104 protein-coding genes, 5 pseudogenes and 2 riboswitches (1 of these 111 running past the window's edge) are annotated in these 112604 nt (G+C 62.9%); of the genes and pseudogenes, 51 read left to right on the top strand and 58 right to left on the bottom strand.

What is annotated here, in order from left to right:
- Positions 1–398: the 5' portion of a DMT family transporter gene (locus ACVWVP_RS27825; protein WP_259175674.1), read on the bottom strand. The gene continues 91 nt to the left of window position 1, outside the view; only the first 398 of its 489 coding nucleotides appear in the window; it begins with the start codon at positions 396–398; the stop codon falls past the left edge of the window.
- On the opposite strand from ACVWVP_RS27825, the gene ACVWVP_RS27820 reads away from it, so the two are divergent.
- Both ACVWVP_RS27820 and ACVWVP_RS27815 read left to right on the top strand, forming a co-directional pair.
- Positions 304–534 (top strand): hypothetical protein, encoded by a 231-nt coding sequence (locus ACVWVP_RS27820; RefSeq protein WP_457409223.1) that lies wholly within the window; start codon positions 304–306, stop codon positions 532–534. The genes ACVWVP_RS27825 and ACVWVP_RS27820 overlap by 95 nt on opposite strands.
- Entirely contained in the window at positions 518–1450 is a 933-nt protein-coding gene (locus tag ACVWVP_RS27815) for a LysR family transcriptional regulator (RefSeq protein WP_176996563.1), read from the top strand. Before ACVWVP_RS27820 ends, ACVWVP_RS27815 begins: the two co-directional genes overlap by 17 nt.
- A gap of 13 nt (positions 1451–1463) precedes the next feature.
- On the opposite strand, the gene ACVWVP_RS27810 is transcribed toward ACVWVP_RS27815, so the two are convergent.
- From ACVWVP_RS27810 to ACVWVP_RS27800, 3 genes are all read right to left on the bottom strand, one after another.
- A complete protein-coding gene (locus ACVWVP_RS27810; RefSeq protein WP_259175673.1) occupies positions 1464–2783 on the bottom strand; it encodes an Nramp family divalent metal transporter in 1320 nt (439 codons plus the stop codon).
- A 41-nt stretch (positions 2784–2824) separates the two neighbouring features.
- Positions 2825–4378, bottom strand: coding sequence for a DUF726 domain-containing protein (locus ACVWVP_RS27805; protein WP_457409194.1), 1554 nt, complete (start codon positions 4376–4378; stop codon positions 2825–2827).
- An 87-nt stretch (positions 4379–4465) separates the two neighbouring features.
- Entirely contained in the window at positions 4466–5248 is a 783-nt protein-coding gene (locus ACVWVP_RS27800) for an AraC family transcriptional regulator (protein ID WP_259175671.1), read from the bottom strand.
- Between the two features lie 103 nt (positions 5249–5351).
- Between ACVWVP_RS27800 and ACVWVP_RS27795 the strand changes: the two genes are divergently transcribed.
- The gene (locus tag ACVWVP_RS27795; RefSeq protein ID WP_259175670.1) at positions 5352–6239 is read left to right on the top strand and encodes an EamA family transporter; all 888 of its coding nucleotides are present in this window, start codon (positions 5352–5354) and stop codon (positions 6237–6239) included.
- 85 nt (positions 6240–6324) lie between these two features.
- On the top strand, positions 6325–6726 hold the full coding sequence (locus ACVWVP_RS27790; protein WP_259175667.1) for a RidA family protein: 402 nt from the start codon (positions 6325–6327) through the stop codon (positions 6724–6726).
- Here the strand turns inward: ACVWVP_RS27790 and ACVWVP_RS27785 are convergent.
- The 3 genes from ACVWVP_RS27785 to ACVWVP_RS27775 all read right to left on the bottom strand — a co-directional run bounded on the left by ACVWVP_RS27785 (position 6716) and on the right by ACVWVP_RS27775 (position 8399).
- Positions 6716–7612, bottom strand: coding sequence for a LysR family transcriptional regulator (locus ACVWVP_RS27785; protein ID WP_457409191.1), 897 nt, complete (start codon positions 7610–7612; stop codon positions 6716–6718). The genes ACVWVP_RS27790 and ACVWVP_RS27785 overlap by 11 nt on opposite strands.
- A gap of 123 nt (positions 7613–7735) precedes the next feature.
- A complete protein-coding gene (locus ACVWVP_RS27780; protein ID WP_178919720.1) occupies positions 7736–8041 on the bottom strand; it encodes an XRE family transcriptional regulator in 306 nt (101 codons plus the stop codon).
- A complete protein-coding gene (locus tag ACVWVP_RS27775; protein ID WP_457409190.1) occupies positions 8034–8399 on the bottom strand; it encodes a type II toxin-antitoxin system RelE/ParE family toxin in 366 nt (121 codons plus the stop codon). Before ACVWVP_RS27775 ends, ACVWVP_RS27780 begins: the two co-directional genes overlap by 8 nt.
- A 451-nt stretch (positions 8400–8850) precedes the next feature.
- On the opposite strand from ACVWVP_RS27775, the gene ACVWVP_RS27770 reads away from it, so the two are divergent.
- Positions 8851–10659, top strand: coding sequence for a monovalent cation:proton antiporter-2 (CPA2) family protein (locus ACVWVP_RS27770; RefSeq protein ID WP_457409189.1), 1809 nt, complete (start codon positions 8851–8853; stop codon positions 10657–10659).
- A 72-nt stretch (positions 10660–10731) separates the two neighbouring features.
- Entirely contained in the window at positions 10732–11301 is a 570-nt protein-coding gene (locus tag ACVWVP_RS27765; RefSeq protein ID WP_178919717.1) for a DcrB/PsbP domain-containing protein, read from the top strand.
- Between the two features lie 129 nt (positions 11302–11430).
- On the opposite strand, the gene ACVWVP_RS27760 is transcribed toward ACVWVP_RS27765, so the two are convergent.
- From ACVWVP_RS27760 to ACVWVP_RS27750, 3 genes are read right to left on the bottom strand one after another with little or no spacing between them, the layout of a single operon-like run.
- Positions 11431–12150: an alpha/beta hydrolase gene (locus ACVWVP_RS27760; RefSeq protein ID WP_457409187.1), complete on the bottom strand. Its 720-nt coding sequence runs from the start codon at positions 12148–12150 to the stop codon at positions 11431–11433.
- Positions 12151–12161: 11 nt separating this feature from the next.
- The gene (gene cobF, locus ACVWVP_RS27755; protein ID WP_178919715.1) at positions 12162–12917 is read right to left on the bottom strand and encodes a precorrin-6A synthase (deacetylating); all 756 of its coding nucleotides are present in this window, start codon (positions 12915–12917) and stop codon (positions 12162–12164) included.
- A 45-nt stretch (positions 12918–12962) separates the two neighbouring features.
- Positions 12963–13517 (bottom strand): histidine phosphatase family protein, encoded by a 555-nt coding sequence (locus ACVWVP_RS27750; protein ID WP_457409186.1) that lies wholly within the window; start codon positions 13515–13517, stop codon positions 12963–12965.
- A 52-nt stretch (positions 13518–13569) separates the two neighbouring features.
- Positions 13570–13715: riboswitch (adenosylcobalamin (AdoCbl) riboswitch) on the top strand.
- 1 nt (position 13716) lies between these two features.
- Between ACVWVP_RS27750 and ACVWVP_RS27745 the strand changes: the two genes are divergently transcribed.
- Together ACVWVP_RS27745 and ACVWVP_RS27740 are read left to right on the top strand one after the other, a co-directional pair.
- Positions 13717–13929, top strand: coding sequence for a CbtB domain-containing protein (locus ACVWVP_RS27745; protein ID WP_065905961.1), 213 nt, complete (start codon positions 13717–13719; stop codon positions 13927–13929).
- A 19-nt stretch (positions 13930–13948) separates the two neighbouring features.
- Entirely contained in the window at positions 13949–14677 is a 729-nt protein-coding gene (locus tag ACVWVP_RS27740; RefSeq protein WP_457409184.1) for a CbtA family protein, read from the top strand.
- Position 14678: 1 nt separating this feature from the next.
- On the opposite strand, the gene ACVWVP_RS27735 is transcribed toward ACVWVP_RS27740, so the two are convergent.
- Positions 14679–15218: a DUF4865 family protein gene (locus ACVWVP_RS27735; RefSeq protein ID WP_178919712.1), complete on the bottom strand. Its 540-nt coding sequence runs from the start codon at positions 15216–15218 to the stop codon at positions 14679–14681.
- Between the two features lie 93 nt (positions 15219–15311).
- On the opposite strand from ACVWVP_RS27735, the gene ACVWVP_RS27730 reads away from it, so the two are divergent.
- Positions 15312–16178: a LysR family transcriptional regulator gene (locus tag ACVWVP_RS27730; protein WP_178919711.1), complete on the top strand. Its 867-nt coding sequence runs from the start codon at positions 15312–15314 to the stop codon at positions 16176–16178.
- A gap of 83 nt (positions 16179–16261) precedes the next feature.
- On the opposite strand, the pseudogene ACVWVP_RS27725 reads toward ACVWVP_RS27730, so the two are convergent.
- The 4 genes and pseudogenes from ACVWVP_RS27725 to ACVWVP_RS27710 all read right to left on the bottom strand — a co-directional run.
- Positions 16262–16378, bottom strand: a pseudogene (locus ACVWVP_RS27725) (iron dicitrate transport regulator FecR); the annotation flags it as partial.
- Between the two features lie 112 nt (positions 16379–16490).
- Entirely contained in the window at positions 16491–17819 is a 1329-nt protein-coding gene (locus tag ACVWVP_RS27720) for an MFS transporter (RefSeq protein WP_457409182.1), read from the bottom strand.
- 42 nt (positions 17820–17861) lie between these two features.
- Entirely contained in the window at positions 17862–19394 is a 1533-nt protein-coding gene (locus tag ACVWVP_RS27715; RefSeq protein WP_457409180.1) for a class I adenylate-forming enzyme family protein, read from the bottom strand.
- A 3-nt stretch (positions 19395–19397) separates the two neighbouring features.
- Complete coding sequence (locus ACVWVP_RS27710; protein ID WP_178919708.1) at positions 19398–20576, bottom strand: acetyl-CoA acetyltransferase; 1179 nt, start codon at positions 20574–20576, stop codon at positions 19398–19400.
- Positions 20577–20706: 130 nt separating this feature from the next.
- On the opposite strand from ACVWVP_RS27710, the gene ACVWVP_RS27705 reads away from it, so the two are divergent.
- Both ACVWVP_RS27705 and mntP read left to right on the top strand, forming a co-directional pair.
- Positions 20707–21279: a LuxR C-terminal-related transcriptional regulator gene (locus ACVWVP_RS27705; RefSeq protein ID WP_457409178.1), complete on the top strand. Its 573-nt coding sequence runs from the start codon at positions 20707–20709 to the stop codon at positions 21277–21279.
- Between the two features lie 66 nt (positions 21280–21345).
- Positions 21346–21515: riboswitch (yybP-ykoY riboswitch) on the top strand.
- Between the two features lie 10 nt (positions 21516–21525).
- Positions 21526–22089: a manganese efflux pump MntP gene (mntP, locus tag ACVWVP_RS27700; protein ID WP_178919706.1), complete on the top strand. Its 564-nt coding sequence runs from the start codon at positions 21526–21528 to the stop codon at positions 22087–22089.
- A 145-nt stretch (positions 22090–22234) separates the two neighbouring features.
- Here mntP and ACVWVP_RS27695 read toward each other — a convergent pair whose 3' ends face one another.
- Positions 22235–23302 (bottom strand): NAD(P)-dependent alcohol dehydrogenase, encoded by a 1068-nt coding sequence (locus ACVWVP_RS27695; protein WP_457409175.1) that lies wholly within the window; start codon positions 23300–23302, stop codon positions 22235–22237.
- Positions 23303–23451: 149 nt separating this feature from the next.
- On the opposite strand from ACVWVP_RS27695, the gene ACVWVP_RS27690 reads away from it, so the two are divergent.
- Positions 23452–24270 (top strand): alpha/beta fold hydrolase, encoded by an 819-nt coding sequence (locus ACVWVP_RS27690; protein WP_457409173.1) that lies wholly within the window; start codon positions 23452–23454, stop codon positions 24268–24270.
- 153 nt (positions 24271–24423) lie between these two features.
- On the opposite strand, the gene ACVWVP_RS27685 is transcribed toward ACVWVP_RS27690, so the two are convergent.
- The gene (locus ACVWVP_RS27685; protein ID WP_259174594.1) at positions 24424–25299 is read right to left on the bottom strand and encodes a LysR family transcriptional regulator; all 876 of its coding nucleotides are present in this window, start codon (positions 25297–25299) and stop codon (positions 24424–24426) included.
- A gap of 160 nt (positions 25300–25459) precedes the next feature.
- On the opposite strand from ACVWVP_RS27685, the gene ACVWVP_RS27680 reads away from it, so the two are divergent.
- Positions 25460–26458, top strand: coding sequence for an NAD(P)H-quinone oxidoreductase (locus ACVWVP_RS27680; protein WP_457409171.1), 999 nt, complete (start codon positions 25460–25462; stop codon positions 26456–26458).
- A 127-nt stretch (positions 26459–26585) separates the two neighbouring features.
- Here ACVWVP_RS27680 and ACVWVP_RS27675 read toward each other — a convergent pair whose 3' ends face one another.
- Positions 26586–27707 carry an alkene reductase gene (locus ACVWVP_RS27675; RefSeq protein WP_457409169.1) on the bottom strand — a complete coding sequence of 374 codons (1122 nt, stop codon included), beginning with the start codon at positions 27705–27707 and terminating at the stop codon, positions 26586–26588.
- A gap of 79 nt (positions 27708–27786) precedes the next feature.
- Positions 27787–28464, bottom strand: a complete 678-nt coding sequence (locus tag ACVWVP_RS27670) for a type 1 glutamine amidotransferase domain-containing protein (protein ID WP_457409167.1) — start codon at positions 28462–28464, stop codon at positions 27787–27789.
- Between the two features lie 160 nt (positions 28465–28624).
- Here ACVWVP_RS27670 and ACVWVP_RS27665 point away from each other — a divergent pair, with 160 nt between their 5' ends.
- Entirely contained in the window at positions 28625–29557 is a 933-nt protein-coding gene (locus tag ACVWVP_RS27665) for a GlxA family transcriptional regulator (protein ID WP_178919699.1), read from the top strand.
- A gap of 5 nt (positions 29558–29562) precedes the next feature.
- Here ACVWVP_RS27665 and ACVWVP_RS27660 read toward each other — a convergent pair whose 3' ends face one another.
- From ACVWVP_RS27660 to ACVWVP_RS27645, 4 genes are all read right to left on the bottom strand, one after another.
- Positions 29563–29829, bottom strand: a complete 267-nt coding sequence (locus ACVWVP_RS27660) for a hypothetical protein (RefSeq protein WP_256732825.1) — start codon at positions 29827–29829, stop codon at positions 29563–29565.
- An 80-nt stretch (positions 29830–29909) separates the two neighbouring features.
- Positions 29910–31331 carry an aldehyde dehydrogenase family protein gene (locus ACVWVP_RS27655; protein WP_457409164.1) on the bottom strand — a complete coding sequence of 474 codons (1422 nt, stop codon included), beginning with the start codon at positions 31329–31331 and terminating at the stop codon, positions 29910–29912.
- Positions 31328–32623 (bottom strand): aminotransferase class III-fold pyridoxal phosphate-dependent enzyme, encoded by a 1296-nt coding sequence (locus ACVWVP_RS27650; protein WP_259174588.1) that lies wholly within the window; start codon positions 32621–32623, stop codon positions 31328–31330. Before ACVWVP_RS27650 ends, ACVWVP_RS27655 begins: the two co-directional genes overlap by 4 nt.
- Positions 32624–32635: 12 nt before the next feature.
- A complete protein-coding gene (locus ACVWVP_RS27645; RefSeq protein WP_259174587.1) occupies positions 32636–34141 on the bottom strand; it encodes a serine hydrolase domain-containing protein in 1506 nt (501 codons plus the stop codon).
- A gap of 141 nt (positions 34142–34282) precedes the next feature.
- Between ACVWVP_RS27645 and ACVWVP_RS27640 the strand changes: the two genes are divergently transcribed.
- Positions 34283–35161: an FCD domain-containing protein gene (locus ACVWVP_RS27640; protein ID WP_178919695.1), complete on the top strand. Its 879-nt coding sequence runs from the start codon at positions 34283–34285 to the stop codon at positions 35159–35161.
- A 146-nt stretch (positions 35162–35307) separates the two neighbouring features.
- Here the strand turns inward: ACVWVP_RS27640 and ACVWVP_RS27635 are convergent, their stop codons facing one another.
- From ACVWVP_RS27635 to ACVWVP_RS27610, 6 genes are all read right to left on the bottom strand, one after another.
- Positions 35308–36591: an OprD family porin gene (locus ACVWVP_RS27635; protein ID WP_259174586.1), complete on the bottom strand. Its 1284-nt coding sequence runs from the start codon at positions 36589–36591 to the stop codon at positions 35308–35310.
- A gap of 111 nt (positions 36592–36702) precedes the next feature.
- A complete protein-coding gene (locus tag ACVWVP_RS27630; RefSeq protein ID WP_259174585.1) occupies positions 36703–38331 on the bottom strand; it encodes a dipeptide ABC transporter ATP-binding protein in 1629 nt (542 codons plus the stop codon).
- 2 nt (positions 38332–38333) lie between these two features.
- The gene (locus tag ACVWVP_RS27625) at positions 38334–39188 is read right to left on the bottom strand and encodes an ABC transporter permease (protein ID WP_178919692.1); all 855 of its coding nucleotides are present in this window, start codon (positions 39186–39188) and stop codon (positions 38334–38336) included.
- Positions 39185–40126, bottom strand: a complete 942-nt coding sequence (locus ACVWVP_RS27620) for an ABC transporter permease (protein ID WP_178919691.1) — start codon at positions 40124–40126, stop codon at positions 39185–39187. Before ACVWVP_RS27620 ends, ACVWVP_RS27625 begins: the two co-directional genes overlap by 4 nt.
- 12 nt (positions 40127–40138) lie before the next feature.
- A complete protein-coding gene (locus ACVWVP_RS27615; protein WP_178919690.1) occupies positions 40139–41695 on the bottom strand; it encodes an ABC transporter substrate-binding protein in 1557 nt (518 codons plus the stop codon).
- A gap of 275 nt (positions 41696–41970) precedes the next feature.
- Positions 41971–42477 carry a GNAT family N-acetyltransferase gene (locus ACVWVP_RS27610; protein WP_178919689.1) on the bottom strand — a complete coding sequence of 169 codons (507 nt, stop codon included), beginning with the start codon at positions 42475–42477 and terminating at the stop codon, positions 41971–41973.
- Between the two features lie 287 nt (positions 42478–42764).
- On the opposite strand from ACVWVP_RS27610, the gene ACVWVP_RS27605 reads away from it, so the two are divergent.
- Positions 42765–43637 carry an undecaprenyl-diphosphate phosphatase gene (locus tag ACVWVP_RS27605; RefSeq protein WP_178919688.1) on the top strand — a complete coding sequence of 291 codons (873 nt, stop codon included), beginning with the start codon at positions 42765–42767 and terminating at the stop codon, positions 43635–43637.
- 19 nt (positions 43638–43656) lie between these two features.
- On the opposite strand, the gene ACVWVP_RS27600 is transcribed toward ACVWVP_RS27605, so the two are convergent.
- The 5 genes from ACVWVP_RS27600 to ACVWVP_RS27580 all read right to left on the bottom strand — a co-directional run bounded on the left by ACVWVP_RS27600 (position 43657) and on the right by ACVWVP_RS27580 (position 48248).
- Entirely contained in the window at positions 43657–44607 is a 951-nt protein-coding gene (locus ACVWVP_RS27600) for a Dyp-type peroxidase (RefSeq protein ID WP_178919687.1), read from the bottom strand.
- A gap of 89 nt (positions 44608–44696) precedes the next feature.
- Positions 44697–45521: a sugar phosphate isomerase/epimerase family protein gene (locus ACVWVP_RS27595; RefSeq protein ID WP_457409160.1), complete on the bottom strand. Its 825-nt coding sequence runs from the start codon at positions 45519–45521 to the stop codon at positions 44697–44699.
- 1 nt (position 45522) lies between these two features.
- Positions 45523–46722 carry an NAD(P)/FAD-dependent oxidoreductase gene (locus tag ACVWVP_RS27590; protein ID WP_457409158.1) on the bottom strand — a complete coding sequence of 400 codons (1200 nt, stop codon included), beginning with the start codon at positions 46720–46722 and terminating at the stop codon, positions 45523–45525.
- Positions 46723–46724: 2 nt separating this feature from the next.
- On the bottom strand, positions 46725–47045 hold the full coding sequence (locus ACVWVP_RS27585; RefSeq protein WP_178919684.1) for a MocE family 2Fe-2S type ferredoxin: 321 nt from the start codon (positions 47043–47045) through the stop codon (positions 46725–46727).
- Between the two features lie 114 nt (positions 47046–47159).
- Complete coding sequence (locus ACVWVP_RS27580) at positions 47160–48248, bottom strand: fatty acid desaturase family protein (RefSeq protein ID WP_259174580.1); 1089 nt, start codon at positions 48246–48248, stop codon at positions 47160–47162.
- A gap of 241 nt (positions 48249–48489) precedes the next feature.
- On the opposite strand from ACVWVP_RS27580, the gene ACVWVP_RS27575 reads away from it, so the two are divergent.
- A complete protein-coding gene (locus tag ACVWVP_RS27575; RefSeq protein WP_457409155.1) occupies positions 48490–49533 on the top strand; it encodes a LacI family DNA-binding transcriptional regulator in 1044 nt (347 codons plus the stop codon).
- Here ACVWVP_RS27575 and rtcA read toward each other — a convergent pair.
- From rtcA to ACVWVP_RS27560, 3 genes are read right to left on the bottom strand one after another with little or no spacing between them, the layout of a single operon-like run.
- Positions 49530–50543 carry an RNA 3'-terminal phosphate cyclase gene (gene rtcA / locus ACVWVP_RS27570; RefSeq protein ID WP_457409153.1) on the bottom strand — a complete coding sequence of 338 codons (1014 nt, stop codon included), beginning with the start codon at positions 50541–50543 and terminating at the stop codon, positions 49530–49532. The genes ACVWVP_RS27575 and rtcA overlap by 4 nt on opposite strands.
- A gap of 11 nt (positions 50544–50554) precedes the next feature.
- Positions 50555–51343: a nucleotidyltransferase domain-containing protein gene (locus ACVWVP_RS27565; protein WP_457409152.1), complete on the bottom strand. Its 789-nt coding sequence runs from the start codon at positions 51341–51343 to the stop codon at positions 50555–50557.
- Positions 51344–51356: 13 nt separating this feature from the next.
- Positions 51357–52583, bottom strand: coding sequence for an RtcB family protein (locus ACVWVP_RS27560; protein WP_457409149.1), 1227 nt, complete (start codon positions 52581–52583; stop codon positions 51357–51359).
- A gap of 213 nt (positions 52584–52796) precedes the next feature.
- Between ACVWVP_RS27560 and rtcR the strand changes: the two genes are divergently transcribed.
- On the top strand, positions 52797–54380 hold the full coding sequence (gene rtcR, locus ACVWVP_RS27555) for an RNA repair transcriptional activator RtcR (RefSeq protein WP_457409147.1): 1584 nt from the start codon (positions 52797–52799) through the stop codon (positions 54378–54380).
- A 74-nt stretch (positions 54381–54454) separates the two neighbouring features.
- Here the strand turns inward: rtcR and ACVWVP_RS27550 are convergent, their stop codons facing one another.
- Positions 54455–56428, bottom strand: a complete 1974-nt coding sequence (locus ACVWVP_RS27550; protein ID WP_457409145.1) for a sigma-54 interaction domain-containing protein — start codon at positions 56426–56428, stop codon at positions 54455–54457.
- A gap of 184 nt (positions 56429–56612) precedes the next feature.
- On the opposite strand from ACVWVP_RS27550, the gene ACVWVP_RS27545 reads away from it, so the two are divergent.
- The 5 genes from ACVWVP_RS27545 (at position 56613) to ACVWVP_RS27525 (ending at position 61162) form a co-directional block, all read left to right on the top strand.
- Positions 56613–57632: a Gfo/Idh/MocA family oxidoreductase gene (locus ACVWVP_RS27545; protein WP_457409143.1), complete on the top strand. Its 1020-nt coding sequence runs from the start codon at positions 56613–56615 to the stop codon at positions 57630–57632.
- Positions 57629–58408, top strand: coding sequence for a TIM barrel protein (locus ACVWVP_RS27540; RefSeq protein WP_259174574.1), 780 nt, complete (start codon positions 57629–57631; stop codon positions 58406–58408). Before ACVWVP_RS27545 ends, ACVWVP_RS27540 begins: the two co-directional genes overlap by 4 nt.
- 19 nt (positions 58409–58427) lie before the next feature.
- On the top strand, positions 58428–59354 hold the full coding sequence (locus tag ACVWVP_RS27535; RefSeq protein WP_178919675.1) for a sugar ABC transporter substrate-binding protein: 927 nt from the start codon (positions 58428–58430) through the stop codon (positions 59352–59354).
- A 99-nt stretch (positions 59355–59453) separates the two neighbouring features.
- Entirely contained in the window at positions 59454–60296 is an 843-nt protein-coding gene (locus ACVWVP_RS27530; RefSeq protein ID WP_178919674.1) for an oxidoreductase, read from the top strand.
- Between the two features lie 173 nt (positions 60297–60469).
- Entirely contained in the window at positions 60470–61162 is a 693-nt protein-coding gene (locus ACVWVP_RS27525) for a GNAT family N-acetyltransferase (RefSeq protein WP_259174572.1), read from the top strand.
- Here the strand turns inward: ACVWVP_RS27525 and yghU are convergent.
- The 4 genes from yghU to ACVWVP_RS27505 are packed head-to-tail and all read right to left on the bottom strand — an operon-like array spanning position 61159 to position 67786.
- Complete coding sequence (yghU, locus tag ACVWVP_RS27520) at positions 61159–61995, bottom strand: glutathione-dependent disulfide-bond oxidoreductase (RefSeq protein ID WP_457409140.1); 837 nt, start codon at positions 61993–61995, stop codon at positions 61159–61161. The two genes, ACVWVP_RS27525 and yghU, sit on opposite strands and share 4 nt — an antisense overlap.
- Positions 61996–61997: 2 nt before the next feature.
- Positions 61998–63443, bottom strand: coding sequence for an efflux transporter outer membrane subunit (locus tag ACVWVP_RS27515; RefSeq protein WP_457409139.1), 1446 nt, complete (start codon positions 63441–63443; stop codon positions 61998–62000).
- Positions 63436–64605, bottom strand: a complete 1170-nt coding sequence (locus tag ACVWVP_RS27510) for an efflux RND transporter periplasmic adaptor subunit (protein WP_457409137.1) — start codon at positions 64603–64605, stop codon at positions 63436–63438. Before ACVWVP_RS27510 ends, ACVWVP_RS27515 begins: the two co-directional genes overlap by 8 nt.
- Position 64606: 1 nt before the next feature.
- Positions 64607–67786 (bottom strand): efflux RND transporter permease subunit, encoded by a 3180-nt coding sequence (locus tag ACVWVP_RS27505; protein WP_457409135.1) that lies wholly within the window; start codon positions 67784–67786, stop codon positions 64607–64609.
- A 274-nt stretch (positions 67787–68060) separates the two neighbouring features.
- Between ACVWVP_RS27505 and ACVWVP_RS27500 the strand changes: the two genes are divergently transcribed.
- Complete coding sequence (locus tag ACVWVP_RS27500; RefSeq protein WP_218646961.1) at positions 68061–68531, top strand: MarR family winged helix-turn-helix transcriptional regulator; 471 nt, start codon at positions 68061–68063, stop codon at positions 68529–68531.
- Here the strand turns inward: ACVWVP_RS27500 and ACVWVP_RS27495 are convergent.
- The 4 genes from ACVWVP_RS27495 to ACVWVP_RS27480 form a co-directional block, all read right to left on the bottom strand.
- Complete coding sequence (locus ACVWVP_RS27495) at positions 68528–69628, bottom strand: agmatine deiminase family protein (protein WP_457409133.1); 1101 nt, start codon at positions 69626–69628, stop codon at positions 68528–68530. The two genes, ACVWVP_RS27500 and ACVWVP_RS27495, sit on opposite strands and share 4 nt — an antisense overlap.
- Before the next feature lie 183 nt (positions 69629–69811).
- A complete protein-coding gene (locus ACVWVP_RS27490; RefSeq protein ID WP_457409131.1) occupies positions 69812–70888 on the bottom strand; it encodes an extracellular solute-binding protein in 1077 nt (358 codons plus the stop codon).
- Positions 70885–71766: an N-carbamoylputrescine amidase gene (gene aguB / locus ACVWVP_RS27485; RefSeq protein ID WP_457409129.1), complete on the bottom strand. Its 882-nt coding sequence runs from the start codon at positions 71764–71766 to the stop codon at positions 70885–70887. The genes ACVWVP_RS27490 and aguB overlap by 4 nt, the downstream gene beginning before the upstream one ends.
- Positions 71763–72812: an agmatine deiminase family protein gene (locus tag ACVWVP_RS27480; RefSeq protein WP_457409127.1), complete on the bottom strand. Its 1050-nt coding sequence runs from the start codon at positions 72810–72812 to the stop codon at positions 71763–71765. The genes aguB and ACVWVP_RS27480 overlap by 4 nt, the downstream gene beginning before the upstream one ends.
- Before the next feature lie 134 nt (positions 72813–72946).
- Here ACVWVP_RS27480 and ACVWVP_RS27475 point away from each other — a divergent pair, with 134 nt between their 5' ends.
- Positions 72947–73804, top strand: a complete 858-nt coding sequence (locus ACVWVP_RS27475) for a LysR substrate-binding domain-containing protein (protein ID WP_457409125.1) — start codon at positions 72947–72949, stop codon at positions 73802–73804.
- 1 nt (position 73805) lies between these two features.
- On the opposite strand, the gene ACVWVP_RS27470 is transcribed toward ACVWVP_RS27475, so the two are convergent.
- Positions 73806–75032: an MFS transporter gene (locus ACVWVP_RS27470; RefSeq protein WP_457409124.1), complete on the bottom strand. Its 1227-nt coding sequence runs from the start codon at positions 75030–75032 to the stop codon at positions 73806–73808.
- Positions 75033–75097: 65 nt separating this feature from the next.
- Between ACVWVP_RS27470 and ACVWVP_RS27465 the strand changes: the two genes are divergently transcribed.
- The 3 genes from ACVWVP_RS27465 to ACVWVP_RS27455 are packed head-to-tail and all read left to right on the top strand — an operon-like array spanning position 75098 to position 77251.
- The gene (locus ACVWVP_RS27465; RefSeq protein ID WP_457409219.1) at positions 75098–76096 is read left to right on the top strand and encodes an AraC family transcriptional regulator; all 999 of its coding nucleotides are present in this window, start codon (positions 75098–75100) and stop codon (positions 76094–76096) included.
- Positions 76093–76626 carry a G/U mismatch-specific DNA glycosylase gene (mug, locus tag ACVWVP_RS27460; RefSeq protein ID WP_457409122.1) on the top strand — a complete coding sequence of 178 codons (534 nt, stop codon included), beginning with the start codon at positions 76093–76095 and terminating at the stop codon, positions 76624–76626. The genes ACVWVP_RS27465 and mug overlap by 4 nt, the downstream gene beginning before the upstream one ends.
- A 28-nt stretch (positions 76627–76654) precedes the next feature.
- Positions 76655–77251 carry a glutathione S-transferase family protein gene (locus ACVWVP_RS27455; protein ID WP_457409119.1) on the top strand — a complete coding sequence of 199 codons (597 nt, stop codon included), beginning with the start codon at positions 76655–76657 and terminating at the stop codon, positions 77249–77251.
- Between the two features lie 134 nt (positions 77252–77385).
- Here ACVWVP_RS27455 and ACVWVP_RS27450 read toward each other — a convergent pair whose 3' ends face one another.
- Positions 77386–78153 carry an SDR family NAD(P)-dependent oxidoreductase gene (locus ACVWVP_RS27450; RefSeq protein ID WP_457409117.1) on the bottom strand — a complete coding sequence of 256 codons (768 nt, stop codon included), beginning with the start codon at positions 78151–78153 and terminating at the stop codon, positions 77386–77388.
- Between the two features lie 137 nt (positions 78154–78290).
- Between ACVWVP_RS27450 and ACVWVP_RS27445 the strand changes: the two genes are divergently transcribed.
- Positions 78291–79439 carry an aldose epimerase family protein gene (locus tag ACVWVP_RS27445; protein WP_457409115.1) on the top strand — a complete coding sequence of 383 codons (1149 nt, stop codon included), beginning with the start codon at positions 78291–78293 and terminating at the stop codon, positions 79437–79439.
- Positions 79440–79555: 116 nt separating this feature from the next.
- Here ACVWVP_RS27445 and araH read toward each other — a convergent pair whose 3' ends face one another.
- From araH to ACVWVP_RS27410, 7 genes are read right to left on the bottom strand one after another with little or no spacing between them, the layout of a single operon-like run.
- Positions 79556–80524: an L-arabinose ABC transporter permease AraH gene (gene araH, locus ACVWVP_RS27440; protein WP_178919658.1), complete on the bottom strand. Its 969-nt coding sequence runs from the start codon at positions 80522–80524 to the stop codon at positions 79556–79558.
- A gap of 9 nt (positions 80525–80533) precedes the next feature.
- Positions 80534–82036 carry an L-arabinose ABC transporter ATP-binding protein AraG gene (gene araG / locus ACVWVP_RS27435; RefSeq protein WP_457409217.1) on the bottom strand — a complete coding sequence of 501 codons (1503 nt, stop codon included), beginning with the start codon at positions 82034–82036 and terminating at the stop codon, positions 80534–80536.
- Positions 82033–83037 (bottom strand): substrate-binding domain-containing protein, encoded by a 1005-nt coding sequence (locus tag ACVWVP_RS27430; protein ID WP_178919657.1) that lies wholly within the window; start codon positions 83035–83037, stop codon positions 82033–82035. Before ACVWVP_RS27430 ends, araG begins: the two co-directional genes overlap by 4 nt.
- 36 nt (positions 83038–83073) lie before the next feature.
- Positions 83074–83937: an SMP-30/gluconolactonase/LRE family protein gene (locus ACVWVP_RS27425; RefSeq protein ID WP_178919656.1), complete on the bottom strand. Its 864-nt coding sequence runs from the start codon at positions 83935–83937 to the stop codon at positions 83074–83076.
- Positions 83938–83973: 36 nt separating this feature from the next.
- Complete coding sequence (locus ACVWVP_RS27420; protein ID WP_457409112.1) at positions 83974–85554, bottom strand: aldehyde dehydrogenase (NADP(+)); 1581 nt, start codon at positions 85552–85554, stop codon at positions 83974–83976.
- Between the two features lie 11 nt (positions 85555–85565).
- Positions 85566–86555: an AraD1 family protein gene (araD1, locus tag ACVWVP_RS27415; RefSeq protein WP_457409109.1), complete on the bottom strand. Its 990-nt coding sequence runs from the start codon at positions 86553–86555 to the stop codon at positions 85566–85568.
- 15 nt (positions 86556–86570) lie between these two features.
- Positions 86571–87893, bottom strand: a complete 1323-nt coding sequence (locus ACVWVP_RS27410; RefSeq protein ID WP_178919653.1) for an MFS transporter — start codon at positions 87891–87893, stop codon at positions 86571–86573.
- Positions 87894–88085: 192 nt separating this feature from the next.
- Here ACVWVP_RS27410 and ACVWVP_RS27405 point away from each other — a divergent pair, with 192 nt between their 5' ends.
- The 8 genes and pseudogenes from ACVWVP_RS27405 to ACVWVP_RS27370 form a co-directional block, all read left to right on the top strand.
- Entirely contained in the window at positions 88086–89822 is a 1737-nt protein-coding gene (locus tag ACVWVP_RS27405) for an IlvD/Edd family dehydratase (protein ID WP_178919652.1), read from the top strand.
- A 48-nt stretch (positions 89823–89870) separates the two neighbouring features.
- Positions 89871–90593 (top strand): FadR/GntR family transcriptional regulator, encoded by a 723-nt coding sequence (locus ACVWVP_RS27400; protein ID WP_178919651.1) that lies wholly within the window; start codon positions 89871–89873, stop codon positions 90591–90593.
- 74 nt (positions 90594–90667) lie between these two features.
- Positions 90668–90802: pseudogene (locus tag ACVWVP_RS27395) on the top strand (LysR family transcriptional regulator); the annotation flags it as partial.
- A pseudogene (locus ACVWVP_RS27390) lies at positions 90776–91128 on the top strand (uracil-DNA glycosylase family protein). The pseudogenes ACVWVP_RS27395 and ACVWVP_RS27390, both read left to right, overlap by 27 nt.
- Before the next feature lie 80 nt (positions 91129–91208).
- Positions 91209–92555, top strand: a complete 1347-nt coding sequence (locus ACVWVP_RS27385) for a hypothetical protein (RefSeq protein WP_457409106.1) — start codon at positions 91209–91211, stop codon at positions 92553–92555.
- Positions 92556–92662: 107 nt separating this feature from the next.
- Positions 92663–93553 carry a bestrophin family protein gene (locus ACVWVP_RS27380; protein ID WP_178919649.1) on the top strand — a complete coding sequence of 297 codons (891 nt, stop codon included), beginning with the start codon at positions 92663–92665 and terminating at the stop codon, positions 93551–93553.
- A 143-nt stretch (positions 93554–93696) separates the two neighbouring features.
- Positions 93697–94776, top strand: a pseudogene (locus ACVWVP_RS27375) (HAMP domain-containing protein); the annotation flags it as partial.
- 321 nt (positions 94777–95097) lie between these two features.
- Positions 95098–95640: pseudogene (locus tag ACVWVP_RS27370) on the top strand (methyl-accepting chemotaxis protein); the annotation flags it as partial.
- A 54-nt stretch (positions 95641–95694) separates the two neighbouring features.
- Here ACVWVP_RS27370 and ACVWVP_RS27365 read toward each other — a convergent pair.
- On the bottom strand, positions 95695–97065 hold the full coding sequence (locus tag ACVWVP_RS27365) for an APC family permease (RefSeq protein WP_178919647.1): 1371 nt from the start codon (positions 97063–97065) through the stop codon (positions 95695–95697).
- A gap of 138 nt (positions 97066–97203) precedes the next feature.
- Here ACVWVP_RS27365 and ACVWVP_RS27360 point away from each other — a divergent pair, with 138 nt between their 5' ends.
- The 8 genes from ACVWVP_RS27360 (at position 97204) to ACVWVP_RS27325 (ending at position 103943) form a co-directional block, all read left to right on the top strand.
- Entirely contained in the window at positions 97204–97962 is a 759-nt protein-coding gene (locus ACVWVP_RS27360; protein WP_457409103.1) for a helix-turn-helix transcriptional regulator, read from the top strand.
- A gap of 81 nt (positions 97963–98043) precedes the next feature.
- The gene (locus tag ACVWVP_RS27355) at positions 98044–98934 is read left to right on the top strand and encodes a proline iminopeptidase-family hydrolase (RefSeq protein WP_457409101.1); all 891 of its coding nucleotides are present in this window, start codon (positions 98044–98046) and stop codon (positions 98932–98934) included.
- A 130-nt stretch (positions 98935–99064) separates the two neighbouring features.
- Positions 99065–99655 (top strand): amino acid synthesis family protein, encoded by a 591-nt coding sequence (locus tag ACVWVP_RS27350; RefSeq protein WP_178919644.1) that lies wholly within the window; start codon positions 99065–99067, stop codon positions 99653–99655.
- Positions 99656–99700: 45 nt separating this feature from the next.
- On the top strand, positions 99701–100534 hold the full coding sequence (locus ACVWVP_RS27345) for an alpha/beta fold hydrolase (protein ID WP_457409097.1): 834 nt from the start codon (positions 99701–99703) through the stop codon (positions 100532–100534).
- Positions 100531–102012, top strand: a complete 1482-nt coding sequence (locus ACVWVP_RS27340; RefSeq protein WP_457409095.1) for an aldehyde dehydrogenase — start codon at positions 100531–100533, stop codon at positions 102010–102012. Before ACVWVP_RS27345 ends, ACVWVP_RS27340 begins: the two co-directional genes overlap by 4 nt.
- 12 nt (positions 102013–102024) lie before the next feature.
- Positions 102025–102510 (top strand): flavin reductase family protein, encoded by a 486-nt coding sequence (locus ACVWVP_RS27335; protein ID WP_178919641.1) that lies wholly within the window; start codon positions 102025–102027, stop codon positions 102508–102510.
- A gap of 114 nt (positions 102511–102624) precedes the next feature.
- Positions 102625–103377, top strand: a complete 753-nt coding sequence (locus ACVWVP_RS27330) for a GntR family transcriptional regulator (RefSeq protein ID WP_457409092.1) — start codon at positions 102625–102627, stop codon at positions 103375–103377.
- Between the two features lie 2 nt (positions 103378–103379).
- Positions 103380–103943, top strand: a complete 564-nt coding sequence (locus tag ACVWVP_RS27325; RefSeq protein WP_457409090.1) for an NUDIX hydrolase — start codon at positions 103380–103382, stop codon at positions 103941–103943.
- Between the two features lie 140 nt (positions 103944–104083).
- Here ACVWVP_RS27325 and ACVWVP_RS27320 read toward each other — a convergent pair whose 3' ends face one another.
- The gene (locus ACVWVP_RS27320) at positions 104084–104377 is read right to left on the bottom strand and encodes a DUF1330 domain-containing protein (RefSeq protein WP_457409088.1); all 294 of its coding nucleotides are present in this window, start codon (positions 104375–104377) and stop codon (positions 104084–104086) included.
- Positions 104378–104447: 70 nt separating this feature from the next.
- Here ACVWVP_RS27320 and ribBA point away from each other — a divergent pair, with 70 nt between their 5' ends.
- The 5 genes from ribBA (at position 104448) to ACVWVP_RS27295 (ending at position 109651) form a co-directional block, all read left to right on the top strand.
- Complete coding sequence (ribBA, locus tag ACVWVP_RS27315; protein WP_457409086.1) at positions 104448–105557, top strand: bifunctional 3,4-dihydroxy-2-butanone-4-phosphate synthase/GTP cyclohydrolase II; 1110 nt, start codon at positions 104448–104450, stop codon at positions 105555–105557.
- A 166-nt stretch (positions 105558–105723) separates the two neighbouring features.
- On the top strand, positions 105724–106749 hold the full coding sequence (locus tag ACVWVP_RS27310) for an ABC transporter substrate-binding protein (protein ID WP_178919636.1): 1026 nt from the start codon (positions 105724–105726) through the stop codon (positions 106747–106749).
- Positions 106746–107663 carry an ABC transporter permease gene (locus ACVWVP_RS27305; protein ID WP_178919782.1) on the top strand — a complete coding sequence of 306 codons (918 nt, stop codon included), beginning with the start codon at positions 106746–106748 and terminating at the stop codon, positions 107661–107663. The genes ACVWVP_RS27310 and ACVWVP_RS27305 overlap by 4 nt, the downstream gene beginning before the upstream one ends.
- A 6-nt stretch (positions 107664–107669) precedes the next feature.
- Positions 107670–108479, top strand: coding sequence for an ABC transporter permease (locus tag ACVWVP_RS27300; RefSeq protein WP_178919635.1), 810 nt, complete (start codon positions 107670–107672; stop codon positions 108477–108479).
- Positions 108480–108496: 17 nt separating this feature from the next.
- The gene (locus tag ACVWVP_RS27295) at positions 108497–109651 is read left to right on the top strand and encodes an ABC transporter ATP-binding protein (RefSeq protein ID WP_457409084.1); all 1155 of its coding nucleotides are present in this window, start codon (positions 108497–108499) and stop codon (positions 109649–109651) included.
- A gap of 190 nt (positions 109652–109841) precedes the next feature.
- Here ACVWVP_RS27295 and ACVWVP_RS27290 read toward each other — a convergent pair whose 3' ends face one another.
- Positions 109842–111248, bottom strand: a complete 1407-nt coding sequence (locus ACVWVP_RS27290) for a purine-cytosine permease family protein (RefSeq protein WP_178919633.1) — start codon at positions 111246–111248, stop codon at positions 109842–109844.
- Positions 111249–111567: 319 nt separating this feature from the next.
- Between ACVWVP_RS27290 and ACVWVP_RS27285 the strand changes: the two genes are divergently transcribed.
- Positions 111568–112053, top strand: coding sequence for a flavin reductase family protein (locus ACVWVP_RS27285; protein WP_178919632.1), 486 nt, complete (start codon positions 111568–111570; stop codon positions 112051–112053).
- The last annotated feature ends 551 nt before the right edge of the window (positions 112054–112604 follow it).

Below are 112604 nucleotides of genomic sequence, written 5' to 3'. Positions count from 1 at the left end.
CAGCCGAAGTGGTCGATCAGCACACTCTTGCCCACCTGCCCCGACAGGATCGCGATCATGGTCATCGCAATGCCGATGTGCGGCGTGGCGAGGGTCAACACCACCACGTACATCGGCCCCAGGAACCCGCCGATCAACTGCCAGCGTGGCAAGTCGGTCAACGCCGGGCCTTTTTGCGGGCCGCTGAACAGCAGCAACAGAAACAAAATCGCCGAACCGACGCCGAAAATGCTCAGGGTTGCCCATAAGTGGCCTACCTGCACACCCAACGGACCGAGCAGCCCGGCCTCTACTGACAGGCCCATGCCCGCCAAGATCACCAGCGGCAACAACAGCAGCCGCAACAGGTTTTTTTTCGGCGTGGCCGAAGCCACACCCGCCATGGAACTCGCTTGCATACATCACCTGCGCATCAAAGAAAGGAAACATGGCGCGCATTATCCGGTGGCCGTGCTGTGCGATAAATGGGAGCATGCCGACAACACCTTTGCGCAAAGCGCACAGCCTGGAGAGCATGATGCAAGGCTTGAATGAATTGAGTTTCAAGGCGCTTCGACTGTTTGTCGCGGTACTCGACCACGGCAGCTTTTCTGAGGTCGCGCGCCGCGAGAGCCTGGCGCCCTCCTCCATCTCCCGGCAGATCCAGTTGATGGAACAAGCGCTCGGCCAACAGTTGCTGTACCGCCACACCCGCGCCGTGAGCCCCACCGAAGCCGGCCGCGTGCTCGGGCGCCATGCGCGCTTGATGCTCGAGCAACTGGAAAGCGCCAGCCAGGCCTTGCAGGAACAGGAGCGCGAGCCCAGCGGCCTGGTGCGCATCAACGCGCCGATGGTGTTTGGCCAGCGCCACTTGTCGCCATGGTTGGGCGAACTGTGCCGGCGCTACCCGAAGTTGCAGCTGGATATCCAGCAGACCGACACCTACGTCGACCCACTGCAAGACGGTACCGACCTGCTGTTTCGCATCGGCGTGCTCAACGACTCCAGCATGCAGGCGCGCATCTTCGCCCCCCAACGCTTTCGCATCGCCGCAAGCCCGGCTTACCTGGCCCGGCATGGCACACCCCGGCACCCCGACGAGCTGGCCCACCACCAATGCCTGGCCTACAAAGGCATCACCGGCCAGCAACGCTGGTTCTTCCGCCGTGACCAGGGTGACTGGACCCCGTATAGCGTGAAAGGCCCCATCACCGGCAACCACGCCGACACCCTCACCCACGCCGCCGAACAAGGCCTGGGGCTGGTGGTGTTTCCGTCCTGGCTGATCGGCGAAGGCCTGCGCGCGGGCACCTTGCAGGCGGTGCTGACCGAATACGAAGTGGCGACCACCCTGGAGCCGCAGCAGATCGCCGCGCTATGGCCGGGCAGCCGCCGGCTGTCGCTGAAGGTGCGCACGGTGATTGATTATTTCGTGGAGTGTTTTGGGACGGTGCCGTATTGGGATCGGTGAGCCAGTCAAACGATCAAAACACCCACTGCCCAATCAACCAGGCATTCGCCCCACTGATCACCGCGAACAAAAACCACGCCAACAGCTTCGTGGGCCAGCGATTCACGAACGGCCCCATCAATCGCTCGTCACCGGTCATGCGGATCAACGGGTACAGCGCAAACGGCAGCTGCAGGCTGAGCACGACCTGGCTGAGGATCAGCAGTTTGCCAATCGCGTCGTCGCCCATCAGCCATACGCCGAGGAACGCCGGGATCAGCGCCAGCCCGCGGGTAATGAGACGGCGTTGCCAGCAGGGAATCCGCAGGTTGAGGTAGCCCTCCATGATCACCTGGCCGGCGATGGTGCCGGTGAAGGTGGAGCTTTGCCCGGAGGCGAGCAAGGCGATGCCGAACAGGATGCTGGCGAACGCGCCGCCCACCAGGGGATCGAGCAAGTGGTAGGCATCCTGGATCTCGACCACATCGGCATGGCCGGTGTTGTGGAAGGCGGCTGCGGCGAGCACCAGGATCGCAGCGTTGACCAGCAACGCCAGGGCCAGGGAGCCGATGGTATCGATCCGTGCCAGCTTGACGGCGTCCCGCTTGCTGGCCAGGTCCTTGCCGATCAGGCGGGTTTGCACGACCGAGGTGTGCAGGTAAAGGTTATGGGGCATCACCGTGGCACCCAGAATACCGATGGCCAGGTACAGCGGCGCAGCATCGCTGATGGCCGACAAGGATGGCGCAAAGCCGCTGAGCACGTCCGGCCAGTACGGCTTGATCAGCACCAGTTCAATGAAGAAACACACGCCGATGGTCGCCACCAGCGCCAGCATGATTGCCTCCAGGCGACGGAAGCCACGGTTTTGCAGGGCCAGGATCAGCAACGTGTCGAAGGCGGTAATGACGATGCCAGTGGTCAGCGAGACGCCCAGCAGCAGGTGAAACGCCAGGGCACAGCCCAGTACCTCGGCCAGGTCGGTGGCGATGATCGAGATTTCCGCCAACACCCATTGGGTGCGGGCCGAGCGCTGGCTGTAGCGTTCGCGCGACAGTTGCGCCAGGTCCTTGCCGGTGGCGATGCCCAACCGTGAACACAGGCACTGCACCGCCATGCCCGCCAGGCTGGCCAGCAACACCACGAACAACAGGCTGTAGCCGTAGCGTGAACCCGCCTCGATGGCGGTGGCCCAGTTGCCGGGGTCCATGTAGCCGATGGAGATCAACAGGCCGGGGCCGGCGAACATCAGCATCCGCTTGAAAAACGAAGCCTTGGGGTCGACGGCGACGGAGCCGGCCACTTCCGGCGGGCAGAACGGGGCGGTAGCGATTTTCGGCAGGCTGAATTTCACGCGGTATCCCAGGCAAACACACAAGACAGGGAAACAGCTTATCAGTCAGACGCGACCGTGCGCATCACCGTGTCCCGGGGCAGGTCAAACGCCTCCACCACTTGCACCACCAGGTCCATCTCCTGGTTCAACGCCTCGCGCTCCATGCGTTGGCGAATAACACCCACCACCAGCACCGCCAGGGTGGTGATCGAGTAGGCTGGGCCGGAAAACGCCCGCACACCACTCACCAGCAACATCGCCGCCGCCAGGGCCTGGCCCACCACCGGAATGGCCGTAGCCGCCCCGCGCCGCAGCATGAACCCGGTGAGTCCCGCCAGGGCCGTGCCGCTCAAGGCGGTTGTCGCCGAACGGCCCACGTCGAAACGATTGAACACACCCTGCTCTTTCTGCGCCGCCGCCTTCAGCTCCGCGTCGAAGGCCTGGCGGTCGGCGCGGTTGAGTTTGTCCTTGTATTGCTCGATGAGTGTTTCCGCGACCTGTGCCTCGATGTCTGCGAGCGCGACGCTGTCGAGCGGCTCATCGAACTTGATGCCCAGCCGCTGCGCCACATCTTCGGCGATCTGCCGATAACTCACGCCATGGCCACGGGCCAGGTTCATGAACGTGTCGCCGCCCATGCGCTGCAACTCGATCGCCAGCTTCAACGGTTCGCGCACGCTGGCATCAATCGACGCACTGCGCTTATGCGCCATCAGCTCGGCGAGAAACTTCAGTTCTTCGGGGCGGGCCTGCACCAGTGCCGGGAACAACTCCACGTCCTCCTCGGCAAACCGCACTTCGACACTGCGTTGATCAGAGCGAATCAGGCCGCGACGTTCCTGCAGCAGGTCGGTGTATTGCACCACCGTCTTCAACTGCGGCCAGTACGCGGCATGGTCGAAGGTGGCCAGGTGCACATTGGTCACCTTGGCCTTGAGCGCCGGGGTCAGCGGGATCGCATAACGGCCGATGCAGCGCTCGGTGTCCGGTTTCATCGCCAGCGCCCAGTCCTTGCTGGAATGGCAGTTGATCACGCGCCCCTTGAGCGGCGCAGACACCTCGTCCCAAGGGCTCGACGTACAAATCGCACCGCCCATCAACAGCAGATTGTTCAACGGCAGCTCACGGGCGATATCCGGACGAGCCAGCACACTCTTGACCAGGATGCGCGCGCCCAGGGAGTGCCCGATCAGGTTGATGCGCCGCACTGGCAATGCTTCGGCGTGCAGGTAACCCGCCAGCTCGGGCAACAGGGTCTTGGCCACTTCATCGACACGCGCCTCGACACTTTTGTAGTGGTCGAGAAAATACGCGATGGCCTTGCCCACGCCCACGGTGGCCGCGCCCAGGCCTCCACCGCCGAGTATCGAACCTATCACCTCCTTGAACGGGGCAAACAGGTTCTCCAGGAAATGCCCCGCCGGCCAGAACAGCATCAGGTTGGTCGAGCCTTCGATGCTCGCCAATTGGTCCTTGAAGCTGCCCAGTTGCTGGCGGTTGAAAAAGGCCGAGTAACCGTGAACGTAGAGATTGAGCACATCCCCCTGGGGCTCGCCACACAATACAAAGGTGGGCTTGCGGGTGCGGTGCATTTCATCCCACTGGTGTTGCATGGGCCGGTGACTCCTGGTGACGATGGAGGGCGATACTACCAAAGCGCGGCCGCAAAAGAGGTGAATCCTGACCGACGTGTTGAAGATTCAGAACAACGCGGCCGCCTTCGACTTGGCCAGGTAGCGCGCCGGCGACTCGCCCAGGTTGCGCCGGAACACCGAGGTAAAGGCGCTGGAACTGCTGAACCCCAACTCCAACGCCACCGCCGTGATGGAAGCGCCATGGCTCAGGCGTGCCGTGGCCTCCAACAGGCAGACCTGTTGGCGCCAGGCCACGAAAGTCATGCCGGTGCTTTCGAGAAAATGACGGGTGAAGGTGCGCCGGCTCATATTCGACCAGGCGGCCATTTCATCCAGTGAGATGGTTTGCGTGGGTGCCTCCAGAAAGCGCTGGCAGGCCTGGGCCAGGCGTGGTTCGCCGGGCAGCGGCGCACTCAGGGGCAGCTCGGGCATGGCGCCCATTTCGTCGATCAACAGCGTCAGCACACAGCGCTGTCGCTCACTGGCAGGCGCCGACGGCTCGAATGCCAGCGCCGCTTCCAGCAGATGGCGCAGCAGTGGCGATACCTCGAAGACCTGGCAACGCGCCTGCAAACCGGCGCGCTCGGTGGCCTGGTCGTCGAGGTAAGTGTTGAGCATCACCACCTCACCACGCATGTGCATCTCATGGGGCACGCCGGCGGGCACCCAGATCGCCCGCTGCGGCGGGACCACCCAGTTGCCGAGGTCGGTGAACATCTTCAGTGCGCCGGTGGAGGCATACGCAAACTGGCCACGCGGGTGGGTGTGCCGTGGGAAGACGGTACCGCACGGGTATTCACGCAGGGTGACCAGCGCTTCGGGAACATGGGCATCAAAGGTCGGAATCATGGCCCGATAATGTCAAAGCATGGCCCGACATAGCAAGCGGGCCATCCGGCAGCGCCCTAACCTGTGGGCAATCGAACAGCCCTGCCTGCCCCAAGGATTTCCCATGCACAAGAAACACCTCGCTCTGGCCGTACTCGTCACGCTGATCTGGGGCTTGAACTTTCCCATCACAACACTGGGCCTGCGCTCGATCGACCCCTTTGTGCTCACGGGCATCCGCTTTGCCCTCGCCGCCTTGCCCCTGGTGTTCTTCATCAAGCGCCCCCGCGTCAACTTCGGCTATGTCGCCGCCTACGGCGTGATCTTCGGCCTGGGCATGTGGGGCGTGATCAATTACGGCATCCAGGTCGGCGTCAGCCCGGGCATTGCTTCGCTGATCATTCAGCTCAGCGTGTTTTTCACCCTGGGCTGGGGCTGCGTGTTGTTCAACGAAAAAATTCGCGGCACCCAGTGGGTGGGCGCCCTGCTCGCGCTGATTGGACTGGGCGGCATCATCGCCACACAGCAGGGTGAGCATGCGGTGCTGGGGGTCATGATGATCGTGTTCAGCGCCCTCGCCTGGAGCGTGGGCAACGTGATCATCAAGCAATCGGGGGTCAAGGAGATCTTCTCGTTCATGGTGTGGGCCAGCCTGTTTCCGCCGATCCCGCTGGGGCTCATGGCCTGGTGGCTACACGGCAGCGCGTCGTTCGCCCAGGTGCAGGCCAGCCTTGACCTGACCGCCGTGCTGTCGATCCTGTTCCAGGTGTACCTGGCCACGCACGTGGCCTACTGGGGCTGGAATTCGCTGCTCAAGGCCTACCCGGTGTCCACCGTAGCGCCGCTGTCGCTGCTGATTCCCGTGTTCGGCATCGCCAGTTCCGTGTTGATCCTCGGCGAACAGGTCAGCACCGTCGAGTGGATCGCCATCGCTATCATCATCACCGGCCTGGGCGTCGGCCTTTACCGCAAGCCGGCTCCGCGCGTGGCGCCCGATTGTGCACACCGATAGACAGTCATGGCAGAAAACCGGGATTTTTCCGCTGCTGCGTGTTCACTAGGATTCACCGGGTCTTCCATTGACTCGAGGTCACCCCATGAGCACGCCCGAATTCTTTGTCACCCCAGGTTATGGCGATTACATGCGCGAGCACCTGCACTATTCCCAGGCGGTGAAAGTCGGCAATCGCATTGAAACCTCAGGCCAGGGAGGCTGGGACGATGAGTTCCAGATCCCCACCGACCTGGCCGAAGAAATCGCCCAGGCCTTCCACAACCTGGAGCGAACCCTCGCCAGCGCAGGCGCCGGTTGGGAGCATGTGATTCACGTCAACTCCTACCACGTCGGCGGCTTCCCGCCTGAAGTCAACGAGGCAATGGTCAAGCAGTACCGCCGCTACATGCCAAACCATGCGCCCATCTGGACCCAGGTCGGCGTCGACGCCTTGGGGCTGCCGACCATGCGCGTGGAGATCCGGGTGACGGCCATTATTCCTTGACGCCGAAGGTGCGGATCACCCACTCGGTAAACACCTTGAGCCGCGCGCTCTGATGACGATTGGGCGGGTAAAGGATGTGCAGCGGCGTGGCCGGGCGTGACCAGTCCGGCAACACGCTGATCAGTTGGCCCGCATCGATGTAGTACTGCACGATCGATGTGAAATGTTGCCCGACGCCCAGCCCGGCAAGCAGCATTTCCTTGAGCCCGTTGCCTTCGTTGGTCGAGAACGCGCAATCGCCCACCTCAATGCGCTGCTCACCCTTCTCGAAGATCAGGGGTTCAGGCTTGCCGGAACCTGCAAAAAAATACCCTGCCCGCAGGTGGTTCTGCTCCAGGTCCTGGGGCGAAATCGGCAGGCCACGGCGCTGCAGATAGCTGGGCGCGGCGCAGGTCAGGTATTCCAGGTCGGCCACCTTGCGCCCGATCATCCCCATGTCCTCCAGCTTGCCGGCCCGGATCACACAGTCGGCCCCCTCCCCGACGATGTTCACCGCTCGGTCACTGATCCCCAGGGCAACCGTGATATCAGGGTACTCGCGATGAAAATCCACCAGCGCCGGAATCAACAGGCAATTGGCAAACGACGCCGGCGCATCCACCCGCAGATGCCCACGGGGCGTGAGGACCTGTCCACGGGCCAGGCTGTCCACCTCATCCAGCTCGGCCACCAGCCGCCGTGCATGCCCGTAGTACTCCAGCCCTTCGGCGGTGGGTGCCAAGGTGCGGGTGGTGCGGTGCATCAGCTTGATGCCCAGGTGTTGTTCCAGGTCGGTGATCAGCTTGCTGACCGTGGAACGTGGCAGCGCCAACTGGTCGGACGCCCGGCTGAAAGAGCCGGTGTCGACGACACGGACGAAGGCACGCATGGCGAGGAGTTGGTTCACGGGGGCGATTCCGCGGATGGAGAGTGACGGTTATTGTCCACCAAGTTGCACAATACCGACAGAACGCCAGGCAACAAAAAGCCCGGCACTCAGGCCGGGCTCCTGCCCATCACGGTTGCGCCTCTAGCAGGCGAAGTTGTCGATCCTGACCTGGCCATCCGGAAACGTTGCGATAATTTCCAGCTCCCCTCCCATCGCGCGGATGTAATCACGCAAGGTGCTGATGTACATGTCAGTGCGACGCTCCATCTTGGAGACTGCCGCCTGGTTGATGTTCAGCGCTTTGGCCAGGCTCTCCTGGCTCAACTGCTGCGCCTTGCGCAGTTCATGCAACGGCATTTCCTTCAGGTGCTGACGCAGTATTTGCTCGGCATCGGCGCGCGCCTCAGGCGTCATGCACGCTTGAAGGTCAGCGAATTTTTTAGCCATGGTTACGGCCCTCTTTACGCAATGTTTCCAAATGCACGTCATACAGCTTTTCTGCCATGGGAACGTGCACGTCGTACCAACGGTGCTGTGCAGTTTTATCGCCGCCAATCAACAGAACGGCACACCGCCTGGAATCGAATGCATACAACACCCGAAAAGGCCGACCTGCATGCTGTACGCGCAACTCGCGCAAGTTGCCATGTCGAGTGCCCTTGATATCGCTGCTATGGGGAAAACGCAGGCCCGGCCCAAAAATCCCAAGCAGGTCAACGCTGGCAGATACCGACGATTGCTCCCGTGCATCAAGACCGCCCCACCAGTCTCCGAATTCATCCGTGTATTCAATGTCCCAGACCATGCAAATATGCCACCCAAGGAATATAAACTCAAGGGCATAACTTTAGGATCACCGCGGCCTCTGTCGCCACCCAGGTTCCTAGGCAAATTGTTTGTACATTCTTCAGCACGCACCTGCTTCCGCAATCCCGGTGCTTGTAGGGTTCATTGAATAGGATTCAAAAAATTCCAAAAAAAAACCGCCCTTCCGGGCGGCTTAAGGAACTCGGCTTTGATCAGAAACCGAGGTAGAAATTGACAGTGACAACAACAGATCCTGTGTGCCAAAACGGTAGTCGACCCTCGAAAACGTCATTGAATTAAATGGTATTAATACTTTCGTAAATGCCCAGCAGAAATGGGATTCCACCCCACACCCATCGCTGCACGCGGCAAAAATACAATTTTTCGAAATGTAAAAAGCGCTCTAATAGCCCCTGTTTTGATCCGCTTCAACGATCCTGGAGTTCGCAATGCCCCATGAAGGCAACCTGTTACAAGCAGCCGTGGTGTTCCTGCTCGCCGCCGTGCTGACCGTGCCCCTGGCCAAACGCCTGCAGCTGGGCGCGGTGCTGGGCTATCTGTTCGCCGGTGTGATCATCGGCCCGTCGGTGCTGGGCCTGGTGGGCAACCCGCAAAGTGTCGCGCAGTTCTCCGAGCTGGGCGTGGTGTTGCTGCTGTTCATCATAGGCCTGGAGCTGTCGCCCAAGCGGCTATGGGTGATGCGCAAGGCGGTGTTTGGCGTCGGCCTGGCCCAGGTGCTGCTCACCGGCCTGGTGATGGGCGTGGTGGCGCTGTGGCTGTTTGGCCAATCGTGGAACAGTGCCATCGTGCTCGGCCTGGGCCTGGCACTGTCGTCCACCGCGTTTGGCCTGCAAAGCCTGGCCGAGCGCAAGGAGCTCAACCAGCCCCACGGCCGCCTGGCCTTCGCGATCCTGCTGTTCCAGGACATCGCCGCCATCCCCTTGATCGCCATGGTGCCGCTGCTGGCGGGCAGCGATCACCCGACCACAGAGGCCCAAGGCTTGCAGCATGTGCTGCAGATTCTCGGCAGCATCGCGGTGGTGATCATCGGCGGGCGCTATCTGTTGCGGCCGGTGTTTCGCATCGTGGCCAAGACCGGCCTGCGTGAAGTGTCCACCGCCACCGCGCTGCTGGTGGTGATCGGCACCGCCTGGCTGATGGAACTGGTGGGTGTGTCCATGGCCCTGGGCGCATTCCTCGCCGGCCTGCTGCTGGCAGACTCTGAATACCGCCACGAGCTGGAATCCCAGATCGAACCGTTCAAGGGCCTGCTGCTGGGGCTGTTCTTCATCAGCGTGGGCATGGGCGCCAACCTCAGCCTGCTGCTCAGTGCGCCGCTGGTGGTGATCGGCCTGACCCTGCTGCTGATCGGCCTGAAGCTGCCCCTGCTGTACGCCGTGGGCCGGCTGGTGGGCGACCTCAACCGCGAAAGCGCGCTGCGCCTGGGCGTAGTGCTGGCGGCGGGCGGTGAGTTTGCCTTCGTGGTGTTCAAGATCGGCCGCGACCAGGGCCTGTTCGACCCTCACCTGTACGACGTGCTGGTGCTGACCATCACCCTGTCCATGGCGGTGACGCCACTGCTGTTGCTGGTGTGCCCCAAGCTGTTCAAGCCCAAGGCCAAGCCGGTGGAAGTGCCCGAGGAATACCGCACCATCGAAAGCGATGCGCCCCGCGTGGTGATCGCCGGCATGGGTCGCATGGGCCAGATCGTCGCGCGAATTCTGCGTGCGCAAAACATCTCGTTCATCGCCCTGGACACCTCGGTGGAAACCATCGAGCTGACCCGCAGTTTCGGCGGCATGCCGGTGTTCTATGGCGACCCGCAACGCCCTGAGATCCTGCATGCGGCCAAGGTCGACCAGGCGGAATTCTTCGTGATCGCCATGGACGACCCGGAGATCAACATCAAGACGGCGGAGCTGGTGCGCAACCTCTACCCGCACATGAAGATCATCGCCCGCGCCCGCAACCGCCAGCACGTTCACCGCCTGGTGGACCTGGACGCATCACCGGTGCGCGAAACCTTCTACTCCAGCCTGGAAATGAGCCGCCGCACCCTGGTCGGCCTCGGCTTGACCCAGGCCCAGGCCGATGCACGCATCACCCGCTTCAAGAACCACGACCTGCAAGTGCTGGCCGCCCAGCACGCGGTATACGACGACGCGGCCAAGGTGATGCAAACCGCCCAGGAAGCCCGGACAGAACTGGCGCGGCTGTTTGAGATGGACCGGCTTGAGGAGGAGTCCGACAAGGTGTGAGGCAGCAGATGAACGATATTGCGAATTTTCTGACAGAATACGCCGCAATTTCGTTCATCTCTGGAGCGCTACATGGCCACCCTCACCAAGACCGCCGCCCTGCTGGCCCTCGCGCTCAGTGCAAGCGTTGCCTTCGCGGCCAGCAAACCCGCACCACAGAAAGCCGACACGCAAACCATCTCGACCTTGGGCGGCAAGTTCACCTTCAAGCTGCCCAAGGCGTATGTGGCCGACACGCTGCCCACCGGCAAGGCCGAAGACGGCACTGCTGACACCCAGGGCACGCTGTACGCCAACCAGACCACCAAAAGCGTGGTGATCGTCGCCGAAACCGCGCGTAAAGATGGGGTCACCATCCAGGACAACGACACCCAGTTCCTCGATGGCGCCGTGGCCGGGTTTATCAAGGACCAAAGTGCCGCCCTGCCCGACTTCAAGAAACAAGGCGAAAAGAAGCTGACCTTCAAGGGCCTGGGCCTGCGCCAGGTCGACAGCACCGCCACCCAGGGCGGCGGCAAGACGCTGAACTCCACGTTCCTCGGCGGTTCGGGGAATCACCTGCTGGTGATCCAGGCCATTTCCCGTGGGGATGATGTGAAGGGGCATGCGGAGTTGGTGAAGCAGATTACCGGCGGTAAATAACCCCGCTACGTACAACACAAATCGAATGTGGGAGCGGGCTTGCTCGCGAATGCGGTGTACCCGTCACAGAAAGGTTGACTGATCCAGCGCATTCGCGAGCAAGCCCGCTCCCACATTTTTTGACCGCGTTTATTTCAGGCTTTTTTCCAGCCAGGCTTTCAAATCCTGCACTTCGGCTTCACTCACGGTATGCGGCATGCCCGGGTAACCGTGAAACTCCGGCTTCAACCCCAACCCCGTCAACACCTCGTTCGCCCGCGTGGCCGACGCATAGGGCAGCGCCTGGTCCAGCGTGCCGTGCCCGATGAAGATCGCCAGCGCAGCCAACGCGTCATTCGGTTTCAGCTCGGCCTTGAGCACTGGCAGCACACTGCCACTGAGCGCCGCGATCCCGCGTACCCGCTCCGGCTGACGCAAGCCCACCTCGTAGGACATGATCGCGCCCTGGCTGAAGCCCACCAGGAATACCCGATCGGGCCGGGTGTGGTACTTGGCCGTGGCCTTGCCGATAAAGTCTTCGATCAATTTTGCACTGCGCTGCAGGTCGGCCGTTTCGCCGTTGTACTCAGCTTCACCCTGGGTCTTGGTAAACCAGCGATAACCCTGGGGGTCTACTGGCATGGGTGCCCGTGCCGAAAGGTAAGTCCAAGTGGACGGCAGCGAATCCTTGATGCCAAACAGGTCTTCCTCGTTGCTGCCAAACCCGTGCAGGAAAATCACCAACGGCTGGTTGCGTGCATCGGTCTGGGTCTGTTCCAGGTACGCCAACGGCAAGTCGGTGTGCAGCGAATCGTCAGCATGAGCAGCGCCGGCCACCAGGGTCAGTGCCAGGGCAAACAGTTTGAGCATGGGACGTTACCTCAGGGTTTGCGCAACAAATAGGTGTCCATGATCCAGCCGTTGGCCAGGCGCGCGGCCTTGCGCACCCGTTGAATCTCTTCTGCCACATCAGCCACCTTGCCGCTGATCAGGATCTCGTCCGGCGTGCCCAGGTAGGCGCCCCAATAAATGTCCAGGTCCTGATCGGCCACGGTACGATAGGAATCTTCGGCGTCGAGCATTACCACCAGGGTGTCGGCGTCGCTGGCCTGCCCTGCTGCCAAGCGGCGCCCGGTGGTGATCTCGACGGACTTGCCAATGCGGTTGAGCGGCACTTTGTGCTGCGCTGCCAGGGCCTGCACGCTGGTGATGCCGGGGATCACTTCGAATTCAAAGGTGCAACGGCCACTGGCCAGGATCGCCTGCAGGATCCGAATGGTGCTGTCGTACAGCGCCGGGTCGCCCCAAGCCAGGAATGCGCCCACTTCGCCGTCGGCCATTTCCTCATTGATCATGCGTTCGAAGGTCTGCTGCTTGTCGCGGTTCAGGTCCTGCACGGCGGTGGTGTAGTCGATATCACCGCGCACACGCTCGGGGCAGTCGGCCTCGACAAAGCGGTAGCCGGGCTCGGTGATGTAGGTCTCGCAGATCTCGCGGCGCAGGTCGATCAACTTGTCCTTGCTCTGGCCCTTGTCCATCAGGAAGAACACGTCGGTGCGGTTGAGCGCCTTCACGGCCTGCATCGTGATGTAGTCAGGGTTGCCGGCGCCAATGCCGATGATCAGGATGCGTTTCATGGGTTGCTCTCATTGCGGGGCGTGGATTTTGCCATGTTCGCGGGGTCAGGCGTGAGTTTCCAGGCGCAGGCGCCACACGCGGTTGAAACGCAGCTCGGTGCATGACAGCGGCTCGACGTCGACCCGGTAGAACATCGACAGCGGCAACTGCAGCACGTGCAACAACGCGGCACGGATCACAAAGGGATGGGTAACGGCCACGACATGCCCCGGTTGGCTTTCCAGGGATGTCATCCACTGTCCAACCCGCAGGCAGATCTGGTCCACCGACTCGCCACCGTGGGGCGCGCTGGCGCTGTCGGTGAGCCAGGCACTCATGGCTTCATCGTCCAGTTGGTCGATGGCCTGGCCTTTCCAGTGGCCAAAATCGCCGTCGCGCAAGGCGACTTCTACCTGTGCGTTGTCACCGAACAAGCCAGCGGTCTGCCGGGCCCTGGCTTCCGGCCCGCAGATCAGGCGGTGTTTTTTCGGGTAGCGACCGGCCTGGGATAGCGCCTCACGCTGCCAGTCCAGCACGACAGATTCGTCATCGGAAAACCGCCCCTGCTTCTGCGCCCGCGTGGCGGCATGGCAGATCAGGCTTAAACGGGTGGTCTGCATCACAAATTCACTCTGTTTCGGCGCGCAGTCAGCGTAGACTGGCAAAGTTGTTTCAACATGTTACAACGAACATGAAACAGGAAGCCGGTTCGAAGCCGGCGCGGTCGCGCCACTGTATTCGGCCCCACAGCCGTAAGCCAGACCCTGTTTCAGCTCCCTTTGCTTTCCATTTCGGGACGCGTCATCCCTGGAGGTTTTCATGGCTAATACCGCTGCAACCCACCCTGATGTCTATGTGCCAACGATTCCCCTGGGCGAAATCCTCCCCTGGGCGATCTTCGGCGGCCTGCTGTTGATGCTGGCGATCTACTTCGTCGGCGCCGAGCAAGGTGCCACAGCGGTTTTCAAAGGCATGTACGTGCACGAATTCGTCCACGACGGTCGCCATCTGCTGGGCTTTCCCTGCCATTAATCAACAAGAGAGACAGGACATGACAGGGCAATTACTCGTTCGCGGGATGCTGGTAGGCCTGCTCGCCGGCGTATTGGCATTCGGCTTCGCCAAGACCTTTGGTGAACCGCAAATCGACAAGGCCATCGCCTTTGAAGACCAGATGGCACAGATGCACGGCGATGCGCCGGAAGAAGAACTGGTGAGCCGCGACGTGCAAAGCACCTTCGGCCTGTTCACCGGTGTGGTGGTGTATAGCGTTTCCCTGGGCGGGATTTTCTCCCTGGTGTTTGCCTACGCCCTGGGCCGCATCGGCAAGGTCGGCCCCCGTGGCCTGGCGGCACTGCTGGCGTTGGCGGCGTTTGTCACCCTCATCCTGGTGCCCGGCCTGAAATACCCGGCCAACCCGCCATCCGTGGGTGACCCGGAGACCATCGCCCAGCGCACCCAGCTGTTCTTCCTGATGCTGCTGGTGTCGGTAGCGGCCGCGGTGATCGCGATCAACGCCGCACGCAAGCTGATTGCCCGCCGTGGCGTGTGGGCCGGGGCAATCCTGGGCGTTGCGCTGTACATCGTGATCGTGTCGGTGGCCGGCAGCCTGTTCCCGGTGATCAATGAAGTGCCGGAGCAATTCTCGGCCGTGCTGCTGTGGAAATTCCGCGTCGCGTCCCTGGGCATCCAGCTGGTGCTGTGGACCACCCTGGGCCTGGTGTTCGGTGCGGTGGCCGAGCGTTTCTTGAGCCAGCCACGCGCACGCTTGAACTCCTGAGCTAGATTCCGGGATGGGCCAGGTAGAACACCTGATAGCCCGTCCCGGGATGCGTCACATCCAGTGCCTTGGCCGACAAGGTGATGCGCACCAAACGCCAGGCTTGCACATCCAGCGCCAGGAACACCGCGAAGGTGTCACGGCTGTCCGCCACTTGCAGGTTGCGCACTTTCTCTTCAGCCAGTATCGCGGCCCGATCCGCCCCCGGTGCCAGTGGCCACTCTTCCCGATACAAACTCAACGCCGCCTGCGCCGGCCCACGTTGCACATCCAGCGGCAGCCAGCTTTCGATATGCGGGCGGCCGAAACTGTCGAGCACTTTCTGGAAGCGTGACCCCAGCAGAAAGTCGGCGGCCTGCAACGGGTCGGACCACAGGTACACCGACGCATACACGTTGCCGCCCTGCTCCTGAGCGATAAACGCCTTGAACAGCAGCCCCTCGGCGTTATCCCACAATGGCCCCAATTGCGCGGCACGCCGGCGAATCACGCCCATGTCGTAGTCGGCGGGCAAACGGTGCGAATACTGTTTGGCGAACATACAAAAACTCCTGTGCAAGATGAGGTTCCAGCTTGCGCAGCCGCGATGATTTCAACAAGATATGAGCCGATATATGTGCGATAAGGAACCGATATGGCTGACGCACCCAAACCCCTGGATATCGACACCGTGCACGCGTTCGTGCTGGTGGCCGACTTCACCAGTTTCACCCGCGCCGCCGAGGCGCTGGACACCTCCCAGGCCGCCATCAGCCTCAAGCTCAAGCGCCTGGAGGAACGCCTCGGTTATCGCCTGCTGGAACGCACGCCCCGGCATGTGCGGCTGTCGCCCCAGGGCGAGCAATTCATCGTCGCCGCCCGCGCCCTGCTCAACGCCCACGAGCGCGCCTTGGGCGACATGGCCGCCCAAGTGCAACGACGTCTGGTGATCGGCATCAGCGACCACGTGGCCGGGCCCGACCTGCCGCTGTGGCTCAGCCGCCTGGCGGCCTACGACCCGTTGGTGATCCTCGAAGTGCGCATCGCCTCGTCCCGCGACCTGGTGGCCGCGTTCGACCGCAACGAACTGGACGCCGTGATCGTGCGCAACGAAGGCGACCGCCAGGACGGCGAAGTCCTGGCCGTGGAACGCTTCGGCTGGTTCGCCGCCCCCACTTGGCAACACCCGCCAGGCACGCCACTGCGCATGGCGACCATGGCCGCACCGTGCGGGGTTCGCCACCTGGCCACCCGCGCCCTGGACGAAGCCCACATCGACTGGACCGAGGTCTTCGTCGGCGGCGGCGTAATGGCCGTGGGCGCCGCCGTGAGCGCCGGCCTCGGCGTCGCCGCCCTCGCCCATCGCGTGGCCCCGCCCGGCGCGGTGGACGTGAGTGCGCAATTTGGACTGCCCGCATTGCCCGTCAGTGAAGTGGTGCTCTTCAGCCGGATCAGCGATGCACGTTCGCGGGAAACCTTGCGCGCGCTGAGTGCAACCTTTCGGGGGGTTCTACAACGCTGAACCCGCCACCCGGTTTTACCTGCCCGCGGAGGCATCAACCAGGTCTGCCTGATTCACCGAGGTGCCTGCATCGCAGACAAGCCACTCTGGGCGCACCAGGTGCGCAACGCCTTGGCGACGACCACGTTGGCGCGGCCGGAGGTCAGCAACAGCCGCCAGTCGCGGGCTTCATCATGCAGGGACCACGAGGCCCAGCACATTCCGGTAGAGAAGCGGCCGCCGAACCAGGTGGGGTTATCCACACCGGCGGCGACCAGCATTCGCATGGGCAATACGTTCGGGACGTCGGTCAAGCCGCAACGTCCCTGAGCATCAGGCCGCGCTGGCCAGGGCCCCTGACGCCTGCGTCACCGCCGGGTGGCTGCTGGCGACGAAGTCTTCCTTGCGCAACACCACCAGGGCAATCAACGACACCACACCGGTGGCCACGTAGAAGTACCACGGCGAGGTGATGTCGCCCGTCACCTTGATCAGCCAGGTGGAGATCAGCGGCGCGCTGCCGCCGAACACCGCCACCGGCACGTTGTACGCCACGGCAATCCCGGTGGAACGAATACGGGTGGGCAGCAGCTCGCTCATCAGCGCATAGGTGGACGACGCATACAGCCCGAACAGGATCGCCACCGCCATCAACGGCGCAAAGAACGATGCCGGTGTGGCCGTGGGTGCCGACTTGAACAGCCAGAACATCGCCAGGGTGGCCAAGGTGCCGATCACCATCAGGAACGGCTTGCGCCCGTACTTGTCGGTGAACGCCCCCCCGAACGGCATCACAAACGCCGCCGAGAAACTCGCCACGAATACGTAGAGCAAAGTGGTGCCGCTGTCGAACTTGAGGATCTTGGCCATGTAGGTCGACGCGAACGTCAGCACCAGGTAGAAGATCGAGCTGTGCAGGGTGATGATAAAAAACACCAGGGCAATCGCCCGCTTCCACTGCCAGACCTCACGCAGCGGCGCGCGGGAGGTTTGCCCGGCGCGCTGCAGGGCGAGGAACTCGGGGCTGTCTTCAAGCTTGAGGCGGATGTACATGGAGATAAAGCCCAGCGGCGCGGCGATCAGGAACGGCACGCGCCACGCCCACTCCTGCATCACGTCGGCGCCCAGCACCCATGTCATGCCGTTGGCGACGGCGCCGCCCAGCAACAGGCCCAGTACAGCAGTGACCATCAGCCAGCAGGTGGCAAAGCCGCGTCGGCCGGGGCCAGCGTACTCGGAGATGAAACTGGTGACCGTGCCGATCTCGCCACCGGCCGAGAAGCCCTGCACGCAGCGCACCAGGATCAGCAGGATTGGCGCGGCGATGCCGAGGGTGGCGTAGGTGGGCAACAGGCCGAGCAACACCGTGGAACCGGTCATCATCACCAGCGCCATGATCAGGGTCTTGCGACGGCCGATCTTGTCGGCCAGCGGGCCGAAGAACAGCCCGCCCAGCGGCCGGATGAAGAAGCTCAGGGCAAACGCGGCGAAGCTTGCCAGCAGGCTGGTGGTGGGGTCATCGGAGACAAAAAACGCCTGGCCGATGTACACGGCGAGAAAGCCGTAGACGCCATAGTCGTACCACTCGATCAAGTGGCCGGAGGTGGCACCGAGAAACGCACGGCGCCGCTTGCGGACCGTGTCTTGCGCGTGAATGCCCATTGAAGGGACTCCTTGTCTGTTATCTATCCATGGAAAACGGGTTCAGCGAACGGCGGCGATACTCCCTGCTTTCAACAGCTGTCGCAAGTCGGTCTTGAGGATTTTGCCGTAGCTGTTCTTCGGCAGCTCATCGCGGAACAGGTATTTCTTGGGTTTCTTGAACGAGGCCATGCGCTCGAGAAACCAGGCAGTCAATTCAGCATCGTCCAGGGCCTGACCGCTGCGGGTCACCACAAACGCCACCACCGACTCGCCCCACTGCGCGTCCGGTTCGCCCACCACGCACACTTCAAACACCTCGGGGTGCTGGGCCAACACTTCCTCGACTTCACGGGGGTACACGTTGCTGCCGCCGGTGATGATCACGTCCTTGGAACGGTCCGTGAGGGTCAGGTAGCCAGCCGGGTCGAGAAAACCGATATCGCCGGTCAACAGCCAGCCGTCTACCAAGGCTTGCTCGCAAGCGTGGGGGTTGCGCCAGTAGCCTTGCATTACCGTGGCACCGCGCACGGCAATTTCACCGCGCTCGCCAGTGGGCACCGGCTGGTGCTCGGCATTCAGAATGCGGATTTCCACACAGGATTGCGCGTGACCGACGGATGCGGCCAGGGTCGCCCAATCCGGCCGCTGGCGGTCGGCGATCAGTGCGCGCGGCAGCACGCTGATGGTCATCGGGCTTTCGCCCTGGCCGTAGATCTGTACAAAGCGCGGGCCGAAGGTGTCCAGGGCTTCGCGCAGGTCCGCCAGGTACATCGGGCCGCCGCCGTAGACGACGGTCTTGATGCCCTCGCCGGTATAACCCTGGCGCCGTGCCTGTTCGACCATGCGCTTGACCATGGTGGGCGCGGCGAACAACGAAACGTTGCCCAGTTCAGCCGCGAGCCCGAACAGCTCGGCGGCATCAAAGCCGCCCGAGGCCGGCACCACGTGCCGGGCACCGCAGCGCACGTGGATGAAGTTGTAGAGCCCCGCGCCATGGGACATCGGCGCGGCATATACCACCGCATCATCGCCACTCACCGGGTCGACATCGGTGGGGTAACACAGCGACATCGCCATGAGGTTGCCATGGGACAGCATCACGCCCTTGGAGCGCCCGGTGGTGCCGGAGGTGTAAAACAGCCAGGCGAGGTCTGAGTCCTGGCGTGGCACCGGGTGTTCCAGGGTGGGCCATGGCCGTGTCGGGGGCAGCACGTGGCCGTCCAGCTCCTTGCAGCCTGTAGGCAGGTCGCGTGAGGCAAACACCCTGCCGCCATCGGTGAAGATCAGGCGCGCTTCAGCGTTAGTCGCGATCCACGCGGCTTCGGTCGGGTGCAGCTTGGCGTTGATCGGCACCGCGACCGCGCCCATCCACCAGATGGCGTAGAGCAACTCCAGGTAGTCGCCGCTGTTTTTCATCAGCACCGCCACCGCATCGCCGGGCCCCAGCCCGTGCTGGTCCACCAGGCAGGCGGCGCGTTGGCGGGCATGGGCGGCGAAGGCGGCGTAGTCGGCGGTTTGCCGCGTACCGTCGAACAGCGCAGGGCGTTGGGGGTCGCGGCGTTGGGTGTCATGCAGCCAGTTGGCAATGTTCATGGTTCAGCAACGCCGCGCATGGAGGACCGAGGCATAGTTGGCGACCGCCATCCCGCCCATGTTGAACACCAGACCGAACTCGGGGTTGGGCACGGCCAGGCCGATGGGTTCGCCGGTCAATTGGCGGAACGCCAGGGCATGCATCGATACCCCGGTGGCCCCCACCGGATGCCCCTTGGCCTTGAGGCCACCGGACAGGTTCACCGGCAAGCGCCCGCCGGCGCGCACTACGCCGCTGTCGAGCACGCGATGGCCCTCGCCTTTGGGCGCCAGACCCATGGCTTCATAGATCAGCAATTCGGCGATGGTGAAGCAGTCATGCACCTCGGCAAAGCTCAGGTCGGCCAGGGTGATGTTCGCCCCGCGCAACGCTGCGTGGATCGCCCGCTGCGGGCCTTCAAACGCGAGAATGTCGCGCTGGGCGATGGGCAGGCAGTCGTTGACCTGGGTCATCGCGCAGATCTGCACGTCACGGCGAAAGGCACGGGCGCGCTTGGGCGAGGCCAGGATGATGGCGGCGGCGCCGTCGCTGATCAGCGAGCAGTCAGTGAGGCGCAGGGAGTCGGCCACAAACGGGTTGCTCGGCGACACGTTGTTGCAATGCTCGAAATCCATCACCCGGTGCATCTGCGCCAGCGGGTTGGCCATGGCATTGGAGTGGTTCTTGGTGGCGATGGCCGCCATCGACGCCAGCGGGCAGTGATAGCGCTCCGCGTATTGTCGGGCCGCACGGCCAAACAGCTGCGGAAAACTCAGGCCGGCTTCTGCCGGGTCATTCTGGTAGCCGGCGCCGGCCAGGGCCTGAGTGACGGCCGCCGTGGAGGTGTGGGTCATCTTTTCGGCACCGACCACCAGCACCAACTCGGCGCTGCCGGACAGGATCGCGTTCACCCCGGCCTGGATCGCCGCCGAGCCGGATGCACAGGCGTTTTCGCAGCGCGTGGCCGGCTTGAAGCGCAGCCCCGGGTCGGCCTGCAGCAGCAGAGAAGAGGCAAAGCCGTCAGGCACCAGCCCCGCGTTGAAATGCCCGAGGAACACCGCATCGATCTGCGCGGCATCGATGGCCGCATCCACCAGGGCTTCACGGGTGACTTGCACGATCAGGTCTTCAAGGGTGGTGCCTTCCAGGCGACCAAAACGCGAATGACCGGCGGCAACAATGGAGACGCTTTGAGCAGTCATAATCAATTTCTTCTGTTTTTGGTGCGTACATTCCCTACAATGCCCCACCACTGGTCGCTCGCCAATTCGTGTAACTACTTACACGGATAAGTAGCCTCCAGGTGAGAAAAACAACGAGGCAGGATGCCTGATGACCGTGTTTACCCGGCAATTTCCCGACATCGAACGCCTGGCGTTCCAACGCTCCCCCGCACCGCAGCTGGTGACCAGTCACCGCGTGATGGTCGACTGCAATGAAGCCTTCCTGCAGTTGTTCGGCTACCCGCGCGAGGCCCTGCTCAACCAGTTGACCCTGTTGATCTACCCGTCCCAGGCCGACTACCACGCCATCGGCAAGCGCAGCCACGACTGGCTGCTCGACAGCGACAACGGTTTCTACTCCGACGAGCGTTTCATGCAGCACAAAAACGGTGAAGTGTTCTGGGCCAAGTCCCATGGCTACACCCTCACGCCCGAGGACCCGTTCAAGCTGATGATCTGGCACTTCGAACGCCTGGACCGCGCCCACCAGGGCACCGGCGACCTCACGCCACGGGAGCGGGAAATCGCCCTGTTGATCGTCAACGGCTACAAGTCCAAGGAAATCGCCCTGCGCCTGGCGATCTCCCATCGTACGGTGGAAGTGCACCGCGCGCGGCTGATGAAGAAGCTGCAGGCCAAGACGGTGGTGGAGCTGGTGTCGAAGATCATTCCGACCAACTGATAGAGCTGAACATCAAGCGCGGGTGAACGCCGTTGACGGTTTTTTCATGTTTGGCCCTCTATGATGCAGCCCTTCGTTGGGGAGTAACCGGCTTCTGACCCGTTCAGAAGCGTTCGTATCAACATATTCGGCAACCTGCCGTGGTACGAACACCGTTGTGGTTGGTGAGACCAGCGACATATCCATGCCAGAAGTCGGGCGTGTGGGTGTGTCGTTGACTCATGCAGCCCGACTGGAAGCCTGACCGTGAACCCCATTTCCCTGATTCTTCTCGCCCTGGCCATGTCCACGGACGCCTTTGCGGCGGCCATTGGCAAAGGCTCCAGCCTGCACAAACCACGCCTGACCGAAGCCCTGCGCGCCGGCCTGATCTTTGGTGTGATCGAGGCCATCACGCCGATGATCGGCTGGGCCATCGGCCACGCTGCCACTCGTTGGGTTGAACAGTGGGACCACTGGATCGCCTTTACCCTGCTGGTCGCGCTGGGCCTGCACATGATCTACAACGGGTTCAAGGCCGAGGATGAAGAGGTCGAGAAACCGACCCAGCATTCATTCATGATCCTGGCCGTGACGGCGTTTGCCACCAGCATCGATGCCCTGGCCGTGGGCGTGGGCCTGGCATTTGTCGACGTGAATATCCTGGTGGCCGCAGCGGCCATTGGCCTGGCGACCATGACCATGGTCACGATCGGCATGATGCTCGGGCGTGTGCTGGGCACGGTGGTGGGCAAGCGCGCCGAGATGGTCGGTGGTGTGGTGCTGATGCTGGTGGGTGCGACGATTTTGTATGAGCACTTGTCGGCCTGAACCAAACACATAACAGGTGTGGGAGCGGCGGTGCGACGATTCGACTTGCTCGCGAATACGGTGGATCAGGTGACAAATCTGTGACTGATACACCGTATTCGCGAGCAAGCCCGCTCCCACAAAAAGCATTTCCCACTCGCTCAAATCAGGCCGCGTGGCTTTCCTTTTTCAGGCTCTGCATGTCGATGACGAAGCGGTATTTCACATCGCCCTTGAGCATCCGCTCATAAGCTTCGTTGATGCCCTGGATATCGATCATCTCGATGTCCGAGACGATCTTGTGCTTGGCGCAGAAGTCGAGCATGTCCTGGGTTTCCTGGATGCCGCCGATCAACGAACCCGCCAGGCTGCGGCGCTTGAAAATCAGGTTGAACACCGCCGGCGACGGGTGTGGGCTGTCGGGTGCGCCAACGAGGGTCATGGTGCCGTCGCGCTTGAGCAGGCTGATGAACGCATCAAGGTTGTGCGGCGCGGCGACGGTGTTGAGGATGAAGTCCAGGCTGTTGGCAACCTTGGCCATTTCGTCCGAGTTCTTTGACACCACCACCTGGTCGGCGCCCAGGCGCAGGCCGTCTTCGCGTTTGTTGGGCGAGGTGGTGAACAGCGTGACGTGGGCGCCCATGGCATGGGCGATTTTCACCGCCATGTGGCCCAGGCCGCCAAGGCCGACCACGCCGACCTTCTTGCCCGGGCCGACCTTCCAGTGGTGCAGCGGCGAATAGGTGGTGATACCGGCGCAGAGCAACGGTGCCACGGCCGCCAGGTTGGCATCGCCGTGGGAGATGCGCAGCACGAATTGTTCCTTGACCACGATGTTGTCCGAGTAACCCCCGAAGGTGTTCTCACCCCCGAACATCGGTCCGTTGTAGGTGCCGGTAAAGCCGTTTTCGCAGTACTGCTCTTCGCCCTCGGCGCAGGATGCGCAGTGCTGGCAACTGTCGACCATGCAACCGACACCGGCCAGGTCGCCCACTTTGAACTTCTTCACATTGGCGCCCACCGCCGTGACGCGGCCGACGATTTCATGGCCCGGTACCGAGGGGTACAGGGTGTTGTTCCATTCGTTGCGCACGGTGTGCAGGTCGGAGTGGCAGACCCCACAGAAGAGAATGTCGATCTGTACGTCATCAGCCCCCGGCGCGCGGCGCTCGAAGGTGTAGGGCTTGAGGGAATCCTTGGCGTTCTGGGCGGCGTAGCTGTAAGTCTTGGCCATTTCGTTCACCTGTGTGATCTGACGTTGGAGGTCAGTGGACCAGCATAGACGCTGAACCGTTCAACCGAGCACATCCGTACAAGCCCTTCGTCCGGTTTGGCGCAATAGTGCGACGTAATGCTTTCACCCCACCCTCCCAGGAGTTTTCCATGAGCACATTCGTTGCCAAAGACGGTACGCAGATCTACTTCAAGGATTGGGGCAGCGGCAAGCCCGTGCTGTTCAGCCACGGCTGGCCGCTGGATGCCGATATGTGGGAATACCAGATGGAATACCTGAGCAGCCGGGGTTTTCGCACCATCGCGTTCGACCGTCGCGGCTTCGGGCGTTCGGACCAGCCGTGGACCGGCAACGACTACAACACCTTCGCCGATGACATCGCCCAGTTGATCGAACACCTGGACCTCAAGGACGTGACCCTGGTGGGCTTCTCCATGGGCGGCGGCGACGTGGCGCGCTACATCGCCCGCCACGGCAGCGCCCGCGTGGCCGGCCTGGTATTGCTGGGCGCGGTTACCCCGCTGTTCGGCCAGAAACCGGATTACCCACAAGGCGTGCCCACCGCCGTGTTCGACGGCATCAAGGCCGGGTTGCTCAAGGACCGCGCGCAGTTCATCGCCGACTTCAACACGCCGTTCTTCGGGATCAACAAGGGCCAGACCGTCTCCGCCGGCGTGTTGACCCAGACCTTGCAAATCGCTTTGCAGGCCTCGCTCAAGTCCACGGTGGATTGCGTCACTGCGTTCTCCGAGACGGACTTCCGCCCGGACATGGCGAAGATCGACGTGCCAACCCTGGTGATTCACGGCGATGGCGACCAGATCGTGCCGTTCGAGACCACCGGCAAGGCCGCCGCCGAGCTGATCAAGGGCGCCCAGTTGAAGGTCTACAAGGATGCGCCGCATGGTTTTGCGGTCACCCATACCCAAGCGCTGAACGAAGACCTGCTGGCCTTCCTGAACCGCTGATCCCCTGCCGCCACGGTGCATCTGATGCACCACGGCGATCTTGTAGTGAGCGAGCTTGCTCGCGCTGGGTGGCGCAGCCGCCCTAATCCCTGCCACCGCGGTGTACCTGATGCACCGCGGCGCGGGGCAAGCCCGCTCACTACAAGCTGGGTGTCACACGCCGATGCCGGTAAACGCCGCGACGATTTCATCGATCACCACCCGCACCCGTGCGGTGTGGCGCAGGTCAGCGTGGGTCACCAGCCAGACGTCATAAGGCAAGGTCCGGGTCCGCTCGGGCCAGACGCGCACCAGCCCGTCGCGCTCGCCGGTGTCCACTGGCAATTCACCCAGGCCAATACCGGCGGCGATGGAACGGCGCACCAACAGGCTGGACCCCACCGCCGCCACAATGCGCCCACGTCCCAGCGGCTCGTTGACCAGCGCCAGGTCTTTCTGGCTGTGCAGGTGCGGGTGATAGACCACCAGGTCGTGGCCTTCAAACACGCTGCCCGGTTCAGGCACGCCGTGACGGTCGATGTAACCCTGGGACGCAAACAACCCCACCGGCCAGCGAGCGATGCGCCGGGCAAGCAGGTCGGGGTTTTCCGGGCGGGTGTTGCGCACGGCAATATCGGCTTCGCGCTTGGCCAGGCTGAGGATCTGGGTGGTGGCGTCCAACTGCACGCGCACGTCGGGGTGCTTGTCGTGCAGGCAGGCGATGGCCGGGATCAGGAAGTCGATGGCCAGGGAATCGGTGGTGCTGACCCGCACGGTGCCGGTCAGGCGGTCATCCAGGCCCTGGATCTGGCGCTCAAGTTCAATCGCCGAGCGCTCCATCTTTTCCACCGACAGCAGGGCCGCCTCGCCCACCGCCGTCAGCGCATAGCCTTCGGACGTGCGCAAAAACAACGTCGCGTTCAAGGACTTTTCCAGGGCATTGACCCGTCGACCGACCGTCGCCTGGTCCACCCCCAACACCCGTGCGGCCCCGCGTAAGGTCGACTCGCGGCACACCGCCAGGAACACCCGCGCATCATCCCAGTTCATATACACCTCCCACGATGCATATATGCATCAGTGGCTTGCCAAATCGCAGCATTATTGCATCAAAGATCGCCGTTATGCTGGGCGCCATGGAAACACCACTGAATCAATGACCGCGCCTTGCGGTCCCACCCCATACGTTCACCGTTACAGGATTCGCACCATGACCCTGCCAGCACAGATGACCCTGATTGAAATCACCACCCCGGGCGGCCCCGAGGTACTCAAGCCACGTCAGCAGCCCGTGCCCTCCCCGGCACCGGGCGAAATCCTGATTCGCGTGCACGCCGCCGGGGTCAACCGCCCCGACGCCTTGCAACGCGCCGGCACCTACCCGATGCGCCCCGGCATGAGCCCGTTTCCTGGGCTGGAAGTGGCCGGCGAAGTGGTGGCGTTGGGCGAAGGTGTCAGTGCATACGCGATTGGCGACAAGGTCTGCGCCCTGACCAACGGCGGTGGCTATGCGCAATTCTGCGCGGTACCGGCCGGCCAGGCCCTGCCCGTTCCCGACGGGATGGACTGGGTACACGCGGCCGCAATCCCGGAAACCTTCTTCACCGTCTGGGCCAACCTGTTCGGCTTGGGTGGCGCGCACAAAGGCCAGCGCGTGCTGATCCACGGCGGCACCAGCGGTATCGGCACCACCGCCTTGATGCTGTGCCGCGAGCTGGGCATCCAGGCCTTTGCCACGGCCGGCAGCGAAGATAAATGCGCGGCCATCCGTGCCCTGGGCGGCGAGGCCATCAATTACCGCGAGCAGGATTTTGCCGAGGTCATCGCCCAGAAAACCGAGGGCCAGGGCGTGAATGTGATCCTCGACATCATGGGTGGCTCCTACTTCAACAACAACCTCAAGGCCCTGGCCATGGACGGCCGGCTGGTGATGCTGGGCTTCCTCGGCGGTGCCCGGGCCAATGACGTGGACCTGCTGACCATCCTCGGCAAGCGCGCAGTCGTTACCGGTTCACTGCTGCGCCCGCGCACCGGCGAGGAAAAAGCGGCAATTGCCGCCCAGCTGCGTGAGCACGTATGGCCGCTGCTGTCGGCCGGACGCTGCCTGCCGATGATCGACCAGGTGTTCGACTACACCGCGGCCGACCAGGCGCATGCGCGGATGGAAGGTGGGGATCACATCGGCAAGATTGTGTTGCGGGTTATCTAACACCACCGTCACCCACCTGTGGGAGCGGGCTTGCTCGCGAAAGCACCCTATCAGTCACTCAATCACCGACTGATCCACCGCCTTCGCGAGCAAGCCCGCTCCCACATTGTTTTGAACATCTGTGCTTCTACAGGTAGGCGGGATAATCGGTATACCCCTGCTCCGAGCCCCCGTACATCCCTTCCACCCGCAGTGGATTCAACGGCCAGCCATTGAACAGCCGCTGCGGCAGGTCCGGGTTGGCGATGAACGGGCGACCAAAGCCGATCAAGTCCGCCAGCCCCGCCTCGACCAACCGCGCACCGCGCTCGGCGGTGTAGCGGCCGGCGTAGATGATCCGCCCGCTGAAGGTATCGCGCACATCACGGCGGAACGTGTCCGGCAGTTCCGGGGCATTGTCCCAGTCGGCTTCGGCGATGGACACGTAGGCGATTCCCGCCGCCTCCAACACCTTGATCGCTTCGAGGTAGGTGTAATGCGGGTCCTCTTCCACCAGGCCGATGTACACGCGGTCCTGGTCGGTGCCGCTGAACAAGGGCGAGAACCGCACGCCCAGGCGCTGCGGGCCGACCACCTCACTCACGGCAGCGACGATTTCACGCAGGAAACGCAGGCGGTTGTGCACCGAGCCGCCGTATTCGTCGTCACGGGTGTTGGCGTGCGCCGAAATGAATTGGTTGACCAGGTAGCCGTTGGCCGAATGAATCTCCACACCGTCAAAACCCGCCGCCATCGCGTTGCGTGCGGCCTCGGCATACAGGCGGACCAAGTCCTTGACCTCCTCAGTCCTTAGCGCGCGAGGAACCGGCGGTTGCACCAACTCCCCGGCCCCCGGCGCGGTTTCGATAAAGGCTTTGACCTGCTGGGGCTGGAGAGCCGACGGCGCCACTGGGGCCGCTCCCTCTGGCTGCAGGCCGTGGTGAGACACGCGCCCCACATGCCACAGCTGGGCAAAGATCACCCCGCCTTCGCTATGCACGGCATCCGTGACCTTACGCCAGCCCCCGACCTGCTCCGGCGTGTAGATGCCCGGCGTCCAGGCGTAGCCCTGGCCACGGGGTTCGATCTGCGTGCCTTCACTGACCATAAAGCCCGCCGTGGCGCGCTGGCGGTAATACTGCGCCATCAGGTCGGTGGCGATATCACCGGGTTGGGCGCTGCGTTGGCGGGTCAGCGGCGGCAGCACAATACGATTGCGCAAGGTATGGCCGCCCAGCGTGACCGGGGTGCTTAAAATGGGGTCTGTCATGGGAGGTTTTCCAAATCCTGGACGAGCAAAAGCATTGGCGACTCCTGGGAGTCGCCAATCAATAAGGGGATTAATTAAATTACGCGGTGAGTTTGAGCAGGGCCTTGGCCACGTCACTGGAGCTGCCAGGGTTTTGCCCGGTTACCAACGTGCCGTCCACGATCACGAAGGATTGCCAGTCAGCGCCCTTCTCGTACAGGCCGCCCAGTTTCTTGAATTCGTCCTCCACCAGGAACGGCACCACATCGGTCAGTTCCACGGCGGCTTCTTCCGAGTTGGAGAACCCGGTCACGCGACGGCCCTTGACCAGCGGCTCACCGTTGGCGGCCTTGACATGGCGCAACGCACCCGGCGCGTGGCACACGAAACCGATAGGCTTGCCGGCCCGCTCGAACGCCTCGATCAGGGCGATGGAGGTGGGCGATTCGGCCAGGTCCCACAGCGGGCCGTGGCCGCCGGGGTAAAACACCGTGTCGAAGTCGGCAGCCTTGACCGTGTCCAGCTTCACGCTGTTGGCCAGGGCCTGTTGCGCAGCCGGGTCGGCGGCGAAGCGGTGGGTCTGTTCGGTCTGGAAGTCCGGCAGGTCGCTGACCGGGTCCAGCGGCGGCTGGCCACCGGCTGGGGATGCCAGCACGATCTGGGCACCGGCGTCCTTGAACGCGTAATAGGGTGCAGCAAACTCTTCAAGCCAGAAGCCGGTCTTGCGGCCGGTGTCTCCCAACTGATCGTGAGAGGTCAATACCATCAATACTTTCATTGTCGAGTGCCTCGGGATGAGTGTGGGTTGAAGCTTAGGAGCCGGGGGGTGTTGCCACAACGTCATATCCGCAAGGTTTTCGGACATGCCCGATGGCAGTTGCCGTTTGCCCACCCGCCGCCGACAATCCCCTCCTTGCCATGCCCCTTGGAGAATAACGATGCACAGTGTTGCGCTGCTGGTTTACCCAAATTTCGAATGCCTGAGCCTCAGCGTGGCCTCGGTGTTCGAATGCGCGAACCTGTTGCAGGGCGAGCCGGCCTACGAATTCCACCTGGTGTCGGAAAACGGCGGCGCGGTGATGACGTCCCAGGGTTTCTCGGTGAATACCACGCCGATTCGGCCACAGGGCTATGACACATTGATCGTCGGCGGCTACATGGAGTTCCGCCTGCCGGAGGCCAGCCTGCTGGAGCAGGTCAAGGCCGCTTCGGCCCAGTCGCGGCGCGTGGCCTCGCTGTGCATGGGCATTTTCGTGCTGGCCGACGCCGGCCTGCTGGAAGGCAAGCGCACCACCACCCACTGGATCCACGCGCCGGCCTTTCGCAAGCGTTATCCGCATATCCAGTTGGAAGAAGACAAGTTGTTCGTGGTGGATGGCCAGGTGTGGACCGGGGCCGGCATGAGCGCCGGCGTGGACCTGGCACTGGCCATGGTGGAGAACGACCTGGGCCACGACCTCGCCCGGCGCATCGCACGCAAACTAGTGATCGCCCAGCGTCGGGGCAGCGAGCAGTCGCAGGTGTCGGCCCTGCTGGAACTGGACCCCAGGTCCGACCGCGTGCAACTGGCCCTGGCCTATGCCCGCGAGAACCTCACCCACGACCTGTCGGTGGACGCCCTGGCCGATGTGGCGCGCTTGAGCCCACGCCAGTTCAGCCGGGTGTTCCGCGAGGAAACCGGGCAGACGCCGGCCAAGGCCATCGAGTCGCTGCGGGTGGAAGCCGCCCGGGTGCTGATGGAAACCAGCCGCCACCCGGTCGAGGTGGTGGCCCGCGAAACCGGCTTCGGTGATCGCGAGCGCATGCGTCAGGCCTTCCTGCGGGCCTTCGGGCAACCGCCCCAGGCCATGCAGCAGGTGTTCAGGAGCTAGAACGCCTAGCGGCAGTGGTAAGGGCTTTCGCTCTTGAGTTCTTCGCCGGTGTGAAAGTCGCGGATGGTCACCGTGGCTTTCGGGAAGTTGCTGCAGAACGCGTTGCGCGAGGAGTAGATCGCACTGCCATGGCTGGTCATTACCATCTTGATCGGCTGCCCATTGGCGTCCACCGCCGTGACGTTGTAATCGCCGGACATCGTCACGCAACCGCCCAGGGTCAACAACATCGCGGCACTGACAAGCATTTTTGGCAAAGGGAACAAGCTCATTTCGCTTCCTTGTGAAATTCAGGGCCAGAGCGGCCGACGAGTCTAGGAGCTAACAAGCTCGGCTAAGTTCAACCTTATCGTCAACCCTCTCCCGGCTGGTAGCCGAACAGCGACTTCACCTCCAGGTAATCCTCCAGGCCGAACACCCCCCACTCGCGCCCGTTGCCCGATTGTTTGTAGCCACCGAACGGCGCGCCGTTGTCGGCCTTGCTGCCATTGAGATGAACCATACCAGTGCGCAAGCGCCGTGCCACGGCCTGCGCCCGTTCCAGGCTGCCGGCACTGACATAGCCCGACAGACCATAGGGGCTGTCATTGGCGAGGGCGATGGCGTGTTCTTCGCTGTCATAGGGGATGATCACCAGCACCGGGCCGAACACTTCCTCACGGGCGATGGGCGAGTTCGGGTCGACATCTGCGAATACCGTCGGCCTTGCGTAGAACCCGGTGGTCATACCTTCGGGCCGCCCCACGCCGCCGCACACCGGTGCAATGTCCACGCTACCCAGCAACGCCTGTACCCGTTCGAACTGCGCCTGGTTGGCCAAGGGGCCCATGGCGCTCGCTGGGTGGCTGTCGACAAAGCAGATGCCAGCAGCGACGTCCCGGGCAATCGCCACCGCACGGGCCTGCAAGGCACGGGGCACCAGCATGCGCGTCGGCGCATTGCACGACTGCCCGCTGTTGCGAAAACAACTGCTCACGCCATGGCGCACAGCGGCGTCCAGATCAGCATCGGCCAGGATCAGGTTGGCCGACTTGCCGCCCAATTCCTGGGACACCCGCTTGACCGTATCCGCCGCTGCCTTCGCCACCGCAATGCCCGCACCGGTGGAACCGGTGAACGACACCATGTCGATACCGGCATGCCGAGCGATGCCGTCCCCGAGGGTCGGCCCATCACCATTGACCAGGTTGAATACCCCCTTGGGCACGCCGGCCTGATGCAGGATGTCCGCCAGCAACATGGCCGACAGCGGTGCTTTTTCACTCGGCTTGAGTACCATGCTGCACCCTGCCGCCAGGGCCGGGGCGAGCTTGCAGGTGAGCTGGTTGAGCGGCCAGTTCCACGGCGTGATCAAACCGCACACGCCGATCGGCTCGCGGCTGATCAGCGTGCTGCCGTGGAGTTGGTCAAAGGCATAGTCCTTGAGTACCTCATGGGCGCGCTGCAAATGGCCCAGACCTGCCGGGACGTGCGCGCTGCGGGCCAGGGACAACGGTGCGCCCATCTCCTGGTGCACACACTGCGCCAGCGTTTCGCTGTGTTGGCGGTAGCCGTCGATGATGGCCGCCAGCAGGTCCAGGCGCTGTTCGCGGGACCACTGCGCGTAGCCGTTGAATCCTCGCCTGGCCGCCGTCACGGCACGGTCAAGGTCGACGGTAGTGCCCAGGCTGATGGTCGCGATGGTGCGTTCGGTGGAGGGATTGATCACCGGCAAGGTTTCACCGCCCGACGGTTTGACCCAGGCACCGTCAATATAGAAATCCAGGCTGTTCATCGGGTGGCCTCAAGGGCGTGGCCCAAGGTGTTGAAAACCAGCGCGACCTGTTCTTCGTCGATGATCAACGGTGGCGACAGCACGATGTTTTCCCCGGAAGCCCGTACCAGCACACCGGCGTCGAAACAGCGCTGCGCCACCTCGCCCGCCCTGGCGCCCGGGGCACCGTCGCGGGGTTTGAGTTCGACGGCACACAGCAAGCCGATGGCGCGCACGTCCTGCACCCACGGGTTATCACGCAACCCCAGTGCGGTGCGCTGCCACAGCGGCGCAATCTGCTGCACACGGGCATTGATGCCCAGTGCCCCATGCACCTCCAGGGTGGCCAAACCGGCCGCGCAGGCCAGCGGATGGGCGGAATAGGTGTAGCCATGCATCAGCTCGATGGCCTGTTCCGGGCCTTGCATGAAAGCCTCATACACCGTGCCGCTGACCAGCACACCGCCCATGGGCACGGCACCGTTGGTGAGCCCTTTGGCCAGGCACATCAGGTCTGGCGTCACACCGAACGCCTGGGCGGCGAACGAATGCCCCACGCGCCCGAAGCCGGTGATGACCTCGTCGAAAATCAGCAACAATCCATGGCGATCACACAGCTCGCGCAGCTTTTGCAGGTAGCCCAGTGGCGGTGCATACACACCACCGGAACCGGTGACCGGCTCGACAATCACCGCCGCCACAGTGGCCGGGTCGTGGACCTCCAGCAGTTGCAGCAGCGCATCGGCATAGTGCGCACCCTGCTCCGGCTGACCGGCGCTGAACCGCGAACCCGCGTCATAGGGCAACGGCAAGTGCGCCACGTCACCGAGCAACGGGCCGAAATCACGTTTCTGCCGGCCGATCCCTGACACCGACAACCCGCCAAACCCCATGCCGTGATAGCCCTTGGCACGGCCGATTAACTTGGTCCTGCGGCAATCGCCCCGGGCCTGGTGGTAGGCACGGGCGATCTTCAGCGCAGTGTCCACCGCTTCGGAACCGGAGTTGGTGAAAAACACCTTGTCCAGGCCGGCCGGGGCCGTGGCCACCAGGCGATCGGCCAGGGTCAGCGCGGCCGGGTGGCTCATCTTGAACGAGGACACAAAATCCAGGCGCCCCGCCGCTTCACGAATCGCCTCGACGATCTGCGCCTGGCCATGCCCGGCATTGACGCACCACAGCCCGGCCATGGCATCCAGCACCTGGCGGCCTTCAGGCGTGGTGTAGTGCATGCCGGCCGCGCGGTCGAACAGCATCGGCTGGCGATTGAACGGGCGCATCGCAGTAAACGGGGCCCACAGGGATGAGGTCATGAGGTGTACTCCTTAAAGCTGGATGCGCGACCCGCTCAGGGTCGGACGTTGCAGGCTGCCGGCGTTGGTGTTGACGCCACGGTCGAAGCGCAGACGACCGTCCTGCAGACGGCAGCTGACATGGTCACCGAAGGCCGTTTCGACAAAACGCCAATCCATGATCAGCGCCCCCTCGGTGGACCAGCGTGCCTGGGCGATCACCGGGGTCTGTTCCGGCTGGTATTGGTGGTGCAGGTAGTTACCGGTAAGGCTGGTGAGCGTCTCCAGCGGCTGCTGGAAACCGGCGCGCACGTGGTGAGTGCCGCGATGATCCACCAGGGTGAAATCGCAGTGATCGCCCTGGAAATCAAAGGCGATTTCGCGCACGCCGTCTTCGTTTGGCTCCATGGCGAAACGGCCTTGCAAGCCCTGGCTGGCCGGCGAAGTTTTCAAACCCTGCAAGCTCGGCAAACGCAGGCCGTCGATCAGCGCCTCCAGTTGTGCCTGGCTGGCCTGGGCATCAATGGCCGTGCGGCCCAACGCCGGGAACAGGTGCTGCCACAGCGCCGCATGCAAGCGTTTCTCCCCCAGGCGCAGGCCACTGGTGAAGACAATCACCGTGTCCTGGTCCGGCAGTACCATGCAGTGCTGGCCAAACACGCCCGAGGCGTAATAGCCGCCGTGCTCGGTCATCCACCACTGGTAGCCGTAGCCTTCGCGCTGGGCCTCATTGGCCTTGTTCTTGTCACGCGGCAGGTATTGCTTGCCGTCGAACTCGCCCATCCACACGTCTTCCACCTGGTTACGCGTGGCATCGGCCACCCAGTGTGGCGATAACAGCTGGCGCCCCTGCCACTGGCCCCGGTTGAGGTGCAGCACGCCGAATTTCAGCGAGTCTTCACTGGTGCAGCTCAGGCCATTGCCCCCCGAGTTGAAACCACCCGGGGCCAGGTCCCACTCCAGGTGGTCAAGCCCCAAGTCATCGAGCACGCGCTCCTGCAACAGCGCCTGCATCGTTTGCCCGGTGACTTGGGTCACGATGGCCGACAACATGAAACTCGACGCGCTGCTGTAGATGAATGACTGACCCGGTGGCTCATCCACCGGCTCATTGAGGAATGCCTCGACCCAACTGCTCTGCAGGTTGCGCCAGTCGCCGCCGGAGATTCCGCGAGAGTGACCGGTGCGCATAGTCAGCAGGTCTTCCACGGTCATTGCCGCAAGGTTGGCGCTGATGGGCTGCGGGCAGAGTTCGGGGAAGAAGCTGACCACCTTGGCATCCAGGCTCAGGCGGCCGTCGTCGATCAACAGGCCGATGGCGGTGGCGGTCCAGCTCTTGGTTGCCGAATGCTGCACGTGCAAGCGATGGGCCGAATAGGGCTGCCAATAGGCCTCGACCACCACGGCGCCTTGGCGATACAGCAGGAAACTGTGCAGTTCAAGGCCGATATCGGCGACGGCCTGGAGGAAGTCGACAACACCGGCGGGATCGACGCCACGGTCGGCGGGCAAGGCCCTTGGCAGCGGGATGTAGGTCATGATGGGTCCTCGAAAATGTTTTTATATTTCAAATAATGCAGATAAAGATTTATTCGCAGCGGCCCAGATGTATTTGAGCCCTCTATAATTCAGAATTTCCGGGTATCCTTGCCCTCCCTGTCACAGGAACGATCACGCGCCATGTCCCCACTCACTTCGCTGCAGACCAAAGTCGCCGGTCAGATCCTGGCCGCCATCACCAGCGGTGACCTGCAACCCGGTTTGCACCTCAAGGAAGTGGAGCTGGCCCAGCGCCTGGGCGTATCGCGCTCGCCGATCCGCAGCGCGCTGGTGTACCTGGCCGAACAGAAGGCCATCGAGCCGCTGCCCCAGCAGGGCTATCGCGTGCCGCTGGAAGCGGCCGATGGCCTGGTGCAACAGTTCACGCAGTTGCATAACGAAGAGGACGAGCTGTACACACGGCTGATTGACGACCGGCTGAACCAGGTGCTGCCCGATCAGATTTCCGAAAGCGACCTGCTGCGCCGCTACGGCGTCGGCAAAAGCGTGTTGCGCCGCTGCCTGCTGCGCCTGTCGGACGAAGGCGTAATGCAACGCAAACACGGCCACGGCTGGCAGTTCCTGCCGACCCTGAACAGCCCGCAGACCCGTTTCGAGAGCTACCGCTTTCGCATGCTGCTGGAGCCTGCGGGGTTGATGGAGCCGACCTTCAAGATCAACCCCGAACAATTTCGCCGCTGCCGCGAACGCCAGATGGAACTGCTCGAAGGCAAGGTCGATGGGCAACGCTTCATCGAGTACAACGCCGAGTTCCATGAACTGCTGGCGGCGGCATCGGGCAATGGCTACCTCCTGCAAGCCATCCAGCAACAGAACCGCCTGCGCCGCCTGACCGAGTTCCACACCGTCAACAACCCGGAGCGGGTCAAGGTGTCGTGCTGCGAGCACCTGGCAATCCTGGATGCGCTGGAGCAAGGGGATAACGAGTGGGCGTCGACGTTGTTGCACCGGCATTTGGATGTGGCGAGCAAGTTGCGGGTGGCCAGGAACAAGGGCTAATGACCTTGCCGCCGTGCGGGGAAACCGAGCACGCTGGCCGAACGCAGGTTTGACTGCAGCAACGGATACGCACACCGAGAGACCGTTATCGCAGGCAAGCCAGCTCCTACATTTGGACCGAGCACACCACATCCCGCCCGTCGTCATTACCAGAGCGCCACGGTGTAGCCAACAATCACCCGGTTCTCATTCATGTCCCGGAAATAGTTGGCCTTGCTCAACCCGTTGCGCCAGCGCAGCGACACCCCCTTGAGCGCTCCGGACTGAAACACATAGCCCAGGTCGATATCCCGCTCCCACTCACGTCCCTCCCCCGCAAACCCCTTCACCTCGGCCTGGTCGCCCTTGGCCCACCGCGTGGAAAACGTCAGCCCGGGCACCCCGAGTGCCGCAAAGTCGAAGTCATAGCGCGCATGCCAGACCCGCTCGTTGGTCTGGGAAAAGTTGCTCAACTGGTACTCGGAAAACAGGTAGGTGTTGGTGCCATCCACGTAGGTGAACGGCGTCTCCCCGTACTGTTCCTGATAGCCGCCACCGAAGCTGTGGCCCTTGTAGCTGAACATCGCCCGCGTACTCAGCGCACGGTTGTCCACCTTGCCGGCCAGGCCGGCGCCGGACTTGTCGGCGTCGAAGTAGCGGATATCGGTCTTGAGCGTGCCGCCGCCCAGGGCAAAGCTGTTTTTCACGCCCACGAAGTGCTGCTGGTAGATGTCTTCCAACTGCGCAAAGTGGTAGCTGAGAGTCATCCCCGGGGTGAGCTTGTAATCGCCACCGGCAAAGCGGAAACGATCACTCTTGCCCGTGCTTTTGTAGGCGCCGTTCTGGCTGGTCAGCGCCATGTCTTCGTAGTCGGTGGACTCGCGCTGCCTGGTCTGGTCGATCTGCCCGCCGATCAGGGCCAGCCCGGCGATATCGGTGGAGGTCACCTGGGTACCGCGAAAGGTCTGCGGGAACAGACGGCTGGTGTTGGGCTGCAAGGTCGGCAAGTCGGGCAGCAGGTAGCCGCTGCGCAGTTCGCTCTTGGCAAAGCGCACCTTGCCGGTCACGCCGTATTTGGAATATTCGTCATGGGCGCGCTTGGCGTAGCTCGGTTTGCCCGGCGTGGCGTCGTTGTCCCGGGACAACAGGCCCGAGCCGGAACGATCCGGACTGGAGTCGAGCTTCAGCCCGAGCATGCCGACCACGTCGATACCCAACCCCACGGTGCCCTCGGTGAACCCCGACTTGAGGTTGAGGATGAACCCCTGGGCCCATTCCTCGCGCTTGGATTGCCCGGCGTCTTCACGGTAATCGCGGTTGAAGTAGTAGTTTTTCAGCTCCAGATCCGCCTTGCTGTCCTTGATGAAGTCCGCCTGGGCGGGGGCGCACAGCAGGCCCCCGCTCACGAGGCCGGCGCCCTTCAGGATCAGGTTGAGCGTGTTGTTATGCATGGTCTTGGCTCCTGGCAGTCGTTGGGAGTGAGTAGGTCTTATTGTTTTTCTGGGCACGACGTTCCCCATCGCGCAGGCTTCACGGCCTGCGCGCCGAGTGAAATCAGGGTTTTAAATGGCCGGGCGTATTCGGTAGCCGCCGTCCGGCAACTGTTCCAGCGGGCTGGCGGCGGCCAGCAACTGCCGGGTGTACGGGTGCTGCGGGTGATCGAAGATCTGCTCGCGCGAACCCACTTCCACCACATTGCCCTGGTGCATCACCGCCACCCGATGGGCGATGCGCTCCACCGCCGCCAGGTCATGGGAAATGAACAGGCAGGCAAAGCCGTACTGGGCCTGCAAACGCTCGAACAGCTCGAGGATCTGCTTCTGGATGGTCATGTCCAGGGCCGAGATCGGCTCGTCGGCGATCACCAGTTGCGGGTGGCGCACCAGGGCACGGCCGATGGCCACGCGCTGGCGCTGCCCCCCCGAGAGCTGATGGGGGAAGCGCTCGACAAACTGCTCGCCCAGGCCGATGTCCTTGAGGGTCTGCGTCACCCGCTCGCGGCGCTCGGCAGCGTTCAGGCCGGGCTCGTGACGCAACGGTTCGGCGAGGATTTCACCGATTTTCATCCGTGGGTTCAGGGACGAATACGGGTCCTGGAAAATCATCTGGCACTGCAAGCGATGGGTACGGTTGGCCGCCTTGAGGATGTCCACGCCCTTGAAGCGGATCGCCCCGGCGCAGGGCTTGATCAACCCCACCAGCGAACGCCCCAGGGTGGTCTTGCCCGAACCGCTGCCCCCCACCAACGCCAGGGTTTCGCCGGGGGCGATCACCAGGCTGGCCGAATGCACCACACGATTGAACTGGCGCTTGCCCCAGAACGAGGTCGGCCCGGGGTGCTCGATGCACACCTGGTCCACCTCGACCAATGGCCCATTGCTCGCCGGCAGCGCTGCCAGCTCGCCACGCCGGGGCAAGGCTTCCAGCAGTTGGCGGGTGTAGTCGGCCCTCGGCGCCAGCAGGATGTCGTCGATGCTGCCCTGCTCCACCGCCTTGCCGTGGCGCATCACCACCACCTTGTGGGCATAACGAGCGACCAGGGACAGATCATGGCTGATAAACAGGATCGCGGTGCCCTGCTCGCGGGTCAGTTCCAGCATCAACTCGATCACGTCCAACTGCGCCAGGCAGTCCAGCGCGGTAGTGGGCTCGTCGGCGATCAACAACGCCGGGCGCAGCAGCATCACCGAGGCCAGCATGATGCGCTGGCGCATGCCACCGGAGAACTGGTGCGGGTAAGACTCCAGGCAACGTTCGGCCGCCTTGATGCCGATACGCCGCAGCATGGTCAGGCAACGTTCGCGAATCTGCGGCGGATCGAGGTCGGTGTGCAGCCTGAGCGCTTCACTCATCTGCTGGCCGATCTTCAACGCCGGATTGAGCGACACCATAGGCTCCTGGAACACCATGCCGATGCTCGCGCCGCGAATGCCGCGCAGCTCTTCGCTGCTCACACTGGCCAGGTCACGCCCCTGAAAATCCAGGCGCCCACCGCACACCTGCATGGGCAACGGCAGCAGGCCGATGGCGGCGCGGGCGGCCATGGTCTTGCCGCTGCCAGACTCGCCCACCAACGCCACGATCTCACCGGGGGCGATGCTGAAACTCAAGTCATCCACCGCCAACGGGCCGTGCTCACCTACCCGGATCTTCAGGTGCTCCACGTTGAGCAAAACAGGATTGGCCGACATGTTCACTTCCTCATCCGTGGGTCGAGGCGATCACGCAGTGCATCGCCAAACAGGTTGATCGCCAGCAACGTCAGGCAGATAAACAGCCCGGGGAATACGCCCAGCCAGGGTGCAGAGGCGATGTAGGGACGGCTGCTGGCGAGCATGTTGCCCCAGGTCGCGGCCGGTGGCGGCACGCCCAGGCCGAGGAAGCTCAGGGCACTTTCCGACAGCAATGCCCAGCCGAACATGCTGGTGGCGAGCACGCACAACGGTGCCAGGCAGTTCGGTGCGATGTGCCGCAGCATGGTGTACAGCTCGGAATTGCCGATGACCCGCGACGCTTCGATGTACTCCAGCTCGCGCAGGGACAACACCGTGCCGCGCACCACGCGCACCACCGAAGGCGTGTAGGCGATGCCCAGGGCCAACACGATGCCGTACTTGCTCGCGCCGATGATCGCCATGATGCCCAGGGCCATGAGGATGCCAGGGAATGCCAGCAGCGCATCGTTGAACATCATCAACAGGCGGTCGGTCCAGCCGCGCAGGTAACCGGCGAGCATGCCGATCAAGGTGCCGGCGATAACTGCCACACTCACCGTCAGCAGGCTCACCCACAGGCTGGTGCGTGCACCGATCAACAAGCGACTGAACACATCGCGACCGAACTCATCGGTGCCCAGCCAATGGGCGGCCGATGGCGCCTGGAAGCGCGACAGCAAGTCGATCTTCAGCGGGTCGAACGGCGACCACACCAGCCCCATCAAGGCCAGGACCACCAGAGCCACCAGTAACCCGCCGCCGATCAAGGCGTTGGCCGGTGCCCAGGCGCGGCGGCGCTTGGCCGGCGCCGACACGGCAATTGTCGAACTCATAACTTCACCCTTGGATCGAACAGCGGATAGAGCAGATCCACACACAGGTTGACCAGCACATAGATAAAGGTGATCAGCAACAGGCAGCCCTGTAGCACGGGATAGTCGCGGGCGAAAATCGCGTCCACCATCAACCGGCCGATACCCGGCAAGGTGAACACGGTTTCCAGCACCGCAATGCCCCCCAGCAGGTTGCCGAGGATCAGCCCCACCAGGGTCCAGGTGGGCGCAAAGGCGTTGGGCAAGGCGTGTTTCCACAGCACGGCACGCTCCGACAGACCCTTGGCCCGAGCATGGGCAATGTATTCCAGGCGCAGCACTTCGATCGTGCTGGCCCGCGCCATGCGGGTGATCGCGCCGACTTCCACCAGGGTCAGGGTCACCACCGGCAGCACCATGTAGCTCATGGCTTGCCAGGGAGCCTGTGCGAAACTCACGTAGCCCACCACTGGCAGCCAGCCTAGCTGGATGCCGAACGCATGCAGCAACAACAGGCCGAGCCAGAAGCTGGGGATCGACAGCAGCAAGGTCGCCACGGACACCAACCCCAGGTCGAGGGCGCTGTTCTGTTTCCAGGCAGCGATCAGGCCGATCGGCACCGCAATCAGCGTGGCCAGCAGCACCGCCACCAGCACGATGGTCGCGCTGACGCTGAACCGGTCGAGAATCAGCGGCAGCACCGCCTGTTTGGTGCTGATGGAAAAGCCCAGGTCAAAGCTCAACACGGCCTTGAACCAGATCAGGAACTGGGTCACCAACGAGTGATCCAGGCCGAGGGTGTGGCGCATGTCCGCCAGGCTTTGTGGGTCGGCCATATCGCCGAGCATCAGCAGTGCCGGGTCGCCGGGAATCAGCCGGATCAACGCGAACACCATCACCGAAATCAGCAACAGCGTAGGCACCGCCATCCCGAGTTTTTGCAGGATAAAACGCAACATGTTCAGGCCCTGTTACTGTGCCGCGAGGCTGACGCCCCACAACCGTGGCGATGACACCGGCCACGAGTGGAAGCCCTTGACGCTGTCGCGCAGCGCTGCGGCGACCGTGCCGTTGTAGATGATCACCATCGGCGTGTCGTGGATCATCATCGTGTGCAGTTGGTCGAACAGCGCCTGACGCTTGGCCGTGTCGCTCTCACGCACTGCTTCGCGCAGCACCACCTGGGCCTGGGGGTTGTCCCAGACTTTGCGGGGTTCCTTGGTCTTGTCGCCCATCAGCGAGTCGAAGCTGGTGGCCGGGTCCAGGCGCGAGGAATAAGAAAACGCCATCATCTGGTAGTTGCCGCTCTGGTAGCGCTCCAGCTGGGTGCCCCACTCCAGGGTTTCCATCTGGATGTTCAAGCCGCTGGCCACCGCCATGGCCTGGCTGAGCAGGCCCATGTCGAACATCTGCGAGTAACGCTTGTTGACGATCATCTTGATCGGCTGGCCGTTGTAGCCGGCCTCTTTGAGCAGGCGCTGGGCCAGTTGCGGGTCGTGGTGGTAACCCTGTTTGGCGGTGGCGCTGTAGAACGGGCTGGTCTGCGGGATCGCCGAGTTGTTCGGCTCGGAGGTGCCGTTGGACAACGCGGTGACCATCTGCCCGTAATCAAGGGACGCAGCAATGGCCCGGCGGATGCGCACATCCTTGAGCAGCGGGTCGTTGGTCTGGAACAGCAAGCCACAGATGGCCATGATCGGGCTGAACGAAATCTGTACGCCCGGCGTGGCTTTCAGCTCCTCGGCATCGCTGGCACTGACGTTGGGCAGCAGGTCGATGTTGTTGGACATCAAGGCGGCTTTGGCCGACGACGGGTCGGGGATCACCATGAAGCGCAGGTCATCCACCAGCGCCTGCTTCTTGCCGGTGAAACCATCCGGCCCGGCTTCGTCACGCGGGCTGTAGTCCTTGAAACGCGACAACACCACGTATTGGCCGGGCTTCCATTCGGTGAGGCTGAACGGGCCAGTGCCCACCGGCGCCTTCCAACTGCCATCGGCCGACAGCGAGTCGCGGTGCAGGATGCCGCTGCCACCGCAGTCGGGGCGTGCCATCGAGGCCAGGAACAAGCCACTGGGCTGGTCAAGGTGGAACACCACCGTGAGTGGGTCCGGCGTGTCGATGCCGGTGATCTTCGCCCCGCCACGACCATCGAATTCGGCCAGGCAGCGCCATTGGGTCTTGGGGTTGAGGTAACGCTCCCAGGTCCACTTCACGTCCTGGGCGGTCAGGGTGGCGCCATTCTGGAAGTGCACGCCTTCACGCAGTTTGAAGGTGTAGGTCATGCCGTCGTCCGAGCGCAGCACCTCGCGGGCCAGCAATGGGCCGACGGAGGCGTCTTCACGGTGAGCCACGAGGCCCTCGACGATGTGCAGCATCACCGTGTCGGTGTTCTCATCACGGTTGACGCCCGGTTCAGTGCTGCGGATATCGGCGTTCAAGCCCACGCGCAAAGTGCTCTGGGCCTGCGCGAGGCCGGCGCCCAGTGCGAGGGTGACACATAGCGTTCCATTGAGTAAGCGATTCACGGGAGACGTTCTCCTTCGCTGAAAAGACCGGCCAGGGGCAGGAGCCGGCTTCAAGCCTGTGTTAGGTCGTTATTGTTATGGCCTGAGCGAGGTCATGGCCGCGGATGATTTTTGTTTTTTTAAATTCGCCGGGACATATTCACAGCATGCACCCTGCTTGTAAATGTTTTTTTATGCATTTAAAAACATTAAAGTCAGAGACAGCTACAGCGAATGGGCCGAAACGCAGACAAAAAAAAGAGGCCGAAGCCTCTTTTAGATGAACCCGCCAATCCTCAATGCAGCGCCACCCGCGTAATCAGGTAATTGACCAGCTGCGGGTCATCGTCCAGTTCCAGGGCTTGCACCGGGCGCGGCAGGTTGTCCAGCACCGTGCGCCAGAACGCCTGGGACACTTCGTCCTGGTCATAGAAACGCACCAACCAATTGCGCTCGCCGCTGCACAGCACCTGGGTGGCGATGGCGCGGCCAATGCCTTTGCGCCGGTAGCGCTTGAGAATGAACAGATCGGCCAGTTCCAGGGCGTCGACACCCGGCAACTCGCTGCCTTCGATCAGCAGGAAGCCGGCGATGTAACCCTCCACCAGCAGCAGGTGGGCGCTCCATTGCGGGTCTTCCCAGTAGCGCACCAGGTGCTCGTCATGGATATAGAAGCGCCCGTCGGACTCGACATCTTCCTGTTCCCAGTCGGAGGACTCATAGGCGTAGTACTGGTAGAGATTGCGGATCAACTCCAAGGCGTCGGGGCCGGTCTGGATCAATTCGACGGTGGTTTCAGGCATGGGGCTCTCGGTCAAAAAACGCAGGGCGCCATTGTTCACAAAAGGCCTACGCAGGCCAATACATTGCATAACCTTTCTGTTTGCTGAACCGATTGCGGATTTACCTGGCCCCGTCCAAAATCCTGAAATATTTAGAATAAACTTCCCCAAAATTGTAGTGAGCGGGCTTGCCCCGCGCGGCGCCAGACCAGGTTCCGGGTTTCTCCCATGAGTGTGCGGTGTCTGGACCGACGCGGCGCGGGGCGAGCCCGCTCACTGCATGGTTATTCATTTTAAGGACATGTATTTTGACCAACGTCTGTACCGCCGGCCTGGATGTGGGCTTTGCCTCCCTGGATTACCTGCAGATCTTCATCCTGGGCGTGATCCAGGGCATTACCGAACTGTTGCCGGTGTCGTCCACGGCCCACATGCGAGTGGTACCCGCCCTGCTCGGCTGGCAGGACCCGGGCTCGGCGTTTTCGGCGGCCATGCAGTTGGCGGCGCTGGCGGCGGTGGTCAGTTACTTCTGGCGTGATGTGCGCCAAGTGACCACCGGCAGCATCGGCGCGGTGCGCCGGGGCGACTACAACGACCGCTGGTTCAAGCTGGCGGTGGCGATTGTGCTGGCCACCATCCCGATCGGGATTGCCGGCCTTGCGCTGTCCTCAACCCTGAACGCCTGCAACTCGCCGTTGCGCGGGCTGATGGTGATCGGCATTTCCTGCGTGGTCATGGCGGTGTTGCTGGCCGTGGCCGAAGTGCGCGCACGCCACACCCGCGAAGTGAGCGAAATGCGCCTGCGCGATGCGTTGATCGTGGGTATCGCGCAGATTGGCGCGCTGATCCCGGGCGTGTCGCGTTCCGGCTCCACCCTCACCGCCGCGCTGTTCCTCAACTTCAAGCGTGAAGAAGCGGCGCGCTTCTCCTTCCTGCTGGGCCTGCCGGCCATCGCCCTCGCCGGCTTGAAGGAACTGTGGGTGTTGTTGCATGCGGACATGCCGGCCCACGCCTGGCCGCACCTGATCTTCGGGCTGGTGGTGGCGAGCGTCTCGGCGTTCTTCGCGATTTGGGGCCTGATGAAGTTCCTGGAGCGGTTCTCCACCTGGCCGTTCGTGATCTACCGCGCGTTGCTCGGGGTGTTCCTGATTGTGGCAGTCAGCACCGGCCTGCTGAGCTGACTCCTACAGGGGATTGTGGTTAGCGGTCGGCCAGCTCTTCGAGCAGGTCGGCCGAGGGCACGAAGAACAACCCGCCCGTGACTGCCGTGCTGAAATCCAGCAAGCGGTCGTAATTGCCCACCGGGCGGCCGACGAACATGTTCTCCAGCATCAATTCCAACGGCTGCGGCGAACGTGCATACCCAATGAAATAGGTGCCGAACTCCCCTGCCCCCGGCCGGCCGAAGGGCATGTTGTCGCGCAGGATCTTCACTTCTTCACCGTTCTCGTCCGTGATGACGGTGAGCGCGCTGTGGGAGTTGCTCGGCTTGGCTTCCTCGTCCAATTCGATATCCGACAACTTGGTGCGCCCGATCACCTTTTCCTGGGCCTCCACCGTCAGGCCGTTCCAGGCCGTCATGTTGTGCAGGTACTTCTGCACCAGCACATAACTGCCGCCGCGGAACTCGCGGTCTTCGTCGCCCACGATGGTGAAACCCTCGGCCTTGCGCCCCACCGGGTTTTCGGTGCCGTCGACAAAGCCGATGATGCTGCGCATGTCGAAATAGCGGAAACCCTGCACCTCATCCACCACCTTCACCGCGTCGCCCAGGGCCGCCATGAGATGGGTGGCCAGTTCGAAGCACAGGTCCATCTGTTCGGCGCGGATGTGCAGCAGGATATCCCCCGGTGTCGACACCGCCAGGCGCCCTGGCACACCGAATTCGCGGAACGGGTGCAATGCGGCCGGGCGTGGGGCGCCGAACAGTCGATCCCAGGCATCCGAGCCAAACCCGCACACGCAGGTGAGGTTGCCCGCCGGCACGCGCTTGCCCACCGAACGCACCAGCCCGGCGATGTCGGCGCACCAGCCACGCACCGTGTCTTCACTGCCGGGGGCAAGGGTGGCGACCATGAAGATGGCGCTGCTGGTGATGGGGTGGCAGACGGATTGCGGTTCCAGGGGCGGCTGAACAGAGGATGTCGACATGGTGAGAGTCCGGGCTGGGGGCTAAAGACCCGGGCAGATTAGCAGATCCGATGGGGATTTTACGGGCGCCATCGCCGGCAAGCCGGCTCCTACGAGGTCTCGGTGCAGCGGTGCCATAGGGTGCGAACCAGCGCCTGCAGTTTCAAGGCTTCGGCCCAGCGATCACTGATCTCGTGGCCATCGGCGCCGGTGATCGCATAGGGCGGCGGGCCGAGTTCGCAGGTGAAGGACAAGCTCTGCGGCGTGTCGGGGCGCGCCAGCCAGTCGCTGATCCCGTAGCGCCACCACTCGGTAAACCGCTGCACCCAGGCCTGGTGCTGGGGGAACTCCAGCGAAACCTGCACCTGCTCGCTGCTGGCCACGCGGCCATGAAAGCCCCAGCTATGGCGCAGGATTGTGCGGATCTGTTCGTCGTCTTCAAGCGCGCCAGGTTCGGGCAACTCACGCCCGACCACGTAGTGGGACAGGTCGGCCAGCAGTTTCAGGTCGGGCATTTGCGCCAGCAGGTCGAGGGTGAACAGCAGGTCGTTGGTCAGGCGATAGCGATGGGTTTCCAACAGTACCGGAAAGTCCACCTGCTCGGCCAATCGCTGCCAGCCTTCCACCAAGCGCGCGGCTTCGCTTTGGGTGCGCGGGCGCACGTCGGCTTGCAGCGTGAGGTGATGGCAACCATGGCGGCTGATCACGTCCAACGCTGCGGCCAGGTCGTCGACGCTTTGTGGGAACAGCTGGCCTTCGATCTGCAAGCCCCTGGCTGTGGCCGCCGCGTGCAGCCGGGCAACGTCGGCGGGCTTCCAGTAGTGGTCGGTGACGCCGTCGAAACCGGCAGCCTTGATGCGGTCGAGTTGCGCCTCCAGCGGGCCGGGTTCGGTTTGCATGGCCCATAGGGATTGGAATACCAGGAATTGGCGCATATCAGCCTCGCAGCAGGTGTTTGAGGGACTGCCCGGGATCGGCCAGCGTGGCGGCGTCGAGGGCAGTCCGTGCGGTGATCAGGCGTTCGCACAGCTTGATGTCCTTGGCCACGCCGTTGCCCGGGGCCCAGCCGCAGGCACCTTGCAAACGCTGATCGGCATCCAGGTAAAACAGCAGCATGCCGCCTCCCGCCAGTGGGCGGCTGATCATCAACGGCGTCAGCACCCCCACGGTCTGCAAGCCCCAGTCATACTGATCGGACCAGAAACCCGGGATCGTTTCGAACGGCACTTCACGCCCCAACAGATTCAACGCCGCATGCCGCCCCTGAGCCTCGGCGTTGCGCCAGGTCTCCTGGCGCTGATAGAAGCCCTCCAGGCGAAACTCACACACATCACCCGCCGCATAAATGTTGGGCGCACTGGTACGCAGATAGTCATCGACACGGATACCCTGCCCCACCTCCAGCCCTGCGGCGGCGGCCAGTTCCATATTCGGCTGCATGCCAATACCGACCACGACGCGCTCGCAGGGCAAGCGTTGCCCGTCGACCAGCAGCACGCCGTCGGCCTGGATGGATTCCAGCGCCACATTCAATCGCACGTCCACGCCGTGTTCGCGATGCAGGTCCAACAGCGCCTGCGAGATAACGGGGGGCAGCACGCGGCCCGCCAGCCGTGGCCCGGCCTCCAGCACCGTGACTTCACAGCCAAGCCCACGTGCGGTCGCCGCCACTTCCAGGCCGATAAAGCCGCCACCGACCACCACCAGCCGCGTGCCGGGGTTCAGCGCGCTGCGTAAGGCCAGGGCCTCATCATGGGTGCGCAGGTAAAACACATTGGCCTGTTCCTGGGGCAGACGCCGTGCCCTGCCCCCGGTCGCCAGCAACAGCCCGGCGTAAGGCAACCACTGGCCGTCAGCCAATTGCAGGCGATGTTGCGAAGGCTCCAACCGGCTCACCGGGTGACCGGCAAGATGCTCGATGCCCAATTCGGCCAGTCGCTCGCTGTTGAGCAGGCTGCACCCGGCCAGGTCCGTGGTGCCCTGCAACAAGCCCTTGGAGAGTGGCGGTCGTTCGTAGGGCACGTGCACTTCATCGCCGATCAGGATCAGGCGCCCGGTGTAGCCCTCTTCGCGCAGGGTCAGCGCCGCACGGCCACCGGCATGGCCGGCGCCGACAATAATCAGGGGTGCATTCATTATCAGGCCATGACAGCGAGCAGCACTCGCCCCGCTTCGACCCGCACTGGGTAGGTCTTGAGGTTGACGCATACCGGCGCGCCCAGGGCCTTGCCCGTGCGGTAATCGAAGCGCCCGTTGTGCTTGGGGCACTCGATGATGTGGTCCATCACCAGGCCGTCGGCGAGGTGGATTTTCTCGTGGGTGCACAGGCCCGCCGTGGCGAAGAATTCATTGTCGGCCGAGCGGTACACCGCGTAGGTGTGCGGCCCGTGGTCGAAGCGCAGCACGTCTTCTTCGTCTATTTCGCCCACGGCGCAGACGTCGATCCATTGGTCGTTCATGGTATTTGTCTCCGGGTGACCGGCTGACCTTGTGGCGAGGGAGCTCGCTCCCGCTGGGCTGCGAAGCGGCCCCAAGATCGACGGTCGGAATTTGTCTGGAAAAACGCGGTGGCGTTATTGGGGCTGCTGCGCGGCCCAGCGCGACGGTTCGACGCCTCGACAAGCTCGCTCACTACAGGGGCTCGGGCGTTGGATGAAGTAATTCGGGTCGCGGCGTTGGCGCCAGATGGTCGGGAGGATTTCCTTGTAGGCCTCCAGCAGGTTGGCGTAGGGCGGCGGGCAGTCGTTACGGATCTCGTCGTGCAACTGGGCCAGGGCGTGGTACGGAACCATCGGGTACATGTGGTGTTCGAGGTGGTAGTTCATGTCCATGTAGATAAAACGCAGCACGCGGTTCATGTAGATCGTGCGGCAGTTGCTGCGGTGGTCGAGCACGTCTTCGGCCAGGCCGACGTGTTGAGTGAGGCCAAACAGGTAGCCGAGCCAGGCACCGTAAAGGCTCGGCAGGCCCACCAGCATCAGCGGCAGCCAACTGTGCAGATACAGCGCGGCGCCGATGATCACGGCATAGATACCCACCCAGATCCGCGCCGCACGGAACACCTTGGGCCATTCGGATTCAGGGATGAAATCGGCCTCCTGGGCACTCATCTTGCCGACGGCATGGCGCGCCACGCCGCTGAAGGTTTTCCAGGCCAGGGGCAGGTTGAACAGGCTCAGGAACATCATCAGGAAGCTGGGCGGACGCGGTTCGACGATCTCCGGATCGCGACCCACCACGATGGTGTCGGTGTGGTGTCGCGCATGGCTCCAGCGCCACACATGGGGTTCGAAAATGCACATGAAGCTGGCGACCTGATACAGCCCGTCGTTCATCCAGCGCGTCTTGAACGCCGTGCCGTGGCCGGTCTCGTGCCAGCGCGGGTTGGAGGCGGTGCCGTACAGCACGCCATAGGCCATGAAGAACGGCACGCAGGCCCAGGTGCCCCAGAACCAGTAGCCGCCAAAACCGGTGGCGAACAGTGTGGCCATCCACAGGGCGGTGTCGCGCAAGGCCGGGCCGTCGCGGCGCTGCATCAGTTCCTTCATGCGTTTACGGGCAATCGGCGATTGGTACCAGCTCGCTGACACCAGGCCTTTTTCGGCCGCGCGGGCCGCTTCGGGGCCGGTGAGGCTGTAGTCGCGTCGGGTGGGTTGAGGCATTGTTATTGTTCTCCGCAAGCGTGGGTTTCAGGGGCTTTGCGAAACCCACGATAGAGAACGGGTAATTCACCCTCAAGGCCTTGAATCCATTCCCTATCAAGCTATCATCCAGGCGCGGTGGGGCTTGATAGTTTTCTATCACGTGGTGCTTGCACGCGCATTGGTATGCCTGGCGCCTCAAACTTGTCTGATACAACGCGGCGCGGGGCAAGCCCGCTCACTACAATCTTTGGGGGGTCAGATGAATAACAATAAACGCCCGACCATCGCCACCGTTGCTGCTCATGCGGGGCTCAGCGTGGCGACTGTGGACCGGGTGTTGAATGCACGGGCGCCGGTCAACCCGCAGACTGCCGAACAGGTGTTCCAGGCGGCCGAAGCCGTGGGTTATTTTGCCGCACGGCTGATCGGCCAACGCATCCGTGAACGTCGCCCCACCTACCGTTTCGGCATCTTGCTGCTGGCCACCGCCCAGGCGTTCTACGCCAGCCTGGCGCAGGCGATTGGCGAGGCGGCGCAGCGTCATGCCGGTGCCAACCTCAGCTGCCAGTTCGAGTACATCGTGGATCGCACGCCAAGCGTGATCGCCGCCCAGATCGAACACCTGGCCGTGCAATGCGACGCCCTCGCCGTGGTCAGCTTTGCCCACCCACTGATCAACGCCACATTGGCGCAAATCCGCGAAGCCGGCGTGCCGGTGGTGGCGCTGCTCTCGGATATCCACGAGCACGCCGCCGAACCCTACGTGGGCCAGGACAACCATGTGGTCGGGCGCACCATGGGCTGGTTGCTGGCCCGCACCTGTGGGGCGCGCAAAGGCAGCGTGGGGATTCTGTTAGGCGGCCATCGCTTCCTCGGCCACCAGGCGCGGGTCGAAGGCTTGCACAGTTACCTGGCCGAACACGCGCCGGGGCTCAAGCCACTGGAACCGCTGATCAACCTGGACAACAGCGACATCACCGAAGAGGCCACCCTCGACCTCATCGCCCGGCACACAGACCTGCGCGGCCTGTGCGTCGTGGGCGGCGGCGGAGACGGCATCATCAGCGCCCTGGCGCAGTTGCCCAAGCGGCCGGCGCTGTGCTGCATCCTGCAGGAGTCCACCGACCTGTCACGCCAGGCGTTGCGCCAAGGCCTGATCGATGTGGTGATGGATTCACAACCGCGCCAGACGGCCACGGCGCTGATCGAATTGCTGGTGGATTTGCAGACCGCCGAGACCTTCGACCCGGTGCGGCACCGGATGTACATCGCGCCGCAGATCGTGACCTCGGAGAACCTTTAAAGCGCGCGGCACTCGATTTTCAACCCGCCCTCTTCCAGCACATGGCTATCAATCGTCACCGGCAGGAAGCGCTGGATCACCTGCATATTGCTGTGCAAGTGGTCGCTCATGTGCGGCGTGGTAAAACTGCCGCCACCGGCCATTGCCATTGGCAGCAGCAGTTGATCGGCCAAATGTTCACCCACTGCCGTCTGCGTGCAACGCCATTCTTGCGCCTGCTCGATGGCCTGGTCAGCCACCTTTTCGGCACGCAGCCTGTGCATGCCGAAGGCGCTGAACACCTCGGTGACGTGTTCGTGCACATACTCCAGCATCAGCAGGTTACCGGGGCCTTGTTCCGGGTCGATGGCTACTGAAAGCAGTTGCGCGTCGTCGAACCCCAGGCACTGGCCCACACGCTTGAGTTCACGCTCGCTGACCTCGGCGGGCAGTCCGGCGTTCAGGGCAATAGCGCGTGACTCCAGCAACTTGCCGCGCTGCATCAGGTGCAGTGGCGCGAGTTCAGAGGGCTGGATAAAGGCCTCCAGTTCGCCACCGCCTGCCGGGGCAAATCCATACCGATTCAGGCTCAGTTCAATGCGCGCCCCCATGCGGCGCAACAACGGCAGCCAGGCCCGTTGCAGGAAATCCACCGGCGGCGCCAATGGGTTGTGGGTGCCGCCGCAAATCGTCACGCGGCTGGCGGTCGGTGCGCGCAACAACGCTGGGAGCAAGGTTTGCAGCACCAGGGTGCAACTGCCGGCAGTGCCGATGCTGAAGCGGTATTCGCCGCCCTGAATCGCGCCCGGTTCAAAGCGCAGCGTCTGGGAGCCCAACTCGGCCCCTTCCACTTTGGCACCGCACACCTGGGCCGCCGCCAGCACGGCGGTCAGGTGTTGACGCATCAACCCCGGCCGACTGCGCTTGGCGCGGATGTTTCGAATGTGCAGGCCCTGCCCGGTGACCATCGCCAGGCTCAAGCCGCTGCGCAATACCTGCCCACCGCCCAAGGCGCCATCGAGCTCAATCATTTCGTATGTCCTTATGCAAAGTGTTTGACCGTGCTGCGCAGATAGTCATCCAGTTGTTGTGAGTCTGCGTGGGTGCGTGGCAATGACGGCACCTGGCGTTCCAGTTCACGCTGGATATAGCCATGCAATGCAGGGCGCCGTGGCCCGTAGGCCGCCTCGTCGGCATTGCGTTTCAACACCAGCAGGGCCGCTACTTCATCCAACAGTTGCGCGTCATCCACCGTGCCCAGGAGGTCGGCAAAGGTCATAGGCGGGCGGCCCAGGCCCAGGTCGATCCAACGCACCGCGAGTAACGGGCGCAGCACGTAGAAGTACTTCTTGAAACGCACCGAATCGCCTTGCAGGTAACCGCGAAAATTCTTCTTGGCCATCGACAAGTAATGACTGCGCGCAGCCGGCGGGCTGTAGAACGCCTCGGCCAACCCACGCAGTTGCGCAGTGGCGGTAGCGTCCTGGCGATACACCAGCGGCGAATCCAGCCATTCCAGCAACGTGGGATTGGATTTGCGCAGCAGCCCCAAGGTTTTGCGCAGTTCCCAACCGCTGATATCCAGCTCGTCATCCAGCGGGCGCTCGATCACGTCCCGTGGCGTGTCCACCTGCACGAACCAGTCGGGCTTCTCCACATAGACAAAGCGCACATCGTAGTCACTGTCGGTGGAGGCAAAGCCCCAGGCTCGGCTGCCGGACTCACAGGCATACAACACCGTGACATTGCGCTCGCGCTCGATCCTTTCCAGCTCTTGCAACACCCGCGCACGCATGGTGTCGCAGAGTGGGTGACGCTCTTCCCTTTCCATCCTGATTCCCCTCTTATCCTTTGACACACACCACTTGGCGCAAGGTGTGCAGCACTTCTACCAGCTCGCGCTGGGCGTGCATGACCTGGTCGATGTCCTTGTAGGCCATCGGTATTTCATCAATCACATCGGCGTCCTTGCGGCATTCCACGTGGGCCGTCGCACGCACCTGATCGGCCACAGTGAAGGTGTTCTTCGCCTTGGTGCGGCTCATGGTGCGGCCGGCACCGTGGCTGCAGGAGCAGAACGACTCTTCGTTACCCAGGCCGCGCACGATGAAGCTCTTGGCGCCCATGGAGCCCGGGATAATCCCCAGCTCGCCCTTCTTCGCCGACACCGCGCCTTTGCGCGTGACCAGCACCTCTTCGCCAAAATGCCGCTCTTTCTGCACATAGTTGTGATGGCAGTTCACGGCTTCCAGGGCCACTTCAAACGGTTTCTTGATCACCTGCCGCGTGGCCTGCACCACCGCGCGCATCATCAACTCGCGGTTCTGCCGGGCAAAATCCTGGGCCCAGCCCACGGCTTCTACGTAGTCATCGAAGTGCTGGCTGCCCTCTTCGAAATACGCCAGGTCGCGGTCCGGCAAGTTGGCGATGTGCTGGCGCATATCGGCCTGGGCCAGCTGGATAAACAAGTTACCGATCGCGTTACCGACGCCACGGGAGCCGCTGTGCAACATGAACCAGACACGGTTGGCTTCATCCAGGCATACCTCGACAAAGTGGTTGCCAGTACCCAACGTGCCCAGGTGCTGGCGGTGGTTGGCGCGTTCCAGTTGCGGGTACTTGTCGGTGATCGCCTTGAAGCGTGGGTGCAACGCCGCCCACACCTGATCCGCCTCGGCCGGTACATCTTCCCAGGCACCTTTGTCGCGACCTTTTCGGCTGCGGGTGCGGCCATGGGGCACGGCGGCCTCGATGGCGCAGCGCAGGCCAAACAGGTTGTCGGGCAAGTCAGCGGCCATCAACGTGGTGCGCGCGGCAATCATGCCGCAACCGATGTCCACCCCCACCGCCGCAGGAATGATCGCCCCCACGGTGGGGATCACACTGCCAATGGTCGACCCCTTGCCCAGGTGCACATCCGGCATCACCGCCAGGTGTTTGAAGATGAAGGGCATCTGGGCGGTGTTCATCAATTGCTGGCGGGCCTCGGGTTCCACAGGCACGCCTTGGGTCCAGAGTTTGATCGGCTTGCCGTTGGCCACTTCCAGCAGTTGGTAGGTCTTCTCTTGCATGATCTCGATTCTTTTCTTGAAAGCCGTCACTGCGGCGTTGGTTGGGATATAGCAGCGGTCATGCCAGATATTCAGAAAGTTCACATAAAATTTTTAACTAATTGTTTTTAATAGATATTTCTATTTAACCGAGAAAGTTATACGAAAAAGCCATGACAGGCCTTTCATCACATCCATATCCTTACCTATCGTTCCTTATATTTTGGTCTATCCATGAAGCACAAGCGCACGGTCGCCATCGGGTTTATCGGTTCCAAGCTGGATCGCGTCGGCAAGGGCGCCAATCGCTGGAACCATTGGCGCCCCAGCGTTGGCTTGTGCCAGCAGGACGACCTGCAGATTGATCGCCTGGAACTGATCCACGACATCGACGCCCGCGACGTCAGCATTGCCGAGCGCATACGCGCCGACATCGGGCAAGTCTCGCCGCACACCGACGTGCGCCTGCACCCGATGCCGCTGAACAACCCCTGGGATTTCGAAGAAGTGTACGGCGCCCTGCACGACTTCACCGCCGACTACCGCTTCGACACCGAGCACGAGGACTACCTGGTCCACATCACCACCGGCACCCACGTGGCGCAAATCTGCTGGTTCCTGCTGACCGAGGCGCGCAACCTGCCGGCGCGGCTGGTCCAGACCTCCCCCACGCGCCGCCTGGATGAAACGGCGCCCGCCACCGGCACCCACACCCTGATCGACCTCGACCTGTCGCGCTACGACCGCATTGCCTCGCGCTTTGCCCATCAGCGCCTGGAGGGCCTGGCCTTCCTGAAATCCGGGATCGCCACGCGCAACAGCGCGTTCAATGCCTCCATCGAACAGATCGAACGGGTGGCCGTGCGCTCCACCGCGCCCATGCTGCTGATTGGCCCCACGGGCGCCGGCAAATCCTTCCTGGCCCGGCGCATCTTTGAGCTCAAGCGCAGCCGCCATCAAGTGCAGGGGCGCTTCGTCGAAGTGAACTGCGCCACCCTGCGCGGCGACGGCGCAATGTCGGCGTTGTTCGGGCATATCAAAGGCGCCTTCACCGGCGCGCAAAACGCCCGCGACGGCCTGCTGCGTGCGGCGGACGGCGGCATGTTGTTCCTTGATGAAATCGGCGAGCTGGGCCTGGACGAACAGGCGATGCTGCTCAAGGCCATCGAAGAAAAACGCTTCTATCCCATGGGTGCCGACCGCGAAGTGGCCAGCGACTTCCTGATCATCGCCGGCACCCACCGCGACCTGCGCGGGCGCGTGGCCGAGGGACTGTTTCGCGAAGACCTGTATGCGCGGATCAACCTGTGGACATTCGACCTGCCCGGCCTGGCGGGCCGACGGGAAGACATCGAGCCGAACATCGACTTTGAACTGGAGCGCCATGCCCGCGAACAAGGCCGCCGCGTGCGCTTCAACCTGGAAGCACGCCGCCGCTACCTGGCGTTCGCCAGCTCCAGCGAAGCGGCGTGGCTGGGCAACTTTCGTGAGCTGTCGGCGTCAATCACCCGCATGGCCACCCTGGCCGACAGCGGGCGCATCGATGAAGCCCAAGTCGAAGAAGAGATCCGGCGCCTGCGTTACGCCTGGGGACTGTCCGAACCGCAGGCCTTTCTGCCAGACGACCTGGACCTGTTCGACCAGTTGCAACTCAAGGCGGTAATCGACGTATGCCTGCAGGCCGACAGCCTCTCCGACGCCGGCCGCCGCCTGTTCGGCGTATCGCGCCAAGCCAAGGCCCAGCCGAACGACGCAGACCGCCTGCGCAAATACCTGGCGCGCTTCGGCATCGACTGGAAGCAACTCAAACCCCTGTAGGCGCCGACTTGCCGGCGATGGCGACCTCAAGGCATGCATTGAAATCAAGGGCCTCATCGCCGGCAAGCCGGCTCCTACGGGGTTGGGGCGCTTGTTCGGAAGTCGGCGGCGTTCAGGCCCAAACGGCTCATCTTGTTGTACAGCCCGCCCCGCGACACATTGAGCTGTCGCGCAGCCAAACGGATATTGCCCCCGGTGCTCTGCAAGGCCGCCGCAATCGCCTGCATTTCATGGCTGCTCAGGTCTTGCGCGGGCTGCGGCTCATAGGCGTGTGCCGGCGCCCGGTGACGGGTCTCCAGTGGCAGGTCGCTCACCTGGATCACCTCACCCGTGGCCAGGTTGGTCGCCCGTTCGATACTGTTTTCCAATTCGCGCACATTGCCAGGCCAACCGTAGGCCGACAGCAACGCCAGCGCCTGCGGCGCAAAACCCTGCACCGATTTGCGCAATGAGCGGGCAAAGCGCGCAAGAAAATGCCGCGCCAGCAACGGGATGTCTTCGCGGCGCATACGCAGCGGCGGCACCGTCAAGTTCAGCACATTGAGGCGGTAATAGAGGTCTTCGCGAAAAGCGCCCTCGGCCACCGCCTGGCTCAGGTTGCGATGGGTGGCCGCAATGATGCGCACATCCACCCGTCGCGAGTTTTTCGCACCCACGCGGGTGACCTCCCCCTCCTGCAACACCCGCAACAAACTCACCTGGGCATCGAAGGACATGTCGCCAATCTCATCCAGGAAGATCGTGCCGCCATCCGCCAACTCAAACTTGCCCGCCGAACCGCCACGGGTGGCACCGGTGAACGCGCCTTCCACATGCCCGAACAGCTCGCTTTGCACCAGGTCCCGCGGGATCGCGCCGCAGTTGACCGCCACAAATGGGCCTTTATGACGGTCGCTGCCGTTATGGATCGCCTGGGCGAACAGCTCCTTGCCGGTGCCGCTTTCGCCGAGGATCAAGGTGGTGGAATCGCTGCGACTGGCGATGCGCCCCAGGTGCAAGGCGTCGTGAATGGCCCGCGAACCGCCCTGGATGGTCTCAAAGGTGTAGCGGGCCTGGGTGCCGATGATGCGCCGGGTAATCTCGCGGATACGCCGGTTCTCGCGCAGCGAGACGATCACCCCGCCCTGCTCCAGCGGGCACACCGAGACCAGGCAGGCGAGCTGGCTACGGTCCTGCAGGTGAAAAGTGCAATCGAGGTCGCGCACCGGCTCGGCCAGCACGTCGCTCAACTCGCTGCGGCCCAAACGCTGGAACGGGCTGCCGATCAGCTCCAGGCCCACGCCGAACAGTTGCCGCGCGTAACGGTTGAGCGCTTTGATGCAACCGCGCTCATCCAGCACCACCAAGCCTTCGTTGAGCACTTCGAGCACGGCTTGCTGCTCTTCCAGCAAACCGTGCAGCGCCATCTGCCGCGACACTGCTTCGGCTGCGGCCTGCACGGTGCCCAGGGTATGGAAGTGAAACCAGCCAGGTTCGGCGGTGAGGGTCAGCATCGCCAGGGTCTCGCCCTGGGCGTTTTTGATCGGCGCGGCGGCGCAGTGCATGCGGCGCTGGCGCAAGCCCGTGGCGAAGTTTTCTTCGGCCAGCACATACACCAGGCGGTCTTCGGCCAGGGCCAGGCCGGTGCAATTGGTGCCCTGCACCGACTCCAGCAGGCGGCTGCCGACCGGCGTGATATCCAGCCCGCAGAAGTACAAGGTGGTGCCGTGAGCATCGGTGAGGTTGATATGCCCGCGCGGGTTGTAGGCCAGCAGGCCGTGCATGACGTGTGCGGCGGCGGCGATCAGGACGCGGTGGGCGGCCAGGGTGGCGGCCAGGGTTTCATCGGCGACGAAGCGATACGCGCTGTCAGCCGGGTCGAGCCCCGCCTCGACACTGCGCCGCCATGAATCCCAGATGACCTGCCGCACCCCATCCGGGCGCTCGACCTCACCCGACAGGCACGCCAGCCACGCCTGCTCCAGGGCTGGAACGGGGCCATCGTTCAACGCCGCAGGCCCCAGGGCCGTGAGGTAATCGAGGTCTTGTACGCTGAACGCCATGCTCATCAGGGGTGCCCATGTTCATATTTTCGACATGTCAGTATAGACATGTCATTTAAATGAACACTTTTTGTTTATAAAGATTAATTAATCGATAAATATCAGTAGCTTATGAATTGGCACAGCCCTTGCTCCTACCTCATTGCCCATCAGGACCGTCCTGAGGCCAACAATAAGAAGAGGTCAATTCATGAGTACACAGAACATCCGCCTAGGTCTGATCGGTGCCGGTCGCATGGGCAGCTTCCACGGCCTGACTGCTGCGCGGCACATCCCCGGCGCCAGCCTGGTGGCGATTGCCGACCCTACTCCAGCCCAGGCCGCGCGCCTCGCCGCTGAATTGGGGGTGGCCAAGGTCTACACCGACCCGCAACAGTTGCTCGACGACCCCGACATCGACGGCGTGATCATCGCCGCCCCCGCCCGCAGCCATGCCGAACTGGTGATCAGCGCCGCCCGCGCCGGCAAGGGCGTTTTCTGCGAAAAACCCATGGCAATCACCCTCGACGAAGCCGACCGTGCCATCGCGGCTGCAGCCGACGCCCGAGTGCCGCTGCAGGTCGGCTTCAACCGGCGTTTCGCCAAGAGCTTCCGCACCGCCCACCTCGATGTCGCTGCCGGCCGTATCGGCACCCCGCAGTTGCTGCGCTCGCTGACCCGTGACCCGGCGCTGAACAATCCGGCTGCTTCGCCGCAGTGGGTGATCTTCCTGGAAACCCTGATCCACGACTTCGACACCCTGCGTTATCTCAACCCCGGGGCCGAGGCGGTGCAGGTCTACGTGATGGCCGACGCCTTGATCGCCCCGGCCTTCAAAAGCAAAGGTTTCCTCGACACTGCCGTGGTTGCGATCCGCTTCGACAATGGCGCCATCGCCACTGCCGAAGCCAACTTCCAGGCGGTGTACGGCTACGACGTGCGCGGCGAAGTGTTCGGCAGCGAAGGCATGTTGAGCATGGGCAGCCTCAACGATTCCGACCTGGTGCGCTACCTGGCCCAGGGCATCCAGGCCGACACCCAGCGCATGGACACCGACCTGCTGCGCGACGCCTACATCGCCGAACTCAACCACTTCGCCGACTGCCTGCGCACGGGCGCCAAGCCGATGGCCAGCGGCGAAGACGCCCGCGCCGCCCTGGCGATTGCGCGCGCTTGTATCGAATCATTCGAAACCGGCAAGGCCGTGGCCGTACAGGACGCCCGCCCATGATCCCTTTCAAGCTGGCAATCAGCGCCGAGATGGTCTTTCTCGACCTCCCCTTCATCGAACGCGTGAAGCGCATTCATCAATTGGGGTTCAGTGCGGAAATCTGGAACTGGACCGACAAGGACATCAGCGCCCTCGCCGCCACGGGCGCTGACTTCACCTCCATGACCGGCTACATCAGCGGCACCCTTACTGACCCCGAGGGCATCCGCCAATTGCTCGACAGCGCCCGCGAATCCATCGGCATCGCCGAGCAACTCAACTGCCCCAGCCTCAACTTGCACGGCACCGGCCTGGGTGAAGGCGGCCTGCCCGTGCAACCGGTCAGCCAGACCACCGGACGCATGTGGCTGAGCGCTTGCAAGACGCTGGAAAAAATCGCCCGCCTGGGCGAGGACGCCGACCGCGTGTTCCTGCTGGAAAACCTCAACACCGAGGTCGACCACCCCGGCACGCCCTTCGCCCGTGCCGACGATACCCTGGCGCTGATCGAAGCCGTGGGCAGCCCGCACTTGAAGATGAACCTGGACCTGTACCACGCGCAGATTGGCGAAGGAAACCTGATTGAACTGATCCAGCGCGCCGGCGATTCCATCGGTGAAATCCAGGTGGCCGATGTGCCGGGCCGCAAGGAACCCGGCACCGGCGAAATCCACTACCCGGCCATCGCCAGGGCCTTGCACACCATGGGCTACACCGGCGTGGTCGGCCTCGAAGGCTGGGCCAGTGGCGACAGCGAATTGGCCCTGGAGCGTTTCCGCCAGGCCTTCACCCTATAACAATAAAAGGACCACCCTCATGCATCGCTATTCATTGCTCGTTGCCACGCTGTTGCTGCTGTTCAGCCAATGGACCTTCGCCGCTTACCGTATCGGAGTGAGCATCGCCCGGGTCGACGATAACTTCATGACCTATGTGCGCACCGGCCTCGAAGCCGCCGCCAAACAGCAAGATGTGCAGATCCAGTTCGAAGACGCCCAGGGCGACGTGGTGCGCCAACTCAATCAGGTCGAAGGCTTTCTCAATCAGAAGGTCGACGCCGTGATCGTGTTGCCGGTGGACACCGCCGCCACCGCCAACATGACCCGCGCCGCCGTCGCTGCGAAGACGCCGCTGGTGTACGTCAACCGCCACCCGGATGAACGCACCCTGCCCAAGGGCGTGGTCACCGTGGCCTCCAACGACATCGAGGCTGGGCAGTTGCAGATGCGCTACCTCGCGGAAAAACTCGGTGGCAAGGGCAACGTGGCGATCATCATGGGCGACCTCGCGCAAAACGCCACCCATGACCGCACCGAAGGCGCCAGGCAGGTGCTCAAGGACTTCCCCGGGATCAAGGTGGTGGAGCAGCAAAGCGCGGAATGGCAACGCAACAAGGGCATGGACCTGACCAGCAACTGGCTGCTGGCGGGCACACAGTTCGATGCCATCGTCGCCAACAACGACGAAATGGCCATCGGCGCCGCCATGGCGTTGCAACAGGCGGGCAAGGCCAAGGGTGACGTGGCGATCATCGGCATCGACGGTTTGCCGGACGGTCTGGCGGCCATCAAACGCGGCCAGCTTGCCGCTTCAGTGTTCCAGGACCCCAAGGCCCAGGCGACCCAGGCCGTGCAGGCAGCCATCCGGATGATCAAGGGTGAGCCCATCGAGCCGGAAGTCTGGGTGCCCTTCGAGCTGATCAAACCCGAGCAAGTGGCGGTGTTTGAGCAGCGCTACAAGTAAATATTGTGAAGCACGGCTTCAAAGCCTGAGCAGCTTCTGCCCGATTGTGTGCCTGGCCTTAACGGAGAAAGATCCCAGGCACACTCACGGGAGATCACCATGCCTGCACAACCCCAGAAAACCTGGCTTATCACCGGTATCAGTTCCGGCTTCGGCAAAGCCCTGGCCGAGGCCTTGCTGGCTGCCGGCGAACGCGTCGTCGGCACCGTGCGCACGCCCGAGGCCATCGACGCGTTCGACCGCATTAAACCCGGCTACTCCTTTGCGCGTTTGCTGGATGTCACCGACAGCCTGTTTGTCCCGGCCGTGGTGGCCGAGATCGAAAAGAACGTTGGCGCGATCGATGTGCTGGTCAACAACGCCGGTTACGGCTTTGAGGGCGTGCTGGAAGAGTCGTCCCTGGACGATGTACGCCAGCAATTTGAAGTCAACGTGTTCGGCGCGGTGGCGATGATCCAGGCGGTGCTGCCGTTTATGCGCAAGCGCCGTCGTGGGCATATTCTCAACATCACCTCGATGGGCGGCTTGACCACCTTCCCCGGCCTGGGCGTGTACCACGGCAGCAAGTTTGCGCTGGAAGGCATCTCCGAGGCGTTGGGCAAAGAGGTGAAACCGTTCGGCATTCACGTCACCGCGATTGAACCGGGGGGCTTTCGCACCGATTGGGCGGGGCGTTCAATGATCAGGGCCGAACGCAGCATTGCCGACTACGACGCCTCGTTTGATGCCGTACGAGCGGCGCGGCACGCCCGCAGCGGGCGACAGGACGGCGACCCGGCAAAAGCGGCCCTGGCGATGATGCAGGTGGTGGCAAGCGCCGAGCCACCGGCGCATTTGCTGCTGGGCAATGACGCGGTGGAGCATGTGACGGCCAAGCTCACAGCGTTGCAAGCCGAGATCAGCGCCTGGGAAAGCGTTTCCCGCGCAACCGACTTTGGATAACCCAACCCTGCAGGAGCTGGCTTGCCGGCGATGGCCTCGACTCGGTGTACCTGATGCACCGAGGCGCCTGCAGGTGATGGCGTGAACGGTCTCAATAATGGCGTTTGCGACAATAGCCGCAACAGCGCACGGGCCGTAGAGTTCACTCACCTGATCCCTGCAGAGCCCCTGCCATGACCCCACTGGACATCGCCTTGAACAACCCCGTCTGGCACAGCCTGACGGGGAGCCACGCCCACCTGGGCAATGCCGGCACGCTGGCGGCGCTCTATCATTGCGACGTCACGCCCTTTGCCGGCTTGGCCGAACCCTCGGCCGAAGCCTTTGTTCAATTGGCCAAGATGACGACACCCGGCCAAGTGGTGGCATTGCCCAGCGCGCAGGCGGTCCACCCCTCCTCCGAATGGCAGATCATCCACCAGACGACCGTGGAGCAATTCACCTGCTCGCAGCTCGTCACACCAGCGTTGGAAAACCGGGCGCAATGGATTGCCCTGGGCGCCGCCGACACCGATCAGATGCTCGCATTGGCAGCCCAGACCCAGCCAGGGCCGTTTGGAATTCGTACCCGGGAATGCGGGCACTATATTGGCGTGCGCGCCCCTGAGCTGGTAGCCATGGCCGGCGAACGCTTTCAGTTGCAAGGCGCGGTGGAGATCAGCGGTGTATGCACCGCCGCCAGCCACCGCGGCAAAGGCCTGGGCGGCCGGATGGTAGTGGCGCTGGCCGAGCGTATGCTCGCACGTGACACCGTGCCGTTCCTGCACGTTGTCACCACCAACACCTCGGCCATCCGCCTCTATGAAGCCCTGGGTTTCAGCCACCGGACGACGCTGCAGTTGACCACCCTCAAGCGCAATGCCTAAACGTCGAAGTCACTCGCGGCGTGCCGCTCGCGCAGTTGCTCATGCGGTTCGCCGGACACCCGGTTGACCCTGCGCCCGCGCTGCACGGCCGGCCGTGCCTCGATGGCGTCCGCCCAACGCAGCACATGCTTGTATTCATGCACCGACAGGAACTCAGCCGCGCCGTACAACCGCCCCTTCACCAGGCCGCCGTACCAAGGCCAGATCGCAATGTCGGCAATCGTGTACTCATCCCCGGCAATGTATTCGCTCACGGCCAAGCGCTGGTCGAGCACGTCCAACTGGCGCTTGGTCTCCATGGCAAAGCGGTTGATCGCGTATTCCATCTTGCTCGGTGCATACGCATAGAAATGCCCGAAACCACCGCCCAGGTACGGCGCGCTGCCCATTTGCCAGAACAGCCACGACAGGCATTCAGCACGTGCCGCCGGCTCGGTAGGGAAGAACGCACCGAACTTCTCCGCGAGATATTGCAGGATCGCCCCCGACTCGAACACCCGGATCGGCGTGGCGCCGCTGCGGTCCAGCAGTGCGGGAATCTTGGAGTTCGGGTTGACGCCCACAAAGCCGCTGCCGAACTGGTCGCCGTCGCCGATCTTGATCAGCCAGGCGTCGTATTCCGCGCCGCTGTGCCCCAGGGCCAGCAGCTCTTCGAGCAGGATGGTGACCTTTTGCCCGTTGGGCGTGGCCAGTGAATACAGTTGCAACGGGTGCTTGCCCACCGGCAATTCCTGCTCGTGGGTCGCTCCGGCGATAGGCCGGTTGATGCTGGCGAAAGTGCCGCCGCTTTCGGTGTCCCAGGTCCAGACTTTCGGGGGTACGTAGTCAGTCATCGTTACTGCTCCTTGGGTTGAATAGGGTTCGACGCCGCCAGTTGCGTCACGTTCCAGCCGCCACCCAGTGCCTTGATCAGGCCCACATTAGCGCTCAATTGCTGGGTTTGCAGTTGCAATACCGTGCGCTTGGCTTCCAGCGCCGCCACTTGGGCGGTCACGACATCGAGGTAGGCCACGGCGCCCTGGCGATAACGCGCGGTGGAAAGGTCCTCGGCATATTGCGCAGCGGCCGCCGCATCACGCTGGTCGTCCAGGGCGCTGCCCAGCCCGGCGATCTGCGAGAGGTTGTCTTCCACCTGTTCGAACGCCCCCAGCACCACGCCCCGGTATTTGGCCGCGGCTTCATCGGTAGCGGCCTTGGCAATGTCGACCTGAGCCTGGCGCGCGCCGCCGTCGAACAGCGTGCCCACCAGTGATGGGCCGATGGCCCAGAACAGGTTCGGCGCGCTGAGCAGGCGCGCAAACTCATCGCTCTGGTAACCGCCCTGGGCGCTCAGGGTGATCTGCGGGAACCACGCGGCCTTGGCCACACCGATGCGTGCATTGGCTGCGGCGATGCGGCGCTCGGCGGCGGCGATGTCCGGCCGGCGTTGCAGCAGGCTCGACGGCACGCCGGTGGGCACGTTCGGCAAGGCGATCGGCGCAACGTTGACCGCCACCGAGTAGGTCGACGCCGACTCCCCCAGCATCGCCGCAATCGAATGCTCCAGCACCGCGCGCTGCACCAGGCTCTGGCTCAATTGCGACTTGACCGTGGACAGTTGCGTGCGCGCCCGTGCCACGTCGAGGCCGGAGACAATCCCGCCGCCGTGCAGGCCTTCGGTCAGGCCCAACGCTTTGGCGTACGCGTCACGGGTCTGTTCCAGCAGTTGGTTCTGCCAGTCGATGCCGCGCAGGCGAATGTAGCTGTCGGCCAATTGCGCCTGCAGGCTCAGGCGCACCGAGGCGAGGTCGGCCTTGGCCGCTTCGGAGTCGCTGGTGCCGGCGGCGACGGTGTCGCGCACGCGGCCCCACAGGTCCACTTCATAGTCGACTTCCAGGCCCAGGGTGGCCGAATTGTAGACATTCGGCGAGGTGGCCGAACGCAGCGGTTTGGTGTCGGACTGGCGAATACGCTGGCCGTTGCCGATGGCCGACACTGTCGGAAACAGCCCCGAACGCGCCTGGGCCACATAGCCCTGGGACTGCTCGTAATGGGCCAATGCCGCACTCAGGTCGGGGTTGTTCTTCAGCAACTGCTGCTGCATCGCGTCCAGTTGCGGGTCGTTGTAGATGTGCCACCAGCCGTCACGGCTGGCCTGGTCGTTAGGCGCGCCGACCGTCCACGGGCCCTGGGTATGAAACTGCGCCGCCACCGGGGTTTCGGGCACTTTGAGCGGCGGCGCCAACGAGCACGCCCCCAGGCTCAAGGTGGCGACCAGGCCGAAGAGAGTGCGCTTAGCCATGGGGCTTGACCTCGGCTGGAGCGTCCGCCAATTGCACCGCATCGTTGTCGGCCAGGCCATCGGGCGGTGTGTCGATCACACGTTCGTTCGCTTGCAGGCCGCTGGCAATTTCCACGCTGTCGCCAAAGTCGCGGGCAATGCTGACGGTCTTGAAGCGTACGTGATCCGTGCTGTCGAGGGTGGCGACGCGCATGCCGTGGTCATCGAACACCAGGGCGCTGGAAGGCACCCGCAGCACATCGGCCTGCACCGGCAAGTCGAACTGCACGCTGGTGTAGCCGCCCGGCAGCAGGCGCCCGCCCGGGTTGTCCACCAGCAGTTGCACCAGGGTGCTGCCGGAGGCGGCATTGACCGCGTCGGCGGTGGCGATCACCTTGCCGGTGAAGGTTTCGCCACGGTATTCCGGCACGCTCAGGCGCGCCGTGGTGCCTTCGCGGATCTGCGGCGAAAAGGTCTGTGGCACCTGCACGTACACGCGCAGGCGGCTGACGTCGGCCACCGCGAACAGCTCTTTGCCGGCAGCGCCACCGGCACTGATCAGTGCGCCCACGTCGGTGCTGCGGGCGGTGACCACGCCGGCAAACGGCGCCACCAGGCGCTGGAAGCCCTTGGTTGCCACCAACTGGTCGACATTGGCCTTGGCCGCCGCCACCTTGGCTTGTTTGGCGGTCAGGTCGCCGGTGCGTTCGTCCACGTCCTGGCGCGACACCGAATCGGTCGCCAGCATCGCCTGCCAACGCTTGGCGGTGGTTTCGGCAAGGTGCGCATCGGCCTGGGCCGAGGCCAAGGTAGCGCGGGCCTGCAGCAATTGCTGGTCGAGTTCCGGGGTGTCGATTTCAGCCAGCACCTGGCCGGCTTTCACCCGGGTGCCGATGTCGACGTTCCAGGATTTGAGGTAGCCATTGACCCGCGCAAAGATCGACGCACGGGAATAGGCTTCCATGCGCCCCGGCAGGTTGAGCACCGGGCCCTGGGCCTGCACCAACGGCTTGATCAGCTTGACGCTGGGCAGCGCCTGCGCGTCGGTCCAGGTCTTGAGGTCACGGGACTCATTGGCGCGCACGCCGATGCCCACGCCCACGATGGCAACCACCACCACCCCGCCGACGATCAGCCAGAGCAGCCCACGGGAAGACTTCGGTTTAGAAAGAGAAACGGACATGTCAAACCCCTTGGGTAACGGTGGTCGCCCGCGTGGCGTGCTGGCGACGCCCGTGGACAAGACTGAAAATCAGCGGAACCAGAATCAGCGTGGCAATGGTGGCAAACGCCAAGCCACCAATCACCGCACGGCCGAGCGGCGCGTTCTGCTCGCCGCCCTCCCCCAGGCCCAGGGCCATGGGCGCCATGCCGATGATCATCGAAATGGCGGTCATCAACACCGGCCGCAGCCGGGTAAAGCCGGCTTCCAATGCGGCCTGCACGGCATCGCCATGCACTGCCAGGCGCTCGCGGCAGAAGCTCACCACCAGGATGGCGTTGGCGGTGGCCACGCCCATGCACATGATCGCCCCCGTCAGCGCCGGCACCGACAGCGGTGTATGGGTGACAAACAGCATCCACACGATCCCCGCCAGTGCGGCCGGCAAGGCGGTGATGATCACGAACGGGTCGCTCCACGACTGGAAGTTGACCACGATCAACAGGTAGATCAGCACCACCGCCCCCAGCAGGCCGAACAACAAGCCGCTGAACGCGGCGTTCATGGTCTGCACCTGGCCCTGCAACAGCACCTTGGAACCGGTGGGCACTTCACTGGCGTGGGCGGCGATGATCTTCTGGATATCGGCCGCCACGGCGCCCAGGTCACGACCCTGGATCGCGGTGAGCACTTCGACCACTGGCTGAATATCCGACTGGGTGATCACCGAGTTGCTGTGGCTGCGCTGGATATTGGCCAGGCCGCCCAGGGTCTGGTCGGTGGCCGCGCCGGCACTGCCGCTGAGCGGCAGGTTATGCAGGGCCGCCAGGCTTTCCAGGCTGTACTGTGGGGTTTGCATGACGATCGGGTAGGAAATGCCGTTGGCCGGGTTCAACCAGAAGGTCGGCGCCACCTGGCTGGAACCGGCCAGGTTGACCACCAGGCTGTTGGTCACATCGCGCTCGGTCAGGCCGACCAATTGCGCGCGGGTGCGGTCCACGTCGATGTTGAATGTGGGCAACTGCCGCGACTGCTGGATACGCGCGTCCACCACTCCGGGCACGCGGCGAATATCCCGCAGCAACGCGCTGGCATAAGTGAAGTTGGCGGCCAGGTTGTTACCGGTGACTTGCACGTCCACCGGTGCCGATGAACCGAAGTTGAGGATCTGCCCGACGATGTCCGACGCCGGGAACGAGAACACCGCACTCGGGAATTCCCGTGGCAGGCTTTCACGCAGCTCACGCATGTACTCGGCGGTCGGACGATGGCCTTCGTTGAGGCTGATCTGGATGTCGCTGTCCTGAGAACCCACGGTGCCGGTGTTGTTGTACACCACGTTGATGCCGCTGATGGACAGGCCGATGTTGTCCACCAGGGCCTTGAGGTCTTCGCCCGGGATCTTGCGGCGGATCGAGTTCTCGATGTCGGCAATCAGATGCGCATTGCTTTCCACCCGTGTGCCCACCGGAGCACGCACGTGCAGCAGGATCAGCCCGGAATCAACCTCGGGGAAAAAGTTGCGGCCCAAAAACGGCACCAGCGCAAACGACACCGCGACAAACGCCAGCAAGCCCACCACCACGGCGCGGCGATGGTGCAAGGCGCTGTCGAGCACGCCGTGGTAGCGCTCGCGGAACGCTTCAAAGTGCCGCTCGAACCCACGCTGGAATTTCACCAGCGGGTTGCGCGACGGCGCATGCCCGTCTTCGCCGTGCACATGGGGCTTGAGCAGGTAGTTGGCGAGGGTCGGCACCAGGGTCCGCGACAGGATGAACGAGGCGATCATCGCGAAGATCACCGCTTCGGCCATCGGCACGAACAGGAAACGCGCCACGCCGTCGAGGAAGAACATCGGCACGAACACGATGCAGATGCACAGCAGCGAGACGAACGCCGGGGTCACGATCTGCGCCGCGCCGTCGAGAATCGCCGTCTCCACCGGCTTGCTCTGCTCCAGGTGCCAGTTGATGTTTTCGATGGTCACCGTGGCGTCGTCCACCAGGATCCCCACGGCCAGCGCCAGGCCGCCAAGGGTCATGATGTTGAGGGTTTCGCCCAAGGCCGAGAGCGTCGCAATCGAGGCCAGGATCGCCAAGGGAATCGACGTGGCAATGATCACGGTGGAACGCCAACTGCCGAGGAACAGCAGGATCATCAGGCTGGTCAGCGCCGCCGCGATCAAGCCTTCACGGGCCACGCCGCCGATGGCCGAGCGCACGAACAGCGATTGGTCGCCGATCAGGTCGATGTTCAGGTTGGGCGGCAAGGCGGCTTTGTTATCGGCCAGCTTGTCCTTGACCCCGGCGATCACGCCCAGGGTGGAGGCCGAACCGGTCTTGAGCACGGTCAGCAGCACCGAGCGGTTGCCGTTCACGTGCACGATGTTGGTTTGCGGCGGGTTGCCGTCGCGCACGGTGGCCACGTCGCGGATCAGCACGGTGGTGCCGTCGGCGGTCTTGATCGGCAGGTTTTCCAGGTCATGGAAGTCCGACGGCGAGTTGTTCAACTGCAGGTTGAACTCGTAGCTGCCGATCTTTTGCGTGCCCACCGGGGTGATCAGGTTCTGGGTGGCCAGGGCGGTGGCGACGTCTTGCGCCGACAGGCCACGGGCTTGCATGCGCGCCGAGTCGAGGTCGATCTGCACCTGCCGGCTCTTGCCGCCGAACGGGTACGGCAGCGCCGCACCCGGCACGGTGGTGAGCATCAGGCGCACGGAGTTGATGCCGATATCGCCCAGTTGCTGCTCACTCAGGCCCGGGCCCGACAAGGCCAGCTGCACGATGGGCACGGTGGACGCGCTGTAGTTGAGCACCAGCGGCGGCACCGTACCCGGCGGCAGTTGGCGCAGGATCGCCTGGGACACCGAGGTCACCTGGGCGTTGGCTGTACTGATGTTGACCCCGGGCTGGAAGAAGATCTTCACGATGCCGTAGCCGTTCATCGACTGCGCTTCGATGTGCCGGATGTCGTTGACCGTGGTGGTCAGCACCCGCTCGAACGGCGAGGTGATGCGCCCCGCCATCTGGTCCGGCGGCAAGCCGGTGTACTGCCAGATCACGGCAATCACCGGGATGCGAATTTCCGGAAAGATGTCGGTTGGCGTTCGCCAGGCCGCCAGCGGGCCGATGATCAGGATGAAAATGGCCAATACCAGAAAGGTATAGGGGCGCCGCAACGCGATGCGCACGAGGCTCAGCATAGGAGGTGATCCAGACAGGGGGTTGGATGTTCAAGCCGGCAGGGCCGTGCCTTTTTTCCGCCTCGCCCCATGCGCTTCCTGGGGAATTTGCAACGACATCCGGGTCACAAAGAGGCATACGCCACGATATCGAATTTAGTGGCGTACGCAACTAATTTGTTTCAAGCTGTCTCAGTCTTCATCTGGAAGGGCATATTCGGCCGAAAAGCCTTGTCCTGAAGGGTTCGAACGGCATAATTGCCACGTCGTTTTTTGTATCAGAGAGTATCCGCCCTTGAAAGCTGCAAAGCCTTGCTCCGAGAGCCCCAGCGCCTGTGTGAACGGTGCCGTGCGTCGCACGTCACGCCGCCTGGGCCAGATCTATGACGAGGCGTATGCCCCCTGCGGTTTGAAAGCCACCCAGTACGCAGTGCTCAACCAGATTGCCAAGGCCGGCACGCCGAAGATGGGTGAGTTGGCACAAAACCTGGTGATGGACCTGTCGGCCCTGGGCCACACGCTCAAGCCGCTGGTGCGTGACGGGCTAGTGGAGTTGCGCGTGGACGAACTGGACCGTCGCACCCGCCGCGTGCTGCTGACCGAGGCAGGTGTGCAGACCCACGCGACGGCCCGGCAGGTGTCATTGAAAATGGCCGAACGCTTCGATCAGGCGTTCGGCCGCGAAGCCGCGGCGCAGTTGCGCCAGACCCTGGACTTCATCGCCTCCGACGAATTTGCCAGGGTGCTGCTGGCAAAGGACGACTAAGCCAGCGGCTGGTGGTTGGTCACGCAGTGAATGCCACCGCCACCTGCCGCGATCGCGTCGATATTGAGCTGCACCACCCTGCGGTTCGGGTAGAGCTGCGACAGCAGGTCCAGCGCCTTGCGGTCAGCCACCGCATCACCAAACTCTGGCGCAATCACCGCGCCGTTGATCACGAAGTAATTGATGTACCCCGCCGCGAAATCCTCATTGCCTCGGCTGAACTTGCTTTTGCGCGGGTTCAGCGGCGGCGACACGGTGTGCACGGTCAGCGGCCGGCCGTCGGCGTCGGTGGCGTTCTTGAGGATGTCCAGGTGCGCCAGGGTGACCTTGTGGTCGTAGGACTCAGGGTCGGTGTCGAGGTTGGCCAGCACCACACCCGGGGCGACGAAGCGCGCGTAGAAATCCACGTGGGCGTCGGTGATGTCCTTGCCCTTGATGCCGGGCAGCCAGATGATCTTGCGCAAGCCCAGGCGCTCCTTGAGTTCGGCTTCGACGTCGGCCTTGCTCCAGTCGGGGTTGCGATTGCGGTTGATCCAGCTGCTTTCGGTCATGATGCCGGTGCCCAGCCCATCCACCTCGATGGCACCACCCTCACCCACCAGTTCACTGCGAATGTGGCGCGCACCGGTTTCTTCGGCAACCAGGGCCGCCACGTGCGCGTCGTCTGCGTGCTGCTGCTTGTTGCCCCAGCCGTTGAAGTTGAAGTCCACCGCCGCCTGGCCGCCCGTGCCGTCGATGACGAAATTGGCGCCGGTGTCACGCATCCAGATGTCGTCCAGCTCGGTTTCCACAAAGGTGATGTTGCGCGTACCGCAGTGCTGCTCGGCGAGGGCGCGCTCGTCTTCGCGGCAGAACACGGTGACCGGTTCGTATTGGGCAATCGCTCGGGCGATACGGCCCAGCGCGGCCTGCACGTCGGCGGTGAAGTCTTCCCAGATGGCGTCCTGGGCGCCAAAGGCAATGAACGCCTGGCGGTGTTTTTCACCCTCGTCGGGCATGTAGAAGCGGCCCTTTGTGGCGGCCCGCACGTGGGGAGTGAGCATTGTCATGGCGCAGACCACGCTGGCTTGTTTGATGAAGGTACGACGGGTTGGCATGGTGGTTCCTGCATACGGTATTGAATTGAAAAACGCTCGCTACGGACGCGACCAAACTCGCTTGTAGTGAGCGGGCTTGCCCCGCGCCGGCGGCGTAACGGCCCCACACAAACAGGAGCGCTGCACACTCCGGCGCGAGCAAGCTCGCTCACTACAAACGTTCGCGCGTCCAAAAATGCGCGATCATTGCTGGGTTTTGAATTTAGTCCACACGCGCATCCGTGCACGCATGTCCGCCTGGGGAATGTCCTTGCCGGCGATCAACCGCTCGAACGTGGCCGCGTCCGGGTAGATGTCGGGGTTGTCGCGCATGCTGGCTTCCACTTCCGGCCGGGCCTTGGCGTTGGCCGTGGGGTAACCGGTGAAATTGGTGATGGCGGCCATGTTTTCCGGGCGCATCACGAAGTTGATAAACGCGTAGGCGTATTCCGGGTGCTTGGCATCGACGGGAATGGCCATGGTGTCCATCCACACCGTCGTGCCTTCGCGGGGGATGTGATAACCAAAGGTCACCGGCTTGCCGGCCGCATCGGCGGCGCGCTGGGCCTGGGTCATGTCGCCGCTGTAGCCCAGGGACAGGCACAGGTTGCCGTTGACCAGATCGGTCACCGGTTGCGACTGGAACTTGCGGATGTACGGGCGCAGCTTGAGCAACACGTCGCTGGCCGCGGCCAGGTCTTCACGCTTGGCACTGCGCGGGTCGCGGCCCAGGTAGTTGAGCACCACGGCCAACACCTCGTCCGGCGAGTCGATCAGCGAGATGCCGCAATCGGCAAATTTGGCCGCCAGCTCAGGTTTGAACAGCAGGTCCAGGCTGTTGACCGGCGCATTTGGCAAGCGCTGCTCGATCTGCCGCGTATTGTAGGTCAAGCCAATGGTGCCCCAGGTGTAGGGCACCGTGGCCTTGTTCGAATTGACGTAATGGGTGCGCAGCTTTTGTAAGCCCGGTTCGATATCACCCAGCGCGGTGAGCTTGGCAGGGTCCAGCGACTGAAGGCTGCCGGCCCGCATCAGGCGCTCGGCCACGGTGTCACCCGGGAAGATCAGGTCATAGCCGCTGCCGCCCGCCATCAGCTTGGCTTCCAGGGTTTCGCTGCCATCCATTACGTCGTAGATCACCTGGATACCGGTCTCGGCCGTGAACTTGGCCAAGGTGTCGGCGGCAAAATAGTCGGCCCAGTTGTAGAGCCTCAGGGTTTTGTCGTCGGCCAAGGCGCAGGCACTCGTGAGCATCAGTACGCAACTCAATAGACGTTTCATGATGGGCGCCCATCCAAGGTGAGTAGGCCGCTGTACATTTCCGGGCGGCGGTCGCGGAAGATGCCCCAGGTCAGGCGGTCTTCGCGCATGGCGGACAAGTCCAGGCGATGCACCCGCACGCCGGTAGTGTCGCGGTCGGCTTCGGCCAACAACTTGCCCTTGTGGTTGCAGATGAACGAGGAACCGTAGAAGTCCATTTGCAGGGAAGGATCGGTGCTCGCCACTTCACGCCCGACGCGGTTGGCCGCCACCACCGGCAACAGGTTCGCTGCCGCGTGGCCGCGCATGGTCATCTGCCAATGGTCGCGGGAATCGAGGGTCGCGCAGCCCGGCTCCGAACCGATGGCCGTGGGAAACAGCAGCACCTCGGCACCCTGCAAGGCCAGGCAACGCGCGGTTTCGGGAAACCACTGGTCCCAGCAGATCCCCACGCCCAGGCGCCCGAAAGCGGTATCCCACACGCGAAAGCCGGTATCGCCGGGGCTGAAATATTCCTTCTCCTGATAGCCGATGGCATTCGGGATATGGGTCTTGCGGTACACGCCGAGCAAGCGCCCGTCGGCATCGGCCACGCTCAGGGAATTGAAGAACGCATTGCCAGCTTGTTCGAACCAGCTCAACGGCAGCACCACGCCCAGTTCCTTGGCCAACGCAGCGAAGCGTTTGAGCACGCCGCTGTGCTGGTACTCTTCGGCCAATGCCAGATGCTTGTGATGCTGTTCGATACAGAAATACGGCGTGGCGAACAGCTCCTGCAACAGGATCACCTGGGCGCCCTGCGCCGCCGCCTCTCGCACCAACTGCTCGGCACGGTCGAGGTTGCCCGGCAAGTCCCAGGTGCAAGGCATCTGGGTCGTCGCAATCGTCAGCAGGCTCATGGCTGCACCCACGCAGGTTGTTGTTGGGTGATGCAGTGCACGCCACCGCCGCCATGGGCCAGGTGGTTGATCTGCACCGGCACGATTTCGCGCCCCGGGAACGCCCCGGCCAGGACCTCGGCCGCCACCTGATCGGCGGCAATGCCATAGGCCGGCATGATGATTGCGCCGTTGGCGATGTAGAAGTTGGTATAGGACGCGCAGAACACTTCGGCCTCGGTGTCGACCGCGTCGGTGGCTTCATACAAGTCGATCAGCTCGAAACGCCGGCCATGGGCATCGGTGGCGAGTTGCAGGGCGCGGCGGTTTTCCCGCACCACTTCGGCGTAGACAGAGCCCTGATCATGGGTCGCATCGACCAGCAACACCCCGGGACGGGCGAAGGCGCAGACACCGTCGACATGGCCGTCGGTCATGTCGCCCGTGACGTAGTCCGGATCGCCGGGCAGCCAAATGGTCTTCTTGATGCCCAGCAGCCGCGCGAAGATGTCTTCCATCTCGGCCTTGGTCACGCCGGGGTTGCGATTGGGGTTGAGCAGCACCGATTCGGTGGTGATCAACGTGCCCTCGCCGTCCACGTGGATCGCCCCGCCTTCATTGCTCAGCGGCGTACCGAAGCACTCCAGCCCCAGGTGATTGAGCACCCGGCGCGCCAGGCTTTCGTCCAGGTCATGGGCCGACTTACCGCCCCAGGCATTGAAGCGCCAGCTCACCCCGGCCGTACCCAGTTGCGGGTGGCAGACAAAGCTCGGGCCGGAGTCGCGGCACCAGCTGTCGTTGACGGCCTGCTCGATCAGTTCGATGCCAGGACCGCACAGGGCCTTGGCGCCCGCGACTGCGGACGGATCGACCAGCATCTTCACCGGTTCGAAGCGGGCGATCGCATTGGCGACCCGCGCAAAATCCTGCTGCACCTGCACCAGGGTCACGCCCCAGGTGGTTTCCCACAGGGCGCGGTTATGTGGCCACACCATCCAGGTCGCCGCGTGCCGAGCCCACTCCGCAGGCATCCACCAACCATTGCTTTGCATTGCATTCTGCTGCATGACAAGTACCCTTCAGTTAAGTCATTGTGTTCAGTGAAAACTGCCCACGGAGTCTTGGAGTACATGCTATGGCGGGCTGCAAAGCCGGACAAACGATGGATTTTGTAGAAAACTGATTAGAGGAACTTATCAGCATGCTCAACCACTGGCCGCCCCTCGGCACCCTGCGCGGCTTTGAAGCCGCGGCCCGGCTAGGCAGTTTCCACAAGGCTGCCGAAGAACTGCACCTGACCCAATCGGCGATCAGCCAGCAGATCCGCAGCCTGGAGGCGTACCTGGAACAGCCGCTGTTTTTCCGCAGCGGGCGCAGCGTGAGCCTGACCGACGCCGGCCATGACTTCCTCAGCACCACCCAGGCCCTGCTGCAGCAACTGGCGGTGGGCGTGCGGCGCCTGGGCCAGTACCGCAAACCCAACCAACTGGTGCTCAACACCACGCCCACCTTTGCGCGTCACTGGCTGTTGCCACGGCTTGCGGATTTTCGCCGGCAACACCCGGAAGTCGACCTGTGGATCTTCAGCACCGACGAAGTGCCCGACATGGCCAGCCAGACCATCGACCTGGCGGTGCGCGACGACATCAGCTCCCAGGCCGAATGCAGCTTCAAGGTGCTGCATGCCGATCGCTTGTTTCCCGCCTGTCACCCGCGTGTACTGGAACAGCCCCGGGAGCAACGCACCACCCTGCACGGCGAGCGCGAAATGGATTGGAGCCACTGGGCGGTGGAAGCCGGAGTTGATGTGGGCCAACAAGACCAGGGGCTGAATTTCTCCGACCCTGGCCTGTTGCTGGACGCCGTATGTACCGGGCTAGGCATTGGCTTGGTCAGCCAGTTGCTGTGCCGCCAAGCGCAGCAAGACGGCCTGCTCGTGCCCTTAGTGGAGGCAACAATCCGTGGGCCGAGCTGGGCGCTGCTGACCCATCGCGACAGCGAACACGACCCGCTGGCACGCAGTTTCACGGCGTGGCTGCTGGCCAACCTGATCAACTAGCTCACAGGTGCAGCGCCACGCCCACGCCAGCGTCGGCGCGTGGTACCTGCACGCGTAGTGCGATCAACAAGGCAGCCAACAGCATCAGTACCCCCGCCCCCAGAAACACCCCGCTTATGCCACTGAGACTGAACATCGCGCCCCCACCGGCCGCTCCTGCCGCGATGGCCGACTGCACCGAAGCCACGACCATGCCACCGGCACTTTCAGCTTGATCCGGCACGGCGCGGGCTACCCAGTTCGACCACGCCACGGGCACTGCGCCAAAAGCCATGCCCCACAGCATCAGCAGCGCTGCCTGCCCTGGCAGGGACGCAGGCAACACCACCAGGGCGAGCGCCGCGACGCCCACCGCCACCGGCATCAACACCAGGGTGCCACGCGGAAAACGCACCAGCATCCAACCGGCCAACAGCGTGCCAACAAAGTTGGCTGCACCGAACCCCAGCAGCATCAGGGCAAGCCCTTCGGTGCCCACACCCGTGGTGCTTTCCAGGAATGGCCGGATGTAGGTGAACAGCGCAAAGTGCCCGGTGTGTACCAGCACGCAACCAAACATGCCGATGGCAATACCCGGGCGCAGCAACACCTCCAGTACCGTGCGCAGACGTGCGGCCCTCGTGGGCGCCAGGCGTGGCAGCGTGAACAGCTGGAACGCCAGCGTCACGCCACCGACGGCGGCGGCGGCAACGAACGCACTGCGCCAGCCATACAGCCCCCCGAGGTAGCTGCCCAGCGGCACGGCGACCACCGTGCCCACCGCAATACCACTGAAGATGATCGACAGCGCACGGGGCAGCAGTACCGCCGGCACCAAGCGCATGGCCACCGCGGCCGCCATGCTCCAGAAACCACCCAGGGCGATGCCCAGCAAGATGCGCATCAGCAGCAACACCGCCAGGCTTGAAGAGAACGCCACCAACAGGTTTGAGGCAATCATCAACACGGAGAAGCCCAGCAGCACCACGCGCCGGTCGATGCCCCGCGTGAGGCCGGGCACCAGCAGCCCGGCAAACAGTGCCACCACTGCCGTTACGGTCACGGCCTGGCCAGCCAGCGCCTCGGACACGCCCAGGTCCATCGCCATTGGCGTCAACAAGCTGGCCGGCAGGTACTCCGCCGTCAACAGCCCGAACACCCCCATGGCCAGGGAAAACACCGCCATCCAGGCAGGCGCATCGGGCTCCACCTGGGCAGCGTTAGCGGCTTGAGCGACACAATCATTCATCACACGACATCCTCGGGAAATTAGCGCGACGGCCAGTCTAGGTTCGCCCGTTAGGATGATCTATGATGCAGACCCTTGAGTTTTTGACCGAAACCCCGAACATGAGCGCAGCGGCCCCTTTCAATCTGTCTTCCGACCTGATCGACGAACTGCTGCGCGGCATGCGCCTGAGCGGGGTGCAGTACCGGCGCATCCAGGCCGGACCGAGCTTCGGCATGGGCTTTGAGGCCAAACCCGGACACGCCTACTTCCACTTCCTGGCAGCGGGAACGGCCACCCTGCGCACCGACGACGGCAGCCTGTTTGAGTTGTCGGCGGGCAATGCCGTGTTCATCTCCCACGGCGGCGCCCATGCGCTGTCCTCCGACGCAAACGCGCCTGTGCAAGACATTGGCGGCTTTGGCGCGACCCCGCTGGGCGAGACCGTGTGTGCCGTGGATGCATCTCCCGATAGGCCCCCCAACACCTTGCTGTTCAGCGCCTGCATGGCGTTCGAACTTGGCAGCCTCCAGGGGCTCGGCAGCCTGATGCCAGCCTTGATGCTGATCGATGCCCAGGGCCAGCGTTACCCCGGCCTGATGCCGATCCTGGCGGTGATGGAACGTGAAGTATCCGCTGCCCGCATGGGCTACTCCGGCATCCTCGCGCGCCTGGCCGATGTGGTTGCCGCCATGATCGTGCGAGGCTGGGTGGAATGCGCCTGCGGTAATGCGTCCGGGTTAGTGGCGGCGCTGCGCGACACGCGATTGGCCGGTGCCCTGCTCGCGCTGCATCAACAACCGGGTCGCGATTGGCGCGTGGACGAATTGGCTGCGCACTGTCACACCTCGCGCTCGGTGTTCGCCGAGCGCTTCCAGGCCACCCTGGGCATCCCGCCCCTGCGTTATGTGACAGAGTTGCGCATGCGCCTGGCGAGCCAATGGCTGACCCTGGAGCGTTTGCCTATCGAAGAAGTGGCGCTGCGGCTGGGTTATACCTCCCAGGCAGCTTTCAGCCGTGCGTTCAAGCGCATTACCGGCCAACCACCAGGGGCCAGCCGTCAGCACAGCAGGCGCTCGACATGAACGACCGCCTCGACGACATCCTCGCCGACCACCTGGACGTGCTGTTCTGCGGCATCAACCCCGGTAAAGGCTCCGCCGCCCTGGGCCTGCACTTTGCCAATCGCAGCAACCGCTTCTGGCGCACCTTGCACCTGGCCGGTTTCACGCCCCATGAACTCCGCCCGCAGGATGGCCCCATGTTGTTGCACCATGGCTGCGGCCTGACCACCGTGGTGGAGCGCCCCACGGCAAGCGCGGGCGAGTTGGCGCGGCATGAATTCAAGGATGCAGCAGCGGCGTTCGAACAGAAGATCCGCCGTAGCGCACCCCGCTTCGTGGCGTTCCTGGGCAAGGCCGGCTACAGCGCGCTGTCGGGCCAGCGCGACATCGCCTGGGGCTTGCAGCCACAGGCTTTCGGCGGCGCAGCGGTGTGGGTGCTGCCCAACCCCAGCGGGCGCAACCTGGCGTTCAATCTGGAGCAGTTGGTGGAGGCTTATCAAGCCCTGCACGCGGCCATTGCGCACGCCGATCCTGAGCCCTTACTCTCTTGAGCCCGTCACCGTAAGCAATGGAGGCTTTATGAAACTGATCGGCATGCTGGACTCGCCTTACGTACGCCGCGTGGCCATTTCCCTGGAGCTGTATGGCGTGGAATTTGTGCATGAACCGCTGTCGGTGTTTCGCACCTTCAATGAGTTCGCCCAGATCAACCCGGTGGTCAAGGCCCCGACCCTGGTGCTGGACGACGGCACGGTGTTGATGGATTCCAGCCTGATCCTCGACTACCTGGAAACCCTCGCCCCTGCTGACAAAAAGCTGCTACCCCAGGCGCCCGCCGCCCGCGCTCGTGACTTGCAACGGTTGGGCCTGGCCCTGGCGGCGTGCGAGAAAAGCGTGCAGATCGTCTATGAACACAACCTGCGCCCGGCCGAGAAACAGCATGCACCGTGGCTGGACCGGGTCAGCAGCCAATTGCTGGCGGCCTACTCGCTGCTGGAAAAACAGCTGCCTGACAGCGAGGCGCTAACCCAGGCGTCGATTACGGCCGCCGTCGCCTGGTCGTTCAGCCAGTTCACCGTGGCGTCGGTGGTCAGGGCCGATGCGTTTCCCAACCTGAAGCGTCATGCTGAGCGGCTGGAGGAGCACCCGGCGTTTAGGAAATACCCAATCGAATAATCACCCCCAAACTGTAGGAGCTGGCTTGCCCCGCGCTAGGAGGCGACGCCACCCCAACCTGAGCACCTCGGCCTTTCTGAAAGACCGAGGTGCCCCGGCGCGGGGCAAGCCCGCTCACTACAGAGGCAAGCTGCCTATACCCAGCCGCCGTCCACGATGAAGTTCTGCGCCGAGCACATTGCCGACGCGTCAGAGGCGAGGAACAGCGCCATGTTGGCGATGTGCTCCGGCAGCACACTGCCGGGCAGGCACTGGCTGCGGCTGATCAGTTCCTTGGCGGCATCGTCGACCCACATCGCCAGCTGCTTGTCCGTCATCACCCAACCCGGCACCAGCGTGTTCACACGGATCTGGCTCGGCCCCAGTTCCCGGGCCAGCGCGCGGGTCATGCCGTGGGCGGCAGCCTTGCTGGCGGCGTACACCGGGTAACCGGCCGAAGCCATCATCCACCCCACCGACCCCAGGTTGATGATTGACCCACCGCCTGCACTTTTCATCATCGGCACCACCGCCTTGGCGGCGAAGAACGCGTGCTTGAGGTTGACGGCGATGAGTTTGTCGAAGGTCTGCGAATCGACTTCTTCCAGGGTATGGCGCACGTCATTGGCTGCGTTGTTGATCAACACGGTGATGGGGCCCAGGGACTGCTCGAAGCGTCCGATCGCTGCCTTGTAGGCGATTTCATGTGTGATGTCGCCATGCACGAATTCCACCGTGTGCCCCTGGGCACTCAACAGTGCCGCCAGGCGCTCGCCCTGGCTTTGAGCACGGTCGACAAAGCCCACCTTGGCGCCCTGCGCGGCGAAAGCCCGCACCATGAACTCGCCAATGCCAGAGGCGCCCCCGGAAATCAGTACGGCCTTGCCTTTGAGGTCGGGGTAACTGGCCTGCTGCGTACTCATAAAATGCTGCCTCGCTTAATTAGTCTTATTTTATTTTGCAAAAACGGCTCTAAAGGCTATAAATTCGCTGTCGTATCGACAAAATATCGCACATTAGTAGAACTATTCCACTCAAAACAACAAAAGGAAGTTCGATCATGAAGCACCCTCGATACCTGCTGTCGGGCCTCGCCATGTCCCTGCTGATCGCCAGCGGCGGCGCCCAGGCTGGCGGGCTCACCAGCGAGCACAAACCCTTCGGTAAAACCAATGACGGCACCGCCGTCGAACAGTACGTGTTGCGTAACAGCCATGGCATGCAAGCCACGGTGATCACCTACGGCGGCGTGCTGCAGTCGCTCAAGGTGCCGGACAAGCACGGCAAGGTCGAAGACGTGGTGCTCGGCTTCGACGACGTTCAAGGCTACCAAAGCGGTACCGCGTTTTTTGGCGCGACCATCGGCCGCTTCGGCAACCGCCTGGCCGGGGGAGCCTTTGAACTCGACGGCAAGCGCTACCAGGTGCCGCTCAACGATGGTCCCAACTCGCTGCATGGCGGCGCCCAGGGCTTTGACAAGCACGTGTGGAAGGCCGCGCCGGTCAAGGGTAAGGACTCGGTGGGCGTCACCCTCACCTACCTGTCCAAGGACGGTGAAATGGGCTTCCCCGGCAACTTGAAGACCGAGGTCACCTACAGCCTCAATGACAACAACGAACTGCACATCGACTACAAGGCCAGCACCGACAAACCCACGGTGCTGAACCTCACCAACCACAGCTACTTCAACCTTGCCGGTGCGGGCAACGGCGACATCCTCAAGCAGGTTGCCACCTTGCATGCCAGCCATTACACGCCGGTGAACGCCACCTTGATCCCCACGGGCGAACTGGCACCCGTCACTGGCACGCCGATGGACTTCCTCAAACCTACGCCTATCGGCCAGCACATCAAGGACGATCACCCGCAGCTGAAATTCGCCGAGCCTAAGCAGGGTGGATTCGACTTCAACTGGGCGCTGGACACCCAAGGCGACGTGAAGCAACTGGCGGCCGAGGTGCATGACCCTGAGTCCGGGCGGCGCCTGCAGCTGTTCACCACCGAGCCAGGCGTGCAGTTCTATACCAGTAACTTCCTTGATGGGACGGTGAAGGGCAAAGCGGGCAAGACGTATCAGCACTGGAGTGGGTTTACGCTGGAGACGCAGCACTTTCCGGATGCGCCGAATCAGCCGACATTTGCCTCGACCCGTTTGAACCCGGGCCAGACCTACACCCAGCACACCATTCTCAGATTCACCGCGGACTAAAACTGTGGGAGCGGGCTTGCTCGCGAATACGGAGTGTCAGGCCCTAATGAGTTGACTGATACACCGTCTTCGCGAGCAAGCCCGCTCCCACATTTTGGTCTTCACGTGGCTGGAAATCAGCGTTGTTTCATACGGTCGATGACCACCGCCAGCAGCAGGATCGAGCCACGAATCACGTACTGGTAGAAGGTGTCGATGTTCTTCAGGTTCATCGCATTTTCAATGATCGCCAGGATCAGCACCCCGGCAATCACGTGCCGGATCATCCCCACTCCGCCGCTCAACGACACCCCGCCCAGCACGCACGCCGAGATCACCGTCAGCTCGAAGCCTTGGCCAATCATCGGCTGGCCAGAGGTCATGCGCGACGCCAGGATCACCCCGGCCAGCGCGCCAATCACCCCATGCACGGCAAAGATCAGGATCTTGGTGCGGTCCACATTCACGCCCGCCAGCAGCGCCGCTTCCGGGTTGCCGCCAATGGCCATGGTGTTGCGCCCGTAGGTGGTGTAGTTGAGCAACCAGCCGAAAAACAGGAAGCACAGGACCGTGATCAGGATCGGCACAGGCACGCCCATCAGTTGGCCGTTACCGAAGATAAAAAACTGATCCTGGGATACGCCCACCGCCTTGCCGTTAGCAAAAATGTACGCGAGGCCGCGCACGATCTGCATGGTCGCCAGCGTCGTGATCAGCGCATTGACCCGCAGCTTGGCGATGACGATGCCGTTGATCAGCCCCACCATCAGGCCCATCAGCAACGCGGCGCCAATCCCGAGCAGGACGCTGTCGGTGTCGCGCATCACAATCGCCGCGACCACGCCGGCGCAGGCAATCACCGAACCGACCGACAAATCGAAATGCCCGGATGCCAGGCAGAACAGCATGGTGCAGGCCGCAATGCCCACGGTCGAAATCGCCAGGCCCAGCCCGCGCATGTTCAACGGCGAGAGGAAGTTGTCGATGAGCAAGGCGCACAGCAAAAAGAGGCTCACGGCGGCCAGCAGCATCGCCCAGTTGTCGAGCAATGCACGCAGGTCCAGGGGCTTGCGCGCCGTGGGCAGCACGTTGTGTTGAGTGGTCATAGCGCTCTCTCAGTGGGCCAGGCTGCGTGGCAGGGCCAGTTGCAGCAAGTTGGATTCAGTGGCGTGCTCGCGGGTGTGTTCGCCGCGCATCGCGCCTTCGCACAGCACCAGGATACGGTCGGAGATGCCCATCACTTCCATCAGGTCGCTGGACACCACGATCACCGCAATGCCCTGGGCCGCAAGGTTATGGATGATCTGGTAGATCTCGGCCTTGGCGCCGATATCAATGCCGCGGGTGGGCTCGTCCAGCAGCAGGACTTTCATCGGCATGGACAGCCAGCGGCCGAGAATCGCCTTCTGCTGGTTGCCGCCAGACAGGTACATGATCTTCTGCGCCGCGCTGGGAGTCTTGACCTTCATCGCCTGGATCTGTCGGTCAGCGTTGCCCTTTTCCCAGCCGTCACGCAGCAGCCAGCCGAAGGCGGAATGGGCGCTACGGGCACTGAGGTTGATGTTCTCGGCCACGCTCGACAGCGGGATGATGCCTTCCTTCTTGCGGTCTTCCGGGCACAGCAGCACACCCGCAGCGATGGCATCACGGGGTGACTGCAAGTGCAGCGGTTTACCACACAGCTCCAGTGTCCCGGCGCTCGCGCGTTCCAGGCCGCTGAGCAATCGAAACAGCTCGGTGCGCCCTGCCCCGACCAAACCGAACAACCCGAGAATCTCGCCCTTGCGCACCTCAAAGCTGACGGGCTCACTCAGGCCGGGGCCCAACAGGCCATCAACCTTGAGTGCGACTTCGCCGTGCTGACGTGGGCGGTAGTCATAGATGTCCTGGATGTCGCGACCGACCATGCACGTCACCAGTTGGTCGTGGGTGAGCGCGGCCATGTCATCGAAGGTACGCACGTAACGACCGTCCTTGAACACGGTGACCGCATTGCAGATGCGGAACACCTCTTCCATGCGGTGGGACACGTACAACACCACTTTGCCCTCGTCCCGCAGGCGCGTGATGATCGCCATCAAGCGGTCGATCTCCCGCGCCGACAGGCTGCTGGTGGGTTCATCAAAGGCAATCACATGGGCACCACGGGACAACGCCTTGGCGATTTCCACCAGTTGGCGCTGGCCCAGGGACAGGCGCCCGATCTTTTCAGCCGGGTCGATTTCATCCGCCAGGCCCTTGAGGCAAGCGAGGGCTTGCTGACGCAGCCGCCCTCGATTGACCACGCCAAAACGCGATGGCAAATGCCCGAGGAACAGGTTCTCGGCAACAGTCATTTCCGGCACCAGGTGCAGTTCCTGGTGAATCACCGCCACGCCGCTGGCAATGCTGTCGGCAGCGCTCTTGAAGGCCATGACGTGCTCGCCAATCTGCAACGTGCCAGTGCTGGGAATGTAGGCGCCGCCGAGGATTTTCAGCAGCGTCGACTTACCCGCGCCGTTCTCGCCCATCAAGGCGTGTACCTGCCCGGGCTGGGCGCTGAAACTGATTCCGTCCAGCGCCTTGACCCCGGGGAAGGTCTTGCCGATGCCGTCAAACCGCAAGGCGGCCGCTGTCATTGCCACAGCCCGATCTTGGTCAGCTCTTCCTTGAAGTTGGCGCGGGTGATCAGCGTCACTTCATCCATCGCCGTGTACTTGGCCGGCTCAGTGCCTTTGGTGACCCACTCGTACATCATCAGCGCGGTGTTGTAGCCCTCGATGTGCGGGCTAGGCAGCATCGAACCGAAGAAGCCGCTGTCAGCCTTTTTCAATTCGCCGATGGCGTCGGTGCCATTGATGCCGATGCCGATCACGTTGGCCGCCTTGAAGCCGGCGCTTTCAGTGGCGCGTACGCCGCCCAGCACAGTGTTGTCGTTCATGCCGCCGATGATCAGGTTTTTCGCGGTACCCGGCAGTTTCACCAAGGCCGAGTTGGTGGCGTCCATGCTGCCCGGAACGTCGAGGGTCTTGGCGGCGGTGAACAGGATGTGGTCCTTGGGAATACCCGCCTCTTCCAGGGATTTGACCGAGCCGTCGGTGCGCTTCTTGCCGGTGTCGAGTTCGTTGAAGGTGTTGATCACCGCGTAGGTCTCTTTCCAGTCCCAGCCGCGTTTCTTCGCTTCAGCCGCCATCGCCGCGCCTTGCTTCTGGCCGACTTCAAAAGCGGCCATGCCCAAGTAAGGCACGTCCTCCATGAAGTTGCCCTTGGCATCGACAAAACGGTCATCCACCGCAATCACTTTCAGGCCGTTGGCCTTGGCCTTGGCGACAATCGCCGGGCCGAGTGACACGTCAGGCGGGCAAATCACAAACCCCTTGGCGCCGTTGGCGGCCAGGCTGTCGATGGCCGACAGGGTTTTCTCGCCATCGGGCACGGCGATCTTGATCACGGTGAAGCCATGTTCCTTGCCGGCTTTTTCAGCGAAGGCCCATTCGGTCTGGAACCATGGCTCTTCCGCCTGCTTGACCAGGAACCCGATCTTGACTTCTTCTGCGGCCAGCAACAGCCCGCTCAAGCTCATGGCCGAGACCGCCACAGCGGCGCAAGCCAGGGAACGCAAACCACGACGACGATTCATACGGGTGACTCCTTGTTGTTGTTTTTAAATGGGCACTTATCCAGCGAAGCGAGTGCAGGGTTTTCCAGGTACATCCACTTCAATCGCCAGCACGGCACCGTCCAAAGGATGATCCAAAGGGCTCGCGGCACTGGTGATGTAGAGGGTGGTGAGGTTCGGCCCACCAAAAACGCAGCTGGTGGGGCGGCTGACGGGCAGCTCGATAATGCGGTCCACGCTGCCATCCGGTGCTATGCGTAGCAGGCAACTGCCATCCCAGCGGGCATTCCAGATATAGCCTTCGATGTCCATCGCCGAGCCGTCGGGGCCACCGCGCTCGTGTGGGCCGAACCAGATTTGGGCGGGCGCGAGTTGACCATCCGCTTGAATGCCATGTCGGTACAACGTGCCATCCATGCTGTCGCCAAACAGCACCTGGCTGCCGTCTTCATGCCACAGCAAGGTATTGGGAATGCCCAGGCCACTGAGCAACGGCGTGACCTGTGCATCGGCATCGATGCGAAACAGGCCACCTGATCGCCGGGTGATCGGCAGGTCTTCGCCGCGTTCGCCAATGTTGTTCTGCATGGTGCCCAACCACAGGCGGCCCCTGGCATCGCAGCGTGCTTCATTGCCACGGTTGCCGGGTTGCGGGTCGGCCACGCACAACAGTGTCAGGGCTTCAGTGGCCAGGTCGAGGCGATACACGCCGCTGCTCAAGGTCACCAACGCATCGCCGCTTTCACACGGGATGAAAGCCGAGACATGCTCGGGCAACTGCCAAACCTGCAACTGCCCCTCCATCAGGCGCAGCGCTTGTTTGCCGGCGATATTCACCCAATACAACGCTTGGGTCGGCCCATCCCAGAACGGACCTTCGCCCAATTGCGCCCGGTGCGGGGTAACGGCGATACACGACATGTTGCCTCCTGGATTGTTGTTGTTCTCAGGTGTGCGTTACAGCGGGTCGCGTGATGGCGTGCCATCCACCAGCCGCTGGATACGCAACGGGTTGGCGTTTTTCAACGCGTCGGGCAGCAGGCTATCAGGGTAATTCTGGAAGCACACTGGGCGCAGGAAACGGTCGATCGCCAAGGTGCCGACCGAGGTGCCACGGGCATCCGACGTGGCCGGGTACGGCCCGCCGTGCACCATCGCATCGCAGACCTCCACACCGGTCGGGTAACCGTTGAGCAGGATGCGCCCGACCTTCTGTTCCAGCAGCGGCGTGAGTTCGGCGAACTGCTGCAGGTCGGCGGGCTCGCCAATGAGTGTGGCGGTGAGTTGACCGTGCAGGCCGTGCAAGGCGGCGCTGAGCTGGGCCTGGTCGGCCACCTCGACGAACACCGTGGTGGGGCCGAAGACTTCTTCCTGCAGCACCTCATCGCCATCGATCAGCAGGCGCGCATCGGCCTTGAACAACTGCGGTTGTGCTTGGTTGCCGGCCTGTTGACTGCCCGCCAGGTGCTGGATGCCAGGATGGGCCAAGAGTTTTTCCAAGCCCTTACCGTAGCTGCCCAAGGTGCCTGCGTTGAGCATGGTTTGTGGCGGTTGGTCGCCGATCATCTGTGCCACTTGTTGGGTGAACGCGCTGAACTCAGGCGATGCAATCCCGATCACCAGGCCCGGGTTGGTGCAGAACTGCCCGCAACCCTGGACCACCGAGGCGGTCAGGTCCCGTGCGATGGTGTCGGCTCGCGCAGTCAACGCCTGGGGCAGCACGATCACCGGGTTGATGCTCGACATCTCGGCAAACACCGGAATCGGCTGCGGGCGCGCCGCTGCCATGTCGCACAACGCACGGCCGCCCTTGAGCGAGCCGGTAAAGCCCACGGCCTGGATGGCCGAGTGCTTGACCAGCGCTTCACCGACGCCACCACCGAAGATCATGTTGAACACACCGGCCGGCATCCCGGTGGTTTGGGCTGCTTGAATGATCGCGTCAGCGACACGCTCGGCCGTCGCCATATGCCCGCTGTGGGCCTTGAACACCACCGGGCAACCTGCCGCCAATGCCGCAGCGGTGTCGCCGCCCGCCGTGGAGAACGCCAGGGGGAAGTTACTCGCGCCGAACACAGCGACCGGGCCGAGGCCGATGCGGTATTGGCGCAAATCCGGGCGCGGCAACGGCTGGCGATCCGGCAGTGCTTTGTCGATGCGAGCGCCGTAAAAATCGCCACGACGCAGTACGGTCGCAAACAGGCGCATCTGGCCACTGGTACGCCCGCGCTCGCCTTTGATACGCGCAGCCGGCAGTGCAGTCTCGCGGCAGACCAGCTCGATAAAGTCATCACCCAGCGCGTCCAGCTCATCCGCGATTGCATCGAGGAACTGCGCACGGCGTGCTGCACTCAACCCGCGATAGGCAGGGTATGCCGCGGCCGCGGCCTCGGCGGCGGCGTCAACTTCTTGCGTGGTCGCCTGGAAAAAAACCTGGGACAACGCCTCGCCGGTCGTGGCATCGACGCTGTTGAGGGTGACGCTGCCGTTGGCGCTGCGTTGACCGCCGATGTAGTTGTGGCCGAGGAACTGAGTCATGTGGATCTCCGTTAAAGGGTGACGACGTTGCCGGGTTCAAAGGCGGTTTCGGCGCTGCCGACGCGGTTGATCAGCGGCGCGCCGAACTCGCCTTGGCTGATCTCGAACACGTCACCCGGCTGGGTCCGTATACCGTCGGCGAATGACAGGGTGGCGGTGCCGAAGAAATGAATGTGCACATCACCCGGCGTGAGGAACTGGCGGTATTTGAAGTGGTGGTACTCGAGGTTCTCCAGGCTGTGGCACATATTGGCTTCACCGCTGAGGAACTCGTTCCGCCAGATTTCCTCGCCGTTGCGCAGGATGCGACTGGTGCCCGCCAGGTGCTCGGGCAACTCGCCCACGCGCAACTCGGGGCCATAGCTGCAACTGCGCAGCTTGGAATGGGCCAGGTACAGGTAGTTCTTGCGCTCCATCACGTGGTCGGAAAACTCGTTGCCCACGGCAAAGCCGACGCGATAGGGCTTGCTGTCCGGGCCGATGACGTAGAGGCCGCCGATCTCCGGTTCTTCACCGGCATCCTCGGCAAACGGCGGCACCGGGAACGCGGCACCGGGGCGCACGACGATGCTGCCGTCGCCTTTGTAGAACCACTCGGGTTGCACGCCCGCCTGACCGGCTGCCGGTTTACCGCCCTCCACGCCCCACTTGAAGATGCGCATGGTGTCGGTCAACGCCGTGTCGTCACCGGCCTGGTGCATTTTGTCGCGAGCAGCGGCGCTGCCCAGGTGGGTCAGGCCGGTGCCGCTGATCAGCATGTGGGCCGGGTCCGGGTGGTCCAGGGGCGGCAGGATTTTCAAGTCCGCCAGCAAGGTGGCGTAGTCATGACTGTCACCCAGGCCCAGGCTGTCGACCTGTTGCGCCAGGCCCACGCCGGCTTCGATGGCGGCCAGCGCCAATTCGCGCACGCTGCGCGCAGCCTGGACTTCACGCACCTGAGTGCCTTGAACCACGCCGACGCGGCGCTCACCGTTGCGAGACTCGAACTGAACTAAACGCATGCCATTTCTCCTGGATTAAGTACGTGTGGCGCCACGGGCGCTGGCGGCGAATTGGTCCACGGGCAGCACGTGCTTGCGTTCCAGCAGGCGGTACACCACGCCGGTCAGCAACAAGCCGAACACCATCACCGCAGACAAGAAGTACAAACCCGACGCCAGGTTGCCGGTGTATTCCTTGAGCGCACCGATCACGAACGGGCCGATATAGCCGCCGAGGTTGCCCACCGAGTTGATCAAGGCAATGCCCGCCGCCGCACTGGCACCGGCAAAAAACCGCCCCGGCAAGGTCCAGAACACCGCCGTGCAGGAAAACAGCGCGAACGCCGCCAGGCACAGCGCGGCCATTTGCAGCACCGGCACATTGAGCCAGGCACTGCAGAACAGGCCGATGGCGCCCAGCACATAGAGCACGGCGAGGTGGCCGTAGCGGTCATTCAAACGGTCGGAACTGCGCGGGATGATCAGCAGGCCGATAATCCCGAAGAGATAAGGCACGGCAGAGATAAAACCGGTGACCAGATCAGTGCCGCCGAACTGCTTGATCAGCGTCGGCAACCACAGGCCGAGACCGTAGATGCTCAGGGTCACCGGCAAGTAGAACAGCGCCAGCAGCAGAACACGCTTGTCTTTGAGGGCATGCAGCGGGTTGCCGTGGCGGGTCTGGCCGTAGGCTTGCAGGTCTTTGGCCAGCTCACCGGTGAGCCAGGCTTTTTCGTCCTCGCTCATCCAGTTGACCTGCCTGGGGCCGTCCGGCAGGTAGCGCAGTACCGGCCAGGTCAGCAGGATCGCCGGGGTGCCGATTACGATAAACAACCACTGCCAACCGTGCAGGCCAAGCATGCCGTCCATGCCCAACAAGCCACCGGAGACCGGCCCGGTGATCATCATCGCAATCGGCTGGGACAGGATGAACAACCCCAGGATCTTGCCGCGATGGCGCACCGGAAACCATTGGGTGATGTAGTAGAGAACCCCCGGAAAGAACCCCGCCTCCGCCGCGCCGAGCAAAAAGCGCATCACGTAGAAGCTGTGCGGCCCCTGCACGAACGCCATGCCGATGGTGATCGCGCCCCAGGTAATCATGATGCGTGCAAACCAGCGGCGGGCGCCGAAGCGGTCGAGCATCAGGTTGCTGGGGATCTCGAACAGGAAGTAGCCAATGAAGAACAACCCGGCACCCAAGCCGTACGCCGCATCACCGATGCCGACGTCGGCGCCCATGTGCAACTTGGCAAAGCCCACGGCAGAGCGGTCCACGTAGGCGATCAGGTACAGCAGGATCAGGAAGGGAATCAGTTTCAGCGTGATGCGCCGAATAAGCCGCAGTTCCTGGCTCATGGGGTCGATCTCCGATTGTTGTTTTTATAGAAGCTCGGGACACGCCTCTCGCGAAAAATCGCCAGGGCAATGCCTCAGTTGAGACGGACTATATAGTATGACTATTTGCAAAACAACACTTCCAAAGCTTCGATTTTGCGCTTATGTTTAGACGCAGATAGAACATATAGTCATACAATAAGAGAATCGATCATGCCCGATAAAAAGCCTGGCCTACGCTCCGCCCAGTGGTTTGGTACCGCCGACAAGAACGGCTTCATGTACCGCAGCTGGATGAAGAACCAGGGCATTGCCGACCACCAGTTCCACGGCAAGCCGATCATCGGCATCTGCAACACCTGGTCGGAACTGACGCCGTGCAACGCGCATTTCCGCCAGATCGCCGACCACGTCAAACGCGGCGTGATCGAAGCCGGTGGCTTCCCCGTGGAATTCCCGGTGTTCTCCAATGGCGAATCCAACCTGCGCCCCACCGCCATGCTCACGCGCAACCTGGCGAGCATGGACGTGGAGGAAGCGATTCGCGGCAACCCGATTGATGGTGTGGTGCTGCTGACCGGCTGCGACAAGACCACCCCGGCCTTGTTGATGGGCGCGGCCAGCTGCGACGTGCCGGCCATCGTGGTCACCGGTGGGCCGATGCTCAACGGCAAGCACAAAGGCCAGGACATCGGCTCGGGCACGGTGGTGTGGCAACTGAGTGAACAGGTCAAGGCCGGTACCATCACCTTGGACGACTTCCTCGCCGCCGAGGGTGGCATGTCACGTTCGGCGGGTACCTGCAACACCATGGGCACCGCGTCGACCATGGCCTGCATGGCCGAAGCACTGGGCACGTCCCTGCCCCACAACGCGGCGATTCCGGCGGTGGATGCACGGCGTTATGTGCTGGCGCATATGTCGGGCATGCGTGCAGTGGAAATGGTGCGTGAAGACTTGAAGCTGTCGAAGATCCTCACCAAGGAAGCGTTTGAAAACGCGATCCGCGTGAATGCGGCCATCGGCGGTTCGACCAACGCGGTCATCCACTTGAAAGCCATTGCCGGGCGTATCGGTGTGGAACTGGACCTGGATGACTGGACGCGCATGGGCCGTGGCATGCCGACCATCGTCGATCTACAGCCGTCGGGGCGCTTCTTGATGGAAGAGTTCTATTACGCCGGTGGCCTGCCAGCGGTATTGCGGCGTCTCGGTGAAGCCAACCTGATCCCCCATCCGAATGCCTTGACCGTCAACGGCAAATCCCTGGGTGAGAACACCCAGGATTCGCCGATTTATGGCCAGGATGAAGTGATCCGCACCCTCGACAACCCGATCCGCGCGGATGGCGGCATCTGTGTGTTGCGCGGCAACCTCGCGCCACTGGGCGCCGTGCTCAAGCCTTCGGCGGCAAGCCCGGAACTGATGCAGCACCGTGGCCGTGCGGTGGTGTTCGAGAACTTCGACATGTACAAGGCGCGCATCAACGACCCGGAGCTGGACGTGGACGCCAACTCGATCCTGGTCATGAAGAACTGCGGGCCCAAGGGTTACCCGGGCATGGCCGAAGTCGGCAACATGGGCTTGCCGGCCAAACTGCTGGCTCAGGGCGTGACCGACATGGTGCGCATCTCCGACGCGCGCATGAGCGGCACGGCGTACGGCACGGTGGTGTTGCATGTGGCGCCGGAAGCCGCTGCCGGAGGGCCGCTGGCCACGGTCAAGGAAGGTGACTGGATCGAACTGGACTGCGCCAACGGCCGCCTGCACCTGGACATCCCCGACGCAGAGCTGGCGGCGCGCATGGCCGACCTGGCGCCGCCGCAGAAACTCATCGTTGGTGGCTATCGCCAGCTGTACATCGACCATGTGCTGCAGGCCGACCAAGGCTGCGACTTTGACTTTCTGGTGGGGTGCCGCGGGGCGGAAGTCCCAAGGCATTCCCACTAATTGGGATGCTATGATGCGGCGAATTCAAGCCAGAGCCTCCCTGTAGTCATGGATCACCAGCCGTCCAAGCCGCGCAAGAGCCAGCATGCCCAGATCGTTCAGGACTTGGGCATGCACATCGTTTCCGGTCGCTTCAAGCCGGAAGAAAGACTGCCCATGGAGGCCACGCTCTGCGAGGAGTACAAGGTCAGCCGCTCGGTGTTGCGTGAAGCCACGCGGGTGCTCAGTGCCAAGGGCCTGGTGTATTCCAAGCCACGGGTGGGCGCGGTGGTGCGGCCACGGTTGAAATGGCACTTGCTCGACCCGGACGTGTTGTCCTGGTTGATGCAGTCCACGCCCCACAGCGAGTTCTTCAATACCCTGGCCGGTGTACGCCGCATCCTCGAACCGGAGATCGCCGCCATGGCCGCGACCACCGCCACCGATGAAGACATCGCCACCATCGAAAAAGCCTACCTGGGCATGGAAACCGCCAAGACCCACGAGGACCTGTTGCAGGCCGACCTGGACTTCCACCGCGCCATCGCCGACGCCACCCGCAACGACCTGTTGGCCTATATGTGCAACATGCTGTCGCTGCCGTTGCGCGAGTCGATCAACATCACCAACCGCCGCCCCGACATCCAGGGCCTGAGCCTGCCTCGGCACAAGGCAATCCTCACCGCGATCCAGAACCGTGATGCCTTGGGCGCTCGGCATGCCTCGCTGGTGCAGTTGGATGACACGCGGGTGGCGCTGGATACGGTGATGAATGTGCTGACGCCGCTTTAGGCTGCGGGCGACTCCTGTAGGAGCCGGCTTGCCGGCGATAGCGGTGGCTCAGACGACTCATTCGTCACTGAAACGCTGGGCTGGGAATGGGCCTCGTCAGCCATTTGCTCAGCCGCCAAGCGCAAGCCGATGAGTTGCTGGTGCTCGTGGTCGACGCGACGATTCGCGGGCCTAACTGGGCCTTGTTGACCCACCGTGACAGCGAGCACCTCGCCGTGGTGTTTTGCGGCATCAACCCCGGCAAGGGCTCCGCCGCCCTGGGTCTGCACCTTGCTAATCGCAGCATCGCTTCTGGCGCACCTTGCACCGTGCCGGCTTCACGCCCCATGAACTACGCCCGGAGGATGGCGCCACACTGCTGCACTACAGGTGTGGCCTGACCACCGTGGTGGAACGCCTCACGGTGAGCGCGGGCGAGTTGGCGCGTCGATATGGGTGCTGCCCAACCCCAGCGGGCGCAACCTGCGCGTTCAACCTGGAGCAGTTGGTGAGTGCTTATCGTGCTTTGTATGAGGCGTATGGCGTGCCGGGATAGTCAATTGCGATGAGACCTGGAGAAGCGACCAATGCTAAAATGCCATCATTCAATCACCAACGGAATGGCGCAGAACACAGATGGACCTTTCCTTCTACCTCAAGTACCCCGAATCAGCCAAACGCATCGCAGCCCAACTCGAACCGCTAAACCGCAGGTTCCAATGGGTCAAACACTGTCCAGATCTGTCCCACTACAATCCAGAATTATTCGACACGCTTATTCACGATCAAGTCGTTGACTACTACCGCCAGAATCCTCAAAGCGTGGCCCCTGACGGGACAGAGACACTCCCACTGATCTATCTCGATGAAGAGACCCGTACCGGTCAGTTGATCAAGAACACACGGGAGAAGTTCGGCGATATCATCGCGATCTTCGCTCTTATCTTTCTGGCCCCAACCCCTCGCCAGCTCATCGGTAAAGCATCGATGATTCATGATCTTTTGCAGGACGAAAACTTCGCCTACGAAAAATCCATGGCTCAGCAAATTGCCGGGCATGCGGCCGGCATTCAAGCGTTTACCGAAGGCTCGGACAACAAAACAGCCAGCGAAAGACTCTTGGACCTCTCCATTCGCGCCGACACCATCACAAGGCAGATGGAAGAACTGGACGCACTCAGCAAAGAGACAAAAGCCCGCACCCACATGCTGGACGACACCCAGAAAACCAAGGCCATCAAAGCCAGAAGGCTGATGGTCAACCGCCTGAGAAAATTCAATACCACGCTGAAAACCCTCAAGGCCGACGCTTCCAGCTCAATTAAAACCGCCGAGCAACACCTGGCTAATGCCAAAGAGCTGTACACCAGCCAGGTCGATCTGTCCAAATCGGTGGAGTACTGGAGAAAGCGAGCCGCCGATCACAAGCAGAGCAAGGCCTCCAGCCTCAAGATGGTCATCGGCTCAATGGTGCTGACCGTGGCTATCGTCTTTGGCTACTACGCCATGGGCGGCATCGCCAACATGGCTCGGGACACTGGCCCGCACAACGTGGCAAGCGCCCCAGCACAACCCGCAACACCGACCACAGCCGCCGTCGACAAGGCCCTGGCTGACGCAGCCAAAACCGAACCCACCACCAAGACCATCATCGTTGATACCGCAAGTGCAGGCGGCCTGGAACTGGCCAAGACCCTTACCAACCTGGTGGGTGCGGCTTTGTTGCTGGCTCTGTGCAGCGTTTTGATCCGCCTGGCGTTACGCCAATACAACACCCACTCCCATTGCGCGCTGGACGCTAATGAACGAGTGATCTTCATCGAGACCTACCTGTCCCTGATGCTGGATGAAAAGCTGACCGCTGACGCAGACCGCAAAATCATCCTCGAAAGTATCTTCAGGGCCACCCAGCCGGCGACCGGCACTGACATTCCGTTCGCCACACCCGTGGACACCCTCATTCGTTTGCTCGACAAGAAGTAACCCGGCCTGCGGCTGCCTGCTTCCGCAGGCAGCCTTACAAACGAACCTTTACCCCCAAACCTGCGTCCGAGCTAAGGCACTGTTGCCAACCGCCGCGAGGTTCCCGTTTGAAAGCCGCCATCCTCAAGAAGTACCGCCTGATCATCAAGACCATGGGCTACGTGGGCTGGGCCCTGTTCTGGCTGTTGTTGTGGGACATCGCCGTGACGGTGGATTTCATGCTGTTCCTCAACGCCAAGATCAACCTGCCGTTGATGCCGTTGACCCTGCTGGGCTCGGCGCTGGTGGTGCTGATCAGTTTTCGCAACAGCAGCGCCTACAACCGTTGGTGGGAGGCACGCACGCTGTGGGGGGCGATGGTCAACAACTCGCGCAGCTTCGCACGCCAGGTGCTGACCCTGCTGGACGACCCCGGCAGCGAGGCCAACCCGGTCAAGGCCAGCCTGCTGCGCCGCCATGTGGCCTATGTGAACTGCCTGGCCGCCCACCTCAAGGGCCAGCCGTGCCCTGACGAAGTGCGTGCGTTTATTCCGCCAGAGGAGTTCGCCCGCAGCGGCGCGACCAACAACTTTGCCAACGACATCCTCACCGGCTCTGCCGCCTTGCTCGCCAAGGAATACAAGGCCGGCCACTTGGACAGCATCCGCCTGGCGCGGCTGGAGTCGACACTGGTGGACTTGTCCAATGCCCAGGGCGGCATGGAGCGCATCGCCAACACGCCGCTGCCCTACCCCTACGTGTACTTTCCGCGCCTGTTCATTTCGTTGTTCTGCCTGATCGTGCCGGTGGGCCTGGTGGAATCCCTGGGCTGGTTCACCCCGCTGGCCTCCACGGTGGTGGGCTTCATGTTGCTGGCCATTGAGCGCATCGGCACCGACCTGCAAAGCCCGTTTCATTCCAGCGAACACCAGATCCAGATGGAAACCATCTGCGAAACCATCGAGAAAAACCTGCAGTCGATGCAGCGTGATGCGCTGGGCGGCGAGCGTATCGTTTAAACCCGCCTTACGGCCTAAAGTGCGTACTCCCGCAGTCGATATAAAGGGGTACGCATGGGCCCTATCCCCTCAAAACAACACATGCGACGCTCGACGCTACTGTTTTCTCCTTGCCAAAATTATAAATACCCGCGGGTGAAGTCATGAATATCAAGCAAAAGCTGACCTGGGCGTTTGCCGCCATCGCGTGCGTCCCGGTTATTTTGGTCGCTGTGTTGGTTGTGCTGAACCTGCGCGAGGGGGCCCTGGCCAATTTCCTCGACAGCAGCGGCCGCGAGATCCGCCAGATCGACAATGGCATGAAGCAGTTCTTCGACGGCATCAGCCAGAACGTCGACTACGTGGCCAAGGACCCGCGCGTTGTCGCGGCCAAGGACCTCAAGAGCTACGCCGGCGCCGACGCCGCGCAAATCCCCCTCACCCCGACCAACAAGGCGCTGCTGGAGATTTTCGACCAGTTCGCCAAGAGCCACCCCAGCACTGCCTACCTGTCCCTGGGCTTGAAGGACGGCGGCTACGCCAGTTGGCCCGACGACACCAAGCTGAACAACTACGACCCGCGCGTACGCCCCTGGTACCAGGCGGCTATCGCCGCGCCGGGCAAGACCGTGCGCACCGGCGCCTATTATTGGGCGCCGGACGACGTGACGCTGATCGGCACCGTGCACACCGTGGCCGATGCCAGCGGTACTGTCCTCGGCGTGGTCGGCCTGGACGTGTCGCTCAAGCAACTGACTGAGCTGGTGCGCAACATCAAGCTCGGCGACAGCGGCTACCTGATGCTGGTCGAAGCCAACGGCAACGTGCTGGTGGACCCCAGCGATGCCAAGCACAACTTCAAGCCCCTGGCCGACCTCGGCGCCAATTATGCCGAGCTGGCCAAACGCGGCGACGGTGTGACCCAGATCGACATCAACGGCGTGACCTACATGGCCAACGTGGTCAGCTCCAAAGACCTGGGCTGGCGCTTTATCGGCCTGATCAAGCGCGATGAAGTCATGGCCCAGGCGGCGAGCCTCACCTGGTTGATCGCCGCCATCGCGGCGGTGCTGGCGGTGATCTTTGCGATTGTCGGCGCCAGTTTTGCCCGGGTGATCGTGCGCCCGATCCGCGGCGTCGCCGACGGCCTGCAAGAAATCGCCGAAGGTGAAGGTGACCTGACGCGCCAGCTCAAGGTCGAGGGCAAGGACGAAACCGCCAGCCTGGCGGGCTGGTTCAACCAGTTCCTGAGCATGATCGCCCAGTTGGTGCAGCGCATCGGCAACGCGTCCTCCGACCTGCAGACCGCCGCCGCCGACACCCGCGAAGTGGCGCACAACATGAACCAGGCGGCCGGGCGCCAGCGTGAAGCCGTGGAACTGGTGAGCACCGCGTTCAATGAAATGGTCGCCACCGCCAACGAAGTGGCCCGCTCCTGCAGCGCTGCCGCGTCGAGTGCCGACGAAGGCTACCGCGACGTGCATGACGGCCAGCAGCACATCGGCGAGGCCACCGGCAGCGTGCTCAAGCTGAGTGAAGACTTGCAGCGTTCGACCCAGACCATGCAGCAGCTGGAGCAGGACAGCAAAAACATCAACACCATCCTCGACACCATCCGCTCGATTGCCGAACAGACCAACCTGCTGGCGCTCAACGCGGCCATCGAGGCAGCCCGCGCTGGTGACCAGGGCCGTGGTTTTGCGGTGGTGGCCGACGAAGTGCGTGCCCTCGCCCGCCGCACCGCCGACTCCACCGGCGAGATCGACAGCCTGCTGGGTAACCTCGCCCGCCGCACCCAGGAAGTCACCCAGCAGATGCAGGGCAGCCTGTTGGTGTCCCACACCAGCGTGGAACGCATCCAACAGGCCCGCGACAGTTTCGACAAGATCCGCGGGTCGGTGGATTCGATCCGCGACCAGAACACCCAGATCGCCACCGCCGCCGAAGAGCAGCACCAGGTGGCCGAGGAGATCAACCGGCACATCGCGCAGATTCACGCCGATGCGCAGTTGGTCGAAGGCTTTGCCCATTCGGCGCAGACCGGTTCCGGGCGGTTGACGGATATTTCCGGTCAGCTCAAGGGGTTGGTGGGCCGCTTCAAGTTCTGACCTGGCGGGCGGTGGCGACCTTGCGGACGCCACCGCCGGCAAGGGCTCATGATTTCAACCCACTTGCAGCTCGGTGGAACGGCCGGTGGCCTTGAAGAAAGCCAGCACGGCAATGCCCAGCGCGATCCAGCACGTCCCGCCAACCTTGGCGTAGATATCGGAATTGACCAGCACGTAGCTGATGATCACAAAGCCGATCAGCGGCACCAGCCCATGCACCACCCGGCGACCGGCGCCACGGTAGTGCCAGGCCACGGCCACATGAAGCAGCAGGAATGCGGTCAGCGCACCAAAGTTGCACATGGACGCCAGCAAGTTGATCTGCCCCACAAAGAACAGCCCCAGCACCAGGCTCAAGCCCGCCACCAGCAACGTGGCGCGTTGCGGCACGCCGGTGACCGGGTGCACCTGGCTCAGAAACTGCGGCAACTGGCGGTCGCGGGCCATGGCGAACAACAGCCGTGAAGTCGCCGCCTGGGCCACCAACGAGTTGGCAATGGCCGCGCCGATGGCCACGGCCAGGGCGATCACCACCTGCAACCAGGGACCGGCCACCAGGCGGCCGATTTCGTAGAACGCGTTGTTCGACGCATCGGCATCCGGGTACTGCACCAGGTTGGGCTGCAACAGCGCCGCCAGCCAGGTCTGCACCATGAACAGCGCCGCTACCAAGGCCAGCGCCCACAGGGTTGCACGCCCGACGGCGCGGCTGCCGCCACGGGTTTCCTCCGACAAGGTGGAAATCGCATCAAAGCCCAGGAACGACAGCACCGCCACCGACAGCGCACTGAAGATCAGCGGCAAGGAAAACTCGGCCGGGTTGTACAACGGCTTCATCGTCCAGCTGGCGCCATTCACACCGTTGCTGATCGCGATACTCGCCAGCACCACAAACACCACCAGCACCACCAGTTGCCCATAGAGGAACAAGCGGTTGGCACGGGCCGTGGTCTGGATACCGCGCAGGTTGACCAGCGTATTGAGTACCACGAAAAACACGATCCACAACGGCTGGGGCACCGAAGGGATCACGTTGGCCATGGCATTGGCGCCGATCACATACAGCAAGGTCGGCACCAACAGGTAATCGAGCAGGATCGCCCAGCCTGCCAGAAACCCCAGCTGGCTGCTCAGCCCGCGCCCCACATAGGCATACACCGAGCCTGCCACCGGGAACGCATGGGACATCTGCTGGTAGCTGATGGCGGTGAACAGCATCGCGACAAAGCCGATCAGGTAGGTCAGCGGGACCATGCCGTGGCTGGCGTCGAACACCCCGCCAAAGATCGAGAATGGCGCCAGCGGCACCATGAACACCATGCCGTAGATCAGCAGGTCGCCGAGGCTCAGTTGGCGCTTGAGTTGTTGGGTATATCCGAAACGCGCGAGGTCCGCGCTGTCACCGGGGGTGGAAGGGTCGATCATGATGGCGCTCCGCAAGGGTTGAACACAAAGCTCACTCTAGGGCGACGCAAGCCCGCGCTCTATCCTGAAAACTACTAGGTTTTGGCCTTGGCAGAGTGTTTGCTTGCAAACCTGCGCAGCCCAACGCCCGGAGGCGCCATGCACACCGACCTGATGAGATTCAGCGAACACCTCGCCCACACCACGACGCTGGACGCGTGCCTGGCCGAGGTTCAGGTCGCCACCCAGCAACTGGGTTTCAAGACGCTGATCTACGACTACGCGCCCGTACCCGTCAGCCATGAGGGCGCGCTGATCACACCGTCGGTGTTCAAGACCCTGGATGCGCCGAGCGACATGCACGCGCTGTGGTGCGAGCGCGGTTACTACCAGATCGATCCCGTGCAGCAATGCGCCGCCCGCCGCACCACGCCGTTTGCCTGGTCCTTCAGCACCGACGCGCCCTGGAGCGGCACCCTCACCGACGCCCACCGCCCGGTGGCCCACTATATTCGCGACTACGGCCTGAGCACCGGGCTGACCGTCCCGTTGCACCTGCCCGACGGCGGCTTCGCCACCCTTACCGCGATTGTCGACGGCACGCCCGCCGATGCCGAGCGACAAGCCCAGCACAACCTTGGCGAGATGCTGGTACTGGCCCACGCCTTCCAGGCCCGGGCCAGCGAGCTGCTGGCGCCGGCCGAGCGCTGCTGCAGCCACATCCACCTCACCCGCCGCGAGCGCGAGTGCCTGCAGCATTCGGCCAAGGGGCTCACGGCCAAGGGCATTGCCGCCACGCTCCACCGCTCCGAAGCCACGGTCAACCTGCACCTGATCGGCGCGGCGCGCAAACTGGGCGCACGCAATCGCGTCGAAGCCGTGGTGCGCGGCCTGCATTACCGGTTGGTGGAAGTCTGAGAACCTAGCATTTTTGCCAGTGCCCTTGCCGCGCACTTTTGACTAGCCTGTACCTCATTGATCCCCAAGGAGGTACACAACATGCAGGTTCGCGAAGGTTATGCCGATTTCCGTGGCCATCGGACGTGGTTCCGGGTCACCGGCGACTTGAATTCAGGGCGCCTGCCCTTGATCGTCGCCCACGGCGGCCCCGGCTGCACCCATGATTACGTCGACAGCTTCAAAGACCTGGCCAGCACCGGCCGCGCCGTGGTGCATTACGACCAACTCGGCAATGGCCGTTCGACCCACCTGCGTGACGCCGCCAGCGATTTCTGGACCGTGGAGCTGTTTCTCGCCGAACTGAACAACCTGGTCGCCCACCTGGGCATCCGCGACTACGCCCTGCTGGGCCAGTCCTGGGGCGGCATGCTCGGGGCCGAACACGCGGTGCGCCAACCGGCCGGCCTTAAAGCCTTGATCATCGCCAACTCGCCGGCGTCCATGGACCTGTGGTGCGAAGCCGCCCACGAGCTGCGCCAGGCACTGCCGGCGGAGGTGCAGGCCACCCTGCTGCAGCATGAAAACGCCGGCACCACCGACAGCGCTGAATACCGCGCCGCCTCGGACGTGTTTTACGCACGCCATGTGTGCCGCCTCGACCCGGTGCCCGACGATGTGGCGCGCACCTACGCGGCCATCGACGACGACCCCACCGTGTACCACGCCATGAATGGTCCGACTGAATTCCACGTGATCGGCAGCATGCGCCACTGGAGCATCATCGATCGGCTGTCGCAGATCCAGGTGCCGACGCTGCTGATTTCCGGGCGCTACGATGAAGCCACCCCGGCGACCGTGCAGCCGTTTGCCGACGGCATCGCCGATGTGCGCTGGCAGATCTTCGAACAGTCCAGCCATATGCCCCACGTGGAAGAGCGCGAGGCGTGCATGGCGTGTGTGGCAGCGTTTCTGGAACAACGCGACGGCTGATCCCAGCTCCCCGTCAACACCCGCCGCAAGCGCATGACCCCGCCGGTCATGCTAATTCGCTCTTGTCTATTGTGATTCTCGTATTATGGTATACCATCATACGCAGACCTCACCTTAGACGGAGCACCCCATGAGTTTTGAAATCCGCAAAATCGTCAGCTACGTAGACCAGACCTTTATCGAAGGCGGCAAAGCCTCGGATACGCCGGTGACCATGGTCGGCCTGGCCGTGGTGCTGAAGAACCCGTGGCTGGGCCGCGGTTTCGTCGAAGATCTGAAACCGGAAATCCGCGCCAACTGCTCCGACCTCGGCGCACTGATGGTCGAACGCCTGGTGGGCATCATCGGCGGTGCCGAGAAGATCGAGGCCTACGGCAAAGCGGCAGTGGTCGGCGCCGACGGCGAGATCGAGCACGCCTCGGCGATCATCCACACCCTGCGCTTTGGCAATCACTACCGCGAAGCGGTCAAGGCCAAGAGCTACCTGAGCTTCACCAACAAGCGCGGTGGCCCGGGCACGTCGATCCAGATCCCGATGATGCACAAGGACGACGAAGGCCTGCGCTCGCACTACATCACCCTGGAAATGCAGATCGAAGACGCTCCGCGTGCCGACGAAATCGTCGTGGTACTGGGTTGCGCCGACGGTGGCCGCCTGCATCCGCGCATCGGAAACCGCTACATCGACCTGGAAGAACTGGCCGCCGAAAAGGCCCAGTGAGGCCCAGTCGATAACCCAACAAGAAAAGGCATGCAGGAGCGCTCCATGATTCGGCTCACCGCTGAACGCACCCCGGCTGGCACCAGTTATCTGGCGACCGGCCAAGGCCAGCCTGTGGTTTTGATCCACGGCGTGGGCCTGAATAAAGAAATGTGGGGCGGGCAAGTCGTTGGCCTGGCCACGAACTACCGCGTGATCACCTATGACATGCTCGGCCACGGCGCCAGCCCGCGCCCGGCCGCCGGCACGCCGCTGTTGGGCTATGCCGACCAGCTGCTGGAACTGCTCGACCACCTGCAACTGCCCCAGGCCACGGTGATCGGCTTTTCGATGGGCGGCCTGGTCGCCCGGGCGTTTGCCCTGCAGTACCCCGAACGCCTCAAAGGCCTGGTGGTGCTTAACAGTGTGTTCAATCGCAGCTCCGAGCAGCGGGCCGGCGTGATCGCCCGCACCGCCCAGGCCGCCGAACACGGGCCGGACGCCAACGCCGAAGCGGCGCTGTCGCGCTGGTTCAGCCGCGAATACCAGGCGGCCAACCCGGCGCAGATCGCAGCACTGCGCGAAACCCTGGCGGGCAATGATCCCCAGGGCTACCTCACGACTTATGAACTGTTTGCGACCCAGGACATGTACCGCGCCGACGACCTCAAGACCCTGCGCGCGCCAACCCTGGTCGCCACGGGCGAACTCGACCCGGGCTCAACCCCGGAAATGGCGCGCCAGCTGGCTGATCGCATTCCCGGTGCCACCGTTGCGGTGCTGGCCGAGCAACGGCATATGATGCCGGTAGAATCGCCGCGCCTGGTCAATCAGCTGCTGCTGGGCTTTCTTGACACGGTGTACGCCCAAAACAACCCAATAAAGGGGATCGTTGCATGACGCTTGAACGCTTCCAGATGTGCATCGGCGGTGAATGGGTCGATGCCTTGTCCGGCAAGACCTTCGACAGCCTCAACCCGGCGCTGGCCGAACCTTGGGCGCAACTGCCCGACGCCGATGAGGCCGATGTGGAGCGCGCTGTACAGGCTGCCCAAGCGGCGTTCGACAGTCCGGCCTGGCGCGGCCTCACCGCCACCGCGCGGGGCAAACTGCTGCGCCGCCTGGGTGATTTGATCGCCGAGAACAAAGAGCAACTGGCCCAGCTGGAAAGCCGCGACAACGGCAAGCTGATCCGCGAAACCCGCGGCCAGGTCAGCTACCTGCCCGAGTTTTTCCACTACACCGCAGGCCTGGCCGACAAGCTTGAAGGCGGCACCCTGCCCCTGGACAAGCCGGACCTGTTTGCCTACACCGTGCACGAAGCCATGGGCGTGGTCGCTGCGATCATTCCGTGGAACAGTCCGCTGTACCTGACTGCGATCAAACTCGCGCCAGCCTTGGCAGCGGGCAATACCATTGTGATCAAGCCGTCCGAGCACGCCTCGGCGACCATCCTCGAACTGGCCCGCCTGGCGCTGCAAGCCGGCATTCCCCCAGGTGTGGTCAACGTGGTCACCGGCTACGGCCCGAGCACGGGCGCCGCCCTCACCCGCCACCCGCTGGTGCGCAAGATCGCCTTCACCGGCGGCGCGGCCACCGCTCGCCATGTGGTGCGCAGCAGCGCGGAGAACTTCGCCAAGCTGTCCCTGGAACTGGGTGGCAAGTCGCCGAACATCATCTTTGCCGATGCCGACCTGGACAGCGCCATCAACGGCGCGATTGCCGGTATCTATGCCGCGTCCGGGCAGAGCTGCGTGTCCGGATCGCGGCTGCTGGTGCAGGACGAAATCTACGACGAATTCGTCGAGCGCCTGGTGGCGCGCGCCCAACGCATTCGCATCGGCAACCCGCAAGACGACGCCAGTGAAATGGGCCCCATGGCCACCGCGCAGCAACTGGCCGTGGTCGAAGGCCTGGTGGCCGATGCGATCGCCGAAGGTGCGCGCCTGCGTACCGGCGGCAAGCGCCCGCAGAACCTGGGTGAAGGCTGGTTCTATGAGCCGACGCTGTTCGAGTGCGACCGCAACTCGATGAAGATCATGCAGGAAGAAGTGTTCGGCCCGGTGGCCTCGGTGATCCGCTTCACCGACGAAGCCGAAGCCCTGGCCATCGCCAACGACTCGCAGTTCGGCCTCGCCGCTGGCATCTGGACCCGCGACCTGGGCCGCGCCCATCGCCTGGCCCGGGACGTGCGCTCAGGCATCATCTGGGTTAACACCTACCGCGCCGTATCGGCCATGGCGCCCATCGGTGGCTTCAAGAACAGTGGCTATGGACGCGAAAGCGGCATCGATTCGGTGCTGGCCTACACCGAGCTGAAAACGGTGTGGATCAACCTGTCCCAGGCGCCCATGCCTGATCCTTTTGTGATGCGCTAGGAGTCCCCTGCCATGATCGAACCCGGCATTTACAAAGACGTGATGAGCTCGTTCCCGTCCGGTGTCACGGTGGTGACCACCCTCGACCCGGACGGCGGCATCGTCGGCATCACCGCCAGCGCCTTCAGTGCGTTGTCGATTGACCCAGCACTGGTGCTGTTCTGCCCCAACTATGCTTCCGATACCTACCCGGTGCTGCGCGACAGCAAGCGCTTTGCGATCCACCTGCTGTCCGCCGACCAGACCGCCGAGGCCTATGCGTTTGCCGGCAAGGGCAAGGAAAAAGCCAAGGGGATCGAGTGGCACCTGAGCGAATTGGGCAACCCGCTGCTGGCCAAGGCCACGGCGATCATCGAGTGCGAGCTGTGGCGTGAATACGACGGCGGCGACCACGCGATCATCGTCGGTGCAGTGAAGAACCTGATCCTGCCTGCGCAGCCGGTCACGCCGATGGTCTACCACAAAGGCAAGCTGGGCCCTTTGCCAGCCCTGGCCTGAGGCCTGCCGGGGGTGGTGAGGGTTTGTCGCTTAAAGGACATCGCGTGATAAACTCGCCGGCAATTTAGGCCCTCGACCGGCCCCCAGTTAACCGTTACATACAGAGCAGACCCCATGAAACGCCTGCCACTCGACGACAGCTTCAAGGTCAATCACAACCCGGTCACCCTGCGGGAAATCGTGCTGGAAAAACTGCGCAGCGCGATCATGAACTTCCAACTGCTGCCCGGCGACCGCCTGGTGGAACGCGACCTGTGCGACCGCCTCGGCGTCAGCCGTACCTCGGTGCGTGAAGCCTTGCGTCACCTGGAGTCCGAAGGCCTGGTGGAGTTTGCCGATGCCAAGGGCCCGCAAGTGGCAATCATCACCCTGGCCGACGCTGTCGACATCTACGAGCTGCGTTGCGTACTCGAAGGCTTGATCGTGCAGTTGTTCACCCTGCGCGCCAAAGCCAAGGACATCAAGGCCCTGGAAAAAGCCCTGGACGATAACCGCAAAGCCCTCAAGGATGGCGAATTGCAGCAGGTGATCGACTCGGTGCAGGGGTTCTACGACGTGCTGCTGGAAGGTTCGGGCAACCACGTCGCTGCCACCCAGCTGCGCCAGTTGCAGGCGCGTATCAGCTACTTGCGTGCTACCTCGGTGTCCCAGGAAAACCGCCGTGGCGCCAGCAACCAGGAAATGGAACGCATGGTCGAGGCGATCAAGAGCCGCGACCCGCTGGCCGCCCACCAGGCCTGCGTCGATCACGTGCGCGCCGCCGCTGCCGTAGCCCTGGAGTACCTCAAGCGCAAACAGGACGAGACCGGCAAAGTCCCCGAGATCACCCTGCCCATCGCCCTCAAAGAACCGCGCATAGGTCACTGACCGTGTTCAGCCCCAGCTTTTGCCCGAAATGCGGCGGCAGTGACTTAGGTCACCAGCTGCCACCGGGCGATACCCATGAGCGCCTGATGTGCCGGGGCTGCGGCTATATCCACTACATCAATCCCAAGATCATTGCCGGCTGCATCATCGAGCAGGACGGCAAGTACCTGTTGTGCCAGCGGGCGATTCCACCCCGCCCAGGCACGTGGACACTGCCCGCAGGCTTCATGGAAGGCGGCGAGACCACCGAACAGGCCGCATTGCGCGAGGTATGGGAAGAAAGCGGTGTGCGGGCGGAAATCGTTTCGCCCTACTCCATCTTCAGCGTGCCGACGATCAGCGAGGTGTACATCATCTTCCGCGCCATTGCGCTGGAGATCACCGGGCAATTCGGGCCGGAAACCCTCGACTACAAGTTCTTCGCCCCCGAGGACATTCCCTGGGAAAGCATCTATTACCCGGCGATCCGGCAGATCCTGGAGCGGTATATCGAGGAGCGCCAGGCCGGGGTGTATGGCATCTACATCGGCAATGACGACAGCGGCAAAATCCATTTCATCCGCTGATCTCCAGGCAAAATCGGGTCCAAATGTGGGAGCGGGCTTGCTCGCGAATGCGGCATGTCAGTCAACTGATTCGTCGGCTGATGCACTGCATTCGCGAGCAAGCCCGCTCCCACATTTAGATCAATTGATACCCGATAAATCTACGGTTCCAACCCTTCCACAATAATGATCTGCGCCTGCGCCACGCCCTCCCGATGCGCCTTGGCGTCCTGGTACTCCTTGGACTCGTAGCAGGCCACCGCCTGGTCGTAGTTATCAAATTCAATCACCACGTTGCGCGCCCTTGCCGGCCCGCCTTCCAGCGCAATGCTGCGCCCACCCCTGGCCAGGAACCGCCCGCCATACTTTGCAAACGCCGCCGGGCCACGGCTGGCGTACTGCGTGTACTGCTCGGCATCCGCCACATCCACATGGGCAATCCAGTAAGCCTTCATCGGGACATCCTCTTATTCAAATTTTGTGGTATACCATAATACATACAACCAACAAATCGAGCACCCTACTATGAGCTTCAACAGCATCGCAGACATCATCGAGGACTACCGCCAAGGCAAGATGGTATTGCTGGTGGACGATGAAGACCGCGAAAACGAAGGCGACCTGTTGCTGCCTGCTGCGTGCTGCACCGCCGAGACTATCAGTTTCATGGCCCGCGAAGCCCGTGGCTTGATCTGCCTGACCCTCACCGATGAACATTGCCAGCGCCTGGGCCTCGAGCAGATGGTGCCGAGCAACGGCAGCGTGTTCAGCACGGCGTTTACCGTCTCCATTGAAGCCGCCACCGGCGTGACGACCGGCATCAGCGCCGCCGACCGCGCGCGCACCGTCGCGGCGGCTGTCGCACTTGATGCGGGGCCAGCCGATATCGTGCAACCGGGGCATATCTTCCCGCTGCGGGCCAAGGACGGCGGCGTGCTCACCCGCGCCGGCCATACGGAGGCAGGTTGTGACCTGGCACGACTCGCCGGGCACACACCGGCCTCGGTGATCGTCGAGGTGATGAACGACGACGGCACCATGGCCCGCCGCCCCGACCTGGAGGTGTTCGCGCGCAAGCACGGGATCAAGATCGGCACCATCGCCGACCTGATCCACTATCGCCTCAGCACCGAGCGCACCGTGGTGCGAATCGGCGAGCGTGACCTGCCGACGGTGCATGGCACCTTCCGCCTGATCACCTTTGAAGACCGCATTGACGGCGGCGTGCACATGGCCATGGTCATGGGCCAATTGCGCCGGGATGTGCCTGCGTTGGTCCGCGTGCATGTGATCGACCCGCTGCGCGACCTGGTGGGCGCCGAATACAGCGGCCCGTCGAACTGGACGCTGTGGGCCGCGCTGCAACGCGTCGCAGCAGAAGGCAGCGGTGTGGTGGTGGTCCTCGCCAACCACGAATCCTCCCAAGCCCTGCTGGAGCGGGTTCCGCAGTTGACCCAGACACCCCGCCAGTTCAGCCGTTCGCAGTCGCGGATTTATTCGGAAGTGGGCACCGGTGCGCAAATCCTGCAAGACCTCGGTGTCGGTCAACTGCGTCACCTCGGCCCTCCCCTCAAATATGCCGGTTTGACCGGCTACGACCTGGAAGTGGTGGAGAGCATCCCGTTCACTGAATGAACCTGGCCAGATGGCCGGCATGGCAAAATGCTTGCGCAAATGTTGGAATACCATAATATGATATTCCATAGGTTGAATGACGCTCGAAACGTCATCCACACCGACTGCTCCCGATAGGCGGGCACTCAAAAGCCCCGCTCATAAACACAACAATGAGGGCGTAAAAATGGTGTTGAACAAACAGCTCGGCGCAATCCTGTTCGCAGGCTTGCTGGCAACCGCCACCCAGGCGGCCTTGGCAGCCGAAAGCGTGAACTTTGTCAGCTGGGGCGGCAGCACCCAGGAAGCGCAGAAACAGGCGTGGGCCGACCCTTTCAGCAAAGCCAGCGGCATCACCGTGGTGCAAGACGGCCCTACCGACTACGGCAAACTCAAAGCCATGGTCGAAAGCGGCAACGTGCAGTGGGATGTGGTCGATGTAGAAGCCGACTTCGCCCTGCGCGCCGCTGCCGAAGGCCTGCTTGAGCCCCTCGATTTCTCGGTGATCCAGCGTGACAAGATCGACCCACGGTTTGTCTCCGATCATGGCGTCGGCTCGTTCTTTTTCTCCTTCGTGCTCGGCTATAACGAAGGCAAGCTCGGCGCCGGCAAGCCACAAGACTGGACTGCGCTCTTCGACACCAAGACCTACCCCGGTAAACGCGCCCTCTACAAATGGCCAAGCCCTGGCGTGCTCGAACTGGCGCTGCTGGCCGACGGCGTCCCCGCCGACAAGCTCTACCCCCTGGACCTGGACCGCGCCTTCAAGAAGCTCGACACCATCAAGAAAGACATCGTCTGGTGGGGCGGCGGTGCGCAGTCACAGCAACTGCTGGCCTCCGGCGAAGTCAGCATGGGCCAGTTCTGGAACGGCCGAATCCACGCCCTGCAGGAAGACGGCGCACCGGTAGGCGTGAGCTGGAAACAGAACCTGGTGATGGCCGACATCCTCGTCGTGCCCAAAGGCAGCAAGAACAAAGCCGCAGCGATGAAGTTCCTGGCCAACGCCAGTAGCGCCAAGGGCCAGGCCGACTTCTCCAACCTGACCGCTTATGCACCGGTGAACATCGACAGCGTGCAGCGCCTGGATTCAGTCCTGGCACCGAACCTGCCGACGGCGTACGCCAAGGACCAGATCACCCTCGATTTCGCCTACTGGGCCAAGAACGGTCCGGCCATTGCGACACGGTGGAATGAATGGCTAGTCAAATGAAAATGGCGGCAACCACACCGAGCGGCAGTACCCTCGGTGCCCGCGGCGCGGTTTCAGGCGGCGGCGCATCGCCGTCCCTGGCTCAGCGCTGGAAGGGGTCGAGCAACCTGATCCCTGCCCTGCTGTTTCTGGGGTTGTTCTTCCTAGCCCCCCTGATCGGCCTGCTGTTGCGCGGCGTGCTGGAGCCGGTGCCGGGGCTGGGCAACTACGCGGAGCTGTTCGCCAACTCGGCGTACGCGCGGGTGCTGCTCAACACCTTTTCGGTGGCGGGGCTGGTGACCCTGTTCAGCCTGTTGCTCGGCTTTCCACTGGCCTGGGCGATCACCCTGGTGCCACGGGGCTGGGGCCGCTGGGTGTTGAATATTGTGCTGTTGTCGATGTGGACCAGCCTGCTGGCCCGCACCTACTCCTGGCTCGTGCTGCTGCAAGCGTCGGGGGTGATCAACAAGGCGCTGATGGCCATGGGCATCATCGATCAGCCGCTGGAGATGGTCCACAACCTCACCGGCGTGGTGATCGGCATGAGCTACATCATGATCCCGTTTATCGTGCTGCCCTTGCAGGCGACCATGCAGGCCATCGACCCGATGATCCTGCAGGCCGGCTCCATTTGCGGCGCAAGCCCATGGACCAACTTCTTCCGGGTGTTCCTGCCGCTTTGCCGGCCGGGGTTGTTCTCCGGTGGCTTGATGGTGTTTGTGATGTCCCTCGGTTACTACGTCACCCCGGCGCTGCTGGGCGGAGCGCAGAACATGATGCTGCCTGAGTTCATCATCCAGCAGGTGCAATCGTTCCTCAATTGGGGCCTGGCCAGTGCCGGTGCCGCGTTGCTGATCTTTATCACGCTGGTGTTGTTCTACTTCTACCTGAAGCTCCAGCCGGAATCCCCGGTTGGCGCCAGCAACACGAGGTAAGTCGTCATGCTCCTGACCCCCAATGCCATGAGTCGCAGGATGCGCTTGGGCCTCTACACCACCACCGGCATTATTGGCCTGTTCCTGCTGTTGCCGATCGTGTTCATCGTGCTGCTGTCATTCGGTTCCTCCCAATGGCTGGTGTTCCCGCCGCCGGGCTGGACCCTGAAATGGTACGGCCAGTTCTTCTCCAATGCCGACTGGATGAACGCGGCCATGGCCAGCCTCAAGGTGGCGGTGTTGACCACCGTGTTCGCCGTGGCGCTGGGCTTGCCAACGGCATTCGCCCTGGTGCGCGGGCGCTTCCCCGGCCGCGAACTGCTTTACGGCTTGTTCACCCTGCCGATGATCGTGCCGCTGGTGATCATCGCGGTGGCGGTATATGCACTGTTCCTCAAGCTCGGCTACACCGGCACGATGTTCGCCTTTGTGGTCAGCCATGTGATTGTCGCGCTGCCATTCACCATCATCTCCATCATCAATTCGCTGAAGCTGTTCGACCAGTCGATTGAGGATGCCGCGGTGATCTGCGGCGCATCGCGCCTGCAGGCCGTGTTCAAGGTGACGTTTCCGGCGATCCGCCCCGGCATGGTGGCCGGTGCGCTGTTTGCCTTCCTCGTCTCGTGGGATGAAGTGGTGCTCAGCGTGATGATGGCCAGCCCTACCCTGCAAACCCTTCCCGTGAAAATGTGGACCACCCTGCGCCAGGACCTGACGCCAGTGATCGCAGTGGCTTCGACGCTGCTGATCGGCCTGTCGGTACTGGTCATGGTGATTGCCGCCGTCGCTCGCCGACGCTCCGAAACCCGCGCATGAGCGCCGAGGATCAAGACATGAGTGCAGTGATCAAAGACCCCGCACAGAACCCTGGCCAACCCCTGGTCAGCCTGCGCAACCTGAACAAGCACTACGGCGAATTTGCCGCCGTGGACAACATCTCGCTGGACATCAGGGACGGTGAATTCCTTACCTTCCTCGGCTCCAGCGGCTCGGGCAAAAGCACCACCCTGTCGATGCTGGCCGGCTTTGAAACACCGAGCAGCGGTGAGATCCTGGTAAAGGGTCAATCCCTGGTCAACGTACCGCCGCACAAACGCGACATTGGCATGGTGTTCCAGCGCTACTCGCTGTTCCCGCATTTATCGGTGCGCGACAACATCGCCTTCCCCCTGACGATCCGCAAACTGGCCAGTGCCGAGCGTGAAAAGCGCGTCGACGCCATGCTCAAGCTGGTGCAGCTGGAACCGTTCGCCCATCGCCGCCCTTCGCAACTCTCCGGCGGCCAGCAGCAACGCGTGGCCATCGCCCGGGCGCTGGTGTACGAACCACGCATTTTGCTGATGGACGAACCCCTCGGCGCCCTCGACAAGAAGCTGCGTGAAGACTTGCAGGATGAACTGCGCCAACTGCATCGGCGCCTGGGCATCACCATTGTCTACGTGACCCACGACCAGGAAGAAGCCATGCGCCTGTCTCAGCGCATCGCGATTTTCAGCCACGGCAAGATTGTGGGGTTGGGCAGCGGGTTTGACCTGTACCAGAACCCGCCGAATGCGTTTGTGGCCTCGTTCCTGGGCAACTCCAACTTTCTCAAGCTCAAGGCCCAGGGCAATGCCGTGGCCTCGTTCGAAGGCCAGGCGTTGTCGATACGGCTGACGACCGGGCTGCGTACCGAACAGGATGTGTTGCTGATGGTGCGCCCGGAAAAAGCCCTGGCGCTGAGCGTGGAGCAGGCTAACCTTGAACCCTTGGCCGCCGGCTGGAACGAGGTGTCCGCCATCGTCGGCGAAGTGTTGTTCCTCGGCGAAAGCCAGACCTGCAGTGTAAGAACCCAGGGCGGCACGTCCATGACGGTCAAGGCGCTGTCCGCCGCCGGCATGCCGCTCAAGGCCGGCGACCCGGTGCGGGTGCGCTGGGCCACGGCGGATGCATGTGTGTACACCGAATGGGCCGAAAGCGACCTGAACAAGGCCGCCGGCGCTCACTGAGTCACCCTTGGGCCGCCACAACGTCGGGTTGTGGCGGCCTTTTTTTCGCCCAGGTATTGCGTGCGTCAATCACACCCTCGATCCAGATGCGATCTCGGTTAAACAGGTGGAAGCGATCAAGTCGAATCGTCGCACCGCCGCTCCCATCTTTGAGTCACGGTCAATCAGACCGACAACGTTCAGCACAGGATCAGTCGGTGTAGCCCAACCGCGCGGCCCTGACCTTCTGGGTATGTTGACGCGTTGCCAGGCAGTAATACAACGGACACGTCACCACCAACCCCACCAGCCACGACAGGTCCGCGCCTTCCACCAGGTTGGCCCACGGCCCCACATACAGCGACGTATTGGCAAACGGCAGCTGCACGATGATGCCGATGAAGTACGCCACGATCGCGTGCAGGTTGAAGCGTCCGTAAACCCCGCCATCGGCACGGAAGATCGAGGCAATGTCGTAGGCCCCGCGCTTGATGATGTAGAAGTCGATCAGGTTGATCGACGCCCATGGCACCAGCACCAGCAACAGCGCCAGAATCAAACCGATGAACTGCGAGATAAAGTCCGCCGATGCGCCCAGCGCAACCACACAGCACCCCATGAGGACCACGCCCGACAGCACCACACGCACCTTGATGCTGGGGGTCCAGTGGCTGGCGAAGGTCTGGATCGAGGTGATGATCGACAAGACTGCGCCGTACAGATTCAGCGCGTTGTGGCTGATGATATTGAGCAGGAACAGCACCATCAGGATCGGCCCGAGCACGCCGGTGGCTTGCTTGACCGCGACCATGGCTTCGGTGCCTTCAGGCGTGGCCAATGCCGCAACCAAGCCAAAGGCGAAGGACAGGAAGGTGCCGAGCGTCGCGCCCAGGTAGGTCGCGATAAACGGCCGGGTAATGCCGATATCGGCCGGCAGGTAACGCGAGTAATCGCTGGTGTAGGGCGAAAAGCTGATCTGCCAGATCACGCCCAGCGACACGGTGGCCAGCCAGCCGGCTGCATTGAAGCCGCCCCGGGTGGCGAAATCCGCCGGCAAGTCATGGGCGAAGATAGCGATGAAGCCGGCGAGCAATGCGCCGCCCATCACCCAAGTGCCAATGCGGTTGAGGGAATGGATAAAGCGGTAACCGATCACGCCGATGGCGGTGGCGCTGAGGGCGCCGATCAGGATGCTCGCCGGGACCGGCACCGACGGCACGATGCCAACGATGGACTTGCCAGCCAGCACGATATTGGAAATGAAGAAGCCGATGTAGATCAGTGCCGCGAAGAACACGATCAGCAGCGCGCCGTAACGCCCGAACTGCCCCCGGCTCTGCACCATCTGGGGGATGCCCATGCGCGGCCCCTGGGCTGACGCGAGGGCAATCACGACGCCGCCGAGCATATGCCCGAGGGCAATCGCTAGCAGCCCCCACATCAGGTTGAGATGGAACACCTGGGCCACCATGGCACCGGTGACAATCGGCAGCGGGGCAATGTTGGTGCTGAACCATAAGGTGAACAGGTCGCGGGCCTTTCCATGGCGCTCAGCGAGGGGAACGTAATCGACCGTGTGATTCTCGATCAGGGGGTCTTGCCGTGACATCTGGGGCATGGAAATGAACTCGCGTTGGTCTGATCTTATAGTTGTTTGACGCCAAACCGGGGGCGCTCTATGGCCGCCCCTCAGATGAACACCATATTATGGTATTCCAACATTTTCACAAGACTGATCCGTAGTCTTTGCACGCATCTGCTCTGCAATTGTGCCACAGGCCCCACGCCCACTTCTCGCTGAAACCCCCGTATTTATTGGTTATAAGACCAATGGCCGACACCCGTCGGGCGTTTGAAAAAGCGCTTGCATCATATGTATTACGGTATACCATCAGACATACAAACTCATAAAAACCACCCTACCCTCCGAGGTTCCCATGATCGATGCCGCCCTCTATAAACAAGTGATGGGTTCGTTTCCGTCCGGAGTCACCGTGATCACCACCCTGGATGACGACGGGCAAGTCGTCGGGCTGACCGCCAGTGCATTCAGCTCATTATCGATGGACCCGGCCCTGGTGTTGTTCTGCCCCAACTACAGCTCTGATTCCTATCCGGTGTTGATCAAGAACAAGCGCTTTGCCATCCATGTGCTGTCCGGCGGGCAACAGAACGAAGCCTACGCGTTTGCGCGCAAGGGCAAGGACAAGGCGCAAGGCATCGAATGGACGTTGAGTGAATTGGGCAACCCGATCCTGGCGAACGCCACGGCGGTGATCGAATGCGAGTTGTGGCGCGAATATGAAGGCGGCGACCACGCGATCATGGTGGGTTCGGTGAAGAACCTGATCGTGCCCCAGCAGAACGCCGGGCCGTTGGTGTATTGCCAGGGCAAGATGGGCGCGCTGCCCCTCGTTGCCTGATTATTTCTGATACACCGCAGTGCCTGCGATAGCGGCGGCACAGCCAATAGAGATGTCGCCTGGCCCACCGCCTTCGCAGCCTCGCTAAAGCTCGACAGCTCCCACAGGGATTTGTGCAACGACGAAGATCCCCTGTGGGAGCTGGCTTGCCTGAGATAGCGGCGGCACAGCCAATAGAGATGTCACCTGGCCCACCGCCTTCGCAGCCTCGCTAAAGCTCGACAGCTCCCACAGGGATTTGTGCAACGACGAAGATCCACTGTGGGAGCTGGCTTGCCTGCGATAGCGGCGGCACAGCCAATAGAGATGTCACCTGACCCGCCGCCTTCACAGCCTCGCTAAAGCTCGACAGCTCCCACAGGGATTTGTGCAACGACGAAGATCCCCTGTGGGAGCTGGCTTGCCTGCGATAGCGGCGGCACAGCTAATAGAGATGTCGCCTGGCCCACCGCCTTCGCAGCCTCGCTAAAGCTCGACAGCTCCCACAGGGATTTGTGCAACGATGAAGATCCCCTGTGGGAGCTGGCTTGCCTGCGATAGCGGCGGCACAG

It is taken from the genome of Pseudomonas sp. TE24901, from assembly GCF_054058375.1.
Note: the sequence above shows the minus strand (reverse complement) of the source record. Positions and strands in the feature narration are given on the sequence as shown.

Coding starts and splice junctions, on each gene's coding strand:
- ACVWVP_RS27820 (WP_457409223.1), top strand. CDS start 304: ATGCCCGCCAAGATCACCAGCGGCAACAACAGCAGCCGCAACAGGTTT.
- ACVWVP_RS27815 (WP_176996563.1), top strand. CDS start 518: ATGCAAGGCTTGAATGAATTGAGTTTCAAGGCGCTTCGACTGTTTGTC.
- ACVWVP_RS27805 (WP_457409194.1), bottom strand. CDS start 4,378: ATGCAACACCAGTGGGATGAAATGCACCGCACCCGCAAGCCCACCTTT.
- ACVWVP_RS27800 (WP_259175671.1), bottom strand. CDS start 5,248: ATGATTCCGACCTTTGATGCCCATGTTCCCGAAGCGCTGGTCACCCTG.
- ACVWVP_RS27795 (WP_259175670.1), top strand. CDS start 5,352: ATGCACAAGAAACACCTCGCTCTGGCCGTACTCGTCACGCTGATCTGG.
- ACVWVP_RS27790 (WP_259175667.1), top strand. CDS start 6,325: ATGAGCACGCCCGAATTCTTTGTCACCCCAGGTTATGGCGATTACATG.
- ACVWVP_RS27780 (WP_178919720.1), bottom strand. CDS start 8,041: ATGGCTAAAAAATTCGCTGACCTTCAAGCGTGCATGACGCCTGAGGCG.
- ACVWVP_RS27775 (WP_457409190.1), bottom strand. CDS start 8,399: ATGGTCTGGGACATTGAATACACGGATGAATTCGGAGACTGGTGGGGC.
- ACVWVP_RS27770 (WP_457409189.1), top strand. CDS start 8,851: ATGCCCCATGAAGGCAACCTGTTACAAGCAGCCGTGGTGTTCCTGCTC.
- ACVWVP_RS27765 (WP_178919717.1), top strand. CDS start 10,732: ATGGCCACCCTCACCAAGACCGCCGCCCTGCTGGCCCTCGCGCTCAGT.
- ACVWVP_RS27760 (WP_457409187.1), bottom strand. CDS start 12,150: ATGCTCAAACTGTTTGCCCTGGCACTGACCCTGGTGGCCGGCGCTGCT.
- cobF (WP_178919715.1), bottom strand. CDS start 12,917: ATGAAACGCATCCTGATCATCGGCATTGGCGCCGGCAACCCTGACTAC.
- ACVWVP_RS27750 (WP_457409186.1), bottom strand. CDS start 13,517: ATGCAGACCACCCGTTTAAGCCTGATCTGCCATGCCGCCACGCGGGCG.
- ACVWVP_RS27745 (WP_065905961.1), top strand. CDS start 13,717: ATGGCTAATACCGCTGCAACCCACCCTGATGTCTATGTGCCAACGATT.
- ACVWVP_RS27740 (WP_457409184.1), top strand. CDS start 13,949: ATGACAGGGCAATTACTCGTTCGCGGGATGCTGGTAGGCCTGCTCGCC.
- ACVWVP_RS27735 (WP_178919712.1), bottom strand. CDS start 15,218: ATGTTCGCCAAACAGTATTCGCACCGTTTGCCCGCCGACTACGACATG.
- ACVWVP_RS27730 (WP_178919711.1), top strand. CDS start 15,312: ATGGCTGACGCACCCAAACCCCTGGATATCGACACCGTGCACGCGTTC.
- ACVWVP_RS27720 (WP_457409182.1), bottom strand. CDS start 17,819: ATGGGCATTCACGCGCAAGACACGGTCCGCAAGCGGCGCCGTGCGTTT.
- ACVWVP_RS27715 (WP_457409180.1), bottom strand. CDS start 19,394: ATGAACATTGCCAACTGGCTGCATGACACCCAACGCCGCGACCCCCAA.
- ACVWVP_RS27710 (WP_178919708.1), bottom strand. CDS start 20,576: ATGACTGCTCAAAGCGTCTCCATTGTTGCCGCCGGTCATTCGCGTTTT.
- ACVWVP_RS27705 (WP_457409178.1), top strand. CDS start 20,707: ATGACCGTGTTTACCCGGCAATTTCCCGACATCGAACGCCTGGCGTTC.
- ACVWVP_RS27695 (WP_457409175.1), bottom strand. CDS start 23,302: ATGGCCAAGACTTACAGCTACGCCGCCCAGAACGCCAAGGATTCCCTC.
- ACVWVP_RS27690 (WP_457409173.1), top strand. CDS start 23,452: ATGAGCACATTCGTTGCCAAAGACGGTACGCAGATCTACTTCAAGGAT.
- ACVWVP_RS27685 (WP_259174594.1), bottom strand. CDS start 25,299: ATGAACTGGGATGATGCGCGGGTGTTCCTGGCGGTGTGCCGCGAGTCG.
- ACVWVP_RS27680 (WP_457409171.1), top strand. CDS start 25,460: ATGACCCTGCCAGCACAGATGACCCTGATTGAAATCACCACCCCGGGC.
- ACVWVP_RS27675 (WP_457409169.1), bottom strand. CDS start 27,707: ATGACAGACCCCATTTTAAGCACCCCGGTCACGCTGGGCGGCCATACC.
- ACVWVP_RS27670 (WP_457409167.1), bottom strand. CDS start 28,464: ATGAAAGTATTGATGGTATTGACCTCTCACGATCAGTTGGGAGACACC.
- ACVWVP_RS27665 (WP_178919699.1), top strand. CDS start 28,625: ATGCACAGTGTTGCGCTGCTGGTTTACCCAAATTTCGAATGCCTGAGC.
- ACVWVP_RS27660 (WP_256732825.1), bottom strand. CDS start 29,829: ATGAGCTTGTTCCCTTTGCCAAAAATGCTTGTCAGTGCCGCGATGTTG.
- ACVWVP_RS27655 (WP_457409164.1), bottom strand. CDS start 31,331: ATGAACAGCCTGGATTTCTATATTGACGGTGCCTGGGTCAAACCGTCG.
- ACVWVP_RS27650 (WP_259174588.1), bottom strand. CDS start 32,623: ATGACCTCATCCCTGTGGGCCCCGTTTACTGCGATGCGCCCGTTCAAT.
- ACVWVP_RS27645 (WP_259174587.1), bottom strand. CDS start 34,141: ATGACCTACATCCCGCTGCCAAGGGCCTTGCCCGCCGACCGTGGCGTC.
- ACVWVP_RS27640 (WP_178919695.1), top strand. CDS start 34,283: ATGTCCCCACTCACTTCGCTGCAGACCAAAGTCGCCGGTCAGATCCTG.
- ACVWVP_RS27635 (WP_259174586.1), bottom strand. CDS start 36,591: ATGCATAACAACACGCTCAACCTGATCCTGAAGGGCGCCGGCCTCGTG.
- ACVWVP_RS27630 (WP_259174585.1), bottom strand. CDS start 38,331: ATGTCGGCCAATCCTGTTTTGCTCAACGTGGAGCACCTGAAGATCCGG.
- ACVWVP_RS27625 (WP_178919692.1), bottom strand. CDS start 39,188: ATGAGTTCGACAATTGCCGTGTCGGCGCCGGCCAAGCGCCGCCGCGCC.
- ACVWVP_RS27620 (WP_178919691.1), bottom strand. CDS start 40,126: ATGTTGCGTTTTATCCTGCAAAAACTCGGGATGGCGGTGCCTACGCTG.
- ACVWVP_RS27610 (WP_178919689.1), bottom strand. CDS start 42,477: ATGCCTGAAACCACCGTCGAATTGATCCAGACCGGCCCCGACGCCTTG.
- ACVWVP_RS27600 (WP_178919687.1), bottom strand. CDS start 44,607: ATGTCGACATCCTCTGTTCAGCCGCCCCTGGAACCGCAATCCGTCTGC.
- ACVWVP_RS27595 (WP_457409160.1), bottom strand. CDS start 45,521: ATGCGCCAATTCCTGGTATTCCAATCCCTATGGGCCATGCAAACCGAA.
- ACVWVP_RS27590 (WP_457409158.1), bottom strand. CDS start 46,722: ATGAATGCACCCCTGATTATTGTCGGCGCCGGCCATGCCGGTGGCCGT.
- ACVWVP_RS27585 (WP_178919684.1), bottom strand. CDS start 47,045: ATGAACGACCAATGGATCGACGTCTGCGCCGTGGGCGAAATAGACGAA.
- ACVWVP_RS27580 (WP_259174580.1), bottom strand. CDS start 48,248: ATGCCTCAACCCACCCGACGCGACTACAGCCTCACCGGCCCCGAAGCG.
- ACVWVP_RS27575 (WP_457409155.1), top strand. CDS start 48,490: ATGAATAACAATAAACGCCCGACCATCGCCACCGTTGCTGCTCATGCG.
- rtcA (WP_457409153.1), bottom strand. CDS start 50,543: ATGATTGAGCTCGATGGCGCCTTGGGCGGTGGGCAGGTATTGCGCAGC.
- ACVWVP_RS27565 (WP_457409152.1), bottom strand. CDS start 51,343: ATGGAAAGGGAAGAGCGTCACCCACTCTGCGACACCATGCGTGCGCGG.
- ACVWVP_RS27560 (WP_457409149.1), bottom strand. CDS start 52,583: ATGCAAGAGAAGACCTACCAACTGCTGGAAGTGGCCAACGGCAAGCCG.
- rtcR (WP_457409147.1), top strand. CDS start 52,797: ATGAAGCACAAGCGCACGGTCGCCATCGGGTTTATCGGTTCCAAGCTG.
- ACVWVP_RS27550 (WP_457409145.1), bottom strand. CDS start 56,428: ATGAGCATGGCGTTCAGCGTACAAGACCTCGATTACCTCACGGCCCTG.
- ACVWVP_RS27545 (WP_457409143.1), top strand. CDS start 56,613: ATGAGTACACAGAACATCCGCCTAGGTCTGATCGGTGCCGGTCGCATG.
- ACVWVP_RS27540 (WP_259174574.1), top strand. CDS start 57,629: ATGATCCCTTTCAAGCTGGCAATCAGCGCCGAGATGGTCTTTCTCGAC.
- ACVWVP_RS27535 (WP_178919675.1), top strand. CDS start 58,428: ATGCATCGCTATTCATTGCTCGTTGCCACGCTGTTGCTGCTGTTCAGC.
- ACVWVP_RS27530 (WP_178919674.1), top strand. CDS start 59,454: ATGCCTGCACAACCCCAGAAAACCTGGCTTATCACCGGTATCAGTTCC.
- ACVWVP_RS27525 (WP_259174572.1), top strand. CDS start 60,470: ATGACCCCACTGGACATCGCCTTGAACAACCCCGTCTGGCACAGCCTG.
- yghU (WP_457409140.1), bottom strand. CDS start 61,995: ATGACTGACTACGTACCCCCGAAAGTCTGGACCTGGGACACCGAAAGC.
- ACVWVP_RS27515 (WP_457409139.1), bottom strand. CDS start 63,443: ATGGCTAAGCGCACTCTCTTCGGCCTGGTCGCCACCTTGAGCCTGGGG.
- ACVWVP_RS27510 (WP_457409137.1), bottom strand. CDS start 64,605: ATGTCCGTTTCTCTTTCTAAACCGAAGTCTTCCCGTGGGCTGCTCTGG.
- ACVWVP_RS27505 (WP_457409135.1), bottom strand. CDS start 67,786: ATGCTGAGCCTCGTGCGCATCGCGTTGCGGCGCCCCTATACCTTTCTG.
- ACVWVP_RS27495 (WP_457409133.1), bottom strand. CDS start 69,628: ATGCCAACCCGTCGTACCTTCATCAAACAAGCCAGCGTGGTCTGCGCC.
- ACVWVP_RS27490 (WP_457409131.1), bottom strand. CDS start 70,888: ATGAAACGTCTATTGAGTTGCGTACTGATGCTCACGAGTGCCTGCGCC.
- aguB (WP_457409129.1), bottom strand. CDS start 71,766: ATGAGCCTGCTGACGATTGCGACGACCCAGATGCCTTGCACCTGGGAC.
- ACVWVP_RS27480 (WP_457409127.1), bottom strand. CDS start 72,812: ATGCAGCAGAATGCAATGCAAAGCAATGGTTGGTGGATGCCTGCGGAG.
- ACVWVP_RS27475 (WP_457409125.1), top strand. CDS start 72,947: ATGCTCAACCACTGGCCGCCCCTCGGCACCCTGCGCGGCTTTGAAGCC.
- ACVWVP_RS27470 (WP_457409124.1), bottom strand. CDS start 75,032: ATGAATGATTGTGTCGCTCAAGCCGCTAACGCTGCCCAGGTGGAGCCC.
- ACVWVP_RS27465 (WP_457409219.1), top strand. CDS start 75,098: ATGCAGACCCTTGAGTTTTTGACCGAAACCCCGAACATGAGCGCAGCG.
- mug (WP_457409122.1), top strand. CDS start 76,093: ATGAACGACCGCCTCGACGACATCCTCGCCGACCACCTGGACGTGCTG.
- ACVWVP_RS27455 (WP_457409119.1), top strand. CDS start 76,655: ATGAAACTGATCGGCATGCTGGACTCGCCTTACGTACGCCGCGTGGCC.
- ACVWVP_RS27450 (WP_457409117.1), bottom strand. CDS start 78,153: ATGAGTACGCAGCAGGCCAGTTACCCCGACCTCAAAGGCAAGGCCGTA.
- ACVWVP_RS27445 (WP_457409115.1), top strand. CDS start 78,291: ATGAAGCACCCTCGATACCTGCTGTCGGGCCTCGCCATGTCCCTGCTG.
- araH (WP_178919658.1), bottom strand. CDS start 80,524: ATGACCACTCAACACAACGTGCTGCCCACGGCGCGCAAGCCCCTGGAC.
- araG (WP_457409217.1), bottom strand. CDS start 82,036: ATGACAGCGGCCGCCTTGCGGTTTGACGGCATCGGCAAGACCTTCCCC.
- ACVWVP_RS27430 (WP_178919657.1), bottom strand. CDS start 83,037: ATGAATCGTCGTCGTGGTTTGCGTTCCCTGGCTTGCGCCGCTGTGGCG.
- ACVWVP_RS27425 (WP_178919656.1), bottom strand. CDS start 83,937: ATGTCGTGTATCGCCGTTACCCCGCACCGGGCGCAATTGGGCGAAGGT.
- ACVWVP_RS27420 (WP_457409112.1), bottom strand. CDS start 85,554: ATGACTCAGTTCCTCGGCCACAACTACATCGGCGGTCAACGCAGCGCC.
- araD1 (WP_457409109.1), bottom strand. CDS start 86,555: ATGCGTTTAGTTCAGTTCGAGTCTCGCAACGGTGAGCGCCGCGTCGGC.
- ACVWVP_RS27410 (WP_178919653.1), bottom strand. CDS start 87,893: ATGAGCCAGGAACTGCGGCTTATTCGGCGCATCACGCTGAAACTGATT.
- ACVWVP_RS27405 (WP_178919652.1), top strand. CDS start 88,086: ATGCCCGATAAAAAGCCTGGCCTACGCTCCGCCCAGTGGTTTGGTACC.
- ACVWVP_RS27400 (WP_178919651.1), top strand. CDS start 89,871: ATGGATCACCAGCCGTCCAAGCCGCGCAAGAGCCAGCATGCCCAGATC.
- ACVWVP_RS27385 (WP_457409106.1), top strand. CDS start 91,209: ATGGACCTTTCCTTCTACCTCAAGTACCCCGAATCAGCCAAACGCATC.
- ACVWVP_RS27365 (WP_178919647.1), bottom strand. CDS start 97,065: ATGATCGACCCTTCCACCCCCGGTGACAGCGCGGACCTCGCGCGTTTC.
- ACVWVP_RS27360 (WP_457409103.1), top strand. CDS start 97,204: ATGCACACCGACCTGATGAGATTCAGCGAACACCTCGCCCACACCACG.
- ACVWVP_RS27355 (WP_457409101.1), top strand. CDS start 98,044: ATGCAGGTTCGCGAAGGTTATGCCGATTTCCGTGGCCATCGGACGTGG.
- ACVWVP_RS27350 (WP_178919644.1), top strand. CDS start 99,065: ATGAGTTTTGAAATCCGCAAAATCGTCAGCTACGTAGACCAGACCTTT.
- ACVWVP_RS27345 (WP_457409097.1), top strand. CDS start 99,701: ATGATTCGGCTCACCGCTGAACGCACCCCGGCTGGCACCAGTTATCTG.
- ACVWVP_RS27340 (WP_457409095.1), top strand. CDS start 100,531: ATGACGCTTGAACGCTTCCAGATGTGCATCGGCGGTGAATGGGTCGAT.
- ACVWVP_RS27335 (WP_178919641.1), top strand. CDS start 102,025: ATGATCGAACCCGGCATTTACAAAGACGTGATGAGCTCGTTCCCGTCC.
- ACVWVP_RS27330 (WP_457409092.1), top strand. CDS start 102,625: ATGAAACGCCTGCCACTCGACGACAGCTTCAAGGTCAATCACAACCCG.
- ACVWVP_RS27320 (WP_457409088.1), bottom strand. CDS start 104,377: ATGAAGGCTTACTGGATTGCCCATGTGGATGTGGCGGATGCCGAGCAG.
- ribBA (WP_457409086.1), top strand. CDS start 104,448: ATGAGCTTCAACAGCATCGCAGACATCATCGAGGACTACCGCCAAGGC.
- ACVWVP_RS27310 (WP_178919636.1), top strand. CDS start 105,724: ATGGTGTTGAACAAACAGCTCGGCGCAATCCTGTTCGCAGGCTTGCTG.
- ACVWVP_RS27305 (WP_178919782.1), top strand. CDS start 106,746: ATGAAAATGGCGGCAACCACACCGAGCGGCAGTACCCTCGGTGCCCGC.
- ACVWVP_RS27300 (WP_178919635.1), top strand. CDS start 107,670: ATGCTCCTGACCCCCAATGCCATGAGTCGCAGGATGCGCTTGGGCCTC.
- ACVWVP_RS27295 (WP_457409084.1), top strand. CDS start 108,497: ATGAGTGCAGTGATCAAAGACCCCGCACAGAACCCTGGCCAACCCCTG.
- ACVWVP_RS27290 (WP_178919633.1), bottom strand. CDS start 111,248: ATGCCCCAGATGTCACGGCAAGACCCCCTGATCGAGAATCACACGGTC.
- ACVWVP_RS27285 (WP_178919632.1), top strand. CDS start 111,568: ATGATCGATGCCGCCCTCTATAAACAAGTGATGGGTTCGTTTCCGTCC.